Source organism: Streptomyces sp. NRRL S-87 (assembly GCF_000719335.1).
In the GTDB taxonomy this organism is placed as follows: Bacteria; Actinomycetota; Actinomycetes; order Streptomycetales; family Streptomycetaceae; genus Streptomyces.
Window position 1 is genome coordinate 1 of sequence record NZ_JOGB01000058.1, and the last position, 87,485, is coordinate 87,485.

Sequence of the window (87,485 nt, forward strand, 5' to 3'; positions counted from 1 at the left end):
CCCAACCACTTCGTGCACCTGGACAAGATCCCCACCACCCCCAACGGAAAGGTCGACCGACGCGCCCTGCCGATCCCCGCGCAGGCCGCCCCCACCACCACCCGGACGGCACCGCGCACCCCGCTCGAAGCCACCATCACCGCCGTCTGGGCCGAGCTCCTCCAGGCCCCCGGCCTCGGCGTCCACGACAACTTCTTCGACCTCGGCGGCCACAGCCTCCTCGCCACGAAGACGGCCAGACGCCTGCGCAACTCCGGTCTCGACGTCACCGTGCGCCAGATCATGCAGTGGCAGACGGTCGCCGAACTCGCCGCCGCCCTCGACGGGAGCGCGGACGGGACGGAGGGGGCCGGGACCGACCCGCTCGTCTACCGGCTGTCCGCCGGCGAGGCGGACCCGGCGCTGCCGAACGTGTTCTGCGTCCACGCCAGCGGCGGCACCCCGAACGCGTACGGGCAGCTGGCCCGCCTGCTCCGGGCCGACTGCACCACGTACGGCATCCAGGCCGTGGGCATGGACCGTTCCGAACTGCCGCTGCGCGACGTCGCGGACATGGCCGAGCGGTACTGGAAGGCCATCCGCTCCGTCCAACCCGAGGGCCCGTACCACCTCCTCGGCTGGTCGCTCGGCGGGGTCCTCGCCCACGAGATCGCCCGCCGGGGCGCGGCGGACACGGCCACCGTCTTCCTCGTGGAACCGCCGGTGCACGGGCCGCGTCTGGAGCAGAGGCTGCGTCCCGGCGTGGAACTGTACGGGCGGGCGGCCGCGCTCTGGGACCGCGGCCAGGACGCCGACCCGCACGTACGTGAGGAGCTCACCGCCGAGCTGCGCCGCATCAGTGCACCGCTGGAGGTCCCCGCGGACGCGGTCGGCCTCGACGAATGGCTCCCCTACGAGACGCTCGGGCTCCTCCTGGACGCGATGCTCCGCCACCGGCCCGGGGTGTCCGCGGCTCCGGCGGTGCTCTTCGTGAGCGACGAAGTCGCCCACAGTCGGGAGGGATCCGTGGTGAACGAGCGCGACCTCGCCGAATACCTGGACCACTGGGGGGCGCTCCACGAGAGTGCTCCTCCGATGGAGCGGACCCCGGGCGACCACGGCGCGATGATGACGGAGCTGCCGGCCGTCGAGAAGGTCGCCGAGGTCGTCCGGGCGACCCTCGCCGGCTCCCGGCCGGGGACGGGGACGGGGCCGGACGAAGGTTCCGGTGACGGTGACGGCGCCGGCGGCAGCGGCAACACGAGCGAGCAGGTGGTCTGATCATGGTGAAAGTCATCGCCGAGGCGCTGGAGAGCGACCACGGGCACAGCGTCGTCGGCCTGCGGGCGCGACTGGAGACGCTCGTCGACGACGGCTGGGAGCTCCTCGCCGAGCGCAGCACGGACGGGACCGGCCGGATCGAGGAGTGGGGCGAGGCCCTCGCCCACAAGGGTCTCTACCGGATCGTCTTCGACATCGACCGGTACTTCGCGGGCCTCGGCACGACCCCGGGCTACCCCGAGGTGTCGGCCACCTTCCGCGCCTCGGAGGAGGGGGTGGGGCACCGGCTGAGCCTCACCTTCTCGCCCCACCACTACGCGGCGGTGTTCACCTCCGAGTAGCCGCCCGGGCGGCGTCGTCGGCCTCGTCCGCCTCCGCCTCCGCGAGGCGGGCGAGGACGGGGCCGGCCACCTCGGGGGGCAGGGAGCCGGCCAGCTCCCGCAGCTCGCCCAGGGCCCGTCCGGCGGCCTCGGGGTCCCCGGCCAGCAGATGGGTGGTGCGCAGCACGGCCAGCGCCCGGGCCTCCTGCGCCGGGGTCCTCATGACCCGGAACAGCGGCAGGGCCCGTCGCAGATGGGTGACGGCCTGGGCGAAGTCCTCGGTGGCGAGCGAGAGTTCGCCGAGCGTCACGAGGGTCCTCCCCATGACCAGCCGCTCGTCGCCGGTCTCGGCGAGGACGAGTGCGCGGTGCAGGGCTTCGGCGGCCTCCTCGAAGTCGCCGCGGTGGAAGCGGGCGGAGCCGATGCCCTGCAGGGCGTAGGCCTCCCCGGTGTGGTCGCCGATGAGCCGTACGACGTCCAGCACCTGGGAGAAGGCCTCCAGGGCCCCGCCGTACTCGCCCCGCTCCAGGTGGCTCTGGCCCATCCGGTGCAGCACCTGGGCCTCGACGCGGCGGCCGCGGCCCTCGCGGCTGAGCCGCAGCGCCTCGTCCAGCAAGGGGCCGGCGGCGTCCTCGTCGCCCATGCTCAGCCGCAGCTGGGCGAGGTTGTGCAGGACGTAGGCCACGGCGACGGTGCCGTCCCCCTCCCGGAACACCTTGAGGGCGGACTCGTAGTGGGCGGCGGCCTCGTGGAACCGGCCGTGCACGCGGGCCAGGTAGCCCAGGCCCCGCGAGGCGAGCGCGCCACCCGGCTCGTCCCCGATCTCCTCGAAGATCGCGGCGGACTGTTGGAAACGGGTCTCGGCGCCGGCAAAGTCCTGCTTGGTCACGGCGAGCGAGCCCAGGGAGTGGAGCAGGGCCGCCTGGCCGAGCCGGTCACCGCCCTTGCGGGCCGCCGCGAGGGCGATCTCGTGGGTGTCCCGCCAGTCGTCCAGCCGTACGTGGGTCTCCAGGAACGTCACCGCGGTGACGGCGAGGCCCCAGCAATGCTCGGTGAGCCCCATCATGGCGGCCTGCCGGACACTGGGAAGCAGCATCTGGCGTTCCCGTGAGAACCATTGGAGAGGCTCGGCCAGGACCCGGTCCACGGTCCGGTCGGGCAGGGGATGAAGGGGAACGCCATGGCTGCGGATGAGCACGTCGCGCCCGTACTCGCGGTGCCTCGCCTCGGTGAGCAGGAACAGGAAGCAGCCGAGCACCCGGGCCAGCGCGGCCTCGCGCTCCGCCACGCCCTCCTCGCCGACCAGCCGCTCGCGCGCGAACACCCGGATGAGGTTGTGCAGCCGGTACTGGCCGTGGCGGCCGGTGCCGGTGCCGGCGGAGTCCAGCAGCTGGGCGTCGGAGAGCTCGTCGATCAGGTCGCGCACCACCGCCTCGGGCAGCTCCAGCAGGGCCATGCACGCCCAGACGGAGAACGGCCCCTCCTCGATGACCGCGAGCCGCCGGAAGAGCCGGCGCGCGTCCTCGCTGACGCTGTCGTACGTGAGCGAGAGGCTGGCCCGGATGCCCACGTCGGCGTACTTCAGCTCGTCGAGGCGGCGGGTCTCGTCCTCCAGCCGCTCCACCAGCTCGGTGATCTCCCAGTGCGGCCGGGCGGCCAACCGCGCGCCCGCGATCCGCAGCGCCAGCGGCAGGTGGCCGCAGAGTTCGGCGAGCGCTTCGGTGGCCTCCGGTTCGGCCGCCACCCGATCGGGGCCGGTGATGCGCCCCAGCAGCTCGGCGGACTGCGCCGGGGGGAAGGTGGTGACGTCGACCCGGACCGCACCCGCGAGGCTTCCGATGTGCCGGCGGCTGGTGACGATCACGGCCGACGTGGGCTTGCCCGGCAGCAGCGGCTTGATCTGGCTCTCGCCGGCCACGTTGTCGAGGATGATCAGCATCCGGCGCTCGGCGAGCAGCGCCCGGTACATCTCGGCCCGCTCCTCCAGGCCGTCGGGGATCGCGGTGCCGCTGACGCCGAGGGCGCGCAGGAAGCGTTCCAGGACCTGGGCCGGGCCGACCGTCTCGGGGGCGCCGCCGTGCAGGTCGGCGAAGAGCTGCCCGCCGGGGAAGTGCGCGGCGACACCGTGCGCGACGTGGACGGCCATGGACGTCTTGCCGACGCCCGGCTTGCCGACCACGGACACGATGGGCACCGCGAGCCGGGACTGGTCGTGGGAGGAGAGCAGCAGCCGGTCCCGGATCTCGGCGACCAGGTCGTCGCGGCCGGTGAAGTCGGCGATGTCGGCCGGGAGCATCTCCGGCACGACGGGCGCGGGCGCGGCCGCGGGCGCGGCCGCGGGCACGTCGACGGGAGCCTTTCGTGTGCCCGGCGGGTCGAGGCGGGGGTCGGTGGCCAGGATGGAGTGCTCGAGCCGTTTGAGCCGGGGGTCGGGCTCCACCCCGAGCTCGTCGATCATCCACTGTCGGGTGTCCCGGTACACCTGGAGGGCCTCCGCCTGGCGGCCGGAGCGGTAGAGCGCCAGCATGAGCTGCCCGCGCAACCGCTCGCGCAGCGGGAACTCGTCGACGAGCCCGATGAGTTCACCGACCAGCGCGCTGTGCTTGCCGAGCGCGAGCTCCAGTTGGACGCACTCCTCCGTGGCGGCGATCCGGTGCTCGGTGAGCTCGTCGGCACCGGACCGGATGACCTCGCTGAACATGCCGCCCAGCGCAGCACCCCGCCACAGCCCGAGCGCCTGACGGTACGCCGCGGCGGCGTCCTCCCGCTGTCCCGCGTCACGCAGCTTGCGCGCCCTGCCGACGAGGCCGCGGAAGCGCAGGGCGTCGAGGTCCTCCTCGGTCGCCCGCACCATGTAGCCCTGCGGATGGGTCGTGATGACGTCCGAGATGCCGTGGTTGCCGAACAGGCGGCGCAGGGCCGAGACGCTGATCTGGAGCTGCGCCCGGGCGGTGGCCGGTGGTGCCTCCTCGTAGATGGCGCGCACGAGCCGATCGACGCTCACGACGCGGTTGGCGTCGAGGAGGAGCGTGGCCAGAACCGTCTGTTGACGGACCCCGCCGAGGTTCAGCGGTGCGGAGTCGACGCTCGCCTCGAGCGGGCTCAGGATGCGGTACCCGACCAAGGGCGCGTGCGCCCGTCGGTCGTCGTGGTGTGTGCCCATCAACGGTCGCTGCCCCACGTTTTCGAGTCCCCCCCAGGAATACGCGCAGGTCGACCGGAACTCTATGGATGTTTGAGGCAACCGGTCAACAGAGATCGACCACGGCGCCCACCTGCGACGCAACCCGCGCGGGCCCCCGGCGGGACGGCCCCCACCCGTGATGTGACACCCCGTCATGAACTGCCGGGCGTGCCCGAAATCCGATCATTGCGCACCGAAATCCGACCATTGCCGAACGAACGATCAGAGGGGGAGACATGGCTGCCGACCTGGTGACCGCGCCGGCGTCCGAGGAGGCCGCGCCGCTGCGGCGGAACCGGGACTTCACACTGCTGTGGGGAGGCCAGACCGTCTCGCAGGTGGGCTCCGCGGTGTCCGTCCTGGCGTTCCCGCTGCTGGTGCTGTCCCTGCACGGGTCGGCCGTGCAGGCCGGCGCGCTCGGTACCCTCCAGGCCGTGGTCCGGGTGGTCTGTCAGCTGCCCGCGGGGGCCTTCGCCGACCGCTGGAACAGGAAGCGCGTCATGCAGGTCTGCGACGCGTGCCGGGTCACGCTGTTCCTGGCCCTCGGAACCGCCGTACTGCTCGGACGCGCCCCGCTCGCCGCCGTCTTCGCGGTTGCCGGCGCGGCCGCCGTCGCGGACGTGCTCTTCACGGCGGCCGAGACCTCGATCGTCAGCCAGCTCGTCCACCGGTCCCAGCTGCCGGAGGCGTTCGCCAAGAACGAGGCGCGCTCGTACGGGGCCTCGCTGGCCGGCCCGCCGCTGGGCGGCTTCCTGTACGCCCTGGGCCGGTCCGTGCCGTTCCTCTTCGACGCCCTGAGCTACCTGTGCTCCTTCCTCGCCGTCTCCTTCATCCGCAGGCCGGCCGATCCCCAGCAGGAGGAGTCCGCCCCGACCTCCCTGCGCCACGACATGGCCGAGGGCGTGCGGCACGTCGTCGGCAGCCCGTTCCTGCGGGCCGTGATCCTCATGGCCGCACCCGTCAACTTCGCGCTCAGCGGCGTCCAGTTCTCCGCAGTCCTCGTCCTCACCGACGCCGGCCACAGTCCTCGTACCGTGGGCCTGGCCCAGGGCTGCATCGCCGTCGGTGGGCTGCTCGGCGCCCTCGTCGCGGCCCGTGTCCAGCGGCTGCTGCCCTTCCACCGGCTCCTCGTCGCCGCGGTGGCCGTGCTCTTGGCGCTGGTCACCGCGAGCACGCTGCTGGCCGGCCGTACGTACATGGTCGCGCCGGTCGCGCTGGGCCTGTTCCTGGCCCCCGCTGTGAACTCGGCCCTGTTCGGGAAGATCGCCTCGGTGACGGCCGCCCGCATCCAGGGCCGCGTGATCAGCGTCGTCGCCCTCTCCGCCACGGCGGCCGCCTCGACGGCTCCGGTGATCGTCGGCCTGGTCGTGGAGCACGGCGGCGGTCGGGCGGCCATGGCCACGACGATCGCCGCGACGGCGCTCTCGCTGCTGGCGGCGGTCGCGTCCCGCCGCACCCTCAGGACGGCCTGACCCGCCTGCCCGCCTGCCCGCCTGCCCGCCGGCACGCGACCGCGGGTACGCGCCGGGGCGCAGGCCCGGACCGCGGTCCGGGTGGACGGCGGTGCGCGTGGACGGCGGTGCGGGCGTACGGCCGTGCGGGTGTACGGCGAAGGGCGGTGACCGGATCGGTCACCGCCCTTCGGGTGCGTCGGGTGCGTCGGGTGCGTAGGGTGCGTAGGGCGGTCAGGGTGCCGCGGCGGGTTCGCGGGCGGGGGTCGGCGGGGTGGCCGGGGCGTCGTCGGTGGGGACGCCCGTGAGTTTCAGGAGGGGGCCCGTCATCAGGGTGGTGATCAGGGCCACCAGGGTCAGGATGGCGAACAGGGGGGCCGTCAGGAGGTGGGACTCGTGGCCGATCTGGAGGACGACCAGTTCCGTCAGGCCGCGGGTGTTGAGGAGGGCGCCGAGGCTGAGGGACTCGCGCCAGGACAGGCCCGTGGAGCGGGCGGCCAGACCGGTTCCGACGATCTTGGTGAGGACGGCCACGGCGAGGAGGGCGGCCAGGACGAGGGCGGCGCCGCCGGTGAAGGTCAGGGTGGAGAGGTCGACGTTCAGTCCGTAGCCCAGGAAGAAGAAGGGCAGGAGGACGGACTTCGCCGTGCTGGTGAGGGGGGTCGTGGCCGTCGTGGCGGCGGAGGGGGGCCACACCAGGCCGACCAGGAAGGCACCGATCAGCTGGTGGACGCCGAGCGCCGCGGTGAGGGCCGCGGAGGCGCCGACCGCGACGACCAGGGCGATGCGGAGCGTGGTCGGGTTCGCGGTGGCGGCGTGGCGGTCGGACCAGCGGGCGGCGAGCTTGCGTACGGGCCCCAGGTAGAGGGCGATCAGGGCGGCGACGGCGAGGGTGCGCGCGGCGGCGTCGACCGGGTCCGAGCCCTGGGCGAGCGCGAGGATCGCGGAGAGGGCGAGCCAGCTGCCGCCGTCCCCGATGGCCGCGGCCAGCAGGCTCAGCCGGCCCGGCCGGGTGCGGGCGATGCCGAGGTCGTCCAGCATGCGGGCGAGTACGGGGAACGCGGTGATGCTGACGGCGCACCCGACGAAGAGGACGAAGACCAGGGGCGAGAGGCCCGGTGGCGCGTACCGGTCGGCGAGCGGGATGGCCACCAGCGAGCCGGCCGCGAAGGGGATGAGGAGCGACGCCTGGCTGATGACCAGGCCCTGGCGGGCGGTGCCCCGTACACGCAGTGAGCACAGCTCCTGGCCGGTGGCGAACATGAAGACCGCCAGGCCGAGTTGGGCCAGGCCGTTGAACATCGGAAGGATCGAGGAGGGGAAGAGCCAGGCGGTGGCCCCGGGTGCCACCGAGCCCAGCAGCGAGGGGCCCAGGGCGATGCCGGCGATGACCTCGCCCATGACGCGCGGCTGGCCCAGGCGCGTGCACAGGGTTCCCGCGAGGTGGGACAGCGCCAGCACGACGGCCGCCCCGAGGAAGAAGTGACCGGTCGTGTCGAGGGTGAGCATGCTCATGCTCCGGGACTCCGTTCGTGCGGCGTGCGGCGTGCGGCGTGCGGCGGTGTTTCGTCCGTCGTTCCGCTGTTCCGCTGTTCCGTCGTTCGGCTGTTTCGCCGTGATCAACGCGCGGGGCCGGGTCCGGGCGCGGGCCCGGCCCCGACGCGGTCAGTGGCGGGGGCGGCGGCCGAGGGCCATGCCGGCGAACAGGAAGAAGACGCCGATGGCGCCGGCGATGACGGCGGCCGTGGTCTGCGCGGGCTTGTCACTGGCGTTCAGGACGGCGGTCACGACGCCCATCACACCACTGATGTAGCAGAAGATCGTCAGGAAGATCTTGAGGTTCGGGTTCATGGGATGATCGGTCCAATCGGTCTGGTGGTGACGCTGGGGCTGGTGCGGGTGGCCCGGAGAAGGGGCGGCGGATGCGCGGCCGGGACGACCGCCCTGCGGGGTACGGGTGCTGAGCCGCCCCCGCGGCCGAGCGGGGTAAGTACGCCGTCGGCCGGCCCGCCGGGCCGATCACGGTGCCACCGGCGCCCGGCCCGCGGCCGTGAAGCCGAGCAGCATGACGTAAGCGTCCGGGTCGGCGCGGAAGCGGTTCCAGCGGTCCGCCGCCAGGGCGAACTCCGGCAGCGTCACCACCCCGGAGGCCACCAGCGGCTGCAGCCGGCCGGGGCCCAGGTGCGGGGCGAAGGCCTCGGTCGGGTGGTCGTCGTTGGTGCTGGCGAAGGGGCGCAGCGCGACGTCCGCGCAGCCGGCGGCGCGCAGCATCCGCGTCAGGCGGCGGCCGAGGGTCCGGTCGCCGCCCGCCGAGGCCTGGGCCTGCGTCAGCTTGCCATGGATGCCGGCCAGTTCGGGGTACGAGGGTTCGGCCAGGCCCCAGCAGGAGGCGTCCACCTCGGTGGCGACGAGCAGCCCGCCGGGCCGCAGGACGCGCAGCGCCTCGGCCAGGACGGCCCGCGGGTCGGCGAGGTGCTGGAGCACGTAGCGCAGCAGGACGACGCCGGCCGAGGCGTCGGGCAGCGGCAGGGCGGCGCCGTCGGCGACCACCAGTTCGGCGCCGGCCCCGGCGGCGTGCGCGAGCAGGTCGCCGTCGATGTCGACCGCGGTGAGGGGGAGGGCGGGGAAGGCGGCGCGCAGGCGGCGGGTGACGGCGCCGGAACCGGCGCCGACCTCGACGAGCGGGCCGGACCCCTCGGTCACGCCGAGCTCGCGCAGGATGCGCAGTTCGGCGTCGAAGGACAGCGCGGCCTGCGCCTCCAGGCGGGCCAGCTCGCCCGCCAGGCCTCCGGCGGTGGTGGCGGCCGGGTCGTACGAGCCGCCGACCCGTCCCGCGCCGGGCGTGCCGACCCGTCCGGTGCCGGACGCGCCGACCGGTCCGCTGCTGGTGCTGGTGCTGGTGCTGGTGCTGGTGCTGGTGCCGGGGCCGGGGCCGGGGCCGGGGCCGGGGCCGGGGCCGGGGCGGGTGCCGGTGCCCTGGTCCGTGCGGGCGGGGGACGTGGTCATCGGTTCCTCGCAGTCATCCGCATGCCGTGCTTGGGGCGCAGGGTCACCAGGGCTTCCGGCTCCACCGTGAAGCCGGGTTCGAGTTCGAGCCGGGTCGCGCGCATCAGGACGGCCAGCACCAGCGTGGCCTCGACCATCGCGAGGTGCTGGCCGATGCAGATGCGCTCGCCGCCGCCGAAGGGCAGGTACAGGTGGTGGGGCGGGGCCCCGTCGGCGAACCGGTCGGGTACGTACTCCTCCGGGCGGTCCCAGTGGTCCGGGTGCCGGTGCAGCACCCACTGGCTGACGCAGACCAGCGCGCCGGCCGGGATCTCGTAGCCGTCGATGACGTCGGGGCCCACGGCGCGCCGCGAGACCAGCCACACCGGCGGGTAGAGCCGCATGGCCTCCTCGATCGCGCGGCGGCAGTGCACCAGCTCTGGCAGGTCGGCGGCGGTGGGGGTGCGGTCCCCGAGGACACGGTCGATCTCCGCGCGGACCCGGTCGGCCTCCGCCGGGTGCCGGTCCAGCAGGTACAGCGTCCACGTCAGGGCCTTGGCGGTGGTCTCGTGGCCCGCCATGACCAGGGTGAGCACCTGGTCGCGCAGCGCCTCGTCGTCCAGCTCGCCGATCATCGCGTCCAGCAGCGAGGGCGAGGCGTGCGCGGCCCCGCCGCCCGCGGCCCGCCGCGAGGCGATCACCGTGCGGGCGATCAACTGCAGGAACGTACGGGCCTGTACGTACCCCTTGCGGCGCAGCGCCGTGTCGAGGGGATCCGGGTCCGGGTCGGGTACGTAGTGCCCCATGAAGCGGTTGGCCGCGTCCACGGCGCGGCCGAAGCCCTCGCCCGCCGCGCCCATGTCCACGCCGAGCACGGCGCGCGTGAGGATCGAGAGGGTCAGCGACGTGAGGTGGTGCTCGACGGGCAGCGGGGTGCCGGACTCCATGGCCGGGCGCCAGCGCTCGAGCAGGGCCTCGGTCTCCTCGGTGATGATGCCGTCGAAGGTGGTGACGGCGGTGCGCCGGAAGGCCGGGGCGCACAGCTTGCGCTGCCGGGCCCACTCGTCGCCGTTGCTGGTCAGCAGCCCGTTGCCGAGCAGCGGACGCAGCATCGCGTCGTCAGGGGTGTCGGCCTTGGTGTAGTTGGCGACGTTGTCCTTGAGCACGTGCCGGACCAGGTCGGGCCGGTGCAGCATGTAGATCCGCTCGCCGTCGCCGACGTGGCTGGTGATGTCGCCGTGGCGGCGGTTCATCTCCGTCACGAACGCCAGCGGGTCGGCCCGCATCGCAGCCATGTCCACGGGTGTGTCGGGCCCCGGTGGGACGGTGCCCGCCGGTGCGGTGGTGGGTGTCACGTGAACCTCCGTGGATGGCTGGATCTTGGCCGGATTCCCAGTGGCTGAATCCGCATTACGTACGCCCCCTACGCAAGGGCCGGTGCGTATGCGCGGCGCATACGTACCGGCCGTCGGTAATTCCGTAATCCCCGTCGGAATTCCGGTGTGCGCGGTCCGGGCACGCGCCGGGCGGCGTCCGGCGTGAGAGCATGCTTGCGCGGGTGGGGGCAACCGGCCTGCGGGCGCGGGTGGTTGGGCAACGATATCCGCGGGAGGGAATCGGCTCAATGCTTAGTCCGAGCGGCTCGATACTCACTCCCGGCCGGCCCGTTACTCACTCCGGATCGGCCCGTTACTCACGATCCGGCGGCCCGCGGATTACGTTCCTTTACGTCTTGGCGGCACGCTTCCGGCCATGTGAATCTTTTCCTCGTCGCCGGCACAACGACCGAATCGAATCCGCAGGAATCGCGAAAGGAGAGTTCACATGGCACTCGACCCGCAGCAGCGCGCAGAGTTCGTGAACGCCTACACCCGTGTGCTCATCAGCTCCTGGTCCGACGAGGCGTTCGCCGCCAAGCTCCGCTCGGAGCCGCGCACGGCCCTCGCCGAGTCCGGCATCGAGCTCCCCGCCGACGCCCAGGTCGTCATCGTGACCGAGGCGCCCGAGGGCCACGAGGAGGGCAACCTGGACGTCCAGGTCAACCTCTGGGAGCAGGGCCTGGCCACCGGCCGCTACGAGTTCCACATCCCGGCCAGCCCGACGGTCGACGCCGCCGAGCTGAGCGAGGGCGACCTGTCCGACGTCGCCGCCGGCTGCAACTACTGCTGCTGCCCCTGCTGCTGCTGCACCTGATCGGCGCCCCGCAAACATTCCCACTTCGCTGGAGCGTTCCATGCCCACTGCGCAGACGGCGCATCCGGTTTCCGTCCGCGGACTTTCCAAGCACTACGGTGACGTGCGGGCCGTGCGCGACATAAGCCTCGATATCCATCAGGGCGAGGTGTTCGCACTGCTCGGGCCGAACGGCGCGGGAAAGACCACGACCGTCGACATTCTGACGGGCGTGCAGCGGCGCACCGGTGGAGATGTGCGGGTCCTCGGCCAAGACCCGGCCGAGGACCCGCGGGAATGGCGGGCGAGAATAGGCGTCGTACCCCAGACGACCGGCGCCTACGCGGACCTCACCGTGAAGGAGGTCGTCAGGCATTTCGCCGCGATGTACCCGGCCCCGCTGCCGGTCGGCGAAGTGCTGGACATGGTGGGCCTCGGGGCCCTCCACAACCGGCAGGCCACGGCCCTCTCCGGCGGCCAGCAGCGCCGCCTGGACGTCGCGGTCGGCGTGATCGGCGATCCCGAGCTGATCTTCCTGGACGAGCCGACCACGGGCCTGGACCCGGTGGCGCGGCGCGAGGCCTGGGAGCTGGTCCGCTACTTCGCCGACCGCGGCCGCACGACCGTACTGACCACCCACTACCTCGACGAGGCCGAGGAACTGGCCCAGCGCGCCGGTGTCGTCATCGGCGGCCGGCTCGTCGAGTGCGGCCCCCTGGAGTCCCTCGGCGGCCGCGACCGCACCCCGGCCACCATCACGTTCCGCCGCTGCGAGGCCCTCGCGGACCGCGCCCTGCCACCGCTGCCCCCGGGCACCGAGGTCGTGCCGGCCGGGACGGCCACCGTCACGCTGCGCACCGCCGCGCCGTCGGGGGCCCTGGAGGTCCTGCTGCCGTGGGCGCGCGAGGCGGGCGCGCCCGAGCTCGCCGAGCTGCGCGTGCACCGGCCCACCCTCGAAGACATCTACCTGCACCTGATCGACAGGGAGAACAGGGAGACCGCCGCATGACCGTGACCGACGCCGTAGAGCCGGTGAAGCCGGCGGACCTCCGGCCGGCCGGAACCGCTCCCGCCATCGTGGTCGTGCGGCCCCCCGCGCGCGGCGCCCGGGCGCTGCTGCGCGCCTGCGCGGCGCGCTCGTCCGTCGAGCTGCGCGCGTTCTTCCGCAACAAGCAGTCGCTCGTCTTCACCCTCTTCTTCCCGGTGATCCTGCTCGTCGTCTTCGGCTCGATCTTCGAGGGCAAGGTCGAGGGCACGAACGTCGACTTCCGCCAGGTCTTCATGGCCGGCGTGATCGCGGCCGGTGTCATGAGCACCGCGTTCTCGGGCCTGGCCATCAACGTGGCCATCGAGCGCGACACCGGCACGGTCCGCCGTCTGGCGCTGACCCCGATGCCCAAGTCCGCGTACTTCGTGGGCAAGCTGGTCCGCGTCGTGGTCACCACCGTCCTCGAGACGGTGCTGCTCATCGGCATCGCCGTGGCCGCCTTCGACCTGCAGCTGCCGGCCACCGCGCAGCGCTGGAGCACGCTGGGCTGGTGCCTCGCGCTGGGTACGGCGGCCTGCGCGCTCGCCGGGACCGCGTACAGCGCCGTGATCCCCAACAGCCGGTCCGCCGCCGCGGTGGTGACCCCGGTCTTCATGGTCCTGCAGTTCATCTCCGGCGTCTTCTACCCCTTCGACAAGCTGCCGCTGTGGATGCAGAACACCGCCGCCCTGTTCCCCGTCAAGTGGATGGCGCAGGGCTTCCGCTCGGTGTTCCTGCCGGACTCCTTCACGGCGGTGGAGCCGGCCGGCTCCTGGGAACTGGGGCGCATCGCGCTGGTGCTCGCGGCCTGGGCCGTGGGCGGCCTGCTGGCCACGATGCTCACGTTCGGCTGGCGCGGACCGCGGGTGCGCTGAGACCCCGCGCGCGGGTGGAGACCGCGCGCGGAGGACCGCGCGCCGACAAGGAGAACGCCTACATGACCAAGCCGACCGGGCTGCCCGCCCACCTGGCGCACCCCTTCAGCCCCGCCGGGCGGGTCGACCCGTACCCGGCGTACGACTGGCTGCGCGCCCACGAGCCCGTGCACCGCGACCCGATGACCGGCATGTGGCTGGTCACCGGGTACGAGGACTGCACGGCGCTGCTCAAGGACCCGGCCTTCTCCGCGGCCGCCGGGCAGCGCGAGCGGTCCCGGGACGACGACCTGCCGGTGTCCATGCTGACCACCGACGGCGCCGACCACGCCCGGCTGCGCGCCCCCGGCTCGCTGCTGCTCGGTACGGCCGCGCTGGCCTCCGTCGCCGACGGCATCGCCGCCGACACCGACGCCCTGCTGGAGCGGGCCGCCGCGCGCGGGGTGCTCGGCGACGCCGTCGAGGAGCTCGGCGCGCCCCTGGCCACCGCCGTCCTGGCCCGCCTGTTCGGCCTGGGCCCGGAGGAGCACGGCACGCTGGCCCAGCTGGCCCGCGCCGCCTCCGTCAACCTCGACCCGCTCGCCCCGCCGCACGTCGCCCGCCTGGGCCGGGCCGCGATGGGCGAGCTGACGCGCTTCCTCGACGCGCACACCGACGCCCTCGTCGCCCGGGCCGCCGACGACAGCCCGCTCGCCCGGCTGGCCGCCGATCCCCGGCTGACCCGCCGCGAGATGCTCGGCGTCCTCGGCCTGGCCGTCGTCGGCGGCTGGCAGCCGCTCGCCGAGGCCGTCGGGAACGCCCTGTACTGGCTGCTGCCCCGCCCCGAGGCGCGCGAGGCGCTGCGCGCCGGCGGCCCCGACACGGCCGAGACGGCCGTGGACGAGCTGCTGCGCCTGGAGGCGCCGATCCCCTTCACCGCCCGCGTCACCGTCCGCGACGCCGAGCTCCCGGGCGGCCGGATCCCCGCCGGGCAGCGGGTCCTGGCGGTGCTCGCCGCCGCCAACCGGGACCCCGCCGTGTTCGCCGACCCCGACGCCCTCGTGTGGGACCGCACCCCCAACCCGCACCTCGCCTTCGGCGGCGGCCCGCACTTCTGCCTCGCGGCCCGCCTGGTCAAGCAGTCCGGCGGGATCCTGCTGGGCCGCATCGTGCACCGCTTCCCCGAGGCGGCCCTGGCCGGCCCCGAGCCGCGCTGGGCCCCCACCCTCATCCCGCGCCGGCTCACCCGCCTGGGCCTGGACCTGGGTACGGGCGCCGGGGCCACCGACCCGCGGGCGGACGCGCAGGAGACCGTCCCGACCGCGGTCGCCGAGGCCGCCGTGGCCGCAGCCCCGCCCGTGGACGCCCCGGAGGCCGCCCGTGCCTGACGTCGTCGTGATCGGGGCCGGGATCGCCGGCCTGGCCTGCGCCGCCCGGCTGGCGGAGGCCGGCACCGACGCCCTCGTCCTCGAGGCCCGGCCCCGCATCGGCGGCCGGATCCGCACGTTCCGCCCGGCCGACGGCGGGCCCGCCCTCGAACTCGGGGCGCAGATCGTCCACGGGGACCGCAACCCCGCCCACACCGTGCTCGGCCCGCAGCCCGCCGCCCCGCGCCCGGAGGCGGCGTACGTCGTGGCGGGCCGCGTCGCCCGCCCGATGGGCGCCCTCGCCCGCGGCGGTCACCCGCCCTGGTTGCTGGAGGCCCGGCTCGCCGGCTACACCCCGGAGCCGGCGCCGTCCCCGCACGCCGGTGTCACCCCGACCTCCGGCGCCCCGCAGCCGCCGACCACCGGCGCCCCGCTGCCGGCGCCGGACCCGACCGTCGGCGCCTGGCTGGCCGCCAGCGGCGCCACTCCGGCCGAGGTGGCCACCGCGCGCGAGTGGGTCCGCCAGACGTGGGCCGCCGACCCCGACCGGCTCTCCGCCGCCGAGGTCGCGGCCGCCGTGCGCCAGGACCCCGGGGGCCGCGGTGAGTTCACCGTGCCCGGCGGACTGGACCTGCTGCCGGCCCGGCTCGCCGAGGGGCTGCGGGTGCGCACCGCCAGCCCCGTCCGCCGGATCGAGACGGCCGCCGACGGGTCCGGCGTACGACTGCTCACCGAGGACGGCGAGCTGACCGCGGGCCGCGTCGTCGTCGCCGTACCGCCCGCCGTCGTGGCCGGCGGGCTGCTCGGCATCGCCGGGCTCGGCCCGGACAGGAGCGCCGCGGCCCGCACCCTGGCGCCCGGCGACGGCTTCTGCGCCGTGGTCACCCTGGACCGGCCCGCCCCCGAGACCGCCTCCGTCTTCGACGCCGACGGCGTCGGCGGGTTCCTCTCCTGCCGGCGCGGCCGGCCCGAGGTGCTGGTCGTCGCCAAGGACGCGGCCGCCGCGTGCGTCCGCGAGGCGGTCGGCTCCGCGACCCACCTCGGCGCCCTGCTGGCGGTGGCACTGCCCTGGACCGCGGGGGCGGAGGTGCTCGGCGCCGAGACGGCCGACTGGACGGCCGACCCCTACAGCGGGGGCGCCTTCTGCGCCCCGGGGCCCGGGGCGGTCCGGGCGGCCCGCGCGTGGGCGCGACCGCTGGACGGGCGGGTGTTCTTCGCGGGCGAGGCCGCGGCGACCGGCCGGGCGCTGCCCTGGCTGCAGGGGGCGTACGCCGACGGGCGGCGCGCCGCGGAAGAGGTTCTGGAAGCAAGGAAGTAGCGAGATGAACGTGCACTCGGGGTGGTACCTGGCCGCCTTCGCGTCCGAACTGGACGGCGAGGTGGTCCCGTTGGACATCGGCACGCGGCGGCTGGTGGCCGTGCGCGGCGCGGACGGGGAGCTGCGGGCGTACGACGCGGACTGCCCGCACCGGGGCGCGCACCTCGGCCACGGCGGCCGCGTGGAGCGCGGCTGCCTGGTCTGCCCGTTCCACGGCCGGCGCATCGGGCTCGGGGAGCCCGCGGGGGAGGGCAGCCGGCCCTGGGTGCGCGAGCACGAGGTGGTCGTGTGCGGCGACGCGGTGTTCGTGCGGCTGACCGACGGACCCGAGGACGACCGCGGCATGCGGGCGCTGCTCAAGGAGCTGTCCGCGACCAAGCCGCTGGTCAAGGCCGTGGAGCAGCCGGTCGCCGCGGCCGCGGACCTGATCGTGGAGAACGCCTTCGACACGGACCACTTCACCGCGCTGCACAAGGTCCACCGGGTGCGCGGGATGCACCACCGTGCGGGCGCGCACGGCGAGCTGGTGATGGACGGCGAGTTCCCGATGCCGGCCTCGCCGTGGCGCGGCAAGGCCGCGGGGCAGGGGCAGGCCGCCGCGCCGTCGTACGTACCCCGCTTCCACGCCCGCGCGTTCAGCCCGGCCGTCGTGGTCACCGAGTTCGGGCCGAGCAGCGAGGTGCACGTCATCGTCACCGGCGCGGTGCCCGACGGGCGCGGCGGCTGCGTCGCGCGCGTCGCGGTGGGCGTGGGCGAGGGGCGCGAGGACCAGCTGCCGATGCTGATCGCCGGCAGCCGGCGGGCGCTGGCCGAGGACGTCGTCGTCTGGGAGCACCTCAACCCCCGCGTGACGCCCCGCTACGACGCCGCCGACGCGGCCGTGGTCGCGTACCGGGAGTTCTGCGCGGGCTTCACCGAGCTCGACCCGCGGGAGGCGTCGTGACGCGCCACGCGTCCCGCGAGCCGCTGCCGGGCGAGCGCGCCGGCCAGTGCGCCGGCCTGCGCACGTACACGTACGGCAGCGGCCCCACCGTGCTGTGGGTGCACGGCTACACCATGGACGCCACCCTCTGGCGTCCCCTGTGGCGCCTGCTGCCGGGCCTGCGCCACGTCGGCGTCGACCTCCCCGGTCACGGCGGCTCCGCACCGCTGCGCCCGGGCACGACCCTGCCCGAGGTCGCGGACCAGGTGGCGGAGGTCGCCCGGGCCGAGGGGGCCCGGCGCTGGGTGGGCCTGTCCTTCGGCTCCACCGTCGTCCTCCAGATGGCCCTCGCGCGGCCGGACGCGGTCGACCGCCTCGTCCTCGGCGCGCCCACCCCGGCCGGCGGCCCGCCCGACCCGGCCGCGCGCAAGCGCTACATCGAGCTGCTCATGCTGCGCCGGATGCGCGGCGCGGCCGCAGCCGAGCAGCTGGCCGACCTGTGGATGGCCGCGCCACCGGACATCTTCAAGGGGACCGAGGGCCACCCGGAACTCCGCGCGGAGATACGGGAGGTGGTGGCGCGCCACTCCTGGGCCGAGCTCTCCGACGGGTCGATGGCCGGACTCAGTGCCCACGTGCACACGGAGGACGACCTGGCGGCCATCACTGCTCGTACGTTCGTACTGACGGGCAGCGACGACATGCCCGTGTTCCACTCCAACGCCGCGCTGCTGTCCCGCGTGCTCCCCGCATGTGTGGCTCAACTCGTACCTAGCGCAGGGCACTTGCCTCTACTAGAACAGCCATGGACCGTTGCCGCGCCACTGCTCGACCACCTTTCGGCGCGCGGGACCGACGAAGGGCATCCGGTCGAACGCGTGCCCGTATAAAGTGATCAACCTAAGCAAAACGGGGGGCTGGGGGGACATGCCGGTATTCGCGCTCGAGTTCTTTGGGGCGATCCTCCAAGTGATGGGGGTGGTGGAGCAGGCGGACCTGTCGTTCTTCTTCGGACCACACCTCTTGGAGGAAGGTGCCGGACTCGAACGGGCGGCACTCGTCGTGCATTTCGCCCAGCGGGCCGGTTCGGGGGCCACCGGAAACGAGGTGCGGGTCGTCGACGGCGAAGGCCGACTGCTGCGCCGACTGCCCTACCACGGCATCGGCGGCATCCCGCCGGTGCTGCCGCCCTTCGCGGCCATGAACCAGCGCTACGCCGTCGTCCAGGCCGCCGTACTGACCCGCAAGGACAGCGTCGTCGCGCTCGTCGGCGGTATCGGCTCGCCCCGCAACTCGGTGGCCCTCGCCCTCGGCGGGCGGGGCTGGCGCATGGTCTCCGCCCAGTACCTGGTCGTCGACCGCGTCACCGGCCACACCCTGCCCTTCCAGCTGCCGCTCGCGCTGCGCGGCCCCGCCCTGGAGACCGCCCGCGCAGCCGGCCTCGTCGACGGCGCGCCGGACGTGCGCTCCGCCCGGTCGCCGCTGACCGGTGACTTCGTCCGGGTGCGCCCCGAGCGGCTGATCGAGACCGTGGGCATCGGGGAGCGGTTGGGCCCGGCCACGCTGGTGCGGCTGTGCACCACCGGCGGCCAGCGGTGCCACCTGGAGGAGCGGGACTTCGCCCTCTCGGTGTGGCCGCCCGACGCCGGCGCCGATCCCGCGTTCGCCGTCGCCCCGCGACTGCGCCTGCTGCTGCCCGAGTCCGGCGGGGCCGAGGAGGCCGCCGACCTGCTCGACGACCGACTGACCGTGCTCGCGAAGGGAGCCGTGCCGTGCCCCGCCGTACCGCCTACACCGAGGGAACACCCTGCTGGGTCGACCACGTGGGAGTCGACCCCACCGGTGCCAAGGACTTCTACGCTGCTCTCTTCGGCTGGGAGTTCCGACGCGAGGGCGGCCGCGGCTACCACCTGATCCTGCTCGGCGGCGAGATCGTCGGGGGCCTCGGGCCGAGCCCGGCGGGCCCCCGGTTCGGCTCGGCGTGGAGCGTGTACCTCGCGGCGAAGGACCTCGACGGGGCCGGCCGGCGGGCCGAGCAGCGCGGCGCCCGCCTCCTGGTCCGGGCCGTCCCGGCCGGCGGGAACGGCCGGCTCAGCCTCGCCGTCGACCCGGTCGGCGCCCCCTTCGGGCTCTGGCAGGGCGCCCACGACGAGGGCGTGGTCCTCGTCGACGAGCCCGGCGCCCTGACCGGCGCCACCCTGCAGACCCCCCGTCCGGAGGAGTCGGCCGCGTTCTACCACGGGGTGAGCGGTACGCACCCGGCGACCGAGCGGGCGGACGCACCGCGCTGGGTGCCGAGCTTCGGGGTGGCCGACGTCGGCGCCTTCGAGGACCTCGCCCGGGCCGCGGGCGCCCGGAGCCCGGCGCCCGGCCTCCTCGCCGACCCCTGGGGCGCGGTGTTCGCCGTGACGGAGCTCCCCGCCGCCGGTTAAGCATGCGGCGGGATTACGTAATTCCGCTACTGCGCATCTCCGCCTGTTCATCCGAACTCACCCGCCGTGCAAGGGTTTCTCCCGGAAGAAAAACCCCCGCTGCGACGAATTCCCCGGCCGACCCGGCCGTGCGGAATGCGGCGGATTCCACCGGGGGAACGGGTGGGGAAAGGTGAACCGATGGCATCCGAGATCGTGGTCATGGGCGGCGGGCCGGCAGGCTCCATCGCCGCGGCGCTGCTGGCCCGGCAGGGCGCGCGCGTGAAACTGCTGGAGCGCGCGCATTTCCCCCGCTACCACATCGGGGAATCCGTGGCGACCTCCTGCCGGTCCATCATCGAACTGGCCGGCGCCCTCGACAAGGTGGCCGAGCGCGGCTACATGGTCAAGGAGGGCCTCCTGCTGCGCTGGGGCGCCGAGCGCGACTGGGTGGTGGACTGGCCCGAGATCTTCGGCACCACCGCCCAGACCTCCTGGCAGGTCGACCGCGCGGACTTCGACGAGGTCCTGCTGCGGCACGCCGCCTCCCAGGGCGTCGAGGTCATCGAGGGCGCCCAGGCCCGCAAGGTGCTCTTCGAGGACGGCCGCGCCGCGGGCGTGGAGTGGACCCACGAGGGTCAGGAGCACACCACCCGCGCCGACCACGTCATCGACGCCACCGGCCGCGCCGGCCTGATCTCCGTGCGCCACCTCGGCAACCGCACCCCGCATGACGTGTTCCGCAACGTCGCGGTCTGGGGCTACTACAAGGGCGGCGAGCTGCTGCCCCGCACCCCCAAGGGCGGGATCAACGTCATCTCCGCGCCCGAGGGCTGGTACTGGGTCATCCCGCTGGCGGACGACGTGTACAGCGTCGGCTTCGTGACCCACCAGGACCACTTCCTCAAGCGCAAGCAGCGGTACGCGGACGTGGAGTCCCTGTTCCTCGACGCGGTGCAGGAGTCGGAGACCGTACGGGACCTGGTGGCGCACGGCGAGTTCCAGCACGACGTCCGGGTCGAGCAGGACTTCTCGTACACGGCGGAGAGCTTCTGCGGGCCCGGCTACTTCCTCGCCGGCGACTCCGCCTGCTTCCTCGACCCGCTGCTGTCGACCGGCGTCCACCTCGCCATGTACAGCGGGATGCTGGCGGCAGCCTCCATCCTCGCGCAGGACGCGGGCGAGGTGACCGAGGAGGAGGCGCTCTCCTTCTACGAGTCGCTCTACCGCAACGCGTACGCCCGCATGTTCTCGATGGTGGCCGGCTTCTACGAGCAGTACCGCGGCAAGGCCACGTACTTCTGGCTCGCCCAGCGGCTCGCCCGGGGCCGCCACCCGGAGCTGATGAACCAGCGCCCCGCCCCCGAGCCGATGCGCTCCGCGCCCGACAGCGAGGCCTTCGCCGCGCTCACGGCCGGTGTCCTCGACCTCGACGACGCGGCGCGGGCGGGCGGCGCGACGCCGCTGCCCCAGGACGTGCTCGCCGCACGGATGTCCCGGCAGCACGACCTCGACAGCCACGACGCGGCCACCGGGCTGTTCCTGAAGACCACTCCGCAGCTGGGCATCGGCCGGGCCGGCCGGGCCGCGGAGACGGCGCACGCCTGAGCCCCCGAGGGCGGTGCGCACGGGTGGGCGGGGCCGCAAGGCCCCGCCCACGACCGGATCGGGGGGTGTCGGCGTACGTCCCCCCAGGGAGAGCGGAGCATCCGGACCCCATGCGGTCAGACGAGTACCTCCACCTCCTCGCCGAGCGCGCCCGCGAGCTCGTGCCGACTGTGGATGCCGAGCTTGCGGTAGATGCGGCCCAGGTGCGTGTCGACCGTGCGCTTGCTGAGGAACAGCTTCTCGGCGACCTCCAGGCTGGAGCAGCCGCGTACGACGAGCCCCGCCACCCGCAGCTCCGCGGGGCTGAGCAGGGTCCGCTCCGGCGCCGGGGCGGTGGACCGGGCCGGGCCCGCCGGCTCCTGCGGCGCGCCGTCGAGGATGGTCTCGGCGGCCGAGACCTCGCCGAGCGCCAGGTACGACTGCGCGGCCTGCGCCCGCCACGTCACGCACGCGGGATTGGTGATGCCGCGCAGCGCGAGCCGGTGCCCGCAGTCCAGGAACAGCCCCACCGCCTCGGCGTGCCGGCCGCGGGCGGCGGCGACCGTGCCGTGCGCCTGCAGCGAGAGGGCCTTGATGAACGGGTGGGCGTCCCCGGCCGACGGCTCGTCGGCCAGCAGCGCCGCCGCCTCGCCGACCTTGCCCAGCACCACCAGGGCACGGGCCGCGCTCGACACCGCCGCGCAGGCCAGTGCCGAGGTGCCCAGCCGGCGGGCCAGCCGCAGCGCGGTCTCGGCGTCGGCGAGTGCGGCGGTCGCCTCGCCCCGCCGGTGGTGGATCTCGCCGCAGATCAGGTGGCCCAGCAGCACGCTGGCCAGGTCGTCGGCCGCCCGCGCGGTGCTGATCAGCCGGTCGGCCAGGACGGCCGCCACGCCCAGGTCGCCGGTCCAGGTCAACGCCAGCGCGGCGCCCACCAGGCCGGCCGTCGTGGCGGGCGCCGCCCCGTCGGCCGCGCCGGCGGGGCCGGCCGCGACCCGCTGGGCCATCCGGCGCGCGGTGCCGAAGCGGCCGCTGGCCGCCGCGGCCGCGGCGAGCGCCCCGCCGAAGGAGAGCGCGGGCGTGTCCCAGGGCACGCCGGCGGCCAGGCGGGCAGCCCGGCGCAGCCCCGACCGGTGCCCGGTCAGCAGGCTCTGGGCGGTCAGCCGCAGCAGGTGCTCGCGCGGCGGCGCGGCCAGCGCGGCCAGCTCCCCGCAGACCCGGACGAAGGGCTGGGCGCCCTCGATGCGGGCGACCAGCGCGGGGGAGGCGAGCCGGGCCAGCGCCTCGGCGCGCCGGACCGGGCCGAGCGGACTGTCGGCGGCCGCCGAGGCCTGCCGGACGCAGGCGTCCAGGTCGCGGTGCAGTTCGACGGCGCCGAGCCGCACGGTCAGGTCGAGAAACGATTCAGCACGCTCCTGCGCGTCCTCGTCGGCCCCGTCGCCCGACTCGTCCAGCAGGGCCAGCGCCCGCCGCAGGTAGCGCGCCGCGGACTCGTGGTCGCCGACGCCGGCCGCCTGGGCACCCGCGCCGCGCAGCACGTCGAGCCCCCACCCGCAGCCCGCCTTGAGCAGGTGCTCCGCGGTCTGCCGGGCCGGCGCGCCCAGCCGGGCCAGGACGGCGGCCGCCCGGCCGTGCAGCTCCAGCCGCTCGTGGGCGGACACCCGGGCCAGGACGGCCGGCCGTACCGCGCAGTGCGCGAACCGGGCGGCCGGGCCTGCCTCCAGGAGCCCGGCCCGGACGAGCGCCTCGCGGGCCTGCTGCTCGTGCACCTCGCCGCGCTGCGAGAGCGCCCCGCACACGGCCGGGTCGGTGTCGGGCCCGAGCACGGCCAGCTGGGTCAGCAGCTCGCTCGCGGCCGGGTCGTCCTCGTCGAGCCAGGCCAGCACGGTCTCCGACAGCGCCTGCGAGCCGATCGGCAGCACCTGGTCCGGGTCGGGCGCGCCCGGCGGCACGTGCGTACGCCGCAGCCGCGTCACCAGGTCGTGCAGGACCAGCGGGTTGCCGTGCGCGAGCGTGTGGCACAGCGCGGCCAGCTCCTGGTCGACCGGGCTGTCGAAGGCGCGGTCCACCAGTTCGGTCGTGCAGGTCTCGCACAGCGGCTCCGGCCACAGGCGCAGCAGGTACGGCAGCGGCCCGAGCTCGTCCGTCACCTGCGCGGCGGCGCTGGCCGGCAGCGTGGCCACCAGCAGGACCGGCAGGTCGTCCAGCCGGCGCGCGATGTAGGAGAACCAGCGCAGCGAGGGCTCGTCGGCGTAGATCAGGTCGTCGACGAGGATGGCGACCGGCCGGTCCACGGCCAGCGACCGGGTCGCGCGCAGCAGCGTCAGCAGCGCCTCGTGGGTGGGCCGGCCCTCCTGCTCGGGACCCGGTACGGGCACGTCGCCGCCGACGGCGCCGCCGAGCACCGGGTCGAAGAGCTGGCTCACCATGCTGTACGGGAACTGGCTCTCGCTGGGATGGCAGCGCGCCCGCAGGACCAGGGTGTGAGGGGGAAGCATCCCGGGAATGGAGTTCAGCAAAGCGGACTTGCCGATACCGCGCGTCCCGTGCACGGTGGCCACGGTCGGGCGTCCCAGGGCGAGTTCGTCAACGGCCTCCCGGAGAAGTGCTGTCTCACGTTCACGGTGGTACAGATCCCCGTTGGGTGAATGCATTGGTTCAATGTCGCATTCCGTAGGGTGCAGATCAAGCCAATGGACGTGACCTCGGGCCCTGTTGGTTCCCGCGGTAACCCTGGTAGCCGGACTGTTCAACTCCGCACCATCCGCCGTACGCCCGACCGCTTCTCGGTACGTACGAATCGCGGCCTACCGATACGTATTTCAGGGTTGCTCTGCGTATCAGGTGAAGCATTTACCCCCGGCTGTCCCCGTGTTTGGGTGGGGAGCGTGATGCCACGTCAGGGCTGATCGTGAGAACAGAGGGGGACAGATGGAAAAGCCGCGGCTCAAGGCCCATTTCCACGTCGAGGTGCTGGACGGGGAGCGGGTCTTCCTCTATGCGGAGGGCCAGGACTACCTGGTGCCCGGCAAGGCGGCCGCGGCGGTGGTGCCGTACCTCGACGGACGGCACACCGTCATGGAGATCGTGCAGGCGCTGGCCGGCACGCTGCCCATCCCCGCCGTGTTCCAGGCGATCACCCGCTTCAAGGCCGCCGGGCACCTGGCCGAGGGCCGTCCGGACCTGCCGGAGGGCACCCTCGCCTACTGGGACGCCCTCGGCGTCGACCCCGCAGCCACCCTCGGCACCGCCCCGGTCACCGTCTCCGCGGCGCCCGGCGTGGACCCCGAGCCGGTCCTCGCCGCCGTGCGCGCGCTCGGACTGGCCGCCCGTACCGGCGCGTTCGACGAGGTCCCCGAGGAGGGCGTGGCCGTCGTCCTCGTCGACGACTACCTCGACCCGGCGCTCGAGCGCCGCAACGAGCTCCAGCTGGCCGCCGCCCGGCCCTGGCTGCTGGCCCGCACCGGCGGTGTCGCCCCGTGGATCGGCCCGTTCCTCGACCCGGACCACACCGGCTGCTGGTCCTGCCTGGCCCAGCGCCTGTCCGGCAACCGGCAGTTGGAGCGCTACCTGGCCGGCAAGCGCGGCGAGACCGTGCCCCGCCACCCGGCCCTCGCCGGCATCGCGGCCGGCCCGCTCGCCGCCGCCGGCCTCATCGCCGCCGAGACCGCGCGCATCGCCGCCACCGGCGAACCCGGCGCCCTGTGCGGGCAGATGGTCACCCTCGACCTCGCCACCCTGACCACCGAGCGCCACCGGCTGATCCGCCAGCCGCAGTGCCGTTCCTGCGGCAACCCGGCCCTGGTCAGCGAGCGCAGCCCGAAGATCGTCCTGGCCCCGGAGGAGGCCCGCCACACCAGCGACGGCGGCTACCGCGTCACCAGCCCCGAGGCCACCCTGGCCCGCCTGGAGAAGCACATCAGCCCCTACCTGGGCGCCATCACCAAGCTGGTGTCGCACACCCCCGAGAACAACACGCTGACCTACAGCTTCGCGGCCGGCCACAACTTCGCGATGGTCAACGACAGCATGGACCTGCTGCGCCGCAACCTGCGCGGGCAGAGCGGCGGCAAGGGCCGCTCGGAGATCCAGGCCAAGGTCAGCGCCGTCTGCGAGGCCATCGAGCGCTACGTCGGCGTCTGGCGCGGCGACGAGCCCGTCCTGCGCGCCGCCTACCAGGACCTCGACCCGAAGTCGGCCGTCCACCCCAGCCGCCTGCTGCACTTCTCCGAGGCGCAGGTCGCCGGCCGCGAGCAGTGGAACCAGGACCCCGCCAACCGGCTGCACAAGGTCCCGGACCCCTTCCCCGAGGACGCCGCGATCGACTGGACCCGCGGCTGGTCGCTCACCCACGACGAGGAGCGCCTGGTCCCGGCCGCCTACTCCTGGTACGGCCACCCGGACCTCAAGGACCACTTCTTCTGCATCGCCGACTCCAACGGCAGCGCCGCCGGCAACACCCTCGAGGAAGCTATCCTGCAGGGCCTGTGCGAGCTCACCGAGCGCGACGCCGTCGCCCTCTGGTGGTACAACCGGCTGCGCCGCCCCGCCTTCGACATGGACTCGCTCCAGGACCCGTACGTCGACCAGCTGCGCGCCTACTACGACGCCCAGGACCGCGACCTGTGGATGATGGACCTCAGCTTCGACCTCGGGATGCCGGTGTACGTCGCCGCCTCCCGGCGCCGCCACAGCGTCGAGGACATCATGGTCGGCTTCGGTGCCCACCCCGACCCGCGCGTCGCCGCCTTCCGGGCCCTCACCGAGCTCAACCAGTTCCTGCCGATGATCGAGAACCGCGACGCCGACGGGAACACCGCCTACCTCGTCGACGACCTCGAGACCATGACCTGGCTGAAGGAGGCCACGGTCGAGAAGGAGCCCTGGCTCCTGCCCGACCCGGACCTGCCCGCCACCAAGGTCGGTCCGCCGGCCGGCTTCGACCTCGCCGCCCGCATCCGCGACCAGGTCGACCGCATCAGGGAGGCCGGTTCCGAGGTCATCGTCATCGACCAGACCCGGCCCGACCTCGAACTCAACGTCGTCAAGGTGATCGCCCCGGGCCTGCGCCACTTCTGGCGCCGGGTCGGTCCCGGCCGGCTGTACGACGCCCCGGTCCGCCTCGGGCTCCTCGACGAGCCCACCGCCGAGGCCGACCTGAACAGCTGGAACGTCTTCTTCTAGAAGCGCCCACCACCCGTCCGACCCGCGGGCCAGGGCTTGCACGCACGCGCCCTGGCCCGCGCCCCTACCCCAGGGCTGGAGCCATGACCAGTACGACCATCAACCCGGGCGGGGCGCCGGAGACCGCTGCCGGCGCGTACACCCTCACCAGCCGGCTGGCCCGGGGCGCGGCCTTCGAGGACGGCCGCATCACCACCCGCTCCGGCGGCTCCGTGGCCCTGAAGCTCACGCCGGGCGCGACCGCCGCGCTGCACGCCCTCGCCAAGGACGACCAGGACGAGGCCGCGGTCACCGCCCACGTCGTGGCCCACGACGGCGAGACGGGCCTGCTGCGCTGGCAGATGCTGCGCGCCCGGCTGGAGGCCGCCGGCCTGCTGGAGCACGCCGTGACCGGCCCCGACGGCTCGACCTTCGCCCGCCTGGTCACCGTGGGCCGCGGCGGCACCACCCTCAGGCCCGCCCCGCGCGGCCCCGTACGCGTCAGCCGGCACGCCCTCCTCCTGCCCGCCGACGGCACCCTCGCCCTGCGCGCCCCCGGCAGCCCGCTCGCCGTGGAACTCGGCACCGCGGCCGCCGCGCTGCTCCCGGCCCTGACCACCTGGACCGACCCGGCCGACCGGGTCCCCGCGCCGCTGCTGCGCCTGCTGGCCACCGCGGGCGCCCTGGCCCCCGGCGGCCCCGACGCAGACCCGGAGGCCGAGGACCGCGGCAGCCTCCAGTGGGACCCGCTCGACCGGGCCTTCCACGCCCGCACCCGCACGCCCGCCAGCGCTCCCGGCTACGGCGGTACGTACCCGCTCGGCGACCGCTTCGCCCCCGAGCCCGTGGCGGCTCCGGTCGGCGACGGCCCCCGGGTCGCGCTGCCCGTACCCGACCTCGAGGAGATCGCCGCCCGGGACCTCACCCTGACCGAGGCCATCGAGCGGCGCACCTCCGTCCGCGCCCACGACCCCGCGGCCCCGATCACGCTCGCCCAGCTCGCCGAGCTGCTCTACCGGACCGTCCGCATCCGCTCCACCTTCACCGGCAGCGACGGCCAGGAGCTCGCGGACCGACCGCTGCCCAGCGGCGGAGCCGTCCACGAGCTGGAGGTCTACCCGCTGGTCACCCGGTGCGACGGCCTGGAGCCGGGGCTCTACCGCTACGCGCCCGACCGCCACGAGCTCGAGCTGGTCGCCGCCCCGGGCCCGGCCACCGGCGCCCTGGTCAAGGAGGCCCGCGACGCGACGATGATGCAGGACGACCCGCAGGTCGTCCTGCTGGTCGCGGCCCGCTTCGGCCGCGTCATGTGGAAGTACGAGACGGTCGCCTACCCGCTCGTGCTCAAGCACGTCGGCGTGCTCTACCAGACCGTCTACCTCGTCGCCACGGCCATGGGCCTGGCGGTCTGCGGCCTCGGCGGCGGCGACACCGCCGCGTTCGCCGCCGCGAGCGGCCGCGACCCGCTGCTGGAGGGCACCGTCGGCGAGCTCGTCCTCGGCAGCCGGCCGCCCGCCGAGCCCGCCGGGGACGCCCCCGCACCGACCACCACCGAGGGCACCAGACCCTCCAACGACGACTGACGGAAGGAAGAGGGGGAAACACCGTGAAGTTCCGCTACCAGGCCCTGCAGCGCAAGCGCGAGCCCGACGAGCTCGACGCCGCCGTGATGCTCGCGGCACCACGCGGCTGGATCGCCGTCTTCGTCGTCCTCATCGTCATGGCGGGCGCCGTCGGCTGGGCCCTGGTGGCCCGGCTCGACGTCACCGTCGACGCGCCGGGCGTGCTCACCCACCCCGGCGGCACCAGCCAGGTGCAGAGCCCGTACACCGGCATGGCCAAGGAGCTGCTGGTGCGCCCCGCCGAGGAGGTCAAGGCCGGCCAGGCCATCGCCCGCCTCACCGACCCGGCCGGACAGGTCCGCACGATCACCAGTCCGTTCACCGGCAAGGTCATCAGCGCCCCGCTCAACACCGGCCAGTACGTCCGCACCGGCGCCACCGTCGCCACCGTCGAACGCACCGACCTGCCCGAGGACCGCCTCGTGGCCCTGGTGTTCGTACCGGCCGAACGGGCGGCCCGGCTGGTGCCCGGCCGGCCCGTCGACCTGTCGGTCTCCACCGCGCCCCCGGCCGCCTTCGGCCTGCTGCGCGGCCGGGTCACCAGCGTCGACCCGTACCCGCTCACCCGCGAGGCCCTCGCCGCCATCGTCGGCGGCGACCTGGCGGTCGACAACTTCGACCACGGCCAGGCCCCGCGCCTCGTCACCGTCGACCTGATCCCCGACGCGGACTCCGCCTCCGGCTACGCCTGGAGCTCCGCCAACACCCCGCCGGTCCGGCTCGGCTCGCAGACCACCGTGTCCGCCTCGATCGAACTGCGCAACCAGTCGCCCTTCGACCTGGTGCTGGGGCGCTGAGCCCATGAGCGACACGAAGACCCGGCCCGCCGGGACGACCTCCCGCCGCGAGGCCCGCCGCCGCAAGCGGGGCGCCGCCCGCACCCGCCGCTGGGCCCGCCGGCGCGCCCACCGCGTGCCCACCGTCCTCCAGATGGAGTCGGTGGAGTGCGGAGCCGCCAGCCTGTCGATGATCCTCGCCCACTACGGCCGGCACGTCCCGCTGGAGGAGCTGCGCGCCCTGTGCGGCGTCTCCCGCGACGGCGCCAAGGCCAGCTCCGTGCTGGCCGCCGCCCGCTCCTTCGGGATGGTCGCCCGCGGCTTCCAGGCCGAGACCGACCAGCTCGCCGAGAAGCTCCGGACCGGCCCGGTCATCATCTTCTGGGCCTTCCAGCACTTCATGGTCGTCGAGGGCATCACCACCCGCTTCGGCCGCACCCAGGTCGCCGTCAACGACCCGGCCGCCGGCCCCCGCCTGATGGAGTGGTCCGAGTTCGACTCCGGCTACACCGGCATCGTCCTCACCTTCGAACCCGGCCCCGACTTCACCCGCGGCGGCCGCCGCAGCTCCACCGCGGCGGCGCTCATCGACCGCCGCCTGCCCTCCGGGCGGGCCCTGCCGCTGGTGCTGCTGGCCAGCCTGCTCCTGGTCGTGCCCGGCATCGTCGGCGCCGCGTACTCCCGGGTCTTCGTCGACCGGGTGCTCACCTCGGACTCGCCCACGGCCGTGCTCCCGCTGGCCGCCGCGATGGCCGTCACCGCCCTGATGGTCTTCGTCCTGACCTCCGTGCAGCAGCACTACCTGCTGCGCATGGAGATCCGCACCGGCCTGGTGGCCTCCGCACGGTTCTTCCGGCACCTGCTGCGGCTGCCCATCGAGTTCTTCCTGCAACGCCGCCCGGCCGAGGTGGCCAAACGCGTGGCGAGCAACGACACCGTCGCGATGATCCTCTCCCGCGACGTCGCCGCCACCACCATCAACCTCGTCCTGGTCGTCTTCTACGGCGGCCTGATGATCCGCTACGACGTCCTGCTCGGCGTCCTCGGCCTGTCCACCGCCGCGCTCAACGTCCTGGTCCTGCAACTCGTCGCCCGCTCCCGCAAGGACGCCGTCGACGCGCTGCGCGCCGACCGCGGCAACCTCGTCGGCACCACCTTCGCCACCCTCTCCACCATCGAGTCCGTCAAGGCCACCGGCGCCGAGCCCGACGCCTTCACCCGCTGGGCCGGCTTCCTCGCCAAGGTCACCACCGCGCAGCAGCGCCTCGGCCAGACCACGGCGGTCCTGACCGTGCTGCCGCCCCTGCTGGCCGTGGTCAACATCGGCGTCCTGCTGCTCGTCGGCGGCCTGCGGGTGGCCGACGGCGCGCTGAGCATCGGCATCCTGGTCACCTTCCAGACCCTGCTCGCCGCCCTCAGCCGCCCGGTCACCCAGCTCACCAACCTGGGCAGCCGCCTGCAGGACATGAACGCCGACCTCAAGCGCATCCACGACGTCGAGAAGTACCCGCAGGCCCGCTGCTTCGAGCCCGGCCGCGAGCGCCCGGACGACGACGCCCCGGTGGGCCGGCTCGGCGGCGAACTCGCCCTGCGTGACGTGACGTTCGGCTACGGCCCGCTGGCCGACCCGGTCGTCACCGGCCTCACCCTCACCGTCAGCCCCGGCTCGCGCACCGCGATCGTCGGCGGCTCCGGCAGCGGCAAGTCCACCGTCGGCCGCCTCGTGACCGGCCTGTACGAACCGCGCTCGGGCCAGGTCCTGATCAGCGGCCGGCCCCGTGACGAGGTGCCCCGCACCGTCCTGGCGGCCTCCATGGCGTACGTCGACCAGGACGTGGCCCTGTTCGCCGGCACCGTGCGCGACAACCTGACCCTGTGGGACGACACCGTCCCCGACGAGGTCGTCCTCGCCGCCCTCCAGGACGCCGCGGTCTTCGACGAGGTCATGTCCCGCCCCGGCGGTCTCAACGCCCGCGTGTGGGAGCACGGCAGCAACTTCAGCGGCGGCCAGCGCCAGCGCCTGGAACTGGCCCGTGCGCTCGCGGCCCGCCCCACGCTGCTCGTCCTCGACGAGGCCACCAGCGCCCTCGACCCGGCCACCGAGCGCACCGTCATGGACAACCTGCGCCGCCGCGGCTGCGCCTGCCTGATCATCGCCCACCGGCTGTCCACCGTCCGCGACGCGGACGAGATCATCGTCCTCGACCGCGGCACGATCGCCGAACGCGGCAGCCACGACGAACTCCTCGCCGCCCAGGGCCCCTACGCCGCGCTGTTCGAGTCCAGCCGCTCCGAGGAGAAGGACACACTATGACGACGCCCCTCGCCGCGGCCGCGCCGGCGCGGACCGTGTGCCTCGACGACCCCGGGACCCTCCTGTACGTGGAGTCGGGTGCGGCCGACCTGTTCGCCGTGGACCGCGGCCCCGACGAGGCGGCCGACCCGGGCTGCGAGGTGGACGAGGGCCACGGCCGGCGCTACTTCCTGTGCCGGGCCGAGGCCGGGATGCTGCTGGTCTGCGGCACGGCGGACGACAGCCGGCACACCGTCGTCGCCCGCCCCGTCCTCGACGCCCGCCTCACCACCCTGCCGCTGTCCCTGCTCGACGAGGTCCGGCAGGGCCGGGCCACCCTGCCCCAGCCCGCCACCGGCGGCGCCGGAATCGACCACGCCCGCGTCCTCGACGGCCTGACCGCCGGGCTCACCGCCCTCGCCGAGGCACTGCCCGGCGCCCTGCCGCCCCGCCAGTTCACCTCCCTGGCCACCACCGGCAGCACGGAGCTCGACGCCGGCGGCGTCGCCCGTTCCGTCGACGGCGTGCGCTTCGTGCGCGTGGAGTCCGGCCTGCTGGAGCAGGGCGACCCGGCCACCGAGGGCGCCGCCCCCGGCGCCGACGCGGACGCGGGCACGGGCGCACTGGCCCCGGTCGGGCCCGGCGCCGAGCTGGTCCTCACCGAAGGGGACTGGCTGCGCGCCCGGGAGACCTCCCGGCTGGCCACCGCCTCCCTCCTGGACCTCTACCGGCAGGGCCGGCTGACCGCCGCGCTCACCGAGCACGCGGCCCGGCTGCGCGCCACCGTCGACCACCGCATCGCCCACCACCGGGCCCGCGAGCGCGCGGAGCTGGCGGCCCGCCGGGACCAGGACGGCAAGGTCCTCGCCCTGGCCGTCCGCAGCTTCGACGCGGTCCTGCACGACACCGGCACCCGGGTGCGGCTCGCCGACGTGGCGGCCGACCCGCCGCTGCTCGCCGCGGTGCGGCTGGTCGCCTCCCGCCAGGGCTTCTCCGTCCGTCCGCCGGTCCGCGGCCGGGGCCGCGGCCGGGTCGTGGACGACCTGCGGGCCATCGCCCTGGCCTCCGGCTTCCGCACCCGCGGCATCCGGCTGGAGGGCCGCTGGTGGACCAGCGACCTCGGTCCGCTCCTCGGCTACCACGTCACTGGCCGGCCGGTCGCGGTGCTGCCGCTCGGCCACGGGTACGTGATGGTCGACGACGGCGAGGTCGTCCCGCTCACCTCCGAGACCGCGGCCCGGCTGCGGAACACGGCCGTGGCCCTGTACCGGCCGCTGCCCGACCGGGTGCGCGACGTCCGCGGCCTGCTGCGGTTCGGCTTCTCACCGTCCCTCGGGCACGGCCGGGACCTGGCCCGGTTCGCCGCCACCGGCGTGCTGGTCGCCCTGCTGGGGCTGATCATCCCGGTGATGACCGGCAAGGTGCTCGCCGAGTTCGTGGCCGACGCCGACCGCAACCTGATCGTGCAGGGCTCGCTCGTCGTCATCGGCTCCGGCCTGGTGACGGCCGCCCTGTCCGTCGTGCAGAACCTCGCGGTGCTCCGCCTGGAGAGCCGCTCGGGCGCCGCCATGCAGGCCGGCCTGTGGAACCGGCTGCTGTCCCTGCCCGCCGCGTTCTTCACCCGCTACTCCACCGGCGAGCTGGGCACCACCGTGCTCGGTGTCACCGCGGCCCAGGAGCTGCTCTCCGGCATGCTCACCACGGCCACCCTCGCGCTGCTGACGGGCCTGGCCAACCTGGTGCTGGTCTTCTGCTACGACCTGACGCTGGCCTTCGTCGCCACCGGCCTGACGGCCGTGGGCATCGGGTTCGCCGCGGTCGCCGGCCGGCTCCAACTGCGCTGGGCGAGGCGCGAGTACGTGCACGAACAGGCCATGTCCGCGATGGTCTTCCAGATGCTCACCGCCATGCCCAAGCTCCGGGTGGCGGCGGCCGAGGAGCGCGCGTTCGCCGAGTGGACCCGGCTGGCCGCCCGCGGCCACGGCCTGTCGGCGCGGGTGCGCCGGGTGCAGAACTCCGTGACCACCTTCAACGCCGGTTTCCCGCTGGTCTGTTCGGCCGTGGTGTTCGCGGTGACGGCGGGGCCGCTGCACGGCGAGGTGCCGCTCGCCACGTTCCTGCCGTTCTTCGCGGCCTTCAACCTGCTGCTCTCGGCGGGCCTGCAGTTCACCGCCTCCGCCGTCACCGCGGTGGGCACCGTGCCCATGCTGGAGCGGCTCGCGCCGATCCTCGAGGCGGAGCCGGAGAACGACGGCACCAAGGTCGACCCCGGCGACCTGTCCGGCCGGATCAAGGTCTCGCACCTGTCGTTCCGGTACGGCCAGGACGGCCCGGTCGTCCTCGACGACATCAGCCTCACCGTGCACCCGGGAGAGTTCGTGGCCGTCGTCGGGGCCTCGGGCAGCGGCAAGTCCACCCTGCTGCGGCTGCTGCTGGGCTTCGAGTCCCCGCTGTCCGGCAGCGTCCTGTACGACGGCCAGGACCTGGCCGAGCTCGACGTCTCGGCGGTCCGCCGGCAGTGCGGCGTGGTGCTCCAGAACGGCGCGCTGCAGGCCGGCGACATCCTCGCCAACATCGTCGGCACCAGCGGCCACACCCTCGACGACGCGTGGGCGGCGGCCGAGATGACCGGCCTGGCCGACGACATCCGGGCCATGCCGATGGGCATGAACACCGTCCTGTCGGAGGGCACCAACACCCTCTCCGGCGGCCAGCGCCAGCGCCTGATGATCGCGCGGGCCCTGGTGGCCCGGCCCCGCATGGTCTTCTTCGACGAGGCGACCAGCGCCCTCGACAACCCCACGCAGGGCCTGGTCGCCGAGAGCACCCGGCGGCTGAACGCCACCCGGATCGTCATCGCGCACCGGCTGTCCACCGTCGTGGACGCCGACCGCATCGTCGTCATGGACCGCGGCCGGATCGTCCAGCAGGGCACGTACGAGGAACTGATCGCGGACGCCGACGGCGTCTTCGCACGTCTGGCGGGCCCTCAGATGTCCTGACCGACAAGGCAGTCGGTGACGTCCGCAATCCGGCGTACCGTACCTCGAGGCCGGTTGCGGATGAGATGATCCGACCGGACCTCACATGTCCACCCCCCGTGCCCACGGCGCTCCGACCGGCGCCGGGCACCTCACGAAGAGCAGGGAAACCATGTCGCAGGCTCCCAAGTCCGCCCTCTCCAACCTCAACGTCGTGCTGCCCATGGTGTACGCGGCGGCCATCGTCGTCTCCGCCGCCTTCGGGAACGGCAAGGTGACCGGCGTGGTCGCCGCGGCCGGGGGCATCCTGCTCGGCGCGTTCTACGCCTTCCGCGGCCGCAACCGCGACTCCGGCGTCTGACGGGTGGCTCCGCGCCGCGCGGCGCGCCCGGCGGGTCCCGACGGCGGGTCCGCGGGGCGTGCTCGGCGCGCGGCGGGCCCTACGGCCGTGTGACGCGGACCTGGTAGGCGCCCGTACGCAGCTGGCCGACGACCGAGACGGAGATGCCCGCGTCGTCGTCCTGGAAGGTCTCGCCGGGCGAGAAGGTCGCGTCGGACAGGTCCGCGTGGACGTTCGGCCGCCGGGTGCAGCCCCCGCTGCCCCGGGTGCTGTCGGAGACGGTGACGGGGCCGTGGCCGGTGTCGACGTCGGAGTCCACCTTGTAGATCAGCACGCCGGGCTTGCACACCTCCTCGTCGTTGCCGGCCGGGGTGCGGACCTCGATCGCGTACCCGGCCTTGTCGGAGACCGGTACGAACGCCAGCTTCTTGCCGCCCCCGACCGCCAGGGGCGAGAGCACGTGGTCGCTCACCCCGGGCTTGGAGGCGCAGCTGATCTGGCTGCTGTCGAGCCAGCCCAGCTTCCACTTGTGCCAGCCCAGCAGGTCGTTGTTGGCGCCCCAGTCCTCGCTCATGATGTCCCAGTGGCCGACCGCGCCCCCGCCGTCCGAGGTGTAGAGGTCGGGCAGCCCGAAGACGTGCCCGTTCTCGTGGGGGAGGACCCGGAAGCCGGTCTCCCGGTACGAGCCCGAGCCGTCGTCCTGCCGGCTGTAGACGAACGACGTGTTCGCCAGCGGCACCCCGTCGGCCACCGGCGCCTCGGCGTTGCCGGAGAAGGTCACGGAGAGCACGGTGTCCAGCGCGGAGGGGCCGGCGTTCGGGGTCACCAGGACGTTGACCAGGTCGTACCGGCTGAAGTCCACCGCGGGGTCGGCGGCCGCGATGATGTGCTGCACCAGCTGCCGGTACCCCGGGTCGTACGCGGAGCCGCGCTCGATCCCGTACGCGGCGAACGGCATCGGCATCCGCAGCCAGGTCCGTATCGGCGCCTCGGCGCGGTAGACGAGCCGCCCGTACGAACTGGTTCGGAACCAGTTCGCGGTCTGCGGGAAGAACTCGGCCAGCCGGTCGGCCGCCGCGCCCTCCCCCTTGGCGTCCGGGAAGTCGATCATCAGGTTGAGGGCCCGGACCTCGCCCGTGGAGCGCGCGTACCCGGGGGCGGTGGGCAGCCCCTCCGACATCTGCACGCCCATGGCCCCGGAGATCCGGCAGGGCGCGAGCCCGGCCTCGGCCTGGGCAGCGGAGACCGGCCCGGAGGCGGAGTGGGTGCGGGAGCTGATACCCGTGCTCGCGGTGGCGGTGACGCCGAGGGCCAGCGCCGTCAGGCCGATGTAGGCCCTGGTGCGGCGGTGCCGGCATATGCCGTGACGGGTGTGCGCCATGCGATCGCCCTCGGGGTCCCGGGGCAGCCGGCCTGGCCCGGGCTGCACTCTGTGCGATCACCCTCTGCCGGGACGCCGGGGGACGCTCGCCGGGGGAGGCCGAACGAGGAAGGCCTGTGACTCAGGTCACACAACAGGATGAAATAACCGGGGAGGCTCTCCCCGTTTGCATCTACGTCGCCGGAAAGCGGGGACGCTCTCCCCGCTTCGGCGGGACGGGGCCCGGCCGCCGAAGGCCGGACGGAACGAGGGAAGCAGGGACCGTGATGGGCGCGACACACGTGATCGACACGACGGGCACCGCCCGGCGCGTGCCGCGCCCGCGCGCCGACGCCGTGCGCAACCGCGAGCGGATCCTCGCCGCGGCCCGCGAGGCGTTCGTCGAGCACGGCGCCGACGCCGCCCTCGACGACATCGCCCGGCGCGCCGGGATCGGCAACGCCACGCTGTACCGGCACTTCCCCGACCGCGCGGCCCTCGTCCACCACGTCGTCCTCTACGTGATGGACCAGGTCGCCGAGCGGGCCGAGGAGGCGCTGGCGGGGGAGTCCGACTCCGCCGCCGCCCTGGACCGCTTCGCGCACGCCGCCACGGACGAGCGGATCGGCGCCCTCTGTCCCATGCTCTCCGGGGACTTCGACCACCTGCACCCCGAACTGCTCGCCGCGCGCGACCGGTTGGAGGTGCTGGTGACCGAGCTCATGGAGCGCGGGCAGCGGGACGGCTCGATCCGGCCCGACGTGGCGGCCGGCGACCTGATGATGGCGCTGTCCCAGCTCAGCCGGCCGCTGCCGGGCACCGCGTGCCTGCAGGTCGACCGTTACACGCACCGCCACCTCCAACTGTTCCTCGACGGCCTGCGCGCCCCGGCGCGCACCGCCCTCCCGGGGGCACCGGCCACCCTCGACGACCTCAGGAAGCACCGGACGGACACCGGTTCCTGACGGCCGACGTCACAAACCCCGCGCCTGAGGCGTCTTCTCTTCACGGACACCTCCGGCACGCGGCCCAGCACGTCCCGCACGCCAGCACGCCAGCACACGGAGCACGTCCCGCAGGACCCGCACGTCCGCACAGCAGTCACGCCGGCGCGTCAGGCGAGCCGGCGCCCCAGCTCCACCGAAACGTCAGGTACACCAGCCCGGCCGCCGCGCCGTCCGGGCTGCCACGCATCACGAACGGGGAACCCCATGCCCAAGTCCGCCGAGTCGGCGGCGCTCGTCCAGCCGACGGCCGATCCGAGCCGTTGGAAGGCGCTCGTCTTCATCGCCCTCGCCCAGCTGATGGTCGTCCTCGACGCGACCATCGTGAACATCGCACTGCCCTCCGCCCAGCAGGACCTGGGCATCTCGGACGGCAACCGGCAGTGGGTCATCACCGCCTACGCCCTCGCCTTCGGCGGTCTGCTGCTCTTCGGCGGCCGCATCGCCGACCTCTGGGGCCGCAAGAACACCTTCATCACCGGCCTCCTGGGCTTCGCCGCCGCCTCCGCACTCGGCGGCGCCGCCACGGGCGAGGCCATGATGCTCGGGGCCCGCGCCCTCCAGGGCGCCTTCGGCGCGCTGCTCGCGCCGGCCGCCCTGTCGCTGCTGGCCGTCATGTTCACCGACGGCAAGGAGCGCGCCAAGGCCTTCGGCATCTACGGTGCCATCGCGGGCGGCGGCGGTGCCGTCGGCCTGATCCTCGGCGGCTTCCTGACCGAGTACCTCAACTGGCGCTGGACGTTCTTCGTCAACATCCCGTTCGCGATCGTGGCCGCCGTCGGCGCGTTCCTCGTCATCCGCGAGCCCGTCGGCGCCCGCAACCGTTCCTCCCTCGACATCCCGGGCGTGGTCCTGTCCACGCTGGGCCTGGTCTCCCTGGTGTACGGCTTCACGCGCGCCGAGTCCGACGGCTGGACCGACCCGGTGACGCTGGGGCTGTTCGTGGCCTCCGCCGTGCTGCTGTTCGCGTTCGTGTGGACCGAGTCCCAGGTGCGCTCGCCGCTGCTGCCCCTGCGGGTGATCACCAACCGCAACCGCGGCGGCGTCTACCTCTCGCTGGGCCTCGCGGTCATCTCGATGTTCGGCCTGTTCCTCTTCCTCACCTACTACCTGCAGGTCGTGAAGGGGTACTCCCCGGTCAAGACCGGCTTCGCCTTCCTGCCGATGATCGCGGGCATGATCACGGGCTCGACCCAGATCGGCGCCCGCCTCATGACCCGGGTCGCGCCCCGCTACCTGATGGCGCCCGGCTTCCTGCTCGCCTCGCTCGGCATGCTGCTGCTGACCCAGATCGAGGTCGGCTCCTCCTACCCGGCGCTGATCCTGCCGGCCCAGCTGCTGCTCGGCCTCGGCATGGGCACGGCCTTCATGCCGGCCATGTCGCTGGCGACCATCGGGGTCGACCCGGCCGACGCCGGTGTCGCCTCCGCCATGGTGAACACCTCGCAGCAGGTCGGCGGCGCGATCGGCACCGCCCTGCTGAACACCATCGCCGCGTCCGCCACCACCGAGTTCCTGGTGTCGCACGCCGCCGAGGCCTCGCACGGCAAGGAGGCCGCGATGGCGGTCCAGGCCCAGGCCATGGTGCACGGCTACTCGTCCGCGATCTGGTGGGCGGTCGGCATCCTGGTGACCTCCGCGGTCATCGCGTTCACCTTCATCACCACGGGTCGCCCGCAGCCGGGTCCGGCCGTCGCCGGTTCGGACGGCACGGGTGCGGACGCCGAGACCCCCGTCCCGGTCATCGCCCACTGACCTCGCGTCCTCCACGGACCCGGGCCCCGGTCGCGCACCCCGCGCGACCGGGGCCTTCCCGTACCGGCCCCTGAGCCGCACCCATCAGTTCAAATTCGAACGAAAAACTCCTTCAAATTTGAATCACTCGGGGGTACGCTCGAAGCATGACCACGCCCAGCCCGGCCCGCATGCCCGCCCTGTACCTGAGCCACGGCGCCCCGCCCCTGGCCGACGACCCGGTCTGGCCCGGCGAACTCGCCGCCTGGTCCGCGGGCCTGCCCCGCCCGCGCGCGATTCTCATGGTCTCCGCCCACTGGGAGGAGGCCCCGCTCGCCCTCGGCGCCGTCGAGCCCGTTCCGCTCGTCTACGACTTCTGGGGCTTCCCCGAGCACTACTACCGCGTCCGGTACGACGCCCCCGGCGCGCCCGAGCTCGCTGAGAGCGTGCGCAAGCTGCTGCGCGCCCCCGGTACGCCGGTGCAGGACATCCCCGACCGGGGCCTCGACCACGGTGCGTACGTCCCGCTCGTCGAGATGTACCCCGACGCCGACGTCCCCGTCCTCCAGGTGTCCATGCCCACCCTCGATCCGCAGGCCCTGATGGACATCGGCCGCCGACTGGCCCCGCTGCGCGACGAGGGCGTCCTGATCGTCGGCAGCGGCTTCTTCACCCACAACCTGGCCGCCCTGCGCCACGCCGGCGGCGTGCCTGGCTGGTCGGCGGAGTTCGACGCGTGGGGCCGCGAGGCGCTCGCCGCCGCCGACGTCGACGCCCTCCTCGACTTCGAGCACCGCTCCCCGGCCGGGCGCCTCGCCCACCCCCGCACCGAGCACTTCGCCCCGCTGTTCGTCACCCTCGGCGCCGCCGAGGCCGCCGGCGACCTCACCGCCCACCGCGACGTCATCGACGGCTTCTGGATGGGCCTCGCCAAGCGCTCGCTGCAGTTCGGCTGACGCCCGCCCCGCTCACGCGGGGGCGTTCCGCGCGGGCCCGGTGATCTCCTCCCCGATCACGAAACCCTTGGCGGGGCCTTCCGGGATGGCGACCTCACGTCCGAACTGGGTTCGCACCTCGCCCGTGTAGTCGGCCCTGCCCAGGTCGGGGGCCGTGAGGATGCTCACGGTCCCGTGCCCGTCATAGGCGTCGATCAGCACGTAAACGGGAATGCCGGCCCGAGCGTAGGCGCGACGCTTGCGAACCCTGTCGCGGGTGGTGCTGTCGTAGCCGGGGGAGACCACCTCGACGACCGTCTCCACGGCCGACGCTTCGGTTGCGAGGTCGGCCTCACCGTCGACCTCCTCCAGATCCTCCAGTGCGACGAACAAGTCGGGAATCCAGAGCTTCCGTTCGTGTACGACGTTGCCGTCGTGGTAGGTCACGTACTCGGTCGGCTCCAGGAACTTCTCCAGGGCTCGGCGCAGTCGGTTGATCACTTGCATGTGTGATCGACGACCCGTGGGTGACACCTCGATGGACCCCTCGATGATCTCGGCGCGGAAGCCCTCGGGGAGTTTCTCGACGGCAGCCTTCCATGCCAGCCACAGGGCCTCGTCGAGATCGCTTTGGGGCATTTCCACCTCCGGAGCCTCATGGGCGAGAGCGGTCATGGGTGCAACACCTCCTCCTCAAAGTCTGGGCGTCGGCGGCCCGGCGGCACAAGCGACGCCCTGACGCTAGGGAAAAGTCGCCGCATATGCCGGAGGGATGTCCCTCCGTCATCCGCAAGGGTGGCTCGGACCGACGTTCGGGCAACCGGAGGGGGCGGGGGAGCGTCTTCGGGGGTGTAGGTGTGACCTCGTGGACCGTGAGGGGCCCGACGGGGTGGTGACGGGGGTCTCGGCGGGTCGCCCGCCGCGGGTGCGGACCGTGCGGCCGTCCGTCGCCCAAGGGGCCTGACCTGCGGGTCCGTACCCGACGACGGAGTCGGGCGCAGGCGATCGCGGGGCGCGGCCGGGCAGGATACTGCAAGATCGCGAAATTCGGGACGCCGCGTGGGAATTCTGTCCCGATTGCAGTCGTTGTTTCCTTCGGATGCGGGGCGCTCGCGAGAGAGTCCCGACAGCCGCACGAGCCACACCGCGACCGAACTCATCGCAAGGGAGCACGCATGGCAACCCGCGCCGTCGCCCGTCGTCAGTCCGACACGGCCAGCACCGGTACGTCCGGCACCGTCCGCGCCGTCAGCGGGGAGATCGCAGACCGCGACCTGGTCGGCATGTACCTGGACGAGATCGCGCGCACCCCGCTGCTCGACGCCGCGAAGGAAGTGGAGCTCTCGCAGATCATCGAGGCGGGCGTGTTCGCCCGGCAGATCCTCGACGGCGAGCTGGAGAGCACCTCCGCAGGCGCCACGCGCGAGGAGCTCCAGCAGCTGGCCGCCGCCGGAGACCGGGCCAAGGAGGTCTTCATCCGGTCCAACCTGCGCCTGGTCGTGGCGGTGGCGCGCCGCTACCCGCGCAGCGGGCTGCCCCTGCTCGACCTCATCCAGGAGGGCAACGCCGGCCTGGTCAGGGCCGTGGAGAAGTTCGACTACACCAAGGGCTTCAAGTTCTCCACGTACGCCACCTGGTGGATCCGCCAGGCCATCACCCGCTCCATCGCCGACCAGTCCCGCACCATCCGGCTCCCCGTCCACCTCGTCGAGGAGCTCGGCCGGATCCGGCGCGTGCAGCGCGAGTTCAACCGCGAGCACGGCCGTGAGCCGGAGCACGCGGAGATCGCCGCCGAGCTCGGCTCCACCGAGCAGCGGGTGGGCGACGTCCTCGACTGGGCCCGCGACCCGGTGAGCCTCAACATGTCCGTGGACGACGAGGGCGAGACCCAGTTCGGCGACCTGCTGGAGGACACCTCCGCGATCTCGCCCGAGCAGTCGGTGCTCTCGCTGCTGCGCACCGAGGAGCTCGAGGACCTGATCGGCAAGCTCGACGACCGCACCGCCTCGATCATCAAGATGCGGTACGGCATCGACGACGGCCGGGAGCGCACCCTGACCGAGGTCGGCAAGGAGCACGGCCTGACCCGCGAGCGGATCCGCCAGATCGAGAAGCACGCGCTGCTGGAGCTCAAGCGGATGGCCCGCGACACGGGCTTCGACGCCGCCGCCTGATCCCGCGGGGCGCCCGCCCGGTCCGCGGGCGCCCGCCCGCCGGTCCAGTCCCGGCCCGTACGCGCCCCCCGCTCGTAGGCGCTTCCCGGCTCCGGCCGGCGTACCCTCACGCCCCCGGCGCGGCGTCCGCGCCGCCCGCCACCGCCGCGGCGGTGAGGCGGGCGCCGAGCACCGCGGCGGCGTCCGCCAGGACCGCGGGGGAGCGCACCGCGAACGGCACGCCCGCCAGCGCCAGCCGCATCGCCACCCAGTCGGGCTGGTCGGACGTCGTGAACCGGAGCCGGCTGCGCCCGGGGTCCCCGGGCTCCGGCTCCGGCGTGCCCACCCAGTACGGCACCACAGTGGCCACCCGCTCCGCCGGCGCCTCGAAGACGACCTCCGCCCCGTACGGCGCCTGCCCCCGCCCCGACCGCATCGCCCGCTCCACGAACGCCAGCGCGTCCCCCATGGGCAGCTCCCGCGCCGCGAACCGGGCCCCCGTCCCGAACGGCTCGCGCACCCGGTCCACCCGGAACGTCCGCCAGTCCGCCCGCTCCAGGTCGTACGCCACCAGGTACCAGCGGCGCCCCGTCGAGACCAGTCGGTACGGCTCCACCAGCCGCTTCGAGCTCCGCCCGTCCCCCGCCTCGTACGCGAACCGCAGCCGCTCCCGCCCCGTCGCCGCGGCCGCGATGGACGTGAGCGTGTGCGGATCGATGCTCGCCCCGTCGCCGCGCGACAGCGCCGACGTGGCGGACTGCAGGGTGCTCACCCGGTGCCGCAGGCGCGACGGCAGCACCTGCTCGAGCTTCGCCAGGGCCCGTACGGACGCCTCCTCGACCCCCTCGATGGCGTGCCCGGCGCCGGCCCGCAGCCCCACCGCGATCGCCACCGCCTCCTCGTCGTCCAGCACCAGCGGCGGCATCGCCGCCCCCGCCACCAGCCGGTATCCGCCGACGGCACCCTTGGACGCCTCCACCGGATATCCCAGCTCGCGCAGCCGGTCGATGTCCCGCCGGATGGTGCGGCCGCTCACCCCGAGCCGCTCGGCCAGCTCGCTGCCGGGCCATTCCCGGGGCGTCTGCAGGAGGGACAGCAGGGTCAGGAGGCGTGCGGGGGTGTCAGTCATGGACCCATTCTCGCGGTAAATAGGTCACGATCTGGCCTACTGCCGGGCTAGCGTTCCTCCCATGACCAGCACCCAGAAGGAACAACAGCCCGCCGCGCCCGGGCCCGACCGCGATCCCGCCGACCCCATAGCCCCCTCCGCCGACCGGCGCCGCTGGTTCGCCCTCGCGATCGTCATGACCGCGGCGTTCATGGACCTCGTCGACGTCACGATCGTCAACATCGCCCTGCCCAGCATGAAGGCGGACATGGCCGCCTCCGACACGGCGATCCAGTGGATCACCGCCGGATATGCACTGGCCTTCGCCGCCGCCCTGATCACCGGCGGCCGTCTCGGTGACATCTACGGGCGCAAGCGCCTTTTCCTCGTCGGCATCGCCGGCTTCACCGCCGCGTCGGCGCTGTGCGGCCTGGCCGCCAACCCCGAGATGCTCGTCGCCTCCCGCCTCCTGCAGGGCGGCATGGCGGCCATGATGGTCCCGCAGGTGCTGGCGATCATCCACGTCACCTTCCCCGCCGAGGAGCGCGGCAAGGTGTTCGGCATGTTCGGCGCGGTCGTCGGCCTCGGTGCCGTCTCCGGCCCGATGCTGGGCGCGCTGCTCACCGAGTGGAACCTCTTCGGCCTCGAGTGGCGCCCGATCTTCCTGATCAACCTGCCCGTCGGCATCGCCGGCCTGCTGCTCGGCGCCAGGTTCATCCGGGAGTCCAAGGCCCCCGTCGCGCTGCGCCTCGACCTGGTCGGCGTCGTCCTGGTCAGCCTGGGCCTGGTCATGCTGATCTACCCGCTGACGCACGGCCGCGAGGCCGGCTGGCCGACGTGGGGCTTCGTCTCGATGGGCGCCACGCCGCTCGTCTTCGCCGCCTTCGTCGCGTACGAGAAGTACAAGACCCAGAAGGACGGCTCCCCGCTGGTCGAGCTCTCGCTCTTCCGCATCAAGAGCTTCGCGGGCGGCATCGCGGTCCAGCTGACCTTCGGCATCGCGACCGGCATCTTCTTCCTCTGCTGGACGCTCTACATGCAGCTCGGCCTCGGCTGGACCCCGCTGCACGCCGGTCTGACGGGCATCCCGTTCTCCCTGGCCGTCTCGGCCGCGGCCGGACTGTCCGTGCAGAAGCTCGTGCCGCGCTTCGGCCGCGGGGTGCTGCAGGCCGGTGCGCTGGTCATGGCCCTCGGCGTGCTGCTCTACATCTGGGAGGCCAACCGCTACGGCCTCGAGATCGCCTCCTGGCAGATGGCGCTCCCGCTGGTCGTCATGGGCGTGGGCATGGGCCTGATCGTGGCGCCGCTGACCGACGCCGTGCTCTCCGAGGTGCCGCGCGAGCACGCCGGCTCCGCGTCCGGTCTGATCAACACCACGGGCCAGATGGGCAACGCGCTCGGCCTCGGCCTGGTCTCCGTCGTCTTCTTCACGATCGTCGACGACCGGCTTCCCGAGGCCGACCCCGCCCTGGCCTTCACGGACGCCTTCCAGAACGCGCTGTGGTACGTCATCGCGGTCCTCGCCCTGATCTTCGCGGTGATGTCCTTCCTCCCCCGCCACCAGCGACGCCCCGCCCCCGAGACGGCCGACGCCCCGCTGGACACCGCGGACGCCCCCACGAAGGTCCCGGCGTAACCCTCCGGGCGCCCCGCGCCCACCCTCCCCGGGGCTCCGCCCCGGACCCCGCGCCTCGAACGCCAGCGAGGCTGGTCCTGCAGCCCCACCGCCCCGGACATGCCCGGGGCGGATGCAGAACCCAGCCCGCGCGGCGTTCGAGCGCACCCGGCGCGGAGCGCCTGGGGTTTTCGGGCGGAGCTCGGCGAGCCCGGGTTGCTGGTCGCTGAGCGGGCGATGCCAGCCCGCGCGGCGTTTGAGCGCACCCGGCGCGCAGCGCCCGGGTTTCCCGGGCGGAGCCCGGCGGGGCGGCGTCTGTGGTCGCAAGCCACAGTTGCGACCGGCACGGGAGCCGCACACGCATGATCCTCACCGTCACGCCCAACCCCTCCCTGGACCGCACCTACGAGGTTCCGGCCCTGACCCGCGGCACCCTGCACCGCGCCACCGCCGACCGGGTCGAGCCCGGAGGCAAAGGCGTCAACGTCTCCCGCGCCGTCGCCGCCGCGGGCGGCCGCACCATCGCCGTCCTCCCGCTCGGCGGCGCCCCCGGCGCGCTCGTCGGGGAGCTCCTCGGCGCCCAGGGCATCGACGTGACCGCGGTGAGCATCGCCGGCAACACCCGCTCCAACATCGCCGTCGTCGAACCCGACGCCACCCTCACCAAGATCAACGCACTGGGTCCGGAGCTGACCCCCACCGAGGCCGCCCTGCTCCTCGACAGCGTGCGCGCCCAGGCGCCCGCCGCGGACTGGATCGCCTGCTGCGGCAGCCTGCCGCGCGGACTGCCGCAGGAGTGGTACGCCGACCTCATCGCGGTCGCCCACGACGCGGGCGCCCGCGTCGCACTGGACACCTCGGGCCCCGCGCTGCTGGCGGCCCTCCCGGCCGGCCCCGACCTGGTCAAGCCGAACGCGGCGGAGCTCGCCGAGGCGGTCGGCCGCCCGCTCGCCACCGTGGGCGAGGCCGCACAGGCGGCCCGCGAGCTCCGGCACCGGGGCGCCCGGGCGGTGCTCGCCAGCCTCGGCGCCGCCGGGCAACTGCTCGTCGACGCGACGGGCACGTACTACGGATACGCCCGCGTGGACGCCGTCCGCAGCGTCGTCGGCGCCGGCGACGCGGCCCTGGCCGGCTTCCTGCTCGCGACCGCCGCGCCGGCCGCCGGGACCGCCGCGCCGGCCGCCGGGACCGCCGCGCCGGCCGCCGGGACCGCCGCGCCGGCAGCCGCGACCGAGGCCACCGCCGCGACCGACGCCGACGCCGTCGCCGGGACCGACGCCGGGCCCACCGGACCGGGGCCGGGCTCCGACCCGGCGGCCGCACTCGCCTCCGCGCTCGCCTCCGCCCTCGCGCACGGCGCCGCCGCGGTCGGCCTGCCGGGCAGCGCGATGCCCACTCCCGCCGACCTCGACCCGTCCGCGGTCACCGTCGTGACGCCCCCGGACGACATCCCCGCGGACCGCCCCCTGGACCACTGACCCGCACCGGCACCCGGGCCCACCCCTTACCGCACCCGGGCCCACCCCTTACCGCACCCGCGCCCACCCCTTACCGCACCCGGGCCCGCACCTCCATCGCCTCCCGGGCCGCCCGCTCGCTCGCGTAGACCTCGCACATGTGCCGCCCGTCGGGCGTGGCCGTGTGCTCCACCTCCCACAGGCTGCACTCCGTACCGTCCAGCAGCACGAAGGCGTGCTCGTACAGGGTGAAGCCGGCGTCGCGGCCGTCCGCCAGGCACTGCCGGCTCCCGAAGGCCTGCGTGATCTGGTGCGCGTACGCAGAGGTCAGCAGCCGGGCGACCGCCGGCCCCGGCCGGTCCGCGTTCTCCGCCCGGCGCAGGACCCGGCGCGCGTGGTCCGCCGAGTCGTCCACCGCGTACATCCGGCGCTGCCGCGGCAGGCTCGGCCGCGCGAACAGGGCGCCCAGCACCGCCAGATCGTGCTCCGGGCCGTCGTCGGCCGCCAGCGCCGCGTACGCCGCGAGGTCCGCGGCCGAGAGGTCGTACTCCTCGCCGACCAGCCGGTCCACGGCCAGGCCCAGCTCCTCCTTGTCCGCGAACACCTCGTGCCGCAGGGCGCTCGCCCCGGGCGCGCGGTGGGCCAGCTCCCACAGCGAGACCGCCTCGCCGTCCGCCAGCAGGTAGGTGTGCCGGTACGCCTCGTGGTGCAGCCCGGTGACGGAGCTGTGGTGCGAGGAGTGCAGCGCGGAGCTGTGCGCGAGCGCCGTGCCGATGCGCTCGACCAACTGGTCGGGGAGGTCGAAGGAGTTCAGGGCGCGGCCCAGGAGTCGCTCGAGGTGGGCCTCGGTTGTCTCGTACGGATCGCTCAACGTGGTCTCCAGGCCGTCGCAGCTAGTCACTTCACGGATGCTCAACGTAGCCCCTGGGGCCGACATCCCGCCCGGGTAATCGAAAGACGTACGGCGCCCCCGCCGGGTTCCCGCCACCCGGGCGCACCGTCCCGGCCACCGTCTCCGCAGGTCGCCGCGCCGCCGCCGGCGTCAGTACAGGTCCCGGTACGCCGGGAACACCCCGCCCGGCCCGTCCACCCCCTCGGCCGCCAGCACCGCCCGCACCACCGCCCGCGCCAGCACGTCCGCGCCCGCCGCGAGCACCGCGTTGTACTCGTCCAGGTCCTCCGCCGGCCGTTCGCCGGCCGACAGGGCGAAGACCGTGTCCCCGTCGTGCATGAGGTGCACCGGCCGCACCGCCCGCGCCAGCCCGTCGTGCGCGGTGCCCGCCAGCTTGCGGGCCTGCGCCCGGGTCAGCCGGGCGTCCGTGCCGACCACGGCGAGCGTCGTGTTGAGCGGCGGCCGTACGAACCCGGCGGCGCGCTCCCGCGTCTCCTCCCGCGCCCGCTCCAGCCGGGCCAGCGCCGCCGCGTGCACCGCCTCGGCCGGGTACGCGATCCGCCCCTCGTGCATGCGCCCGTACAGCACCCCGGTCGCCGGATCGAGTACCGAGCCGACCGCGTTGACGACCACCAGCGCGCCCACGGTCGTCCCGGACGCCAGCCGGACGCTCGCCGACCCGGTACCGCCCTTCAGCCCCCCGGCCACCGCGCCGGCGCCCGCGCCCACCGAGCCCTGCGCCACCCGCGCGCCCACCGCCGAGGCGGCCGCCGCCGTCACCGCGGCCCGCCCCAGGGCGGCGTCGGGCCGGGCCCGCCAGTCGCCGCCCCGGCCGAGGTCGAACAGCGCCGCGGCGGGCACCACCGGCACCACCTGCCCCGGCTCCGGTCCGACCGGCACCCCGCGCCCCTGCTCCTCCAGCCAGGCCATCACCCCGGAGGCCGCGTCCAGCCCGTACGCGCTCCCGCCGGTCAGCACCACCGCGTCCACCCGCTGCACCAGGGCCAGCGGGTCGAGCGCGTCCGTCTCGCGGGTGCCGGGGCCGCCGCCGCGCACGTCCACGGCGGCCACCGCGCCGCCCTCGGGCGCGAGGACCACCGTGGTCCCCGACAGCGCGCCCGGCCCGGTCAGTTCGGCGTGCCCGACCCGCAGCCCCGCCACATCCGTCAGTGCGTCTACCCGGTCCATGCGTCATCCGTACCAGTTCTCGTCAACTTCCGCCCCGGCGGGCGGGTTTGGCGGGGGTTCATCATGGAATGCGGGAGTATGAGGCGCATGGCAACGAACACGACGGGCGAGGCCGTCCCGCGCCAGCAGGGCCGGCCCCGCACCCGACCTGACACCGAAGCGCCTCCCGCGGAACGGGGGTTGGCCTGGCTGCTGGCCGCCACCGGCGCCGCCGGGGTGCTGGCCTCCTGGGTCATCACCCTCGACAAGTTCCTGCTGCTGGAGGACCCGGACTTCAAGCCGGCCTGCAGCCTGAACCCCGTGGTCTCGTGCGGCAACGTCATGCAGAGCGAGCAGGCCGCCGCCTTCGGCTTCCCCAACCCGATGCTGGGCCTCGTCGCGTACGGCGTGGTCGTCTGCGTCGCCGTGGGCATGCTGGCCGGCGCCCGCTACCGGGGCTGGTTCTGGCTGGGCCTGTCGGCCGGCCAGCTCTTCGGGACGTCCTTCTGCGCGTGGCTCATGTTCCAGTCCCTGTACCGGATCAACGCCCTGTGCCTGTGGTGCTGCCTGGCCTGGGTGGCGACCCTGCTGATGTTCTGGTTCACGCTCGCCCGGAACGTCCGCACCGGGGTGCTGCCCGCCCCGCGCTGGCTCCGGGGCTTCTTCGGGGAGTTCCCCTGGGTCGCGCCGGTCCTGCACGTCGGGGTCATCGGGATGCTGATCCTGACCCGCTGGTGGGACTTCTGGATCGGCTGAACCGCCCGTCCCCTTCCGGTGCTTCCCCTGTGACGACTACAACGACGGGACCCCCGGCGGCTGGTGGCCGCCGGGGGTCCTGCACATCGCTCCACGGGCGTCACGGGCCCGGACGGGGAGAGGGAGCGGAGATCAGCTGCCCACCGCGCCGTTGCCGGAGAGCACCGGGATGTTGTCCAGGATGTGCGAGAGCGGCTCGTCGCCCTTGGCCTGGGTCGAGTTCTCGGTGCACTGCTGGGTCAGGTCGCCGGCGGTCTTCTGGTTGCCGTAGATCTGCTGGGCACCGTTGCCGTTGACGGTGTTGATCCCGTTGTCGTTGCCGATGGCCATCGCCGGGGCGGCGACGGCGGCGCCGGCGCCGACCACGGCGGCGGTGGCGGCAGCGGTGGCCATAATCTTCTTGAGCATGGGGTGATCCTTTTGTCGCACGAGTGCCCGCTAGTGGAGCGCCCTGATCAACTGGGCCCGGCGGGGGTTGGTTCCGCTGCTTCACTCAAACGGCCCGTGCGCATTGCGCTCTGTAGACGCGGATCTCACGGTGGGTGATGGGGGATTCGTCCCGATCGCAGTCCATCGAAGGAACACCCATGCACCCCAAGAAGGCGCCCCGCGTCCTGGTCCCGTCCGCGCTGTGCGCCGCCCTGTTGTTCGGCGCGGCCGCGCCCGCGGGCGCGGCGTCCGGTGACGACACCGCCGCCGCGTTCCGCAGCCGCCTCACCGACTCCACCGCCCACCGGCGCCCGACGGCCGGCGAGGTCGGCCAACGCCTCGCGGCCGTACGGGAGGTGGAGGACCAGATCGAGCGGCGGATCGAGCAGAAGGCCGACGAGCGCGCGGAGGCGGGTGCGGAGGACCGGTCGGCGGCGGCCGTCCAGGCCGGCCCGGTCGACGACCTGCTCGCCGGTCTGACGAAGACCCTCGGCGACCTGCTCGGCTCCCTCACCGGCCTGCTCGGGGGGATCAAGCTCCCGCCGATCGAGCTGCCGAAGCTGCCCGACCTGCCCATCGAGCTGCCGAAGCTTCCGATCGAGCTGCCCAAGCTTCCGATCGAACTGCCCAAGCTGCCCGTCGAGGTCCCCAAGCTCCCCGACCTCCCGGTGGAGGTTCCGAAGCTCCCCGTCGACCCGCCCGCCCTCCCGGACCTCCCCGTCGATCCGCCGAAGCTCCCGGACCTGCCGGCGGGCGCCCCGGACCTGCCGGTGGACGTCCCCGAACTGCCGGTGGAGGCACCGGGCCTGGAGGTGCCCGAGCTCCCGTGAGCCCCCCGCGGTCGCGGGCCCCGGATCCGCTCCGGGGGCCGCGACCGTGCATGTGGTTACGACTAATGGGCTGAACAGGGCGAGTTGGGGACCGACCCGTGTCGTTTCGCCGCGCCGCACCGTTTCGTTCGGTGTGAGCCCCGGATCGGGGCGGATCATCGAACAGAAGGTGCACTTCCCATGAACTCTGCCAAGAAGGCCGCTCTGGTCCTGGCCTCCGCCGGTCTCGCCGCGGGTGCGGCCGCCGGCTCCGCCGTCGCCGACTCCCAGGCGGATGGCGCTGCCGTGGGCTCCCCCGGCGTGCTGTCGGGCAACCTGGTCCAGGTCCCGGTCCACGTCCCGGTCAACGTCTGCGGCAACACCGTGAACGTGATCGCGGGCCTCAACCCGGCGTTCGGCAACGTCTGCGTCAACGACTGACGCAGCGGCCCGCTCGGCTCCCCGAGGCGCCCCCGGCTTCCGGCCGGGGGCGCCTCGACGTGTGCGCGGGGGTGTGCGCGTGCGGGTACGGGAGGCCGCGCCCGACCGTCGCGCAGGGGGGTGCGTGGGGGGCGACGCACCTCCGCCCGCGTCGCCGGAGGGGTCCGGGCGGCGCGGGCGGAGCGGTGCGGGGTGGTGCGGGGTGGAGAGCGATGCGGTGCGGGAGCCGTGGGCTCAGCCGCCGTTGACGTGCAGGCCGCCGAGCATGGGGGCCACCGCGGGCAGGGTGTCCGTCGCGCCGGAGACGGCGCCCATGACCTTGTCGGGAGCGTGGTTGCGGAAGTCGTTGACCCCCTCGACGCCCTGCACGGCGGAGTTGACCGCGGAGCCCTGCTCGGTCACGGCGTTCTCGAGGTGCAGCGGCAGGTCCGAGGTGGGCGCGGAGGCGGCGGCGAGGACGTCCATCGCCCCGCCGTTCAGGCTCATGGGGGCGGGGCCGTCGGCGGCGAAGGCGGGGGAGGCCGCTCCGAGCGCGGCCACGGAGCCGGCGACGACAGCGGCGACCTTCGAGAACTTCATTTCAGATCCCTTTCTCCAGCGGCGACCGTCGCGCCACTCGCGCCCTGCTCAACGATTCCTCCGCGCAACGGAAACCCCGTCGCCACCGCTTTCTTGCGGGGCGCTCGGACATGCGCTCGGACAAACGCTCGGCCGGAGAATCCCAGAGGGATCTCCGGCCGATATTTCTTAGTTTTTTCGATTCCCCCGACGGCCTCTGCTACGCCGACATGCTCCGGGAGCGCCGGTACAGGACGGCGCCGCCGAGCAGCAGGCCCGCACTCAGCGCGGCCGCGGGCACGAGCGCCCCGCCGGCACCGGTGGCGGCGAGCACGGGCACCTGCCGGGCCGGCATCGGCGCCGGGACGGGGGAGGGGGCCTCGGGCGCGGGCGCCGGGGCGGCGGCCGGGGGGCTCACCGGCGCCGGGGCGGGCGCGGGGGTCAGGTCGACCGGGCGGTCCTCCTCCGGGTTGGCCGGGGGCTGGTCCACGGCCGGTGCGGCCGGAGCCGGCGCGGCCGGGGGCGCCTCGACGACCGGGGCCGGCGCGGGCGCCGCGGGCGCCGGCGGTACCACCGGGGGAGCCGCCGGGACGGGAGCCGGCAGCTCGGCCGCCGGGGCCGGCGCGGGCTGGGCCGGGACGGGCGCCGGGGCGGGGGCCGGGAGCGGCGCGGGGGCCGGGACGACCGGGGGCAGGTCCTCCTGGTGGCCCTGCCGCGGTCGCGGCTCGGGGACCTCGTGGGGAGCGGGGGCCGGAGCGGGGAGCGGCGTGGCCTCGTGCACCGGCGGTGCCGGGTGCGGCTTCGGCCGGGGCTGCGCGTGCGGCCGGGGGGCCGGGTGCGGCGTGGCCGGGACGTGCGGCTTGGGGTGGGGCCGGGGCCCGGCCTCGTGCGCGGGCGGTGCCGGGTGGGGCTTCGGCCGGGGCTGCGCGTGGGGCCGGGGGGCCGGGTGCGGCGCGGGCTGCGGGGGGACGTGCGCCGCCGGCCGGGGCGGCGGGGCGCCTTCCTCGTCGCACTCCTCGTCGTGGCCGCCGTAGCCCGGGCCGCGGTCCTCCTCGGCGCCGGGGCCGTACGCCCCCTCGTCCCCGTGCGCGGGGCGGCCGGGTCCCGCGGGGCCGCGGTCGGCGTGGCGCCCGTACCCGGGTCCGCGGTCCTCCTCGTACCGCCCGCGGTCCTCCTCGCCGCCGTCGGTGCGGCGGTGGCGGCCGCGGCCCGGTCCGGCGTCCTCGTCGTGCGAGGGGTGCAGGTAGCGCTCGTAGTCCCGGGCTTCGGGGGCGAGGTGGCGCTCGTAGTCGTATCCGCCGCCGTAGCCCCCGCCGCCGTAGGAGTGGTGGACCTCGTGGCCGGAGCCGTTCCCGCAGTTGTTCCCGAACGAGGGGTTGAGCGCCCCGCCCGGATCCACGGTGTTGCCGCACACGTTCGGGGAGAGCGTGACCGGTACCGAGACGGCGTTGCCGGACAGCACGCCCGGGGAGTGCGAGGCCTCGGCGCTGGCCGCGGGGTGCGCGAACGCGGCCCCGGTACCGAGGGAGAGCAGACTTGAGGCCGCCGCGGCGGTGAGTACGCCCTTGCTCAGTACTTGTCGGCTCAGTACTTGTCGCATGGGTCCTTCCCTGTCTACCGGCGCGCGGCCGGTGCGGTAAGTCAAGGTGGCCTCGGAGTGCACCGCCGTGCACTCCGAGGCCACCCCGAGGAGGTTCGCCCTAGCGGGCGGCAGACGCGGCGTCGCGTCAGGCGTTGACGCAGGTGTTGCCGAACGCCGGGTTGAGCAGCGCGATGACGTTGACGGTGTTGCCGCAGACGTTGATCGGGACGTGGACCGGGACCTGGACCAGGTTGCCGGAGAGCACGCCGGGGGAGCCGATGGCCGCACCGTTGGCCTCGGAGTCGGCCATCGCGGGGGCGGCGGCACCGGCGGCCATCAGGACACCGGCGACGACGGCGGCTGCCTTCGTGAGCTTCATTTTCTGTCCTTTCCCGCAGCGGTGTTCACCGCATACACGACCCTCGTGCTGCGCACACAGTTTCCTGTCCGTACAACACCACTGCGAGCTGAGTAACGAGCTGTCCGTGAAAAAGAAACCGAGAATCCGGGACGGGTCTCGGGGCTTTCACTCCAATGCCTCCGCGAAAGGATCCTGAAGAAACCTTCCGGAGGATATCCGCGCCGGTTTTCGACGGTTATTCGCAGGCGCCGGCCGGAGCCTCGCGGGGGTATTCCCACCGGGGCCACCGGGGCGACCGGGCCCGGCGGGGCCGGCGCGCAGACGACGAGGCCGCCGCGACCCGGAGGGTGCGGCGGCCTCGTGGCGCGGGGCGGTCGGGACTAGCTGTTGACCGCGCCGTTGCCGGAGAGCACCGGGATGTTGTCCAGGATGTGCGAGAGCGGCTCGTCGCCCTTGGCCTGGGTCGAGTTCTCGGTGCACTGCTGGGTCCTGGGAGGCGCCGTTGCCGTTCACGGTGTTGACGCCGTTGTCGTTGCCGATCGCCATCGCCTGCGGGGCCATCGCAGCTCCGACGCCCACGACCGAAGCCGCGACCGCCGCCGTGGCCATCATCTTCTTGATCACTGTCATCCCTTTTCTGAGGATTGCCCGGTACAGGAGCATCCGGATCAACGGCCGGCGCCTGGTTTGGGTTGCGACCCTTCACTCGTTCGGCCGAGCACCCCCGGGTGCCTGCGGACCGGGTCGGGTCGCGCCGACCGGGGCGGGGCCCGGTGGGGCCGCCAAGTGGGCCGCGGGTGCTAGGCGTTGACGCAGGTGTTGCCGAACGCCGGGTTGAGCAGGGCGATGACGTTGACGGTGTTGCCGCAGAGGTTGACCGGGACGTGCACCGGGACCTGGACCAGGTTGCCCGACAGGACGCCGGGGGACTGGGCCGCCGCGCCCTGGGCGAAGGCGCCGTTGCCGCCCTCGCCGTGGGCGGAGGCCAGGCCCGCGCCGCCCATGATCATCGCGACCCCCGCGACGGCCAGGGTCGAGGTGCGGATCAGCGTCTTCTTCATCTCGTGTTTTCCCTTTCGGTTCGAACAATGGTGCACCGCATAACGACGCTCGGCCGTCAAGGGTGCGCACCATCGCCCGAAAGGCCGTACAAGCGAGTCCGACGTGATTTCCACCCCGATTTCTGACAAAGTGCACTCCTGTTTTGTCGCCTTGATCGAAATTGGAGACCGGGACATGTCGGAGGGTTCGAAGTCGACGGGGCGCAGGACCTTCCGCACCCTCGGCACGCTGTCCGGCCTGGGACTTTCCCTCGTCCTTCCGGCCGCCACAGCGGTCTCGGCACCGGCGGAAATGCCCGAGATTCCATTCACCCACCGTTACCAGGCTGTCCAGCACGGCGGATTCGTACGGGCGTCCAACTCCGGCATCAGCTGCTGGCGCCGCGTCGACCCCGGCGTCGAGCCCTGCGCCGCGGTCAGGCGCGGCGCCGCCGCGGTCAACTCGAACTTCGACATGCTCTACAGCGACGTCGACCAGGACCCGAACACGTACAACGCGACCCGTGCCGAACTGCTGCTCCCGCCCGGCGCCCGGGTCACCTACGCCCGGCTCTACTGGGGCGGCAACCTGCGGGTCGGGGAGCAGAAGCCGCCGGAGGACAACGGCCGGGTCCTGGTCGCCGAACCGGGCGGCTCGTACAAGGACGTGCTGGCCGACACCAAGGTGGGTCACCGCGACGGCGACGAGAGCGACGCCTACCAGGCCTCGGCCGACGTGACCCCCCTGGTGCGGAGGTTCGGCGGCGGCCTGTGGACCGTGGCGCAGCTGAACATCGCCAAGGGCAGCTCCGACGCGGGTGCCTGGGGCGGCTGGACCCTCGTGGTCGCGTACGAGAAGGCCGACGAGCCGCTGCGCCAGCTCTCGCTCTGGGACGGCTTCACCGCCCTGGGCGAGGACCCCGACGCGGACCCGGACGGGGACGCGGAGGACCGCGAGGGCGACGAGGGCGAGGACGACGTCCGGCCCGCGGACACCGGCCGGACGGTCGAGCTGACCGGTCTGGACGTCCCGGCGCGGGGTGCGGGCCGGGTGGGGGTGGTCGGCTACGACGGGGACCGGGGGGTGCGGGGCGACTCACTCACCGTGACGGCCAGCAGCGGGCGTCGAACGAATATCGGCGACGCCGAAAACCCGTTCAACGACGTGCTGAATTCCACGATCACGGATTTCGGGCGGTCTGCTTTCAAGCGGCAGCCAGATTATATGAACAATCTCGGATATGACGCGGACGTGTTCGACCTCGGTCCCGCACTGTCCGAGGGCGCCCGCAGCCTGCGCTTCAGGTTCGGCGCGGAAAACCAGGGTCAGTTCGTCGGCGTGCTCTTCGTACAGGCAGACGCGCGCCGCTGAATCGTACGGAGACCACTCCACGTGCAGTCAGACCACGCGACCGGCGGCGCCAGGCCGACGGTCCTCCACCTCGTCCAGCCCGTGGAGGGCGGAGTGGCCCGGGTCGTCACCGACCTGGTCCGCGCCCAGACCCGGGAAGGCCTCCGCGCCGTCGTCGCCTGCCCGCCCGGCGGCACCCTCGCCGACAGCGCGCGGGAGGCCGGGGCCGACGTACTGACCTGGCGGGCCACCCGTGGCCCCGGGCCCACCCTCGCCACCGAGACCGCGGCCGCCGCCCGCCTGCTGGCCCGGGTGCGGCCCGACATCCTGCACGCCCACAGCGCCAAGGCCGGCCTGGCCGGCCGGCTCGCGGCCCGCGGCCGGCCGCGCACCGTCTTCCAGCCGCACGCCTGGTCCTTCGACGCGGTCAGCGGCACCACGGCCGCCCTCGCCCTGCGCTGGGAGCGGATCGGCGCCCGCTGGGCCGACCGGGTGCTCTGCGTCAGCGAGTCCGAGCGGCGCGAGGGCGAGTCCGCGGGCATCGCCGGCCGCTGGGCCGTGATCCGCAACGGCGTCGACCTCGACCACTTCCGGCCCGGCGACGGCGACGAGAAGGCCGTCGCCCGGGCCGGGCTGCCGCTGCTGTCCCGCTCCGCACCCCAGGGACAGCTCGTGGTGTGCGTCGGCCGGCTGTGCCACCAGAAGGGCCAGGACCTCCTGCTGCGCGCCTGGCGCGAGGTGACCGCGACCGCCCCGGGCGCCCGGCTCGTCCTGGTGGGCGACGGCCCCGACGCGCTCCGGCTGAAGCACGCGGCCCCGCCCGGCGTCCTCTTCACGGGCGCGGCCGCCGACATCAGGCCGTGGCTTCGGGCGGCCGATCTCGTTGTACTGCCGTCGCGCTGGGAGGGCATGGCGCTCGCCCCGCTCGAAGCCATGGCCTGTGGCCGCCCGGTCGTGGTGTCCGACGTCAGCGGGGCCCGCGAGAGCCTGCCCCCCGGCCAGGCGCCCCTGTGCCTCGTACCGCCGGAGGACCCGACGGCCCTGGCCAAGGCGCTCGGCCGGCTGCTGGCCGAACCGGAGCTGCTCGACTCGCTGGGGCGCCAGGCCCAGGAGCACGCGCGTGCGGAGTTCGACGTACGGAGGACCACCGCCGCGGTCACCGGTCTGTACCACGAACTGCTGGGCCTGCCCCGGCTCTTGAACCAGGAGCGCAACAGTCGATGACGATGGAGAGCGCACACGCGCCGCACGCCGGGCGGAAGGGCGCCGCACCCACGGCCCTGCGCCGCTCGGCGACCTCGATCCACCCGCCGCGGCGGCCCCGGGCCGAGCGGGCCCGCCCGGCCGTGCGGCGGCGGCGGACCCGCCGCCACCCCGGCGCGGCACCGCTGCTCGCCGTCGACGTGCTGGCCGCCCTGGCCGCCACCGCCGTCCTGCCCGCCCTCGCCGGCGGGGGTGCGGACACCCTCGCCGCCGGCCCGGCCGCCGCGGCCGACCCGCTCGTGCTCGCCGGTCCGGTCGCCGCGGGCCTGGCGGTGCTGCACGCCCGGGCCGGGCTGTACCGGCCCAGGCTCGCCCCCTCCGCGCTCTTCGAACTCCCCGCCCTGCTGGGCCGGTCCGCCGTCGTGTGGTGCGCCGCGGCCGCCGCCGTCGCCGCGGCCGCCCCCCGCCACGCCCTCGGCTGGGCCGCGCTGGCCACCGCCGTCTGCCTTCAGGTCGTACTGACGTGCGCGGGACGCGGGTTCGTCAACCAGCTGCGCCGCCGGGCCGCCGTCCGCCACCCCCGCTCCACCCTCGTGGTCGGCCCGCTGCCCGGCGCCCGCCAGGTGGCCGCCGCCCTCCAGGGCCGGCAGGAGTACGGGCTGCGCCCGGTCGGCCTCGCCGACCCCGGCCTGGACCCCGAGGCCGCCACCGGCCCGCTCCCGGTGCTGACCAGCCACGAGGACGTCCGCCGCGCGGTCATCCAGAACGCCGTCCGGGTCGCGGTCTTCACCCGGCCCCCCGAGGCCGACGAGCGCACCGCCGCCCTGCTGCGGCTCTGCCACGACCACGGCTGCCGGCTCTGGCTCGCCGACGCCGCCGGCACCGCCCGGATCACGGGCCTGCGGGCGTCCCGGACCTCCGGAGCCGCGGACGGGCCGGCCGGTGCCGACCACGTGTGGGGCTACGCCGCCCAGCTGCTGCTGCCCCGCCCCGCCCGGCCCGTGGAGCGGGCGGTCAAGCGCCTCATGGACGGCCTGCTGGCGCTGGCCGCCCTGGCGCTGGCCGCGCCCCTGATGGCCCTGTGCGCGGCGGCCGTACGACTCGCCGACGGCCCCGGGGTGATCTTCCGGCAGGAGCGGGTGGGCCTGTACGGGCGCCCCTTCACCCTGCTGAAGTTCCGTACCCTGCGCGCCGACGAGCACGAGTCCGCCACCCGCTGGACCGTGGCCGGCGACCGCCGCATGAGCCGGGTGGGCAGCTTCCTGCGCAAGTCCTCCCTCGACGAGCTGCCTCAGCTGTGGAACGTCGTCCGGGGTGACATGAGCCTGGTCGGCCCGCGCCCCGAACGCCCCTTCTTCGTCGCCAAGTTCGCCGACGTCCATCCCGGCTACGAGGCCCGCCACCGGATGCCCGTCGGCATCACCGGACTGGCCCAGATCAACGGCCTGCGCGGCGACACCTCCATCGAGGACCGGGCCCGCTTCGACAACCACTACATCGACACCTGGTCGCTCTGGCAGGACCTGTGGATCCTGGCCCGCACGGCGGCCTCCTTCTTCCGCTTCCGCCTGGGAGGCAGCTGACCATGAGCGCCCCGCCCGGGGTGCGGCTCGCCGTCAGCGGCGCCGCGCCCCTCCCGTACCCGCCGCACGCCCCCGCCGCACCGTCCGCGTCCCTCGCGCGGCTGCTGCGCCGGCACTGGCCGCTGCTGCCGCTGGCCGCCACCGTGCTGGCGCTGGTCGCCCCGGTGCCGGCCGGCGACGCCACCGCCTCCGGCAAGGTCGGCCCCGCCGACGCGGCGTCCCTGCTGCTGGTCCTCGTGTGCGCCGTGCAGGCCCTGCGCGGGCGGGTACGGCCGCTCACCCCGGCGGTCGGGCTGTTCCTCGCGCTGCCCGCGGTGGGACTGGCCGTGGCCACGGTCACGGCGGGGGACCCGTACGCCGCGCTGCCCGGGTTCGTGCGCTACCTCCAGGTGTTCGTGCTGGTCCCGGGGGCGATCGTGCTGCTCGTGCGCGACGGGTGGGAGTTCCGGGCCGCCGCCGGCTGCTTCGCCGTCCTCGCGCTCGTCCAGGGCGGGGTCGGCGTCGTCCAGTACGCCACCCGGACCGGGGCCTCGTACCAGGGCGAGAACATCCGGGCGGTCGGCACCTTCGGCCCCGGGGACGTCATGGGCATGGCCACCGTCGTCGCGTACGGGCTCATCGCCGCCGCGGCGCTGGCGCTCGCGCCGGGCACCCCGCGCCGGCTGCGGACCCCGGCGGCCGCGGCCGCCGGGGTGCTGGTCGTGCCGCTGGTGCTGTCCTTCAGCCGGGGGGCGTGGATCGCCACCGCAGCCGCCGGGCTGGCCGTCATGCTGCTCGCCGGCGTGCGACGGGCGCTCGCGGTGCTGGCGGCGCTGGTGGCGGCCGGGGTCGTGCTGGTCGGCGGCCTCGGGGTGGGATCCGAGATGGTGGCCGAACGCCTGACCAGCATCACGCAGGTCAGCTCCGCCCCCGACCAGTCCGTCACCGACCGGTACACGATGTGGGCGGCCGCCGGGTCGATGTGGGCCGAGCGGCCGGCCGCCGGGGTCGGGCTCAAGGGCTTCCCCGCGAACCGGGACGCGCACTCCACGCTCGGCCTCTCCTCCGGCAGCGACACCGCCGGAGCGGGCCAGGCCTTCATGCGCCAGCCGCTGCTGTCCCCGCACAACATGTACCTGCTCGTCCTGAGCGAGCAGGGGCTCATCGGCCTGACCGCACTGGTCGGCGGCTGGGCCGCGGTCCTCGCCGCCGGCGTCCGGCGGGCCCTGCGGCCCGACCCGGGCGCGCGGGCCGTGCGGGACTGCGGGCTGGTGGCCGTGGGACTGCTGGTGTGGCAGCTGACGGACTTCCTGTACGCCGACATCGGCGGGCCCTCGACCGTGCTCACCGGCGTCGTCATCGGCCTCGCGGCCTGGTGGGCCCTGGGCTCCGCGGGCGCCCCCGGCTCCGCCCCGGGCGGCGCCGGCACCGAGAAGCCGGCCCGCACCGCCCTTCCGGCCCCCGAAGGCGCGGCGGTCGCGTGACGGAGACCGCGGCGCCGGTCCCGGGGGTGCCGCCCCCGGACCCCCGTGCCTCACACACCCCCGGACTCGGTCCGGGGGGACTCCCGGGCATGCTCCCCGGGCCCGGCTCCGTGCGGCCGGGCGTGCTCCCCGGTCCCGTACGCCACGCGGCCCGTCCCGTACGGCCCGCCGGCGCGCCCGGCGAACCCGGCGGTCCGCGCCTGGGACGGTTCCTCGCCAAGGCCGCCGCCGTCACGGCGGGGCTCACGGCCGCCGGGGCCGTGCTCGGGCTGCTGCGCGACCAGACCATCGCCCACCTCTTCGGCGCCGGCCACGACAGCGACGCGTTCCTGATCGCCTGGACCGTCCCGGAGATGGCCTCGACGCTGCTGATCGAGGACGCCATGGCGTTGCTCATGGTGCCCGCGTTCAGCCACGCCCTGGCCCGGCGGGCGGCCGTCCGCTGCGGCCTGACCCGGCGCGAGGCCCGCGCCCAGGACCCGGTCCGGCTGCTGGTCGGCGCCACCCTGCCCCGGCTCGCCGTCCTGCTCGCCGTGGTGGCCGCCGTGCTGATGGCCGCGGCTCCGCTGGTCGTCGCCGCGCTCGCCCCGGGCCTGCCCGACCCCCGGCTCGCGGTCCAGTGCACCCGCCTGACCGCCCTGACCGTGCTCACCTTCGGCATCGCCGGCTACTTCAGCGCCGGACTGCGCGCCCACCGCTCCTTCCTGCCCCCGGCCGCCATCTACCTCGCGTACAACACGGGCATCATCGGCACGATGCTCGCCCTGCACGCGGCCTGGGGCGTCCGGGCCGCCGCGGCCGGGGTCGCGGTCGGCGGCGCGCTGATGGTGCTGGTGCAACTCCCGGGGTTCCTGCGGCACGTCGGGCTCGTCGGGCCCCGCATCGGCAGCCGGGCGCGGCGGACTCGTCGCCTACGTGTGGCGCCGGACGGTGCCCGGCCCACCCTGCTGGCCCTCGGCACCCTCGCCCCCGTCATCATCTTCGCCGTCTCGCGCCAGTCCCAGGTCCTCGTCGAGCGCTTCCTCGCCGCCTCGCTGCCGCCCGGAGCCATCTCGCACCTCAACTACGCGCAGAAGGTCGCGCAGATGCCGATGGTGCTCTCCCTGATGATCTGCACCGTCACCTTCCCGGTCGTCGCCCAGGCCATGGCCGGCGGCGAGCGCGAGAAGGCCCGCCGCCGCGTCGAGCAGGACCTGGCCCTGGCCTCCCTCGCCGTCCTCATGGGCACCGCCCTGGTCGTCGGGTACGCCCCCCAGATCATCGAAGTCCTCTTCGAGCGCGGGGCGTTCACCCACGCCGACACCCTCGCCACGGCCTCCGTCATGCGCGTCTACGCCCTCGGGCTGCTCGGCCACTGCCTCGTCGGGGCCCTGTCCCGGCCCTTCTTCTCCACGGCCAGACCGACCTGGTTCCCGGCCGCCGCGATGGCCGCCGGGCTCGTGGTGAACATCGCGGCGGGGGCCTTCGCCGTGGGCCGGTGGGGCACGTACGGCATCGCCGCCGGCAACGCCGCCGGCATCTCCACCACCGCCGCCCTGCTGCTGTACGGCATCGGCTCGCGGGTCATCGCCATCCAGGTTCGCCGGGTGGCCGTCAGCCTCGCCCGGCTCTCCGTGGCCGCCGCGGCCGCCTGCGGCACCGGCTGGCTGGCCGGGCCGATGATCCCCAGCCCGCTGCTCAGCGCGGCGCTCGGCTGCCTGCTCGTCCCGGCCATGTTCATGGCCGCCGGTACGGCCATGCAGGCACTCGACGTCACCTCCCTGCCCGCCACCATCACCCAGAGGTTCCGTCATGTCCGCTGACACGGCGACACCCAGCGCCTCGCGCCCCGCCCCGCCCGCCCGGGCCGGCGGTCGGACGCCCCGGAAACCCAGGACCCCCTGGGTGCTCATGTACCACTCGGTCGCCGAGTTCACCGACCCCGCCGAGGACCCGTACGGCATCACCGTCACCCCCGCCGCCCTGGAGGCCCAGCTGCTGTGGCTGCGCGCCCACGGGCTGCGCGGGGTCTCGGTCGGTGAACTGCGGGCCGCCCGTGCGGCCGGCGGCGGCGCCGGGCTCGTCGGGCTGACCTTCGACGACGGCTATGCCGACTTCGTCACCCAGGCGCTGCCGCTGCTGCGCCGGTACGAGTGCACGGCCACCGTGTACGTGCTGCCCGGCCGGCTCGGCACCGACAACGTGTGGGACCCGCTCGGCCCGCGCAAGGCCCTGCTGACGGCCGCCGGGGTGCGTGCGGTGGCCGCCGCCGGCCACGAGATCGGCTCGCACGGACTGCTCCACCAGGACCTGGTCGGCGCCGCCGACGACGTCCTCGCACAGGAGCTCGGCGGCAGCCGCGAGGCGCTGCGGGCGCTCACCGGAACCGCCCCGGAGGGCTTCTGCTACCCGTACGGCACGGTCGACCGGCGTGTCGCCGAGGCGGTGCGCGCCGCCGGCTACGGCTACGCGGTGGCCATCGCCCCGGGCCGGCTGGCGGGACCGTACGCGATGCCCCGGACCCACGTCAGCCAGGCCGACGGCGCGGCGCGGCTGGCCGTCAAGCGCCTGCGGCACCGCGCCCTGTACGTACGGGGGGCCGCCGGATGAGGGTCCTGCACATCATCACCGGCCTGGGCGTGGGAGGCGCCGAGCAGCAGCTGCGGCTGCTGCTGCGGCACCTGCCCCCGGAGGTCCACTGCGACGTGCTGACGCTGACGAACCCCGGCCCGGTGGCCGAGGGGCTGCGGGCCGACGGGGTGCGGGTGGTGCACCTGGGGATGGCCGGCAACCGGGACCTGCGGGCGCTGCCGCGACTGGTCCGCTTCATCCGGGCCGGCCGCTACGACCTCGTGCACACGCACCTGTACCGGGCCTGCCTGTACGGCCGGCTGGCCGCTCGCCTGGCCGGGGTCGGGGCCGTGGTGGCCACCGAGCACTCGCTGGGCGAGCGCGAGATCGAGGGCCGGCCGCTGACCCGCGGGGTCCGCACGCTGTACCTGGCCGGGGAGCGGCTGGGCGCGGCGACCGTGGCGGTCTCGGACACCGTGGCCGCCCGGCTGCGGGACTGGGGCGTGCCGGGGCCGCGGCTGCACGTCGTACCCAACGGGATCGAGGCCGTCCGCTTCCGCTTCGACCCGGCGGCCCGGCGGGCGGTGCGGGACCGGTTCGGGCTGCCCGCCGACGCCTTCGTGGTCGGCGGGGTCGGGCGGCTGGTGCCGGGCAAGCGCTTCGACGTGCTGGTGCGCGCGGTGGCGGCGCTGCCGGGGGCGCGGCTGCTGCTGGCCGGGGCGGGGCCGGAGCGGGCCGCGCTGGAACGGCTGGCCGACCGGCTGGGGGCGGCCGACCGGGTCGTCCTGCTGGGCGAGTGCGACCCCCTGGGCGGGGCCGCGCCGACCGGGGCCGGGGCCCCGGGGGTGCCCGCACTGCTGTCCGCGGTGGACGTGTTCGTCTCGCCCTCCCGCGAGGAGGCCTTCGGCCTCGCGGTGCTGGAGGCGCTGGCGGCCGGGCTGCCCGTGCGGTACGTGACCTGCCCGGCCGTCGACGACCTGCCGCCCGAGGAGGCGCCGGCCGCCCGGCGGATCGGCCCGGAGCCCGGCGAGCTGACCGCGGCCCTGGCCGAGGTGCAGGCCGCCGCCGGCGCGGGCCGGCCGGCCCCGCCGCCCGTCGTCCGCCGCTACGACATCGCCCACAGCGCCGAGCTGCTGCTCGGCGTCTACGCCCGCGCCCTGGCCCCGCGCGGTGCCGTGCCGGCGCAGGCCGCGGGATCCGGCGCACGCCCGCAGCCGGCCGCGACCGCGCGCCGTCAGGCTCCGACCGCGCCGGACCCGGCCCCCGCCGCGCCGGACCCGGCCCCCGCCGGCCCCGCCCCGGGCCGCCCCGCCCCGGCGCGGGGGGAGCCGGCCGCCCCCGTCGCGGCACCGGCGGACGGCGGTCCGTACGACCGGAACCGACCGCACCACCCGACGCCCCCGCAGACCCCGTTTTCGAAGTGAGGACCGACATGGCCGACCCGAAGAACCCCGACACCCCGGCGACCGCGAAGGAGGGGGGCGCCCGCCGGGGCCACAGAGCGCGCCGCCGGCTCCTGCCGCCGCCGACCTGGTGGCCGCTGCCCGCCTGCGCCCTCCTGGGCCTGGTGGCCGGGGCGACGTACGGGCTGGTCAAGGCCCCCGAGTACGCGGCCACCAGCTACGTGGTCGCGGTCCCCGACGAGGACACCGAGCCCGCCACCGCCCTCGGCTTCGCCCAGGCCTACGGCCGGATCGCCACCAGCGCCTCCACCCTCGCGTACGCCCAGCCGCGCGCCGGGATCCCGGCCGAGCGGCTGCGCACCCAGGTCCGGGCCGAGACCTCGCCGGACTCCCCGATGATCGCCGTCACCGGGACCGCCGGGACCGCCGCGGAGGCGGCCGACGTCGCCAACGCCGTGGCCGACGCCCTCTCGCTGAACAGCAACCAGGCCGCCAAGAGCACCGGCGTGCAGCTGCTCCTCTTCAACCAGGCCGTGCCGCCCACCGAGCCGGCCTCCGCCTCGGCCGGGCTCAGCGGGGCCGTCGGGTTCTGCGCCGGCGGCCTCGTCGGCGGCCTGGTGCTGCTCGTGAGGCCCGGCGGCCGGCGCCGCCCGGAGGACGGCCGCGCCGAGGACGCCGCCGCCCCCCAGGAGGTCGGCGCGCCCGCCCCCGTCAACGGGGTCACCTCGCTGCCCGCGCCGGCCCACGGCGAGGCCGCCACGGCGGCCGCGGCCGCCGTCGTGAAGGAGGCCGCGAAGGAGAAGAAGGAGAAGGAGTCCGTGCGATGACGGAGAGCTCCGCGGCGGCCCCGGCCCGGGCCGGGACCCGGGAGCTGTCGGTGACGCTGTGCCGCGACCCCCGGCAGTTCGCCGGGCTGGAGGAGCAGTGGAACCGGCTGCTGCGCGCCTGCCCCACCGCGACCCCGTTCCAGAGCCACGCCTGGCTGCACTCCTGGTGGCTGTCGTACGGCAAGGAGGGCCGGCTGCGGATCCTGCTGGTCCGGCGCGGCGGGGAACTCGTCGGCGCGGCGCCCCTGATGCTCGTGCACCGGCCGCTGCCGCTGCTGGTGCCGCTGGGCGGGGAGATCACCGACTACTGCGACGTGCTGGTGGCCGCCGAGCACGCCGACGCGGTGGTGCCGGCGCTGGCACGCGGGCTGCACCGGGCCGCACGGGGGGCGGTGGTGGACCTGCGCGAGGTGCGCCCGGGGGCCGCCGCCGAAGACCTCGTACGGCACTGGGAGGGCGTGCACCGCACGCTCGCGGACTCCTCCTGCGCGGAGTTCCCGGTGCTGCCCTTCGACGACCTGGTCAAGCGGATGCCGACGGCGGGGGCCCAGCGCACCCGGGCCAAGGTCCGCAAGATCGAGGCGCTGGGCATCGAGGAGCACCCGGTGTCCGAGCACGAGGTGCCGGCCACCGTACGCACCCTGCTCGACCTGCACGAGAAGCAGTGGCGCGGCCGCGGCGTGACGCCCGAGCACCTGCGGCCCCGGTTCGCCGAGCACCTCACCCGTGCCACCCGGCGGATGGTGCGGGCGGGGGACGCCCGGCTGACGGAGTTCCGGCTGGACGGGCGGGTGGTGGCGGCGAACGTCACGCTGCTGTCGGCCGGGCTCAGCGGGGGCTACCTGTACGGGGCCGACCCGGAGCTGCGGGCCCGCAAGGTGGACGTGGTGACGATGCTGCTGCGCCACGAGGCCCAGCACGCCCACGCCCGCGGGCAGCGGGTGCTGAGCCTGCTGCGCGGCAGCGAGCCGTACAAGAACCACTGGCGGCCGGAGACCGTGGTCAACCAGCGGTTCCTGCTCGCCCGCTCCTCCCACCTGCCGCTGCTGCGGCTGCACGAGTCGCAGGTGACCGGCCGCGAACGGGCGGTGGGCGCGCTGCGGGAGGCCCTGCCGGCCGCCCGCGACTGGCGGGCGCGGATCAACGACTGGCGGGCCGACGGGGCGCGGCGGTGACGCGCCGCCCGCCGTGGACGCGACCGGGGCGCCGCCCCGGTCGGGGACGGCGCCCCGGACCGGGGGCGCACCGCGGGCTCGTCCGCGGCGGGCCGGCGGGCCGGCGGCTAGTAGGGCCACCAGGCGTCGGAGGCCTTGTCCCAGTCGTCCCCGGTGGGCCAGTCGGTGTCCCAGCCCTTCTCCCAGCCCGAGCCCTTCTCCCAGCCGGAGCCGTCGTTCCAGTCCCCGTCCCAGCAGATCTTCTGGTTGCCCAGGAACTGGCTGAGCCACTCGCTGCCGAAGTCGAGCGGTACGCACCACTCGTCGTGCGGCGTCGGCTCCGGGACGGGGTCGGGGGTGATGTCGGGCTTGGGCGTGGGCTTCGGTGTCGGCTTGGGTGTCGGCTTGGGCGTGGGTTTCGGCGTCGGGACCGGGGTGAGGTCCGGCTTCGGCGTGGGCCTGGGCGTGACCACCGGGGGCGTGACGACCGGCGGCGTGACGACCGGCGGGGTGATCACGGGCGGGGTGACGACCGGCGGGGTGACGACCGGCGGGGTCACCACCGGCGGGGTGACCACCGGCGGGGTCGGGACGGTCGGCTCGGACATCATGTCCCGGAACACCTGCGCCGAGCGCGGGTTCTGCTTGCACTGCCAGACGCCGTGCGGGCAGTAGTCGGTGATGGTGTGGTAGAGCGGCCCGTGCTGCCGGATCCACTCGAGCATGCGCCGCATGTACACGGGATTGTCGCCGTGCCGGAACAGCCCCCACTCGGGGTACGAGATGGGCTTGCCGTGCGCCTTCGCGAAGTCCACGTGCTGCTGGAGCCCGTACGGCTGGCTGACCTGCTCGTCGAAGGTCCGGCCGGGCGCCTGGTCGTACGAGTCCATGCCGACGATGTCGACGACGTCGTCGCCGGGGTAGCACCTGGTCCAGCCGATCGCGTCGGTGCCGCGGTTCGGGGTGAAGTCGAAGCGGAACCGCTGGCCCTCGACCGATCGCATGGTGGTGACGATGCGCCGCCAGTACGCCTTCCAGTTCTCCGGGTCGGGCCCGCACCGGTGGGTGTAGGTGATGCCGTTCATCTCCCAGCCGAGCACGATGACCGCGTCCGGCACGCCCACGTCGACCAGGCGCTCGGCGAGCTTGCGGAAGTGGCCGTCGAACTCCCCCTGTGCGCCCGCCTGGATCAGCCGGGCCACCTGGTAGTCCGGCACGCCCGCCTCGTTGCGCTCCTGCATGGGCACGTTGAGCACGAACAGCCGGTCGGACTTGGCCCGCCGCCACCGCGCCCAGTCCTCCAGGAAGGTCGGGGCGCCCTCGATGTTCGACCAGGTGTCGCCGGGCAAGTAGGTGTGCCCGACGCGGAGTTCGGCTCCGCCCAGCCAGCGGGAGAGCCCCTTCATGCGCTCCACGCCCGGCGAACCGTAGTGGAGATAGGCCCCCACGGCGGTGCCGGAGGCGGTCGGAGGTCCGTCGTCGGACGGTGCGGCGACGGCGGCGCCGGTGGCGAGCAGGCCGGCCGTGACCGTGCCGATGCAGGTGCTCGCCAACCTGCGGCGTGGATGGGTCATGGCGTCTCCCGGACTTCTTGGACGGATGCGGCCTGGGGCGCTGCACGGGGCGCCCCGCGCGGGGCGGGCGCGGTGCGGCCCGAAGCGGTGCGCTTGGCAACGACGTTAGGCATCTCATGTGACTAATGGCCTGTCTGATGCCCCGTTGGTAGGCCATTCGCGACTGCCAACCGCCCTTGCTTGGTCCGACTAGGTGAAAGACCTCCGGTGACATGCCCCCGTTCCTTGCCGAAGTGCCCGCCCTGCTGCTCAGGCTCGACCGCAACCCCTTCCACCACGGCACCCTCGGGGCGGTCCGGTCCCTGGGGCGCGACGGGGTCGAGGTCCACGCCGTGGTCGAGGCCGGCGGCGGCCCGGTGGCCCGCTCCCGCTACCTGCGGGCGGTCCACCGCGGACCCCAGGGCGAGCCCACCCCGAGGGCCCTGGCCGACTGCCTGACCGGCATCTCCGAGCGCATCGGGCGCCCCGCGGTCCTCTTCGCCATGGACGACCTGAGCGCGATCACGGTCTCCCGCATCGCCCCGCTGCTGGCCGGCCGCTACCTGGTCCCCGCGCAGCCCGACGACCTGCCCGCCCGGGTCGCGGACAAGGCGGAGCTGGCCGTCCTCTGCGCACGCTGGGGCGTCGGCCACCCGGAGACCGTGGTGCCCGGCAGCGGGGCGGAGGCCGCCGAGGCCGCCCGGCGGCTCGGCCTGCCGGTGGTCGCCAAGTGGAGCCGCCCCTGGCTGCTGCCCGCCGGGCAGGGGCTGCGCAGCACCACCCTGCTCGGCTCCGCGGCGGCCGCCCGCCGGCTGTACGAGCGCCACGAGGAGGCCGGCAGCCCGCTGCTCCTCCAGCGCTACCTGCCCGGCGGGCCCGGCACCGACTGGTTCTTCCACGGCTGCTTCACCGACGGCGGGCGTCCGCTGCTGGTGGGCTCCGGCCGCAAGGAGCTGTCCTGGCCGGTGCGGACCGGGCTGACCGCGGTGGGCCGCTGGCTGCCCGACCCGGCGGTCGAGGAGGCCGGGCTGCGGGTGGCCGAGCGGTTGGGCTACCGGGGCATCCTCGACCTCGACTTCCGCCGCGACGCCCGGGGCGGACTGCGGCTGCTGGACTTCAACCCGCGGCCGGGCGCCCAGTTCCGGCTCTTCACCGACGCCGCCGGTCTGGACGTCGTACGCGCCCTGTACCGGGACCTGACGGGCCAGCCGGTGCCGGCGCGGCAGGGCGGGCCGGGGCGGATGTTCGTGGCCGAGAACTACGCCCTGCTGGCCGCCCTGACGGCTCCTCGGGCGGCGGCGGAGCCCTTCGGCTCCGGACCGGCGGCGCCGGATCCCGACGCGGCGGGTCCGGCCGACGTCCGTCCGGCCGACGTCCGTCCGGCCGACGTCCGTGCGGCTGACGCCCGTCCGGCCGACGCCCGGCCGTTCGGCGCGGGGCCGCAGTCGGAGGCGGCCGGTCCCGTCGAGGCCGCCTGGTTCGCGGCCGACGACCCGCTGCCCTTCCTCGCCATGGCGGGCGCCTTCTTCGGCCGCGGGGTCGACAAGGGGCTGCGCCGGGTGCGCGGCCTGCTGCGCGCCGTGCCGGCCCAGGGCCGCCGGACCGGGCGAGCGGGGGCGGGGACGCCGGAGCAGCGGCGCGCCACCGGCCCTGCGGCCTCCCCGCCCGCCAAGGTGTGACTCCCCGGCCCCGCCCCACCAGTCCCGTCTTCCCCCACGAGCCCCAGGGACGGCATGAACCGAACGCAGCGCACCCCCCGCACCGACCGCACGCAGCACGTCGACGACCTGGTGGTGATCGGCGCCGGCCCCTACGGGCTCTCGATCGGCGCTCACGCCGCCGCCGCCGGACTCGACGTCCGGGTGCTCGGCCGCCCCATGGCCTCCTGGCGCGACCACATGCCCGAGGGCATGTTCCTCAAGTCCGAGCCCTGGGCCTCCAACCTGTCCGACCCCGCCGGCCGGCACACCCTCGCCGCCTACTGCGCCGGCCGCGGCCTGCCCGCCGAGCACGGCCACCCGATGCCCATCAGCGCCTACGCGGACTACGGGCTGTGGTTCGCCCGCCACTCCGGCCCCGAGGTCGAGGAGCGGACCGTCACCGCGGTCGCCCCGCACGGCGACGGCTGCTTCCGCATCAGCACCCTCGAGGGCCCCCCGCTGCTGGCCCGCACCGTGGCCCTGGCCGTCGGGATGCTGCCCTTCCGGCACTACCCGCGCGCGCTGCGCCCGCTGCCCGCCGAGCTCTGCTCGCACAGCACCGGCCACCGCGACCTGGCCCGGTTCCGCGGCCTGGACGTGACCGTCATCGGCGGCGGCCAGGCCGCGATGGAGACCGCCTGCCTGCTCGCCGAGCTGGGCGCCGAACCCCGGCTGGTGGCCCGGGCCGGCGGGCTGAACTGGAACACCCCCGTCAAACCGCTGGCCCGCGGCCTGCTGCACCGCCTGCGCGACCCGCACAGCGGCCTGGGCACCGGCTGGCGCAACTGGGCGTACGCCGAGCTGCCCGCAGCCGTGCGCCGGCTGCCCGCCGGCAAGCGGGAGCGGATCGCCGCCACCGCCCTCGGCCCGGCCGGCGCCTGGTGGCTGCGCGAGCGCTTCGAGGGCCGGGTCCCGGTGCTGCTCGGGCACCGGCTGCACGACGCCGCCGCCGTCGGGGACCGCACCCGGCTGGCGCTGACCGGCGCGGCCGGCGAGCCCGTCGTGCTGGACACCGGGCACGTCATCGCCGCCACCGGCTTCGTACCGGACCTGGCGCGACTCGACCTCCTGGACCAGAACCTGCGGGCCGCGCTGCGCCGGACGGGCCGGGGCGGCACCCCCGAGCTGAGCGCCGGGTTCGAGTCCTCGTACCCGGGGCTGTTCTTCGCGGGGCTCGTCACCGCTCCCTCATTCGGCCCTTCCATGCGATTCGTGCACGGCGCGGGCTTCGCTGCGGGGAGACTGGTAAGAGGAGTAAGGCGGCGCCTCGCCGGGAGGGGCGCGCAGCCCGGTACCTCCGGAGCCGGCGCGGCCGCGCTGGCACCGGAGGCCGGACACCCGAAGTCGTTCATGGGGTGAGAGGGGTCCGCCATGAGCCCGGAGCGAGCACAGGGCAGGGGCTGGGTGCGCATTCCGGCCAGCCGGGTGGAGCCGGCTGCGGAGCCGGGGCCGCCCGGCGCCCTTCAGGGGTACACCCGTCCGCCCGGGCCCCCGCCGGGCCACCCGTACCCGCCCGGCCCCCCTCCGGGGTACCCGTATCCGGCCGCGGCCCCGCCCGGGTACCCGTACCCGTCCGCCGACCGGGACCCGGACGGCCAGCCGCCGGTGTACCTCTCCCTCGTCAGGCGGTGGCGGGAGGCCGGGCTGACCCTGCCCGGGCATCCTGACGAGGAGTGGGAGCGGCTGATCTCGCAGCCGTGCTGGCCAGGTCACTGATCCCGGCGTCCGAAGGGAGTCCCGATGGAGACCGAACCCGGGGGGCCCGGGCCGGTGATCGGTCCCGGCGACCGGCTGGCGCTCAACAAGATGGGCAGCTTCGACCTCGACCTCGACCGCGGGCACCTGGACCTCGACCCCGGCGGACTGGCCGTGTTCGACCTGGAGCCGGAGGAGTTCGACAACACTCCGGACGGCCTCGGCCTGCGCATCCCGCCCGAGGACAACGCCCGGCTGAACGCGGTCGTGCAGAACGCGCTGGCCGCCGGCGAGCGTTCGTACGGCTCGTACTTCACCGTGCAGCGGCGCGACGGCACCGAGCAGTGGACCCACACCCAGGGCACGATCCTGCGCGACGAACAGGGCGAGGGGCGCCGGATCGTCGGCATCGTCCGCAACGCCACCGCCGAGCTCGCCCACTCCACCCTGCTGCGCAAGCTGGAGGCCGCCCGCGCCAAGCAGACCACCATCGTGCAGCGCACCACGGAGGCGCTGTCCCGGGCGGTCACGGTCGACGACGTCACGGCCGCGCTCACCGGGGCGGGCGCCCTGGAGCGGCTCGGTGCGGACGGCCTGGCCCTCGGCCTCGCCGAGAACGGCACCATGAAGATCATCGCACTGAGCGGGGAGTCCCTGGAGATCCTCGACGAGCGCCGCTTCACCCGCCTCGACGGGTCCCTGCCGCTCTCTCAGGCGGTCCTCAGCCGCAAGGCCCGCTTCTCCACCTCGCTGACCGCCCTCGCCGAGGAGTTCCCGCTGCTCGGCGACTACCTCCGGCGCATCAAGTACGACGCGGCCGCCTACCTGCCGCTGATCGCGCAGGACAAGGCCATCGGCGGGCTGGTGCTCTTCTACCGGCGGCGCACCGAGTTCAGCCCCGAGGAGCGCAACCTGTGCCTCGGCCTGGCCGGCATCGTCGCCCAGTCGCTCCAGCGGGCGCTGCTCTTCGACCAGGAGCGCGAGTTCGCCACCGGCCTGCAGGCCGCCATGCTGCCGCGCCGGATCCCCGAGATCAGCGGCGGCGAGATCGCGGTGCGCTACCACTCGGCGTGGAGCGGCCGGGAGGTCGGCGGCGACTGGTACGACGTGATCTCCCTGCCCCGGGACCGGGTGGGCCTGGTGGTGGGCGACGTCCAGGGCCACGACACGCACGCCGCCGCGATCATGGGACAGCTGCGGATCGCCCTGCGCGCGTACGCGGGGGAGGGGCACCCGCCCTCCACCGTGCTGGCCCGGGCCTCCCGGTTCCTCGCCGAGCTCGACACCGAGCGCTTCGCGACCTGTACGTACGCCCAGGTGGACCTCGAGACCGGCGGGGTACGGGCGGTCCGCGCGGGGCACCTCGGCCCGCTGATCCGGCACACCGACGGGCGCACCGGCTGGCCCAACCTGCGCGGCGGCCTGCCGCTGGGCCTGGCCTCGGTCTTCGAACAGGAGGAGTTCCCCGAGACCCGGCTGGACCTGGTGCCCGGCGAGACCCTCGTGCTGTGCACGGACGGGCTGGTCGAGGAGCCGGGCACTGCCATCACCGCCGGCATGGACGCGCTCGCGCACGCCGTCCGCAGCGGCCCCCAGGAGGCCGGGGCGCTCGCCGACCACCTCTCCGACCGGCTGTGGGAGCGCTGGGGCTCCGGTGACGACGTGGCCCTCCTGGTGCTGCGCCGGGCCCCCGACCCGGGCACCCACCGGGCGCCGCGCATCCACCAGTACGTCCACCAGGCCGACCCCGAGGGCCTGTCCGAGGCCCGCTACGCGCTGCGCCAGGCGCTGCGCGACTGGGGCATGCCGGAGCTCGCCGACGACGTCGAGGTGGCGGCCGGGGAACTGCTGGTCAACGCCCTCCTGCACACCGAGGGCGGGGCGGTGCTGACGATGGAGGTGCTGCCCGAGCCGGTGCGCCGGATCCGGCTGTGGGTGAAGGACCGTTCCAGCGTCTGGCCGCGCCGCCGGTCACCGGGTGAGGCGGCCACCACGGGGCGCGGGCTGCTGCTGGTGGACGCGCTCGCCACGCACTGGGGCGTGGAGTCGCGCGGGGACGGCAAGGCGGTGTGGTGCGAGTTCCAGGCGGCGCCGGTGGAGGGGATGTAGCCCCGGCTCCGGCGGGCCGTCACCCGCTGGGAGCAGTGCCCGTCACCCCGGGTTGTGAGGATCCGTACGCGGGGTGACGATCGGCCGTGTGGAAGGGATACAGCCATGCGGTGGATGAGCAAGGGGGCCGTGCGCGGGATGCTGCTGGCCCTGGTGGTGGCCGGCGGGATCCCGGCCCTGGCCGCGCACACGGCCGGCCGGGCCCCGCACGGGCCCGGCTGCCGCTCGGTGGCCTACATGTCCGTCGTGGGGCTCGGGCCGGACTGCCGCTGACCGGAGGGCTCAGTGCGCGCGGTGGTCGACCAGGTCGACGCTCTCCCGGCCCCCCGCCAGCGCGTGCGGCAGCGGCAGCCAGCCGCCCGAGGACTCCAGCGTCATCAGGTGGGCGTCCACCTGCGCCGGGCCCCCGTGGAAGCCGAGGTCGACGTCGCCGAGCGGGTTGACCGGCCCGCTCGACTCCCACGCGTGCTCGGCGCCGTCGCACACCGCGTCCGTGCCGCCGAAGCCCAGCTGGGTGCCGTCCTGCACGAGGCTGCTCGAGACGAAGACCCCCCGCAGGGGTGACGCACCGGAGCAGCGGTAGGTGCCGGAAAGGGTGACCGTGCCGTCCTGCGCGATGTGCACCTGGTCCCGTACGGAAATCTCACCGGAGAACGCGGCGGCCGTCGCCGGCGAGGTGAACGGCACGGTGAGAGTCGCCAGGGCGGCCAGGCTCAGGAGCGCGAGCTTTGAAATGCGCATGATGCTTTTTGCTGCCTTCCGGGTGTGGGGGGTACGGCGGTTCGGCGCCGTCGAATCGAATTGTGCTGATGGTGCCTGCCGAACTCACTCGCCGTGACCGTGTCGGCCCGTGTCGGTGTGTGCATTTCCGCGTACGGCCGCGTGAATATGGCGGCAAAGAATCCCCCGGAAGGGACCCCTCCATGCGTCACGCCGCGCCCGTAACCCTGGCATCCCTGGCACCGCTCGCCTTGTTCCCGGTCCTGCTGCTCGGGACCGCCGCGTGCCAGGCCGCCCCCGAGCGCGCCGCGCGCGCGGCCCCCGCCGCGCCCCGGGCGTCCGAGGGCGACGACGCCCGGGGCGGGCTCCCGGCCGCGGCCGGCGCGGGGGACCGGGTGGCGGCGGAGGCGGCTGCCGGCCCCGCCGGCCCCGGCACGCTGCGCAAACCCGCCCGGCTGGGCGACGCGGTGACCTTCAGCGGCAAGGCCCTCGGCCGTCACCTGCGGGCCGTCCTGAACGCGTTCGTCGACCCGGCCGTCAGCGCGTCGAAGGACCGTGGACCCGGCCAGGGCAAGCGTTGGGTGGGCGCCGGGATGACGTTCTCGAACATCGGCGGGGACGCGTACGGGCCCCTCGGCGGCATGTGGGCGATCGACGGCGACGGCGGGCGCCACCCGGCCGTGCCGACCGGCGAGCTGACCACCGGCAAAGCGCTCCCGTTCGCCCCGCTCGCGGTGGGGGAGCAGGCCGAGGGATGGGTGGTGTTCGAAATTCCGGAGAACGTGCGCGTCGTCCAGCTCCAGTACCGCGATGCGAACACGGCGACGAATTCCGGAGAAGGTTTCTGGCAGGTATAGCCCGAGGGGGTGAAGGGTCGAAAGGGCCCCCCGGAAAGACCACTAGGGTGCGGCGCATGACTTCGACTCACACCGAATCCCAGGTCCGGCGGAACCAGCTCGGCACCCTTTCCGCCCTCACGTGGATCGGCGACCCCGAAGAGGGTCACGACATGCCCTACCTCCTCGCCTATTCGCTCGGTGACGGCGAGGGCGGCCACGAGGCGGGCGAGGCGGCGGCGCGCTCGCTGCTGGAGGAGATGGGCCTGCCCATCGGCGACGTCGTGCTCGACGGCACCCGTACCCCCAGCCTGCCCCTGACGGTCCTGGTCGAGGCCGAGCAGGCCGCGCTGACCATGCCGGGGCTCAACGTCCAGTGCTCGGCACCGCCGGAGTGGGTCAAGGCCGCCGACGACCACGGGCAGGTCTACTTCCTGTTCGCCACCCGCCCCTGGCCCGAGGCCGTGCCGGGGAAGCCCGTCACGCCCGAGATGCTGCAGGCCTTCGCCGGCGACGAGGCGGTGCTCACCAGCAGCGCCCACGTCGTGCTGCCGGTCACCAAGCTCCGCAAGTGACCCGGGCCCGCTGAACCCCGTACGGCTCCCGGTACGGGCGGCCGCCGCCGGGCCCCCAGCCGGCCCGGCGGCGGTCGTGGGACGCCTTCGGCCGTCGACGGGCTCAGGCCTCGGCGGGCCCCTCGCCCGGCACCGAGAACGCGAACCGCAGCGAGCGGACCCGGTTGTCGAAGTTGGAACCCGCCAGGTCCGGCAGGCCCACCGCCCGCAGCCCGACCGGGCGCGTCAGCAACTCCCGGAACAAGGCCTTCATCTCCACCCGCGCCAGGTGCGCGCCCAGGCAGAAGTGCGGTCCGCCGCCGCCGAACCCCAGGTGCGGGTTGGGATTGCGGGTGATGTCGAAGGCGTCCGGGTCCGGGAAGACGTCCCCGTCGCGGTTGGCGGAGGCGTAGTACAGCACGACCTTGTCGCCGGGCGCGTACGTGCGGCCGCCCAGGGTGTGCTCGCAGGTCACGGTCCGGCGGAACTGGATGATCGGGGTCGAGTGCCTGATCATCTCGTCCACCGCCCCGTCGGCGTACCGCTCGAAGTCCGACAGCAGCAGCTCGCGCTGCTCGGGGTGGTCGGTGAGCAGGCTCAGGCCGTGTGTGATGGCGTTGCGGGTGGTCTCCACCCCGGCCACCATCAGGAGCGAGAAGAACGCGCCGAGCTGCCGGGCCCCGAGGGCCTGCCCGTCCACGTTCGCGCACACCAGCGCGGAGATCAGGTCGTCCGCCGGGCGGCGGCGCCGCTCGCGGCCGATGCCGGCGACCATGCGCTGCATCCGGGCCAGGGCCCGCAGCCCGCGGCCGGGCATCCGCAGCCGGGCCGTCAGGCCCCGCTCCACGCCGATGTTCTCGGAGGCGTGGTCGACGCGGTCGGCGATCTCCCGCCGGAACTCCTCCGGGATGCCCATCATGTTGCAGATGACCTCCAGCGGCAGGCGGGAGGAGACGGCCGAGACGAACTCGTCGGGCCGGGCGTGCAGCATGTCGTCCACGATCCGGGCCGCCACCTTGTGGATGTCCCGCTCCGCCTCGGCCAGCAGCCGGGGCGTGAAGGCGCGCGAGACGATCCGGCGCAGCTGGGCGTGCTCGGCGCCGTCGAGGTTCACCATCGAGTCGCCGAACAGGGCCCGCACCCAGCGGGCCGGCTCGGGCGTGGTGACCCCGGGGGCGGACGCGAACACCTTCGGCAGCCGGCTGGCCTCCTGGACGTCCGCGTGCCGGACCAGTGCCCAGTGGCCGCGCTCGGGCCCGCGCCAGGACGCCGCCCGCTCGCGGAAGTACACCGGTGCGTCGAGGGCGCGCAGCCGCGCGAACTCCCTGAGCTGGTCGGCCGGGGGCTGCTGCCAGAACGCCGGATCGGCGAGGTTCCCTGTCACGGCCGTCATCCTCACGTGCCCCGCGGGCGGTTGGGCTCCGTACGGGGACCTGGACGGCCAGATTCCCACCAACGTGTGAGGCGCCGGGCGTTCGAGCGACGCCGTGGCGTTCGCGGGGCGGGCGCACCGGGCGGCCGCGACGACACGACCTAGAGGTGCAGGTCCGCGGTGCGGGGATCGCCGCGCCGGGAGCGCTCGGCGAGCGCCACGCCCGTCGCCACGGCCAGCGCGGTGACGAGCCCGGTCGCCAGCACCGCGGCGTCGCCCGCGAACGTGCAGGCCAGCACCGCCGCGGCGGACACCGGGAGCAGGAGCTGCTCGACCGCTCCGCGTTTGAAGTGGCGGGAGTGCAGCAGCCATACGGTCGCCAGGTAGAGGGCCGTCGGCACGGTCATGGCGGCGGCCGCGGCGGTCGCGGAGATGTGCGCCTTGCCCACCGCGTGCTCGACGGCCACCTCGATGCCGGCGCCGATCGCCGCGGCGGAGGCGAAGATCACGTAATGGCCGTAACCCCAGGGTATGGCCTCGCGGTTGCCGGCCAGCCGCTCGTGCACGGGCGCCGCGAAGTAGATCCACCACGCGCCGAAGACGGTCAGCAGGCCGCCGCCCGCGATGGGCAGGAGCTCGCCCAGCGCCTCGTGCTCCTCCACGGCGGACTGCACGGCGACGGTGGCCGCGGCGATCGACTCGCCGAGCACGATGATGGTGAACAGGCCGTACCGCTCGGCGATGTGGTGCGGGTGCCACGGGGTCTGGTGGCCGCGCTCCGCGATGACCGGCACCGACAGCTCGGCCAGGACCATGACCAGGAAGAGCCAGCGTTTCGACGACTCGGGCACCGCCAGCAGCGCCACCCAGCCGAGTTGGCAGATCACCAGCCCGACGGCGTACGTCAGGGCCGTGCGCCGGGCGGGCCCCTGCTCGCAGGCGGCGGCCCGCAACCACTGGGCGGTGAGCGCGACCCGCATGATCAGGTAGCCGATGACGGCCACGGTCCAGTCGTTGTCGTTGAACGCCTCCGGCACGCCGGCGGAGTAGACGAGCACGCCGGCGATCTGGACCAGGGTCGCCACCCGGTACGGCACGTCGTCGACGTCGTAGGCGGAGGCGAACCAGGAGAAGTTCATCCAGGCCCACCACACGCCGAAGAAGACGAAGAGGTAGCCGCTGACCCCGCTGCCGGCGTGGCCCTCGACCAGCGCGTGCACCAACTGCCGGCCCGCCGACGCGACGGCGACGACGAAGCACAGGTCGAAGAACAGCTCCAGCGGCGTGGCCGCGCGGTGCTCCTCGTGCCGGCTGCGGGCGGTCATCGGTTGGTACGCCATACCGCACAGCACACCAGACGGCGCCCGAACCGGCACCCCGGACGGGCGGAACGGCTGCCGGGCCCCGCCCACCCGTGCGCGGGGGCGGGGTGACGCGGGGCCGCGCCGTACGTCCCGGCTCCCGGGGGACGAGCGCACCGCCGCGGCACCGGCGAGGTCCCGGCCGCCTCGCGGCGTTCGCCGCCGTCCTTCGCGGGCCTGATCCGCCCGGCCCCGGCCGTACCCTGGAGCCATGAGCAGCACCGCCCCGGACCCCGGACCGCGTCCCTCGACGCCCGAGCCCCGGCCGAAGCCCCGGCCGGCCCTCATCTTCGACGACCCCCTGGACCGGCAGTCCTCGGACGACACGGACCGGGGGTGGGGGGAGCGGCCCTCCGCCGACAGCGCCGCCGACCTGGCGCGCTTCCTGGACGAGAAGCCGCCCCACCACCTCTGAGTCAGTCCACGCTCGGACGCGCCGCCGGAGCACCGTCGACCTGCGCGGTGGTGTGGCCGTTGCGCTGCGCCACCAGGTGGTCGCGGATGTCCTTGAGGACCTCCAGCTCCGTGACCTCCACGACCTCCTTCACGCCCTCCTTGGCCTTGCGGCGCTGCTCCTGCCGCGCCAGGTACTTCGACATGGGCAGGACCATCAGGAAGTAGACCACCGCGGCCGTGATGAGGAACGTGAGCGCCGCGTTCAGCACCGTCCCCCACAGGATGTTCACGCCGATCGGGTCGCCGGTCTTCGGGTCGATCCCGCAGGGGCCCTTCAGGCACGAGGAGTAGACGTCCAGGCTCTTCGTGCCGATCGCGCCGACCAGCGGGCCGATGATGCCCTTCACCACCGAGTTCACGATGTTCGTGAACGCCGCGCCGATGACGACCGCCACCGCGAGGTCGACCACGTTGCCGCGCATCAGGAAGGCCTTGAACCCCGCCAGGACGCTGACCTTCTTCTCGCTCACCACTGAGCCTCTCTTCCTCTGTGTCGCTGGTGCAGGACACCGAGCCGGAACCACTGGTTCCGAAAACTACGGCAGTCGAGCCGAGCCGTGTCCAATCGAGGCACCCCGCACGGTGACGCGACTGCCCTTGTGTGCGAATCAACACAGTGTCACCGCCAGCCGGGCCACCGCAGCCGCACCCACCAACGCACGCGCGGTCCCGCGCGGCACCGACAGCACCACCAGCGCCCCGCCCTCCGGGGCGCCCTCCTCCGCTTCCGGGACGCGCGCGACCCGGGCACCGGCCGCCACCAGACGCGGCCGCTCCCGCTCGCGGCCCGGCTCGCCCGCCGCGACCACGTCCACCCGGTCCCCGGGCCGCAGCAGCCGCACGGCCGCCGCGTCCGCGATCCGCACCGGCGCCGACACCAGCCGCTCGGCGGCCGGCGCCACCGCGGGCGGCGGCGCGGGCGGCGGATCCCCGCGCGAGGCCCGTGCCTGCGGCCCGCCCGCCGCGAGCACCGCCGCGGTCACGGCGAGCCCCACCGCCCCCGCCCGGCGCCTGCGCCGCAGCGCCCTGCGCAGCCGGTCGCGGCCGCCGCCCCGGACCCGGAGGGGCTCGAACATCGGCACCCCGCGGGGTGGGGGACACGTCACCGAAGGGGTGGCGGGGACCGCGGAGGAAGGGGTGGAAGGGGCCGCGGAGTAAGGGGTGGAAGGAGAGGAAGGGGAAGGGGAACCGGACACGGACATCGCGAACACCGCCGATCGTCGTCGCAACGCAAAGGGCCTGCCCCGGACACCGCGTCCGGGACAGGCCCAGGTTCGACGAAACCGCCCGGGCCCCGCCCCGGCCTGTGGACAACCCACGGCCTGTGGACAACGCCCTCACCCTCACGAGTGAGCGGTCGGCGACCGCCCGCTACGGCAGCTCGATGCCCAGGTCCCACCCGTCGTGCGCGTGCGTGCACAGGCACGCGCGGTCCTCGTTCCGCGGCAGCGCCTCCACCGCGTCGAACAGCACCGACCGCAGCCGACCGATGTTCTCCCCGAACACCTTCAGCACCTCGGTGTGCGAGACGCCCTCACCGGTCTCCGCCCCCGCGTCGAGGTCCGTGACCAGGGCCATCGACGTGTAGCAGAGCCCCAGCTCGCGGGCGAGCACCGCCTCCGGGTGTCCGGTCATGCCCACCACCGACCAGCCCATCGCCGCGTGGAACCGCGACTCGGCCCGGGTCGAGAAGCGGGGCCCCTCGATCACGACCATCGTGCCGCCGTCCACCGCGTCCCAGTCGCGCCCCCGCGCCGCCGCCAGCGCCGCCTGCCGGCCCACCGGGCAGTACGGGTCGGCGAAGGTCGTGTGGACCACGTTCGGGACGCTGCCGTCCGGCAGCGGCTCCCCGTCGAAGAAGGTCTGCGCGCGGGACTTCGTACGGTCGACCATCTGGTCCGGCACGAGCAGCGTGCCCGGACCGTACTCCGGCCGCAGGCCGCCCACCGCGCACGGACCCAGCACCTGGCGCACGCCCACCGAGCGCAGCGCCCACAGGTTGGCCCGGTAGTTGATCCGGTGCGGCGGCAGGTGGTGCCCCCGCCCGTGCCGCGGCAGGAACGCGACGCTGCGGTCCGCGATCCGTCCGAGGTAGAGCGCGTCGCTGGGCTTTCCGTAGGGCGTCTCGACCGTCAGCTCCGAGACGTCCTCCAGGAAGGAGTAGAAGCCCGAGCCGCCGATGACGCCGATCTCTGCATGCACCATGCCGTTCACCCTAGCGGGGGAACGCCGCGGTCCGGTCGTCAGGAAAGTCGCGGAAGTCACGAAGGTCGCGAAGGCCCGGAAAAGGCCTGGAACGCCGCGGCCCCGGCGCATTCGCGCCCGCCACGAGGCCCCCCACGCCCGCCACGAGGCCCCCCGCACGCGCCCCGAGGCGCCCCGCACGCCGAAGGCCCCGCCGTCCCGGAGGACAGGCGGGGCCTTCGCAAGGCATGGCGCGCGGATCAGGCCGCGGAGCTGCTGCTCGAAGCACTCGAAGAGCTCGAGGAGCCGGAGCTCGACGTCGAGGCCGTGGTGGTGCTCGACGAGGACGACGCGGGCTTCGAGGCCGGCGTGCTGCTCGACGACGCGCCGCGGCTGTCGTTGCGGTAGAAGCCGGAGCCCTTGAAGACGATGCCGACCGCCGAGAACACCTTCTTGAGGCGTCCCTTGCAGTTCGGGCACTCGGTCAGGGCGTCATCGGTGAACTTCTGCACCGCCTCGAGGCCTTCGCCGCACTCGGTGCACTGGTACTGGTAGGTCGGCACGAATTTCCTCCTGGCACTCTGACTCGATGAGTGCTAACGACGTTCCATGGTGACGTATTCCGACCGTTCAGTCCACCGTCACCGGCACGCGGTGACCGACACCACGCTCGGCGGACTGCTCCACGACCCGCTTCGAGGACCGCTCGACGACCCGCTCGGCGGACCGCTCCACGACCCGCCGGGCGGGGCGCTCGGCGGCCCGCTGCACGGCCCGCTCCGCGACCGGCTCGCCGACCGTCGGCGCCGAAGCGCCCACGATCCGGCTCGGCGCCTTGGGCGCCAGCTTGGCGCGCAGCGCCAGCAGGGTCACCAGCGCCAGACCGGTCGCCGCCAGCGGCACCAGGAAGCCCGCGCCGGACCCGTGCGCGTCGGCCAGCCGGCCCGCCACGGTCACGGCCACGGCCTGGCCCAGCGCGACGGCGCCGGTCAGCCAGGTGAAGGCCTCGGTACGGGTCGCGGCCGGCACCAGCTTCTCGACCAGCGTGTAGCCGGTGATCAGCGCCGGGGCGATGGACAGGCCGACCAGCAGGCCCAGGCCGCCGAGCAGGACGGCGGAGTGCGCGGTCCACAGCAGCGAGGCGGCCGCGGTCAGGGCGGCGTAGCCCAGGATCAGGCGGCGGCGCGGGCCGATCTTCCAGGCGATCGCACCGCACGCGATGCCCGCGATCATGTTGCCGGCCGCGAAGACGCCGTACAGCACGCCGTTCAGGCCCGGGTTGCCGATCTCCTCGGAGAACGCGGTCAGCGACACCTGCATGCCGCCGAAGACCGCGCCGATGCCCAGGAACGCGACGATCAGGACGCGCACGCCCGGCACGGACAGTGCTGAGGCGTGCTTCTCACCGGTCGCGGCCGTGCGGCCGACCGGCTCGGGCTGGGTGGCGCGCCGGGCGGCGAACAGCAGGCCGCCGAGCAGGGTCAGGGCGGCCTCGGTGGCCAGGCCGGCGGCCGGGTGCACGCCGGTGCACAGCGCGGTGGCCAGGACCGGGCCGACGACGAAGGTGAACTCGTCCGTCACGGACTCGAAGGCCGCGGCGGTCGCCAGCAGCGGCGAGCCCGGCTCCAGGCGCGCGGCCCAGCGGGTCCGCACCATGGGGCCGACCTGCGGCACGGACATGCCCGCCGGCACGGCGGCCAGCGCGAGCGCCCACAGCGGCGCGCCCAGCAGCGCGAGCACGGTCAGCGCGCTCACGGCGGCGGTGTGCGCGAGGACGCCCGGGACCAGGACGGCGCTCTGGCCGAAGCGGTCGGCCAGCTTGCCCATCTGCGGGGCGAACAGGGCCATGGAGACACCGGTGACGGCGGCGACGACGCCGGCGCTGCCGTACGAGCCGGTGGTGTGCTGGACGAGCAGGACGATGCTGATCGTCAGCATCGCGAACGGCTGCCGGGCGGCGAACCCCGGGAGCACGAAGCTGAGGGCGCCGGGCGTGCGCAGGAGTTGCCCGTAGCCCGGGCGGGACGTCTCGGTCGTGACCGCGGATGCCACGGCCTTGCCTTTCTGCCGCCTGGTAGAGCCCCCCGGCTGCGACGGCGCCGCTTTGTGAGCGGTGCCCGTATGCGGGAGCCCCGAGAGCTGTCCTCATGCGCAGAACCGAGTGATACCTGGGCCCACCACTGCGGGAGGAGGGCCACGGCCGCCGAGCGGTCGCGCCAGCTCTGCGTCAGGCAGAGTTGGTTCGATATAGGTGTGCCCCCATGGTACAGGCACCTGGCACACCGTGCCCTTGTGATTCCGCCGACAAATGGCGAGTTTCACCTAGGATTAATGGGCCGTTCGCCTATTTCGACCTCTAGATCCACCGGAATTCGAGGCTCCGCCGTCGCTTTCGTTCCCCCCGGTGCCCAGCCAGCCGGCCAGCTTGCCACCGCGTGCCACCGCCCGCAGCCTGGCCTCGGCCGCGTCCCGTACCGGATCGGTGGCCACCACCAGAAGCTCGTCCCCGCGCCGCAGCACCGTCGCCGGCAGCGGAACGAAGCTCCTGCCGTCCCGCACGACCAGCGTCACGGAGGCGCCGGCCGGCAGCCGCAGCTCGCTGACCTCGACGCCGTGCATCCGCGAGCCCTCGGGGATGGAGAAGGAGAGCAGGTGCCCGCGCAGCCGCTCCAGCGGCGCCGACTCGATGCCGAGGTCGGTCGGGGCGCGGTCCGTGCCGAGGTCGAGCTTGCGGGCCAGCCAGGGCAGCGTCGGCCCCTGCACCAGCGTGTAGACGACGACCAGCACGAAGACGATGTTGAAGACCCGGTCGCTGCCCTCGATCCCGGTCACCAGCGGGATCGTGGCCAGGATGATCGGGACCGCGCCGCGCAGGCCCGCCCACGACATCAGCGCCTGCTCGCGCCACGGTATGCGGAACGGCGCCAGGCTGACCATGACCTCCAGCGGACGCGCCACCAGCGTCAGCACCAGCCCGACCAGGACGGCCGGCCAGAAGTCGTCGACCAGCTCGTGCGGGGTGACCAGCAGGCCGAGCAGCACGAACATGCCGATCTGGGCGATCCAGCCCAGTCCGTCGGCGAACCCCCTGGTGGCCGGCCAGTGCGGCAGCTTCGCGTTCCCGAGCACCATCGCGGCCAGGTAGACCGCGAGGAAGCCGGAACCGTGGGCGATCGCACCGGCGGCGTACGCCACCACGGCGATGGCCATGACGGCGATGGGGTACAGGCCCGAGGCCGGCAGTGCCACGTGCCGCAGCCCGTACGCGCCCAGCCAGCCGACGGTCAGGCCGATGGCGGCGCCGATGGCCAGCTCCAGGGCGATCTTGCCGACGAGCACGTACCACTCGTCGACCGGTCCGACCGCGGCGAAGGCCACGACCAGGATGACCACCGGAGCGTCGTTGAAACCCGACTCGGCCTCCAGTACGCCCGTCACCCGCGAGGGCAACGGCACCTTGCGCAGCACGGAGAAGACCGCCGCCGCGTCCGTGGAGGAGACCACCGCGCCGATCAGCAGCGCCTGCCGCCAGTCCAGCCCGACCAGGTAGTGCGCGCCCGCGGCCGTCACGCTGACGCTGACGGCGACGCCGACGAGGGAGAGCGAGCCGGCGGCGGGCAGGGCCGGCCGGATCGTGTTCCACTTCGTGCCCAGACCGCCCTCGGCGAGGATCACCACCAGTGCCGCATAGCCGATGACCTGCGTGAGCTCCGCGTTGTCGAAGACGACCCCGCCGATGCCGTCCTGTCCGATGGCGACACCCAGCCCCAGGTAGATGAGCAGACTGGGGAGGCCGCTGCGCGACGAGACGCGCACGGCGGCCACGGCGACGAGCAGGACGAGCGAGGAGACCAGCAGGAGCTCGTTGAGCTGGTGGACGGTCAGCGGGCGGTCCTTCCCCCGGGTCGGTCGCCGGATCGTTTCACCGGCGCGACGGTATGGCCTGGTACTTCGTTACCTTACCTAATCTTTGACGATTTCTTGACTGGATTGCCACCTTGTGAAACGCCAGTTCGAGGAACTGCCTGACACCGCGTCCGAACGGGCGGGGTGCTGCGCCTAAGGTTGCTCCCAGCACTCCCAGGACCACCCTGCCCGACGAAGGACAGCGATGCCCGCGAACGAATCCGCCCCTTCCGCCAAGAAGAAGGGACGACGCGCCCGTCTGATCGTGCTCCTCCTGGTCCTGGCGCTGCTCGCGGGGCTCGGCTACGGCGCGTACTGGACCGTGGACAGCGTCCGTGCCTCCGCCCCGCAGACCACCGGGACGATCCAGCTCAAGGGGCTGGCCGGTCAGGTCGAGGTCAAGCGCGACGACCACGGCATCCCGCAGCTCTACGCCGACAACGACGAGGACCTCTTCCGCGCACAGGGCTTCGTGCACGCCCAGGACCGGTTCTGGGAGATGGACGTGCGTCGCCACCTGACCTCCGGTCGCCTGTCGGAGATGTTCGGCGACGGCCAGGTCGAGACCGACGCGTTCCTGCGCACCCTGGGCTGGCGCCGGATCGCGCAGGCCGAGTACGACACCAAGCTCTCCCCCCGGACGAAGAAGTACCTCCAGGCGTACGCCGACGGGGTCAACGCCTGGCTGAAGGGCCGCTCCGGCAAGGACCTGTCCGTCGAGCACGCCGCCCTGAAGCTGAGCGACGACTACCAGCCCGAGGCGTGGACCCCGGTCGACTCCGTGGCCTGGCTCAAGGCCATGGCCTGGGACCTGCGCGGCAACATGCAGGACGAGATCGACCGCTCCCTGATGACGAGCCGACTCTCCAAGGAGCAGATCGAGGAGCTCTACCCGCCCTACCCCTTCGACCGGAACCGCCCGATCGTCGAGGGCGGCGGCGTCGACTCCGCCACCGAGAAGTACGACCCCAAGGGCGGCTCCGGTTCGGGCTCCGCCTCGGGCTCGGGCTCGGGCTCCTCCGCCACCGGCAGCTCGCTCGGCGGCGCCGGCCTCGGCCTGCGCACCCAGCTGTCGTCGCTGTCGGAGGCCATCGACAAGGTCCCGGCCGTCCTCGGTCCGAACGGCAGCGGCATCGGATCGAACTCCTGGGTCGTCTCCGGCAAGTACACCGCCACCGGCAAGCCCCTGCTCGCCAACGACCCGCACCTGTCCCCGCAGCTGCCCTCCGTCTGGTACCAGATGGGCCTGCACTGCCGCACCGTCTCGGCCGCCTGCCAGTACGACGTCGCCGGCTTCACCTTCTCCGGCATGCCCGGCGTGGTCATCGGCCACAACCAGGACATCGCCTGGGGCATGACCAACCTCGGCGCCGACGTCAGCGACCTCTACCTCGAGCAGGTCAAGCCCGACGGCTACGTGGTCGACGGCAGGACCGTGCCCTTCCGCACCCGCGAGGAGGTCATCAAGGTCGCCGGCGGCGCCAGCAAGCGGATCACCGTGCGGACCACCAACAACGGACCGCTGATCTCCGACCGCAGCGACGAGCTCGCCACCGTCGGCGAGCGCGCCCCGGTCTCCGCCTCCGCGCCCGACCGCGGCACCGGCTACGGCGTCGCGCTGCGCTGGACCGCGCTGGACCCGGGCAAGTCCATGGACGCCGTCTTCAAGCTCGACCGCGCCAAGGACTTCCAGGAGTTCCGGGCCGCCGCCCGCGACTTCGAGGTCCCCTCGCAGAACCTGATCTACGCCGACAGCAAGGGCGAGTACGGCAACATCGGCTACCAGGCCCCCGGCCGCATCCCGGTGCGCGGCGCCGGCGACGGCAGCCTGCCGGCCCCCGGCTGGGACTCGAAGTACAACTGGAAGAAGTACATCCCGCAGGACGAGCTGCCCTGGGACCGCAACCCCAAGCGCGGCTACATCGTCACCGCCAACCAGGCCGTCATAAAGAGCGCCGCCCCCCTGGCCGGCGAGGCCGGTGAGGACGGCAAGAACACCGCCGCCGGGTACCCGTACCACCTCACCACCGACTGGGGCTACGGCGCCCGCAGCCAGCGCATCAACGACCTGATCGAGGCCAAGCTGAAGGACAGCGGCAAGATCTCGACGGACGACATGCGCACCATGCAGGCGGACAACAGCAGCGAGATCGCCGCGCTCCTCACGCCCATCCTGGCCAAGCTGCCCGTCTCGGACCCCTACGTCCGCGAGGCGCAGAAGCTGCTCGAGGGCTGGAACTACACGCAGGAGCCGGACTCCGGCGCGGCCGCGTACTTCAACGCGGTCTGGCGCAACATCCTCAAGCTGGCCTTCGGCAACAAGCTGCCCAAGGAGCTGCGGATCGAGGGCAGCTGCCTGAGCGTCCGCGCCGCGGACAGCAGCGGCCCGGCCGACGACCTGTCGGAGCTCGTCCAGGAGTGCGGCGAGCGCAGCGAGGACTCGGCGCAGCCGGACGGCGGCGACCGCTGGTTCGAGGTGGTGCGCCGCCTCGTCAAGGACGAGAAGTCCGAGTGGTGGCACACCCCGGCGACCCGCCTCGACAAGGAGACCACCACCCGCGACCAGCTCTTCGCCCGCGCGATGAAGGACGCCCGCTGGGAGCTGACCGCCAAGCTCGGCAAGGACGTCAGCACCTGGAGCTGGGGCCGCCTGCACCGGCTGACCCTCAAGAACCAGACGATCGGCACCGAGGGCCCCGGCTTCATGCAGTGGCTCCTCAACCGGGGCCCGTGGAACCTCGGCGGCGGCGAGGCCACCGTCAACGCCACCGGCTGGAACGCGGCCTCCGGTTACGGGGTCACCTGGGTCCCGTCCATGCGGATGGTCGTCAACCTCAAGGACCTGGACAAGTCCCGCTGGATCAACCTGACCGGGGCCTCGGGGCACACCTACGACAGCCACTACACGGACCAGACGGACCTCTGGGCCAAGGGCGAGCTGCTCGACTGGTCCTTCGGCAAGGCGGCCGTGGACAAGGCGACGAAGGACACGCTGGTCCTCAAGCCGTGAGACGGCGGCCGCGCCCCGTGACCGGAGCGCGGCCCACGCCGTGACGCCGACGCCCGGCGGAGGGACCCCTCCGCCGGGCGTCGGCGCGTACCGCCGCCTTCAGAAGCGCCGGACGCCCGACGGCGTGGCCACGGCCTGCACGGGGTGGTCGTGCGGTTCCTCCGGGACCCGTGCGACCACCTCGTCGTCGTAGAGGAGCACCACCAGCGGGGGGCGGGCCCCGGCCGCCGCGAGGCGCGCGAGCACCCGGTCGTACGAGCCGCCGCCCCGCCCCAGCCGCATGCCCCGGCCGTCCACCGCGAGCCCGGGCAGCAGCACCGCGTCGGCCCCGGTCACCGCGTCCGGTCCGAGGCGCGGCCCGGCCGGCTCCAGCAGCCGCATCTTGCCCGGGTGCGCGACCTCGGCGAGGCTGCCGGGCCCGTCGTACGCCGCCCAGTCGAGGTCGTTGTCGGGGAGCAGCACGGGCAGCAGCACGCGGCTGCCGCGCCCGCGCAGCGCGTCGAGCAGGGCCCGGGTGCCCGGCTCGGTGCCCACGGAGACGTAGGCCGCCACCGTCAAGGCCCCGGCCAGTTCGGGCAGGTCGAGGGCGCGCGCGGCGATCCGCTCGGCCGCCTCGGCCGCCGCGGCGGGTGTCAGGGCGCGGCGGGCGGCGAGCAGTTCGCGCCGCAGGTCCGCCTTGGCGGAATGATCGCTTACCACTGGCTCGTCAACCCTTCTCGAATCCGCCGCACATCAACCGGAACATAACGTTCCGCACAGGTGCAGCGGCTATCGTGCGCCCCATGACTCAGTCGCACCAAGTGATCACCAAGGCTGTCATCCCGGCCGCCGGCCTCGGCACCCGGTTCCTGCCGGCGACCAAGGCCACCCCCAAGGAGATGCTGCCCGTCGTCGACAAGCCGGCGATCCAGTACGTGGTCGAGGAGGCCGTGGCGGCGGGGCTGGACGACGTACTGATGATCACCGGCCGCAACAAGCGGCCGCTGGAGGACCACTTCGACCGCAACTACGAGCTGGAGTCGGCCCTGCAGGCCAAGGGCGACGACGACCGGCTCAAGAAGGTC

Annotated in this window: 72 protein-coding genes and 2 pseudogenes; 46 read left to right on the forward strand and 28 right to left on the reverse strand. The window is 74.3% G+C overall.

Going from position 1 to position 87,485, the window contains the following annotated elements:
• Both IF43_RS0128450 and IF43_RS38345 read left to right on the forward strand, forming a co-directional pair.
• Positions 1-1,260, forward strand: a 1,260-nt coding sequence (locus IF43_RS0128450) for an alpha/beta fold hydrolase (RefSeq protein WP_030206937.1), incomplete at its 5' end; no start/stop codon positions are given.
• A 2-nt stretch (positions 1,261-1,262) separates the two neighbouring features.
• Positions 1,263-1,601 carry a hydroxyisourate hydrolase gene (locus IF43_RS38345; protein WP_051796347.1) on the forward strand — a complete coding sequence of 113 codons (339 nt, stop codon included), beginning with the start codon at positions 1,263-1,265 and terminating at the stop codon, positions 1,599-1,601.
• Here the strand turns inward: IF43_RS38345 and IF43_RS0128460 are convergent.
• Positions 1,588-4,743 (reverse strand): BTAD domain-containing putative transcriptional regulator, encoded by a 3,156-nt coding sequence (locus IF43_RS0128460; RefSeq protein WP_051796349.1) that lies wholly within the window; start codon positions 4,741-4,743, stop codon positions 1,588-1,590. The genes IF43_RS38345 and IF43_RS0128460 overlap by 14 nt on opposite strands.
• Before the next feature lie 257 nt (positions 4,744-5,000).
• Here IF43_RS0128460 and IF43_RS0128465 point away from each other — a divergent pair, with 257 nt between their 5' ends.
• Positions 5,001-6,236 carry an MFS transporter gene (locus IF43_RS0128465; RefSeq protein ID WP_051796351.1) on the forward strand — a complete coding sequence of 412 codons (1,236 nt, stop codon included), beginning with the start codon at positions 5,001-5,003 and terminating at the stop codon, positions 6,234-6,236.
• Positions 6,237-6,449: 213 nt separating this feature from the next.
• Here the strand turns inward: IF43_RS0128465 and IF43_RS0128470 are convergent, their stop codons facing one another.
• The 4 genes from IF43_RS0128470 to IF43_RS0128485 form a co-directional block, all read right to left on the reverse strand.
• On the reverse strand, positions 6,450-7,730 hold the full coding sequence (locus IF43_RS0128470) for a cation:proton antiporter (RefSeq protein WP_051796353.1): 1,281 nt from the start codon (positions 7,728-7,730) through the stop codon (positions 6,450-6,452).
• A 150-nt stretch (positions 7,731-7,880) separates the two neighbouring features.
• On the reverse strand, positions 7,881-8,066 hold the full coding sequence (locus IF43_RS0128475; protein WP_030206953.1) for a hypothetical protein: 186 nt from the start codon (positions 8,064-8,066) through the stop codon (positions 7,881-7,883).
• A gap of 168 nt (positions 8,067-8,234) precedes the next feature.
• The gene (locus IF43_RS38350) at positions 8,235-9,221 is read right to left on the reverse strand and encodes a class I SAM-dependent methyltransferase (protein WP_051796354.1); all 987 of its coding nucleotides are present in this window, start codon (positions 9,219-9,221) and stop codon (positions 8,235-8,237) included.
• Positions 9,218-10,495: a cytochrome P450 gene (locus tag IF43_RS0128485; RefSeq protein WP_158939535.1), complete on the reverse strand. Its 1,278-nt coding sequence runs from the start codon at positions 10,493-10,495 to the stop codon at positions 9,218-9,220. Before IF43_RS0128485 ends, IF43_RS38350 begins: the two co-directional genes overlap by 4 nt.
• Before the next feature lie 529 nt (positions 10,496-11,024).
• On the opposite strand from IF43_RS0128485, the gene IF43_RS0128490 reads away from it, so the two are divergent.
• From IF43_RS0128490 to IF43_RS0128535, 10 genes are all read left to right on the forward strand, one after another.
• Entirely contained in the window at positions 11,025-11,393 is a 369-nt protein-coding gene (locus IF43_RS0128490; RefSeq protein WP_030206962.1) for a hypothetical protein, read from the forward strand.
• A 40-nt stretch (positions 11,394-11,433) separates the two neighbouring features.
• Positions 11,434-12,381: an ABC transporter ATP-binding protein gene (locus IF43_RS0128495; protein ID WP_030206965.1), complete on the forward strand. Its 948-nt coding sequence runs from the start codon at positions 11,434-11,436 to the stop codon at positions 12,379-12,381.
• Entirely contained in the window at positions 12,378-13,274 is an 897-nt protein-coding gene (locus tag IF43_RS0128500) for an ABC transporter permease (protein WP_078910526.1), read from the forward strand. Before IF43_RS0128495 ends, IF43_RS0128500 begins: the two co-directional genes overlap by 4 nt.
• A 62-nt stretch (positions 13,275-13,336) precedes the next feature.
• Positions 13,337-14,641 carry a cytochrome P450 gene (locus IF43_RS0128505; RefSeq protein WP_158939537.1) on the forward strand — a complete coding sequence of 435 codons (1,305 nt, stop codon included), beginning with the start codon at positions 13,337-13,339 and terminating at the stop codon, positions 14,639-14,641.
• Entirely contained in the window at positions 14,634-15,938 is a 1,305-nt protein-coding gene (locus IF43_RS0128510) for a flavin monoamine oxidase family protein (protein ID WP_030206975.1), read from the forward strand. Before IF43_RS0128505 ends, IF43_RS0128510 begins: the two co-directional genes overlap by 8 nt.
• Positions 15,939-15,942: 4 nt before the next feature.
• Entirely contained in the window at positions 15,943-16,881 is a 939-nt protein-coding gene (locus tag IF43_RS0128515; RefSeq protein ID WP_030206977.1) for a Rieske 2Fe-2S domain-containing protein, read from the forward strand.
• A complete protein-coding gene (locus IF43_RS38355; RefSeq protein ID WP_030206983.1) occupies positions 16,878-17,750 on the forward strand; it encodes an alpha/beta fold hydrolase in 873 nt (290 codons plus the stop codon). Before IF43_RS0128515 ends, IF43_RS38355 begins: the two co-directional genes overlap by 4 nt.
• 37 nt (positions 17,751-17,787) lie before the next feature.
• A complete protein-coding gene (locus IF43_RS38360; RefSeq protein WP_158939539.1) occupies positions 17,788-18,774 on the forward strand; it encodes a hypothetical protein in 987 nt (328 codons plus the stop codon).
• Entirely contained in the window at positions 18,684-19,292 is a 609-nt protein-coding gene (locus IF43_RS38365) for a VOC family protein (RefSeq protein ID WP_051796359.1), read from the forward strand. The genes IF43_RS38360 and IF43_RS38365 overlap by 91 nt, the downstream gene beginning before the upstream one ends.
• 180 nt (positions 19,293-19,472) lie before the next feature.
• Positions 19,473-20,879 (forward strand): NAD(P)/FAD-dependent oxidoreductase, encoded by a 1,407-nt coding sequence (locus tag IF43_RS0128535; protein ID WP_037890457.1) that lies wholly within the window; start codon positions 19,473-19,475, stop codon positions 20,877-20,879.
• A gap of 116 nt (positions 20,880-20,995) precedes the next feature.
• Here the strand turns inward: IF43_RS0128535 and IF43_RS43605 are convergent, their stop codons facing one another.
• Complete coding sequence (locus IF43_RS43605; protein ID WP_078910527.1) at positions 20,996-23,509, reverse strand: LuxR family transcriptional regulator; 2,514 nt, start codon at positions 23,507-23,509, stop codon at positions 20,996-20,998.
• Between the two features lie 277 nt (positions 23,510-23,786).
• Between IF43_RS43605 and IF43_RS0128545 the strand changes: the two genes are divergently transcribed.
• The 6 genes from IF43_RS0128545 (at position 23,787) to IF43_RS0128570 (ending at position 34,051) form a co-directional block, all read left to right on the forward strand.
• On the forward strand, positions 23,787-26,039 hold the full coding sequence (locus tag IF43_RS0128545) for a TOMM precursor leader peptide-binding protein (protein ID WP_030206994.1): 2,253 nt from the start codon (positions 23,787-23,789) through the stop codon (positions 26,037-26,039).
• An 83-nt stretch (positions 26,040-26,122) separates the two neighbouring features.
• Positions 26,123-27,601 (forward strand): SagB family peptide dehydrogenase, encoded by a 1,479-nt coding sequence (locus IF43_RS0128550; RefSeq protein ID WP_051796360.1) that lies wholly within the window; start codon positions 26,123-26,125, stop codon positions 27,599-27,601.
• Positions 27,602-27,624: 23 nt separating this feature from the next.
• Positions 27,625-28,437, forward strand: coding sequence for an HlyD family efflux transporter periplasmic adaptor subunit (locus IF43_RS0128555; RefSeq protein WP_030207001.1), 813 nt, complete (start codon positions 27,625-27,627; stop codon positions 28,435-28,437).
• Between the two features lie 4 nt (positions 28,438-28,441).
• Positions 28,442-30,730, forward strand: coding sequence for an NHLP family bacteriocin export ABC transporter peptidase/permease/ATPase subunit (locus IF43_RS0128560; protein WP_051796361.1), 2,289 nt, complete (start codon positions 28,442-28,444; stop codon positions 30,728-30,730).
• On the forward strand, positions 30,727-33,711 hold the full coding sequence (locus IF43_RS0128565) for an NHLP bacteriocin export ABC transporter permease/ATPase subunit (RefSeq protein ID WP_051796363.1): 2,985 nt from the start codon (positions 30,727-30,729) through the stop codon (positions 33,709-33,711). The genes IF43_RS0128560 and IF43_RS0128565 overlap by 4 nt, the downstream gene beginning before the upstream one ends.
• 151 nt (positions 33,712-33,862) lie before the next feature.
• The gene (locus IF43_RS0128570; protein WP_158939541.1) at positions 33,863-34,051 is read left to right on the forward strand and encodes a hypothetical protein; all 189 of its coding nucleotides are present in this window, start codon (positions 33,863-33,865) and stop codon (positions 34,049-34,051) included.
• A 79-nt stretch (positions 34,052-34,130) separates the two neighbouring features.
• Here IF43_RS0128570 and IF43_RS0128575 read toward each other — a convergent pair whose 3' ends face one another.
• The gene (locus IF43_RS0128575) at positions 34,131-35,411 is read right to left on the reverse strand and encodes a M6 family metalloprotease domain-containing protein (protein WP_030207013.1); all 1,281 of its coding nucleotides are present in this window, start codon (positions 35,409-35,411) and stop codon (positions 34,131-34,133) included.
• 266 nt (positions 35,412-35,677) lie between these two features.
• Here IF43_RS0128575 and IF43_RS0128580 point away from each other — a divergent pair, with 266 nt between their 5' ends.
• The 3 genes from IF43_RS0128580 (at position 35,678) to IF43_RS0128590 (ending at position 39,084) form a co-directional block, all read left to right on the forward strand.
• Positions 35,678-36,355 (forward strand): TetR/AcrR family transcriptional regulator, encoded by a 678-nt coding sequence (locus tag IF43_RS0128580; RefSeq protein ID WP_030207017.1) that lies wholly within the window; start codon positions 35,678-35,680, stop codon positions 36,353-36,355.
• A gap of 246 nt (positions 36,356-36,601) precedes the next feature.
• Positions 36,602-38,149, forward strand: a complete 1,548-nt coding sequence (locus IF43_RS0128585) for an MFS transporter (RefSeq protein WP_030207020.1) — start codon at positions 36,602-36,604, stop codon at positions 38,147-38,149.
• Between the two features lie 146 nt (positions 38,150-38,295).
• Entirely contained in the window at positions 38,296-39,084 is a 789-nt protein-coding gene (locus IF43_RS0128590) for a dioxygenase (protein ID WP_030207027.1), read from the forward strand.
• Between the two features lie 12 nt (positions 39,085-39,096).
• On the opposite strand, the gene IF43_RS0128595 is transcribed toward IF43_RS0128590, so the two are convergent.
• The gene (locus tag IF43_RS0128595) at positions 39,097-39,738 is read right to left on the reverse strand and encodes a Uma2 family endonuclease (RefSeq protein WP_030207028.1); all 642 of its coding nucleotides are present in this window, start codon (positions 39,736-39,738) and stop codon (positions 39,097-39,099) included.
• A gap of 500 nt (positions 39,739-40,238) precedes the next feature.
• On the opposite strand from IF43_RS0128595, the gene IF43_RS0128600 reads away from it, so the two are divergent.
• Positions 40,239-41,237, forward strand: coding sequence for an RNA polymerase sigma factor RpoD/SigA (locus IF43_RS0128600; RefSeq protein WP_030207029.1), 999 nt, complete (start codon positions 40,239-40,241; stop codon positions 41,235-41,237).
• A 106-nt stretch (positions 41,238-41,343) separates the two neighbouring features.
• Here IF43_RS0128600 and IF43_RS0128605 read toward each other — a convergent pair whose 3' ends face one another.
• A complete protein-coding gene (locus IF43_RS0128605; RefSeq protein ID WP_030207032.1) occupies positions 41,344-42,345 on the reverse strand; it encodes a YafY family protein in 1,002 nt (333 codons plus the stop codon).
• A gap of 175 nt (positions 42,346-42,520) precedes the next feature.
• On the opposite strand from IF43_RS0128605, the gene IF43_RS0128610 reads away from it, so the two are divergent.
• Together IF43_RS0128610 and pfkB are read left to right on the forward strand one after the other, a co-directional pair.
• A complete protein-coding gene (locus IF43_RS0128610) occupies positions 42,521-43,960 on the forward strand; it encodes an MFS transporter (RefSeq protein ID WP_234332572.1) in 1,440 nt (479 codons plus the stop codon).
• 341 nt (positions 43,961-44,301) lie between these two features.
• Entirely contained in the window at positions 44,302-45,417 is a 1,116-nt protein-coding gene (gene pfkB, locus IF43_RS37025) for a 1-phosphofructokinase (protein ID WP_037890459.1), read from the forward strand.
• 70 nt (positions 45,418-45,487) lie between these two features.
• On the opposite strand, the gene IF43_RS0128620 is transcribed toward pfkB, so the two are convergent.
• Positions 45,488-46,267, reverse strand: coding sequence for a DUF6227 family protein (locus tag IF43_RS0128620; RefSeq protein ID WP_030207040.1), 780 nt, complete (start codon positions 46,265-46,267; stop codon positions 45,488-45,490).
• Between the two features lie 171 nt (positions 46,268-46,438).
• Entirely contained in the window at positions 46,439-47,476 is a 1,038-nt protein-coding gene (locus tag IF43_RS0128625; protein WP_030207045.1) for a P1 family peptidase, read from the reverse strand.
• A 78-nt stretch (positions 47,477-47,554) separates the two neighbouring features.
• Here IF43_RS0128625 and IF43_RS0128630 point away from each other — a divergent pair, with 78 nt between their 5' ends.
• Positions 47,555-48,211, forward strand: a complete 657-nt coding sequence (locus IF43_RS0128630; RefSeq protein WP_107048612.1) for a vitamin K epoxide reductase family protein — start codon at positions 47,555-47,557, stop codon at positions 48,209-48,211.
• A gap of 132 nt (positions 48,212-48,343) precedes the next feature.
• On the opposite strand, the gene IF43_RS0128635 is transcribed toward IF43_RS0128630, so the two are convergent.
• Positions 48,344-48,619 carry a hypothetical protein gene (locus IF43_RS0128635; protein ID WP_030207050.1) on the reverse strand — a complete coding sequence of 92 codons (276 nt, stop codon included), beginning with the start codon at positions 48,617-48,619 and terminating at the stop codon, positions 48,344-48,346.
• A 179-nt stretch (positions 48,620-48,798) separates the two neighbouring features.
• Here IF43_RS0128635 and IF43_RS38370 point away from each other — a divergent pair, with 179 nt between their 5' ends.
• Together IF43_RS38370 and IF43_RS0128645 are read left to right on the forward strand one after the other, a co-directional pair.
• Positions 48,799-49,470 (forward strand): hypothetical protein, encoded by a 672-nt coding sequence (locus IF43_RS38370; RefSeq protein ID WP_030207052.1) that lies wholly within the window; start codon positions 48,799-48,801, stop codon positions 49,468-49,470.
• A gap of 180 nt (positions 49,471-49,650) precedes the next feature.
• Complete coding sequence (locus IF43_RS0128645) at positions 49,651-49,890, forward strand: chaplin (protein ID WP_030207056.1); 240 nt, start codon at positions 49,651-49,653, stop codon at positions 49,888-49,890.
• 234 nt (positions 49,891-50,124) lie between these two features.
• Here the strand turns inward: IF43_RS0128645 and IF43_RS0128650 are convergent, their stop codons facing one another.
• The 5 genes and pseudogenes from IF43_RS0128650 to IF43_RS0128665 form a co-directional block, all read right to left on the reverse strand.
• Positions 50,125-50,469, reverse strand: coding sequence for a hypothetical protein (locus tag IF43_RS0128650; RefSeq protein WP_030207059.1), 345 nt, complete (start codon positions 50,467-50,469; stop codon positions 50,125-50,127).
• A gap of 199 nt (positions 50,470-50,668) precedes the next feature.
• The gene (locus IF43_RS43765; RefSeq protein ID WP_030207062.1) at positions 50,669-52,048 is read right to left on the reverse strand and encodes a chaplin family protein; all 1,380 of its coding nucleotides are present in this window, start codon (positions 52,046-52,048) and stop codon (positions 50,669-50,671) included.
• 127 nt (positions 52,049-52,175) lie between these two features.
• Positions 52,176-52,409, reverse strand: coding sequence for a chaplin (locus tag IF43_RS0128660; protein WP_030207065.1), 234 nt, complete (start codon positions 52,407-52,409; stop codon positions 52,176-52,178).
• A gap of 362 nt (positions 52,410-52,771) precedes the next feature.
• Positions 52,772-53,015 (reverse strand): annotated as a pseudogene (locus IF43_RS39940) (hypothetical protein).
• 176 nt (positions 53,016-53,191) lie between these two features.
• Positions 53,192-53,452: a chaplin gene (locus IF43_RS0128665; protein WP_030207069.1), complete on the reverse strand. Its 261-nt coding sequence runs from the start codon at positions 53,450-53,452 to the stop codon at positions 53,192-53,194.
• Positions 53,453-53,744: 292 nt separating this feature from the next.
• Between IF43_RS0128665 and IF43_RS0128670 the strand changes: the two genes are divergently transcribed.
• The 9 genes from IF43_RS0128670 to IF43_RS0128710 all read left to right on the forward strand — a co-directional run bounded on the left by IF43_RS0128670 (position 53,745) and on the right by IF43_RS0128710 (position 64,986).
• Complete coding sequence (locus IF43_RS0128670) at positions 53,745-54,803, forward strand: DUF3344 domain-containing protein (RefSeq protein WP_234332573.1); 1,059 nt, start codon at positions 53,745-53,747, stop codon at positions 54,801-54,803.
• 21 nt (positions 54,804-54,824) lie between these two features.
• Positions 54,825-56,006: a glycosyltransferase gene (locus IF43_RS0128675; protein WP_037890461.1), complete on the forward strand. Its 1,182-nt coding sequence runs from the start codon at positions 54,825-54,827 to the stop codon at positions 56,004-56,006.
• Complete coding sequence (locus IF43_RS0128680; protein WP_030207076.1) at positions 56,003-57,568, forward strand: exopolysaccharide biosynthesis polyprenyl glycosylphosphotransferase; 1,566 nt, start codon at positions 56,003-56,005, stop codon at positions 57,566-57,568. The genes IF43_RS0128675 and IF43_RS0128680 overlap by 4 nt, the downstream gene beginning before the upstream one ends.
• Positions 57,569-57,672: 104 nt before the next feature.
• Positions 57,673-59,031 carry an O-antigen ligase gene (locus IF43_RS0128685; RefSeq protein WP_234332574.1) on the forward strand — a complete coding sequence of 453 codons (1,359 nt, stop codon included), beginning with the start codon at positions 57,673-57,675 and terminating at the stop codon, positions 59,029-59,031.
• Between the two features lie 89 nt (positions 59,032-59,120).
• On the forward strand, positions 59,121-60,833 hold the full coding sequence (gene murJ, locus IF43_RS0128690) for a murein biosynthesis integral membrane protein MurJ (RefSeq protein WP_030207078.1): 1,713 nt from the start codon (positions 59,121-59,123) through the stop codon (positions 60,831-60,833).
• Entirely contained in the window at positions 60,823-61,620 is a 798-nt protein-coding gene (locus IF43_RS0128695) for a polysaccharide deacetylase family protein (RefSeq protein WP_030207079.1), read from the forward strand. The genes murJ and IF43_RS0128695 overlap by 11 nt, the downstream gene beginning before the upstream one ends.
• Positions 61,617-63,005, forward strand: a complete 1,389-nt coding sequence (locus IF43_RS0128700) for a glycosyltransferase (protein ID WP_078910529.1) — start codon at positions 61,617-61,619, stop codon at positions 63,003-63,005. Before IF43_RS0128695 ends, IF43_RS0128700 begins: the two co-directional genes overlap by 4 nt.
• 8 nt (positions 63,006-63,013) lie before the next feature.
• Positions 63,014-63,811: a hypothetical protein gene (locus tag IF43_RS0128705; protein ID WP_030207085.1), complete on the forward strand. Its 798-nt coding sequence runs from the start codon at positions 63,014-63,016 to the stop codon at positions 63,809-63,811.
• Positions 63,808-64,986: a GNAT family N-acetyltransferase gene (locus IF43_RS0128710; RefSeq protein WP_030207088.1), complete on the forward strand. Its 1,179-nt coding sequence runs from the start codon at positions 63,808-63,810 to the stop codon at positions 64,984-64,986. Before IF43_RS0128705 ends, IF43_RS0128710 begins: the two co-directional genes overlap by 4 nt.
• Positions 64,987-65,093: 107 nt before the next feature.
• Here the strand turns inward: IF43_RS0128710 and IF43_RS0128715 are convergent, their stop codons facing one another.
• Entirely contained in the window at positions 65,094-66,539 is a 1,446-nt protein-coding gene (locus IF43_RS0128715; protein WP_107048613.1) for a glycoside hydrolase family 26 protein, read from the reverse strand.
• A gap of 212 nt (positions 66,540-66,751) precedes the next feature.
• Between IF43_RS0128715 and IF43_RS37035 the strand changes: the two genes are divergently transcribed.
• From IF43_RS37035 to IF43_RS41830, 4 genes are all read left to right on the forward strand, one after another.
• Positions 66,752-68,197 (forward strand): ATP-grasp domain-containing protein, encoded by a 1,446-nt coding sequence (locus IF43_RS37035; RefSeq protein WP_051796365.1) that lies wholly within the window; start codon positions 66,752-66,754, stop codon positions 68,195-68,197.
• 54 nt (positions 68,198-68,251) lie between these two features.
• A complete protein-coding gene (locus IF43_RS0128725) occupies positions 68,252-69,577 on the forward strand; it encodes an NAD(P)-binding domain-containing protein (RefSeq protein ID WP_051796367.1) in 1,326 nt (441 codons plus the stop codon).
• A gap of 381 nt (positions 69,578-69,958) precedes the next feature.
• Positions 69,959-72,022 (forward strand): SpoIIE family protein phosphatase, encoded by a 2,064-nt coding sequence (locus tag IF43_RS0128730; RefSeq protein ID WP_037890463.1) that lies wholly within the window; start codon positions 69,959-69,961, stop codon positions 72,020-72,022.
• Between the two features lie 105 nt (positions 72,023-72,127).
• Entirely contained in the window at positions 72,128-72,295 is a 168-nt protein-coding gene (locus tag IF43_RS41830; protein WP_158939543.1) for a hypothetical protein, read from the forward strand.
• 9 nt (positions 72,296-72,304) lie between these two features.
• Here the strand turns inward: IF43_RS41830 and IF43_RS0128740 are convergent, their stop codons facing one another.
• Complete coding sequence (locus IF43_RS0128740; RefSeq protein WP_030207096.1) at positions 72,305-72,763, reverse strand: DUF6299 family protein; 459 nt, start codon at positions 72,761-72,763, stop codon at positions 72,305-72,307.
• A 182-nt stretch (positions 72,764-72,945) separates the two neighbouring features.
• On the opposite strand from IF43_RS0128740, the gene IF43_RS38375 reads away from it, so the two are divergent.
• Positions 72,946-73,599, forward strand: coding sequence for a hypothetical protein (locus tag IF43_RS38375; RefSeq protein WP_051796368.1), 654 nt, complete (start codon positions 72,946-72,948; stop codon positions 73,597-73,599).
• 56 nt (positions 73,600-73,655) lie between these two features.
• The gene (locus IF43_RS0128750; RefSeq protein ID WP_030207102.1) at positions 73,656-74,153 is read left to right on the forward strand and encodes a DUF5949 family protein; all 498 of its coding nucleotides are present in this window, start codon (positions 73,656-73,658) and stop codon (positions 74,151-74,153) included.
• Between the two features lie 103 nt (positions 74,154-74,256).
• Here IF43_RS0128750 and IF43_RS0128755 read toward each other — a convergent pair whose 3' ends face one another.
• Both IF43_RS0128755 and IF43_RS0128760 read right to left on the reverse strand, forming a co-directional pair.
• Entirely contained in the window at positions 74,257-75,516 is a 1,260-nt protein-coding gene (locus tag IF43_RS0128755; protein ID WP_324605138.1) for a cytochrome P450, read from the reverse strand.
• 149 nt (positions 75,517-75,665) lie between these two features.
• A complete protein-coding gene (locus IF43_RS0128760; RefSeq protein WP_051796370.1) occupies positions 75,666-76,844 on the reverse strand; it encodes a low temperature requirement protein A in 1,179 nt (392 codons plus the stop codon).
• Positions 76,845-77,076: 232 nt separating this feature from the next.
• Between IF43_RS0128760 and IF43_RS0128765 the strand changes: the two genes are divergently transcribed.
• On the forward strand, positions 77,077-77,280 hold the full coding sequence (locus IF43_RS0128765) for a hypothetical protein (RefSeq protein ID WP_030207121.1): 204 nt from the start codon (positions 77,077-77,079) through the stop codon (positions 77,278-77,280).
• Position 77,281: 1 nt separating this feature from the next.
• Here the strand turns inward: IF43_RS0128765 and mscL are convergent, their stop codons facing one another.
• The 6 genes and pseudogenes from mscL to IF43_RS0128795 all read right to left on the reverse strand — a co-directional run bounded on the left by mscL (position 77,282) and on the right by IF43_RS0128795 (position 83,423).
• Entirely contained in the window at positions 77,282-77,791 is a 510-nt protein-coding gene (gene mscL, locus IF43_RS0128770) for a large conductance mechanosensitive channel protein MscL (protein ID WP_030207127.1), read from the reverse strand.
• Between the two features lie 138 nt (positions 77,792-77,929).
• Entirely contained in the window at positions 77,930-78,397 is a 468-nt protein-coding gene (locus IF43_RS0128775; protein ID WP_234332569.1) for a hypothetical protein, read from the reverse strand.
• Positions 78,398-78,692: 295 nt separating this feature from the next.
• On the reverse strand, positions 78,693-79,526 hold the full coding sequence (locus tag IF43_RS0128780; protein WP_030207132.1) for an S-methyl-5'-thioadenosine phosphorylase: 834 nt from the start codon (positions 79,524-79,526) through the stop codon (positions 78,693-78,695).
• A 239-nt stretch (positions 79,527-79,765) separates the two neighbouring features.
• A complete protein-coding gene (locus tag IF43_RS0128785) occupies positions 79,766-80,068 on the reverse strand; it encodes an FmdB family zinc ribbon protein (protein ID WP_030207136.1) in 303 nt (100 codons plus the stop codon).
• Between the two features lie 268 nt (positions 80,069-80,336).
• A pseudogene (locus tag IF43_RS0128790) lies at positions 80,337-81,557 on the reverse strand (MFS transporter); the annotation flags it as partial.
• Between the two features lie 276 nt (positions 81,558-81,833).
• Complete coding sequence (locus IF43_RS0128795; protein WP_078910532.1) at positions 81,834-83,423, reverse strand: potassium/proton antiporter; 1,590 nt, start codon at positions 83,421-83,423, stop codon at positions 81,834-81,836.
• Between the two features lie 193 nt (positions 83,424-83,616).
• On the opposite strand from IF43_RS0128795, the gene IF43_RS0128800 reads away from it, so the two are divergent.
• Positions 83,617-86,421, forward strand: a complete 2,805-nt coding sequence (locus IF43_RS0128800; RefSeq protein ID WP_030207145.1) for a penicillin acylase family protein — start codon at positions 83,617-83,619, stop codon at positions 86,419-86,421.
• Between the two features lie 99 nt (positions 86,422-86,520).
• Here the strand turns inward: IF43_RS0128800 and IF43_RS0128805 are convergent, their stop codons facing one another.
• Positions 86,521-87,120, reverse strand: coding sequence for a 5-formyltetrahydrofolate cyclo-ligase (locus IF43_RS0128805; RefSeq protein WP_030207148.1), 600 nt, complete (start codon positions 87,118-87,120; stop codon positions 86,521-86,523).
• Between the two features lie 83 nt (positions 87,121-87,203).
• Here IF43_RS0128805 and IF43_RS0128810 point away from each other — a divergent pair.
• Positions 87,204-87,485: sugar phosphate nucleotidyltransferase (locus tag IF43_RS0128810; protein WP_158939545.1), on the forward strand; the 282-nt coding region annotated here is incomplete at its 3' end.

Bases quoted from the DNA above. Each gene is read 5' to 3' on its own strand.
- IF43_RS38345 (WP_051796347.1), top strand. From the start codon at position 1,263: ATGGTGAAAGTCATCGCCGAGGCGCTGGAGAGCGACCACGGGCACAGC.
- IF43_RS0128460 (WP_051796349.1), bottom strand. From the start codon at position 4,743: ATGGGCACACACCACGACGACCGACGGGCGCACGCGCCCTTGGTCGGG.
- IF43_RS0128465 (WP_051796351.1), top strand. From the start codon at position 5,001: ATGGCTGCCGACCTGGTGACCGCGCCGGCGTCCGAGGAGGCCGCGCCG.
- IF43_RS0128470 (WP_051796353.1), bottom strand. From the start codon at position 7,730: ATGAGCATGCTCACCCTCGACACGACCGGTCACTTCTTCCTCGGGGCG.
- IF43_RS0128475 (WP_030206953.1), bottom strand. From the start codon at position 8,066: ATGAACCCGAACCTCAAGATCTTCCTGACGATCTTCTGCTACATCAGT.
- IF43_RS38350 (WP_051796354.1), bottom strand. From the start codon at position 9,221: ATGACCACGTCCCCCGCCCGCACGGACCAGGGCACCGGCACCCGCCCC.
- IF43_RS0128485 (WP_158939535.1), bottom strand. From the start codon at position 10,495: ATGGCTGCGATGCGGGCCGACCCGCTGGCGTTCGTGACGGAGATGAAC.
- IF43_RS0128490 (WP_030206962.1), top strand. From the start codon at position 11,025: ATGGCACTCGACCCGCAGCAGCGCGCAGAGTTCGTGAACGCCTACACC.
- IF43_RS0128495 (WP_030206965.1), top strand. From the start codon at position 11,434: ATGCCCACTGCGCAGACGGCGCATCCGGTTTCCGTCCGCGGACTTTCC.
- IF43_RS0128500 (WP_078910526.1), top strand. From the start codon at position 12,378: ATGACCGTGACCGACGCCGTAGAGCCGGTGAAGCCGGCGGACCTCCGG.
- IF43_RS0128505 (WP_158939537.1), top strand. From the start codon at position 13,337: ATGACCAAGCCGACCGGGCTGCCCGCCCACCTGGCGCACCCCTTCAGC.
- IF43_RS0128515 (WP_030206977.1), top strand. From the start codon at position 15,943: ATGAACGTGCACTCGGGGTGGTACCTGGCCGCCTTCGCGTCCGAACTG.
- IF43_RS38360 (WP_158939539.1), top strand. From the start codon at position 17,788: ATGCCGGTATTCGCGCTCGAGTTCTTTGGGGCGATCCTCCAAGTGATG.
- IF43_RS0128535 (WP_037890457.1), top strand. From the start codon at position 19,473: ATGGCATCCGAGATCGTGGTCATGGGCGGCGGGCCGGCAGGCTCCATC.
- IF43_RS43605 (WP_078910527.1), bottom strand. From the start codon at position 23,509: ATGCATTCACCCAACGGGGATCTGTACCACCGTGAACGTGAGACAGCA.
- IF43_RS0128545 (WP_030206994.1), top strand. From the start codon at position 23,787: ATGGAAAAGCCGCGGCTCAAGGCCCATTTCCACGTCGAGGTGCTGGAC.
- IF43_RS0128550 (WP_051796360.1), top strand. From the start codon at position 26,123: ATGACCAGTACGACCATCAACCCGGGCGGGGCGCCGGAGACCGCTGCC.
- IF43_RS0128560 (WP_051796361.1), top strand. From the start codon at position 28,442: ATGAGCGACACGAAGACCCGGCCCGCCGGGACGACCTCCCGCCGCGAG.
- IF43_RS0128565 (WP_051796363.1), top strand. From the start codon at position 30,727: ATGACGACGCCCCTCGCCGCGGCCGCGCCGGCGCGGACCGTGTGCCTC.
- IF43_RS0128570 (WP_158939541.1), top strand. From the start codon at position 33,863: ATGTCGCAGGCTCCCAAGTCCGCCCTCTCCAACCTCAACGTCGTGCTG.
- IF43_RS0128575 (WP_030207013.1), bottom strand. From the start codon at position 35,411: ATGGCGCACACCCGTCACGGCATATGCCGGCACCGCCGCACCAGGGCC.
- IF43_RS0128580 (WP_030207017.1), top strand. From the start codon at position 35,678: ATGGGCGCGACACACGTGATCGACACGACGGGCACCGCCCGGCGCGTG.
- IF43_RS0128585 (WP_030207020.1), top strand. From the start codon at position 36,602: ATGCCCAAGTCCGCCGAGTCGGCGGCGCTCGTCCAGCCGACGGCCGAT.
- IF43_RS0128590 (WP_030207027.1), top strand. From the start codon at position 38,296: ATGACCACGCCCAGCCCGGCCCGCATGCCCGCCCTGTACCTGAGCCAC.
- IF43_RS0128595 (WP_030207028.1), bottom strand. From the start codon at position 39,738: ATGACCGCTCTCGCCCATGAGGCTCCGGAGGTGGAAATGCCCCAAAGC.
- IF43_RS0128600 (WP_030207029.1), top strand. From the start codon at position 40,239: ATGGCAACCCGCGCCGTCGCCCGTCGTCAGTCCGACACGGCCAGCACC.
- IF43_RS0128605 (WP_030207032.1), bottom strand. From the start codon at position 42,345: ATGACTGACACCCCCGCACGCCTCCTGACCCTGCTGTCCCTCCTGCAG.
- IF43_RS0128610 (WP_234332572.1), top strand. From the start codon at position 42,521: ATGACCGCGGCGTTCATGGACCTCGTCGACGTCACGATCGTCAACATC.
- pfkB (WP_037890459.1), top strand. From the start codon at position 44,302: ATGATCCTCACCGTCACGCCCAACCCCTCCCTGGACCGCACCTACGAG.
- IF43_RS0128625 (WP_030207045.1), bottom strand. From the start codon at position 47,476: ATGGACCGGGTAGACGCACTGACGGATGTGGCGGGGCTGCGGGTCGGG.
- IF43_RS0128630 (WP_107048612.1), top strand. From the start codon at position 47,555: ATGAGGCGCATGGCAACGAACACGACGGGCGAGGCCGTCCCGCGCCAG.
- IF43_RS0128635 (WP_030207050.1), bottom strand. From the start codon at position 48,619: ATGCTCAAGAAGATTATGGCCACCGCTGCCGCCACCGCCGCCGTGGTC.
- IF43_RS38370 (WP_030207052.1), top strand. From the start codon at position 48,799: ATGCACCCCAAGAAGGCGCCCCGCGTCCTGGTCCCGTCCGCGCTGTGC.
- IF43_RS0128645 (WP_030207056.1), top strand. From the start codon at position 49,651: ATGAACTCTGCCAAGAAGGCCGCTCTGGTCCTGGCCTCCGCCGGTCTC.
- IF43_RS0128650 (WP_030207059.1), bottom strand. From the start codon at position 50,469: ATGAAGTTCTCGAAGGTCGCCGCTGTCGTCGCCGGCTCCGTGGCCGCG.
- IF43_RS43765 (WP_030207062.1), bottom strand. From the start codon at position 52,048: ATGCGACAAGTACTGAGCCGACAAGTACTGAGCAAGGGCGTACTCACC.
- IF43_RS0128660 (WP_030207065.1), bottom strand. From the start codon at position 52,409: ATGAAGCTCACGAAGGCAGCCGCCGTCGTCGCCGGTGTCCTGATGGCC.
- IF43_RS0128665 (WP_030207069.1), bottom strand. From the start codon at position 53,452: ATGAAGAAGACGCTGATCCGCACCTCGACCCTGGCCGTCGCGGGGGTC.
- IF43_RS0128670 (WP_234332573.1), top strand. From the start codon at position 53,745: ATGCCCGAGATTCCATTCACCCACCGTTACCAGGCTGTCCAGCACGGC.
- IF43_RS0128680 (WP_030207076.1), top strand. From the start codon at position 56,003: ATGACGATGGAGAGCGCACACGCGCCGCACGCCGGGCGGAAGGGCGCC.
- murJ (WP_030207078.1), top strand. From the start codon at position 59,121: ATGCTCCCCGGGCCCGGCTCCGTGCGGCCGGGCGTGCTCCCCGGTCCC.
- IF43_RS0128695 (WP_030207079.1), top strand. From the start codon at position 60,823: ATGTCCGCTGACACGGCGACACCCAGCGCCTCGCGCCCCGCCCCGCCC.
- IF43_RS0128700 (WP_078910529.1), top strand. From the start codon at position 61,617: ATGAGGGTCCTGCACATCATCACCGGCCTGGGCGTGGGAGGCGCCGAG.
- IF43_RS0128705 (WP_030207085.1), top strand. From the start codon at position 63,014: ATGGCCGACCCGAAGAACCCCGACACCCCGGCGACCGCGAAGGAGGGG.
- IF43_RS0128710 (WP_030207088.1), top strand. From the start codon at position 63,808: ATGACGGAGAGCTCCGCGGCGGCCCCGGCCCGGGCCGGGACCCGGGAG.
- IF43_RS0128715 (WP_107048613.1), bottom strand. From the start codon at position 66,539: ATGACCCATCCACGCCGCAGGTTGGCGAGCACCTGCATCGGCACGGTC.
- IF43_RS37035 (WP_051796365.1), top strand. From the start codon at position 66,752: ATGCCCCCGTTCCTTGCCGAAGTGCCCGCCCTGCTGCTCAGGCTCGAC.
- IF43_RS0128725 (WP_051796367.1), top strand. From the start codon at position 68,252: ATGAACCGAACGCAGCGCACCCCCCGCACCGACCGCACGCAGCACGTC.
- IF43_RS0128730 (WP_037890463.1), top strand. From the start codon at position 69,959: ATGGAGACCGAACCCGGGGGGCCCGGGCCGGTGATCGGTCCCGGCGAC.
- IF43_RS41830 (WP_158939543.1), top strand. From the start codon at position 72,128: ATGCGGTGGATGAGCAAGGGGGCCGTGCGCGGGATGCTGCTGGCCCTG.
- IF43_RS0128740 (WP_030207096.1), bottom strand. From the start codon at position 72,763: ATGCGCATTTCAAAGCTCGCGCTCCTGAGCCTGGCCGCCCTGGCGACT.
- IF43_RS38375 (WP_051796368.1), top strand. From the start codon at position 72,946: ATGCGTCACGCCGCGCCCGTAACCCTGGCATCCCTGGCACCGCTCGCC.
- IF43_RS0128750 (WP_030207102.1), top strand. From the start codon at position 73,656: ATGACTTCGACTCACACCGAATCCCAGGTCCGGCGGAACCAGCTCGGC.
- IF43_RS0128760 (WP_051796370.1), bottom strand. From the start codon at position 76,844: ATGGCGTACCAACCGATGACCGCCCGCAGCCGGCACGAGGAGCACCGC.
- IF43_RS0128765 (WP_030207121.1), top strand. From the start codon at position 77,077: ATGAGCAGCACCGCCCCGGACCCCGGACCGCGTCCCTCGACGCCCGAG.
- IF43_RS0128775 (WP_234332569.1), bottom strand. From the start codon at position 78,397: ATGTTCGAGCCCCTCCGGGTCCGGGGCGGCGGCCGCGACCGGCTGCGC.
- IF43_RS0128780 (WP_030207132.1), bottom strand. From the start codon at position 79,526: ATGGTGCATGCAGAGATCGGCGTCATCGGCGGCTCGGGCTTCTACTCC.
- IF43_RS0128800 (WP_030207145.1), top strand. From the start codon at position 83,617: ATGCCCGCGAACGAATCCGCCCCTTCCGCCAAGAAGAAGGGACGACGC.